Origin of the sequence: Derxia gummosa DSM 723 (genome assembly GCF_000482785.1) — a bacterium.
Classification (GTDB): Bacteria; Pseudomonadota; Gammaproteobacteria; order Burkholderiales; family Burkholderiaceae_E; genus Derxia; species Derxia gummosa.
Window position 1 is genome coordinate 395,634 of the sequence record NZ_AXWS01000013.1, and the last position, 115,343, is coordinate 510,976.

Here is a 115,343-nt window from a genome sequence, read left to right on the forward strand (position 1 = left end):
GGACGACCAACGTCCGGGGCGCCGCACGCCCCGCGAAAATGACCATGACAGCGCTTGCAAGCCTGCTGTCGCTCACGGCCGGCGCGGCCGACTTCGACATCGACGGCCAGCCCGTAAGGTTCACCGGCGCGGTCATGGCCGGCAGCGCCTGGCGCACGACCGGACGCGATCCGTCGCTGCTCCAGAACACCAACGGCAGGCTCGCGGGCGTCGATCACTCGGCCAGCCACGGCCGCAACCAGGACGACGGCAATCTCAACTTCGACCGTGGCGACCGCATCTCGACGGTCGCCAAGGGCTTTGCCGCGCTCGACATGCAAGGCGGCGACTTCGCGCTGCGCCTGAGCGCCAAGGCCTGGACCGACCGCGCCCTGGCCGACGACGAGCACCGCTGGGGCAACTGGCCGAGCGGCTATGCGGGCGCCGGCACGCATTCGGCGCGCCTCGACGACGGCGGCTTCGACCGCCGCGCGCGCTTCAGCGGCATCACGCTTCAGGAAGCCAACCTAAGCTCGAAAACCACAATCGACAGCCAGGCGGCGCTGGCGCGCCTGGGCTGGCAGACGCTGGACTGGGGCCGGGGCTTCTCGCTGCCGGGCGGGTTGTCGGCGATCAACGCGGTCGATCTGCCGGCGTCGCGCCGGCCCGGCGCGACGCCCGAGGAAGTCGCTATCCCGATGCCGCTGCTGCTCGCGCGCATCGATCCGCTGCCGCAACTCACGGTCGAGGGCTTCTGGCAGCTCGGCTTCCAGAAGACGGTCGTCGATGGCTGCGGAACCTTCTTTGCGGGCACCGACTATGTGGCCGACGGCTGCAACGGCGTGATGGTGGGCGACGGCTTCAGCGATCCGGATTCGGTCGCGCAGGGCCGCTATCTCGCGCGGCGCGGCACGCCGACGGTGGCGCGCGACGGCCAGTTCGGCGCCTCGCTGCGCTGGCGCGTCGCGGGTGGCGAACTCGGCGCCTATGCGGCGCAGGCGCATTCGCGCACGCCGCTCGTGAGCCCGGTCAAGACCGGCCGCATGACGGGCGCGCCCTTCGTGCCCGGCAACGCCGACGGCCTCAACGCCGGCTACCTCACCGAGTACCCGGAAGACATCCGCCTGTTCGGCCTGAGCTTCGCGCGGCGTACCGACGATTACACGGTGCAGCTCGAAGCCGGCTGGCGGCCTAACCAGCCGATGCAGCTCAACTCGGTGGACCTGCTCAACGCCGTCGCCTCGGCCACCGCGCCGACGCTGCTGCGCGCCGACATGGATGCGCTCGCGCCCGGCGCCGTGCTGCACGGCTACGACCGCCATCAGGTGAGCCATGCGCAGGTGGCGGGTTCGCTGCCCCTGCGTGGCCTGTTGCCCGGCGAGCCGCTCTCGCTGCGCGGCGAGGTCGGCGGGCGCTTCGTGCATGACCTGCCGGATTCGGCCAAGCGCCGCTACGGCCGCTCCGACCTGTTCGGCATCGGCACCGTCAACGGCGTGTGCAACGACGTGCCCACCTCCTGCGCCAACGCCGGCTACGTCACGCCCGGCGCCTGGGGCTATCGCCTGCGCGCCGACTGGCGCGCCACGGCCGCCGACGGCCTCGTGCTCGCGCCCGCGCTCGGCTGGGCGCATGACGTGCGCGGCTGGTCCTGGGACGGCACGTTCAGCCAGGGCCGCCGCGCCGTCGTCACCAGCCTGCGCGCTGAATTCGGCCGGCGCTGGATCGCCGACCTCAGCCTCAACCACCCGATCGGTGGCACCTACAACCAGCTGCGCGACCGCGGCTGGGCTGCGCTCGCCCTCGGCGCGCGCTTCTGACGGAGAACCCGCATGACCGACCTCAAGCTGCATCGCGTCGCGGTGCTCGGCGCCGGTGTCATGGGCGCGCAGATCGCCGCCCATGCCGCCAACGCCGGCCTCGATGTGCTGCTCTACGACCTCGCCGCGCCCGGCGCCGACCCGCGCGCCGCCGTGCGCCGCGCCATCGACGGACTGCGCAAGCTCAAGCCCGAGCCGCTCGCGCTGCAAACCCTTGCAGACGCGATCCGCCCCTGTAGCTACGACAGCGACCTCCCGCTGCTTGCCGGCTGCGATCTCGTGATCGAGGCCATCGGCGAACGGCTCGACTGGAAGCAGTCGCTGTACGAGCGCATCGCGCCCCACCTCGGCGAGCGGGCGATCCTCGCCAGCAACACCTCGGGCCTGAGCATCGCCACGCTCGCGGCGATGCTGCCCGAGGCGCTGCGGCCGCGCTTCGCGGGGCTGCACTTCTTCAACCCGCCGCGCTGGCTGCCGCTCGTGGAGCTGATCGGCCACGCGGGCACCGAGCCGGCGGTGCTCGACGCGCTCGAATCCGCCGTCACGCGCCAGCTCGGCAAGAGTGTGGTGCGCGCCAAGGACAGCCCGGGCTTCATCGCCAACCGGCTCGGCGTGTTCGCGCTGCTCGCGGCCGTGCATCACGCGGCGCGCTTCGGCCTTGCGCCCGACGAGGTGGACGCGCTCACCGGCGCGGCGATCGGCCGGCCGCGCAGCGCCACCTTCCGCACGCTCGACGTGGTGGGTCTCGACACCTTCGCCCATGTGGTCGCGGGCCAGCGCGAACAGCTCGGCGCCGACCCGTGGCGCGGCTGGCTGCGACTGCCCGACTGGCTCGACGCGCTCGTCGCCGCCGGCCAGCTCGGCGACAAGACCGGCGCCGGCTGCTACCGCCGCGTCGGCCGCGACAGCCAGGTGCGCGATCCCGCGACCGGCGAGTACTGCCCGGCGGCCGGCGCCGTCGCGCCCGAAGTGCAGGCGCTGCTCGACCTGCCCGACACCGGCGAACGCCTGCTCGCGCTGCGCCGCAGCGCCCATCCGCAGGCGCGCTTCCTCTGGGCCGTGCAGCGCGACCTGTTCCATTACGCCGCGTTCCACCTCGCCGACATCGCCGAAGCCGCGCGCGACGCCGACTTCGCGCTGCGCTGGGGCTTCGGCTTTGCCGAGGGCCCGTTCGAGACCTGGCAGCGCGCCGGCTGGCGCCGGCTTGCAAGCGCTCTCGTCGAGGACATCGAGCGCGGCGAAACGCTCGCCGCCGTGCCGCTGCCCGCGTGGGTGACGAGCGCCGAGGCGGCCGAAGGCGTGCATGGCCCGGCCGGTTCGCTGAAGCCGGGCGGCGCGGCGGGGCAGGGCGGCTCGACCATCGATGGCGCGAACCCGGCGGCCACACCGAAAGGCGCCCCGACCTTCGTCCCGCGCCGCGCCGACGCGCTCGCCGCGCGCCAGCTCTTTCCCGAACGCCTTGCGGGCGAACCGCGCGCCACCGCGCTCGACGCCGGCCGCACGCTCGCGCTCACCGACGCGACGCGCCTGTGGGTGCTGCCCGAGCGCGACGCGCGCATCGGCATCCTGTCCTTCACCGGCCGCGCCCATGCGATCGGCTCCGGCGTGCTCGACGGCTGCCTCGACGCCATCGTCCAGGCCGAATGCGAACTCGACGCGCTCGTGCTCTGGAACGAGCCGCCCTTCGCCGTCGGCGCCGACCTCAAGGAAGTGCTGCGCCTCGCCGACGCCGGCGAGTTCGCCGCGCTCGACGCCTACATCGCCCGCTTCCAGCAGGTCGCGCTCGCGATCCGCCGGGCGCGCGTGCCGGTGGTCGCGGCGGTGCAGGGCATGGCGCTCGGCGGCGGCTGCGAATTCGCGCTGCACGCGGCGCACCGCGTCGTCGCCTTCGAGACGCGCATCGGCCTTGTCGAGACCGGCGTGGGCCTGATCCCGGCCGGCGGCGGCTGCCTGCATTTCGCGCGGCGCGCGGCCGCGCTCGCGGCGAGCGGCGCCGACGGCGACGCCGTGCCCTTCCTCGAACCCGCCTTCGACGCGATCGCGCGCGGCCTGCCCGCGCCCAATGCGCTCGCGGCGCGCGCCGCCGGCTATCTGACCGAGGCCGACGACATCGTCTTCCAGGCCAACGAGGTGCTGCATGTGGCGCTCGCGCGCGCCCGGGCGCTGGCCGAGGCCGGCGCGGTCGCGCGCCGTTCGCTGCCGGTGGCCGTCGCGGGCCGCGCGGGCAGCGCGGCGCTCGCGATGAACATCGTCAACCGGCGCGACGGCGGCTTCATGAGCGCGCATGACGCGCGTATCGCGCAAGCGCTTGCAAGCGCGCTGTGCGGCGGCGACATCGACGCCGGTACGCGTGTCGACGACGACTGGCTGCTCGCCGTCGAGCGCGCGCGGTTCATGGAACTGCTCGCCACGCCCGAGACGATCGCCCGCATCCGCCATCTGCTCGCCACCGGCAAGCCGCTGCGCAACTGAACCCCGGCGCGGGCCGCAGCGCCCGCGCCATCGACGGAATCCCGAAGATGACCACGCCCCTCCAGGACGCCTATCTCGTCGCGGCCGTGCGCACGCCGGTCGCGCGGCGCAACGGCGCCTTCCGCCATGCGCGGCCCGACGACCTGCTCGCCCATGCGCTGCGCGAACTCGTCGCCCGCGCGCCCGGCCTCGACCCTGCCGAGATCGCCGATGTGATCGTCGGCTGCGCCATGCCCGAAGCCGAGCAGGGCATGAATGTCGCGCGCATCGGCCTGCTGCTCGCCGGCCTGCCCGCGAGCGTGCCCGGCTTCACCGTCAACCGCTTCTGCGCCTCGGGCCTCCAGGCCGTGGCCGACGCGGCGGCGCGCATCCGCTCGGGCGAGGCCGAGGTGATGATCGCCGCCGGCGTCGAGAGCATGACCGTCATGACGAAGATGATGGGCAATCGCGTGCGGCCCAATCCCGCCTTCTTCGAGCATGACGAGCACCGCGCGATCGCCTGGGGCATGGGCCTCACGGCCGAGGAAGTCGCCAGGCGCTGGAACGTGAGCCGCGCCGAACAGGACGCCTTCGCGGTCGAGTCGCACAAGCGCGCCATCGCGGCGATCGACGCGGGCCGCTTCGCCGACGAGATCGCGCCCTACATCACCACGTCCGCGCGCCCCGGCAGCGACGGCCAGCCGCTGCGCACCACCAGCGTCGTCACGCATGACGAAGGCCCGCGCCGCGATGCCTCGCCCGAGCGCATCGGCGCGCTGCGGCCGGTGTTCGCGGCCGACGGTTCGGTCACGGCGGGCAATGCGTCGCAGATGTCGGACGGCGCGGCGGCGGTGCTGCTGATGAGCGAGGTCGCGTTGAAGCGCAGCGGCCTGCAACCGATTGCACGCTTCGTCGCGCATGCGGTCGCGGGCGTGCCGCCGGAGGTGATGGGCATCGGCCCCGTCGAGGCGATCCCGCGCGCGCTGGCGCGCGCCGGCTGGCGCCAGGACAGCCTCGACTGGATCGAGCTGAACGAAGCCTTCGCCGCCCAGGCCATCGCCGTGCGGCGCACGCTCGGGCTCGACCCGGCGCAGATCAATCCGCTCGGCGGCGCGATCGCGCTCGGCCATCCGCTCGGCGCGACGGGCGCGATCCGCACCGCCACGCTGCTCGCGGCGATGAAGCGCGGCGACGCGCGGCGCGGCATGGTGACGATGTGCATCGGTACGGGCATGGGCGCGGCGGGGGTGATCGAGCGGGTGTGACTGCGGCGGACGCCTGTCCGCGCCTCATCGCGCGTCGCGCCCAGTCCTTCAGCCGCGCGCGAGCCTGAAGCCCTGCATCGTCCCGAGCAGCCCGCGCGCCTGCTCCCGGAGGCTCGCGCTCGCCGCCGCGCCCTGTTCGACGAGGGCGGCGTTCTGCTGGGTCATGCGGTCCATCTGCTGCACCGCCTGCATCACCTGTCCGATGCCGAGGCTCTGGTCGGCGCTCGCGCCCGCGATGCCGGCCGTCACGCTCGCGACGCCGTCGATGGCGCGCACGATCTCGTTCATCGCGCTGCCGGCGTCGCCCACATGGCGCCGGCCTTGCTCCACATGCGAGACCGAGTCGGCGATGAGCGTGCGGATCTCGCGCGCGGCGGCGGCGCTGCGCTGTGCGAGCGTTCTCACCTCGCCGGCGACGACGGCAAAGCCGCGCCCGTCCTCGCCCGCGCGCGCCGCCTCGACGGCCGCGTTGAGCGCGAGGATGTTGGTCTGGAAGGCGATCGAATCGATGGTCGCGAGGATGTCGGCGATGCGTCGGCTGCTGTCGCTGATGCGCGCCATCGTCGCCACCACCTCGCCGAAGACGCGGCCACCGTCGTCGCTCAGGCCGCGTGCGCCGCTGGCCAGTTCGCTGCCTTCGCGCGCATTGCTCGCGTTGCTCGCGACCGTGCCGTTCAGTTCTTCCATCGCGGCGGCGGTCTGCTGCAGCGCGCTCGCCTGCTGCTCGGTGCGGTGGGCGAGATCGGCATTGCCCTGGGCGATCTCGCCCGAGGCGCGCTCCACCTGCTCGGCCGAGGCGCGGATGCTCGTGACCGTGTCGGCCAACCGCGCCTGCATGCGCGCGAGGGCGGCCAGCACGCTCGTGTCGTCGCCCGGGCGCAGGTGGATAGGCTCGCTCAGGTCGCCACCGGCCACGCGCGCGGCGATGGCGCTGGCGGTTTCGGGTTCGCCGCCGAGGCTGCGCGAGATGTGGCGCGCGATCAGCAGCCCGAGCGTGAGCCCGGCGGCGGCGCCCGCCGCGATCAGCGCGGCGAGGATGGTGCGGATGCGGTCGTGCGTCTCGTGCGCGTCCCGCGCGACGCCGGCGGCGGCCTGTTCCTTGAAGTGCGACATCTCCGACAGCTTCTCGTCCACGGCGCGGTTGGTGGCCGTGAGCCGGGCGCTGGCGGCGCGCAGCGCCGGGTCGCCGGCGATGTCGCGCACGTCCCGGGCGGCGCCGAGGAAAAGCTCGGTGTCGTGGCGCCAGCCGTTCACCATCTTGCGCAGCTCGCCCATCATCTGCTGGCCCGCCGGCAGGTGCAGCAGCGGCGCGGCGTCGTCGAGCAGCGACTCGACGCGGGCCTGGTGCGCGACGACATCGGCGCGCGCGCGCTCGCGGTCGGCCGGGTCGGGGTTGGCAATGAACTGCCAGCGCGCGCGGCCGGCCGCGATCAGCTCGACGTTCGCTTCCTTGATGCCCGACAGCGCGAGCAGGTCGAGCGCGTACAGGTCCTGGGTCATGTGCTCGACCCGCCCGAGGCCGACGATGCCGGCGACACCGATCGCCGAGCCGACGGCGACGACAACGGAAAAGGCGGCAATGAGGCGGGTGGCGAGCCGGGTGCGGCGAAGGCTGGGCATGGTGGACCTCGTGATGCCCGGCATCGGTGCTGCTGGGACGGCGAAGGGTTGGACGACAGGGCGCCGCGCCGGCGCCGGCCGATCCCGGCGCGGGCGGGAAATCGGAATGTGCCGATTGTTGCGGGCGGTGTGTCGCACCATCCTGCGAAAACCGGCGGCCGCCGGCCGCTAGCCGTCCCAATGTCCTACATGTGCTTCGCGGCCTTCACTTCGCGACCGGCATGCTGAACTCGGCGCCGCGCGAAGTGCTTTCGGGCCAGCGCTGCATCACCGACTTCTGCTTCGTGCAGAAGCGCACGCCCTCCTCGCCGTAGGCATGCATGTCACCGAACAGGCTGCGCTTCCAGCCGCCGAAGCCATGCCAGGCCATCGGCACCGGGATCGGCACGTTGATGCCGACCATGCCCACCTGGATGCGGCGCGCGAACTCGCGCGCGATGTTGCCGTCGCGCGTGTAGCAGGCCACGCCGTTGCCGAACTCGTGGGCGTTGACCAGTTCGACCGCCGTGCCGAAGTCGGGCACGCGCACGCAGGCGAGCACCGGACCGAAGATCTCTTCCTTGTAGATGCGCATGTCGGGCGTGACATGGTCGAACAGCGTGCCGCCGGTGAAGAAGCCTTGCTCATGCCCCTTCACCTTGAGGCCGCGGCCGTCCACGACGAGCGTCGCGCCTTCGTCCACGCCGAGGCCGATATAGCCCTCGATGCGCTCGAGCGCGGCCTTGGCGACGATCGGGCCCATCTCCGAGGCCGGGTCCATGCCGTTGCCGACGCGCAGCGCGCGCGCCCGCTCGGCCAGACGCGGCACGATCCGGTCGGCCACGTCGCCGACGAGCACCGCGACGCTGATCGCCATGCAGCGCTCGCCGGCCGAGCCGTAGGCCGCGCCGATCAGCGCGTCGACCGCCTGGTCGAGATCGGCGTCGGGCATCACGACCATGTGGTTCTTCGCGCCGCCAAGTGCCTGCACGCGCTTGCCGAAACGCGCGCCGCGCTCGTAGATGGACTGCGCGATCGGCGTCGAGCCGACGAAGCTCAGCGCGGCCACGTCCGGATGCTCGATGAGCGCATCGACCGCCCCCTTGTCGCCCTGCACGACATTGAACACGCCGTCGGGCAGCCCGGCCTCGCGCAGCAGCCCGGCCATGAAGACCGACGCCGACGGATCACGCTCGCTCGGCTTGAGCACGAAGCTGTTGCCGCAGGCGATGGCGACCGGAAACATCCAGCACGGGACCATGCACGGGAAGTTGAACGGCGTGATGCCCGCCACCACGCCGAGTGGCTGGCGCAGCGTCCAGTTGTCGATGCCGGTGGACACCTGCTCGGTGTAATCGCCCTTGAGCAGCTGCGGGATGCCGCAGGCGAACTCGATGATGTCGATGCCGCGCATCACCTCGCCCTGGGCGTCACTGAACACCTTGCCGTGCTCGGCGGTGATGATCGCGGCCAGTTCGTCGCGGCGCTCGTTCATGAGGCGCAGGAACTCGTTGATGACGCGCGCGCGGCGGATCGGCGGCGTGTCGGCCCAGGCCGGGAAGGCGGCCTTCGCGACGGCGACGGCGGCATCGACCTCGGCCTGGCCGCCGAGCAGCACCTGGCGCGTGACCTCGCCGGTGGCCGGGTTGAACACGGGCTGGCGGCGCTCGCCGGCCGCGACCGGCCGGCCGCCGATGAAATGCGTGATGTCGCCGGTCGAGGCGAAGGCTTCGGGGGCGCCCATGGTGGTCTCCGTCGGTGTTGTTGGGGTACGGCGAAGTCTCGACGCGCGGGCGGGGCTTGAGAAGCCCGGACTTGTGATCACATCATTCAGGATTCCGAACAATCGATCGCCATGTCCATCGACCATCTCGCGCCGCTGCTGGCCGACATCCATCTGCTCACCGTGCTGGGCGAGACGCGCAGCTTCACCCAGGCGGCGCGGCGGCTGAAGCTGTCGAAGGCCTCGGTCAGCGCGCGCATCGCCGAGCTGGAGCGCGCCGTGGGCCTGCCGCTCGTGCGGCGCACGACGCGCTCGGTGGCGCTCACCGATGCGGGCCGGCGGCTGGCCGAGGACAGCGCGCCGGCCTTCGCCCGCGTGGGCGCGACGCTGGCCGAGGTGATCGACCTCGCGGGCGAGCCGCGTGGCCTGCTGCGCGTGACGGCGCCGGTCGCGCTCGGGCGCCAGCATCTCGCGCCGACGCTTGCCGACTTCTGCCGCGCGCATCCGGCGATCCAGGTGGAACTCGACCTCAGCGACCGGCTCAGCAACCTCGCGCAGGAAGGCTTCGACCTCGCGCTGCGCCATACCCATGCGCCACCCGACACCCATGTGGCCTGGGAGCTGTGCGAGACGCGCACGCTGCTGGTGGCGTCGCCGGCCTATCTGGCGGCGCGCGGCGAGCCCGAAGCGCCGGGCGATCTCGCCGGCCATGCCTGCATCGGCTATCTGCGCGAGGGCGCGATGACCTGGGCCTTCGAGCGCGTCGGCGCCGACGGCCGGATCGAGCGCCGCGGCGTGACCGTGGCCGGGCCGATCCGCGCCAACAACAGCGAGGTGCTGCGCGCGGTCGTGGCCGACGGGCTGGCGATCGGGCTGCTGCCCGACTTCTCGGCCGCGTCCGAGCTGGCGGCGGGCCGGCTGGTGCGGGTGCTGGCCGACTGGACGCCGGTCGGCGGCTTCGGGCCGAGGCTGTATGCGCTGCGGCCGTGGTCGCCGCAGGTGCCGCGCGCGGTGCGCGTGTTCGTCGAGCACCTGAAGGCGCATTTCGCGGGCGGGTTCGGCGGCTGACGCGGGACGGCGCGGGCGGCGGGCTGGCGGGCTGGCGGGACAGCCGGCCGACGTGCCGCGAAGGGGCCTTCAGCCGCGCGGCGCGGCGGCCGAGATGGCGGCGTGGAAGTCTCCGCGCCCGGTCTGGTCGTAGATGAGCGTGGTGTCGAGCGAGGCGTGGCGCAGGAAGCGCTGGACGAGGCGCGGCTCGACGCCGGCGTCGAGCAGATGGGTGCAGCGCGCGCGCCGCATCGAATGCGGGCGCAGCTGGGCGATGAGTTCGCGCTCCTGCGCGTCGAGGTCGGCCAGCGCCGGATGGGCGGCGAGCCAGCCGGCCGAGGCGCGCAGCGATTCGTACACCGCCGAGACGCTGGTGGCGGCGCGTTCGGTGCCGGCGAGCATGAGCGGCGCGTCGGGCCGGCGCCGCACGAGGTCTGCAAGCGCTTTCAGGTCGGACTGGCGCCAGACCCGCGCCAGCAGCGCGACGGCCTCGGCCGGCAACGGCAGCAGCGCATGCACATCGCCCTTGCCGGTGAGCTGCCACCACCAGCGCGGGCCGGCGCCGGTCGGCTCGGCCTGGAGGTCGCCGAGGCGGGCGTCGGCCAGTTCGGCGCGCCGGCAGGCGGTCCAGTAGAGCCAGCCGAAGGCGAGCGCCTCGCGCGCGGCGACCGCGCGGTCGGGCACGGCGTCCTCGGGGCCGGTCTGCGGGCGGAGGGCGGCCAGGGCATCGGGCGCCGACGCGTTTCCGGCCGCGTCGAGCCGGCCGAGCAGCAGCCCGAGCGCGCGCTCGATCGCGTGCGCGCTCGGCACCGGGCGCAGCCGCTTGCGCGGCGGCGGCCCCTTGTCCTTCATGAGCCGCAGCGGGTTGCGGCGCAGGTAGTCGCCGTCCATCAGGTAGTCGAACAGCGATTGCAGGATCAGCAGCGCCTGACGCTGGCTCGTCGCCGACAGCCCGCCCCGGAAGCCGCCGGTGGCGAGTCCGTCGAGTACCCAGTCGTCGGGCGGCTCGGCGAGGAAGTCGCGGTAGTCGTCGAAGTCGAGCCGGCCGAGGTCGGCGAGGGTCGCGCCGCGCACGTCGCGCAGCCACCTGAGGAAGCGCCCGGCCTCGCGCCGGTAGGCGCGCTGGGTGTTGGGCTTGCGCGCGTACTCGGCCAGCCAGGCGCCGACCACGGCGTCGTCGTTCAGGCCGGGCAGGGCATGGCCGGGGCCGGCGTTGAACGGCACGCCGGCCGGCGACGCGGGCAGGCCGTCGCGGCGCGCGAGGGCCGCATCGGCGGGCGCGGCGGATCGGGCGTCGGGGGCGGGCAGCAGCGGCATCGGAAGCGGGGATGTGGTCGGGCGGGCTGTGGCCGGGCTGTGGCGGGCAGGCGCCGGCGCGCCATCAGTGTCCGGGCACGAGCCGGTCGCGCCGCGCGAGCGTGGGGAACAGCCGCATCCACGCCAGCACGACCACGAGGGTGCCGACGCCGCCGAGCAGCACCGAGCCTACCGGCCCGAGCAGCGCGGCCGTCGCGCCCGACTCGAACTCGCCGAGCTGGTTGCTCGCGCCGATGAACAGCGAGTTCACCGCGCCCACGCGCCCGCGCATCTCGTCCGGCGTCTCGAGCTGTACCAGCGACTGGCGGATCACCACGCTGAACATGTCGGCCGCGCCGCTCACCGCGAGCGCCGCGAACGCGAGCCAGAAGGTGGTCGAGAACGCGAAGCCGATGGTCGCCACGCCATACACCGCCACCGCGCCGAACAGCCAGCGCCCGGCATGGCGATGGATGGGCATGCGCGCCAGCGTCAGCCCGACGACCACCGCGCCCAGCGCCGGCGCCGAGCGCAGCAGGCCCAGGCCCTCGGGGCCGGTGTGCAGGATGTCGCGCGCGAAGATCGGCAGCAGCGCGGTCGCGCCGCCGAGCAGCACCGCGAACAGGTCGAGCGAGATCGCGCCCAGCACCACCGGCCGCTGGCGGATGAAATGGATGCCGGCCGTGAAATCGGCCAGGCTCGGCGCGGCATGGCGGCGCGGCGCCGGGCGGTGGCGGATCGCCAGCGTCGCCCAGATGGCCGCGACCAGCAGCGCGAGCGACACCGCGTACACCACGGCTGCGCCCCATTGCGCGCCGATCGCCGCGTCGCTGGCGCCCGTGGCCGCGCGGCCCGCGAGCGCCGCGACGCGCGGCCCGAGCGCATACAGCGCGCCGCCGAGCGCCGGCCCCGCGATGACCGACGCCTGCATGCACGAGCTCGACGCCGCCACCGCGCGCGCCAGCAGCAGCGGCGGCACCAGCGTCGGCAGCAGCGCCTGTTGCGCCGGCATCTGCAACGCGCGCGCCATGCCCAGCAGCACCGACATGGCGAGGATGAGCCCGCCGCCGATCGCGCCCAGCACGCTCGCGAGCGCGAGGCAGACCGCCACGGTGAGTTGCAGGCCGAGGCTGCCCGCGAGCAGCAGCCGGCGGTCGTGGCGGTCGACGAGATGGCCGGCGGGCAGCGTCAGCAGCAGCGCCGGCACGAATTGCGCGAGCCCGACGAGACCGAGCTGCCAGGCGCTGGAGGTGAGGTCGTACATCTGCCAGCCCAGCGCCACCATGAGCATCTGGTTGGCGCCGCCGCCGGTCACGCGGGCGACCAGGAGCCGGAGATAGTCGTGTTGCCCGCGCAGGCGCGGCGGGGCCGTGGAGGTGTCGTCGGAGAGCTGCATCCGCCCGAGTCTAGTGCGTCTGGCGGGTGCACTGAATGGCGACCCCGTCGCGCGCCGGCTTCAGCCGGCGGCGCGGCGCCCGGGGTCCGGCCACGCGCGGCCACGGGCGGCCGAAGCCGCGCCGCCCGGTCCGGATGGTCCGCCGGCCGCCTCAGCCGCGCGCCAGCCGGAACACCGACACTGCCGCCACCAGCTGCTGGGCCTCGCCGCGCAGCTGCTCCGCGGCGGCGGCGCTTTCGCTCACGAGGCTGGTGTTCTGCTGGGTTGCGCGGTCCATCTCCACCACGTCGTCGCTCACCTGGCGCAGGCCGCCGCTCTGCTCGACCGTGGCCGAGGCGATGTCGGACACGATGTCGTTCACGCGCCGGATCGAGGTGACGATCTCGTCCATCGTGCGGCCGGCCTGGTCCACCAGCGCCGTGCCCTGACCGACCTGCTCGACGTTGCTGCCGATCAGCCCCTTGATTTCGCGCGCCGCCTCCGCGCTGCGCTGTGCAAGCGCTCTCACCTCGCCGGCCACCACCGCGAAGCCCCGGCCCTGCTCGCCCGCGCGCGCCGCCTCGACGGCCGCGTTGAGCGCCAGGATGTTGGTCTGGAAGGCGATGCCGTCGATCACCTCGACGATCGCGCCGACGCGCCGGCTGCTCTCGCTGATGCCGTGCATCGTCGCCACCACGCGGCTCACCACCTCGCCGCCCTGGCTGGCCACGCCGGCCGCGCTTTCGGCCAGCTGGCTGGCCTGACGCGCGTTGTCGGCGGTGCTGCTCACGGTGCCGCCGAACTGCTCCATTGCGCTCGCGGTGCGCTGGATCGAGCCGGTCTGGGCCTCGGTGCGCTCGCTCAGGTGGCCGTTGCCGTCGGCGATGCGCGCCGCGCCGGCCGCGATGCTCTCGCTGCTCGCACGCACCTGGCCGACGATGCCGCCGATCTTGCGGCGCACCCGCGTCAGCTCGGCGGCGAGGCTGTGGTCATGCGGCGCGGCGGCGCCGCTGTCGCCGGCATCGGACAGATCGCCCTCGGCCAGCCGGGCGAGATCGGCGCGCAGCGCCTCGGGTTCGGCGCCGAGCGTGCGCCGCACATGGCGGCGCAGCAGCAGGCCGAGGCCGGCGGCCACCGCCGCCGCGATCACCGCCGCGCCGAGCAGCAGGCCGCGCTGGCGGTCGGTCGTGGCCTCGATGTCGAGCACACGGGCGCGCGTGCGCGTCTCGGTGCTGACCGTGTAGTCGTGGATGGCGTCGCTCAGTTCGGCCAGCGCGGGCGTGCAGACGCGCTCGATGTCGGCGATGGCGGACTCGCGTTCGCCGGCATCGAGCCGCGCGACGATGGACGCGGCAACCGGGCTGTAGCGGGCCTCGACCTCGGCGACGCGCGCGATCTGCCGCCGCACCTCGTCGGGCACATCGGCGGCCGCGATCGCGCTCACCAGCGCGTCGAGTGTCCTGCTCGTCTCGGCCTGACGGCGATTGAACTCGCGTACCTGGGCCGCGCGCCCGGCCGGGTCGGTCAGCAGCGCGAGGTTGCGCACCGCGATCGCGCGGGCATCGGCCGCCTCGCGCAGATGGCCCGCGATCTCGAGCCGCGCATAGACGCCGTTGGCCAGTCCGTCGAGTCGCTTGTTGAGCCCGTCGAGCAGGAAGGAGGCGGTGCCGCCGAGCAGCAGCACGCAAAGCGTGATGAAGACGAGGATCACGAACAGGCGTGATCGGAAGGACGAGACAGTCAAGGCGGACCCCTGCGTGACGGCCGTGTGGGCCTTGTACGTTGTGCGCCGGCGCCTGGCGATGGCGCGACCGCGCCGCGCGAGCAGGTATCGGCCACTCGTTTGACGGCCGCCATGCGCGGATGCTGAGTGCGGGTTTGCACTGAGGGCCGCGCACGGCGGCGCGGCGGCACGCCCACGCGATGCGGGGCGGCGCGGTCGACGCGGCCCGTGGCCGCGCGGTCGTCGGGTTCCGAGCCGCCGACGTCGTCAGTAACCGCGCGCGAGGTCGATGCCCGCGAGCGGCTCGCCACGCCGGTCACGCGCGATGTGGCCGGCGATCTGGGCCACGCTGTCGTCGAGCAGCGTGAGCGCCGCGACATGCGGCGTCGGCTCGATGCGCGGATGGCGCCAGAACGCGTGCGCGGGCGGCAGCGGCTCGTCATGGAAGACATCGAGCGCGGCGCGCGCCAGCCGACCGTCGTCGAGCGCCGCGAGCAGGTCGGCGTCGACCACATGGCGCCCGCGCGCGAGGTTGACGAGAAAGCCGCCCGGCGCCATCGCGTCGAACACGGCGCGCCCGAGCACGCCGGCAGTGGCGGGCGTGTCGGGCAGCAGGTTGACGAGCAGGCGCGCACCGGCCACGCAATCGCGCAGGCGGTCGGCGCCGAAGGTGGCGAAGTCCGGCAGCGGTGCCACGTCTCGGCGCCACAGCCGCACCGGATGGCCGAGCGCGGCCAGCGCCTGCGCCACGGGCAGGCCGAGCCGGCCGGCGCCGAGCACCGCGACCGGAAAGGCCTCGGCCGGCTCGACCGCGAGCGGCTGCCATCGCGCCTCGCGCGCCAGCGCCTCGTAGTCATGGAAGCGGCGCCGGAAGCGCAGCGCGCAGTACAGCGCGTACTCGCGCATCTGCCGCGCCATGCCGGCGTCCTCCAGCCTCAGCACCGGCACGCGATGGCCGGCGAGGCCCCGATCGGCGGCGAGCAGGCGCAGCAGCGCGTCGACGCCGGCGCCGAGGTTGAAGATCGCGCGCAGGCCGGCGCGCGGCGCGAGCGCGGCGGCGTCGGCCTTCCAGTAGAGGAGGTAGTCGGCGGGGCCATCGTCGCCGGGCTGCCAGAGGCGGGCGCGGGCGTCGGGCAGGGCGGCTTGCAGCGCGTGGCACCAGGCCTCGGCGTCGAGGCCGCGGGTGGCGAGCAGGAGTTGCATGGGAGTGGTCCGGTGGCGGCGGGCCGGCGAGTCTGCCGCAAGCGGGGGCGGGGCACGCGACGGTGCCCGTCGGACGCGGGCGGGATGACGGCGCGCGAGTGATCCCGGGCCGGGGGCGCCGCCGGACGGCCGCGCCCGCTGGCCACCGTCAGATGAGGGAGACGCCGGCGCGCGCGGCGCGGCCTTCAGCCGCCCGCCGGCACGAAGCGCTGGTCGATCGCGCCGAACACCGACTGGCCCCCGGCATCGAGCACCTCGAAGCGCAGCCGCTCGCCGAAGCGCAGGAAGGGCGTGCGCGCCTCGCCGTGCGCAAGCACCTCGAGCGCGCGCCGTTCCGCAAGGCAGGCCGATCCGACTTCGGCCCAGTTGGCGTTCGACACCGTGCCCGAGCCGACGATGGTGCCGGCGCGCAGCCGGCGGTTGTAGGCGAGATGGGCCAGCAGCCCGCCGAAGCCGGGCGTCATCTCGCGGCCGTTGGGATGGCCGAAGGGCTCGCCGTCGCGGCTCACGCGCAGGTCGAGATGCACGCGGCCGTCGCGCCAGGCGTCGCCCAGTTCGTCGGGCGTGACCGCCACCGGCGCGAACACCGTCGCCGGCTTGGCCTGGATGAAGCCGAAGCCGAGCTGCATCTCGCGGAACAGGTGGGCGCGCATGCTCACGTCGTTGAAGATCGTCACGAGCCGCACGCGCGCCAGCGCCTCGTCGGCCGAGGCGCCCATCGGCAGCTCGCCCGTGATGACCGCGAACTCGCCCTCGAAATCGGCGTCGTCGGCCTCGGAGGGGAATTCGTAATCGTCGCGCGGGCCGCGGAAGTCGTCGGACTGGCGCTGGATCAGGATCGGCACGCCCTCGACCTTCTTCACGCTCAGGTTGAAGGCGCGCTCCATGATGTCGCCGTGGTTCGGGAAGGCCGAGCCGTCGACGAACTGCGAGCAGCGCGGCAGCGGCGCCATCGCCTCGGTGGCGTCGAAGGCGAAGGCGCCGGGCGCGCGGCCGGCCTCCAGTTCGTCTGCAAGCCCTTGCAGCGCGGGCGCGAGCGCGTCCCAGTCGTCGAGGGCGGCGGCGAGCGTCGGCGCGATGGCGCTCGCGCCGACGGCGCGCGCGAGATCGCGCGAGACGACGACGAGGCGGCCGTCGCGGCGGCCGTTGCGCAGGGTGGCGAGTTTCAAGGGCGGTCTCCTCCGGTTCGGTGCCGGTCCCGACGGCCGGCGCGCAATGGTCTTGCAAGGGTTTGCAGGCTGGTGCGCGCTCCTGGCGCGCGCCTTGCCGCCCGATGCTAGGCAGCGCCGCGCGCGACGGGAAACCGGGCTTGCCGATGGCTGCCATCGGCGCAAACCATTTCCGCGCGCCGTGGGCCGCGACCTAGCATCGGCGCCCCGCCACGCTTTCCGATCGCCGCCATGCATGTCCTCGTCACCGGCGCCGCCGGCTTCGTCGGCCGCGCGCTCGTCGCCCGGCTGCTCGCCGGTGCGCCCGCGCTGCCGCGCATCGACCGACTCACGCTGATCGACCTCGCCTTCGCCGACGGCGACGCCGGCGACCCGCGCGTGACGCGGCTCGCCGGCAGCATCACCGACGCGGCCCTCGTCACCGCCGCCTTCGCGGCGCCGGTCGATGCGATCTTCCATCTCGCGAGCCTGCCGGGCGGCGCGGCCGAGCGCGATCCGCTGCTCGGCCGCGCGGTGAACCTCGACGCGACGCTTGCGCTGCTCGACGCGGCGCGCGCGCAGTCGCTCGCGGGTCGCGCGCCGGTGTTCGTGTTCGCGAGCACGATCGCCGTGCTCGGCGCGCCGCTGCCGGCCGGTGGCGTGGACGACGCGACGCCCTGCGCGCCGGCGCTCAGCTACGGCGCGCACAAGCTTGCGGCCGAGGTGCTCGCGGCCGATGCGGCGCGCCGCGGCTGGGCCGATGTGCGCTCGCTGCGGCTGCCGGGCATCGTCGCGCGCCCGCCCGCGCCGAGCGGGCTGCTGTCGGCCTTCACGAGCGACCTGATCCGCGAACTGGCGGCGGGCCGGCCTTTCGCCTGTCCGGTGCCGGCGCGCGCGACGGCCTGGCTCATGTCGGTGCCCTGCGTGGTCGACAACCTGCTGCACGCGGCCGCGATCGACGGCGCGCGGTTCGGCACGGCGCGCGTCTGCACCCTGCCGGCCTTGCGGCTGTCGTTCGGCGAACTCGCGGCGGCCGTCGGCGCGGCCTGGGGCACGAATGCGCAAGCGCTTGCAAGCTGGGGCGAGGATGCGGCGCTCGAAGCCAACTTCGGCCGCCATCCGCCGCTCGCGACGCCGCTCGCCGACGCGGCCGGCTTCCGGCATGACGGCGACGCGGTGACGCTCGCGCGTCGGGCGCTGGAGATCTGAGCGGGGTCGCGGGCTCAGTCGTCCGGCGCGTCGAGCCAGACGAGGCCCCGCGCATCGACCCATGCCGGCACCGCCGCCAGCCGCTCGCCCGCGCACGGCCCGCGCAGGCAGAGCCCGCTGTCGATGTCGAACTCGGCGCCGTGCGCATGGCAGACGATGCGGCTGCGGTCGGCGTTCAGGTAGGCGTCGCGGCGCCAGGCCATGCGCGCGCCCGCGATATGCGGACAGTCGTCGCGCCAGGCGACGACGCGCGCGCCGCGCCGGATCACGAACAGGCCGGCGCGGCCGCCTCCGGCCGCATCGACGCCGCGCGAATCGCCGTCGGGCAGGTCGGCGAGCGGACCGAGGCAGACGCGCATCTCAGCTGCCGTCGCCGATCGTCGTGCCGCCATCGACGACGAGGTTGTGGCCGTGCATGAAGCCGCCCGCGCGGCTCGCGAGCATGACGACGACGCCCGCGATCTCGTGCGGTTCGCCGACGCGGCGCAGCGGCGTCGCGGCGAGCCGGCGCGCCATGAAGGCTTGGTCGGCGAGCAGCCCGGCCGCGAGCGGCGTGCGCACGAGGCCCGGCGACACCGCGTTCACGCGCACGCCGCTTGGCCCCCATTCGACCGCGAGGTTGCGCGCGAGCTGGGCGAGCCCGGCCTTCGACAACGCGTAGAGCCCGATCGCGCGGTTGCCGCGCAGGCCGGCGATGCTCGACATGAGCACGACGCTGCCGTCGCCGCGCTCGGCCATCGGCGGGATGACGGCCGAGCACAGCGCGAGCGCGCCGCCGAGGTTCACGTCCATCACGCGGCGCCAGTCGGCCTCGGTCGCGGCGCCGAGCGGGCCGACCGGCCCCTCGATGCCGGCGTTGCAGACCAGCGTGTCGATGCGGCCGAAGGCGGCTGTCGCCTGCGCCGCGAGCCGCGCGACCGAGGTGCGGTCGCCGAGGTCGGCGGCGAGCGAGACGGCCCGCGCGCCGCGCTCTGCCAGCGCGTCGGCGGCGGCGCTGGCGCCGGCCGCGTCGATGTCGGCGAGGACGACGCGCGCGCCGTGGTCGGCGAGCGCCTGCGCGATCGCGTGGCCGAGGCCGCGCGCCGCGCCGGTCACGAGCGCGACGCGGCCCGCGAGGTCGAACAGCGAGCCGGGGGTGGCATGCGGCGCGTGGGCCGTCGTGGCGCCGGGCGATCGCTGCGGCGCGGCGGCGACGAGGCCGTCCGCGCCGCCGCCCGGCAGATCGGGCGGTGTCATCGCCTCAGCGTCCATCGAGCGCGGCCCGGATCGCGGGGTCGTACACGCCATCGACCAGCACGAACAGCATCCGGCACACGCGGCCCGAGCGGTTCGCCCACGCGTGGTTGCTGCCGCGCTGGATCACGATGTCGCCCGCGCGCAGCAGCGTCGCGCTGTCGTCGAGCACGAGCGTCATCTCGCCGTCGAGCACGACGCCGTAATCGACCGACTCGGTGCGGTGCATGAGCGGATGCGGCGAACCGGTCTTCACCGTCGAGGCCGCCGCGTCGCCGATCTGCGTGAAGGCGTCCTTCATGCGCGCCGCGCCGTGGGCGAGGAAGTCGGCGCTGTCGGGCGGGATGTCCACCACGCGGATGCGCGTGCCGCGCGCGGGCGGGGGCAGGCGCAGCGCGCCGAGCGTCGGGTCCGGCCCGTTGCCGACGCCGGCGGGCGCGCCCTCGGTGCTCCAGATCTCGTGGAAGACGGTGCCGGGGATCTTCTCGATCGGCACGACGGTCGGCAGCGGTCCATCGCTGGCGACGATGGCGCGGCCGTCCGGCGCATGGCCGGTCACGACGCGCCGCAGGGGCTTGAAGGTCATGGGGGGCTCGCTGTGAGGTGACGTATCAGCCCTCGAAGATGGCGACCGCGCGCGTCCAGCCCGCCGAGCCGCCGCGCACCTTGTGCGGAAAGCAGCTGATGAGGAAGCCGTCGGCGGGCAGCGCTTCGAGGTTGTGCAGCTTTTCGAGATGGCAGTAGCCGATGTCGCGGCCGGCCTTGTGGCCTTCCCAGATGAGGCTCTTGTCGCCGGTCTCGGCGATGCGCCGCGCGGTATACGAGAACGGCGCGTCCCAGCTCCAGGCGTCGGTGCCGGTCAGGCGCACGCCGCGTTCGAGCAGGTACATCGTCGCCTCGTAGCCCATGCCGCAGCCGGAGCCGACATAGTCCTTGTGGCCGTAGCGCGAGCCGGCGCGCGTGTTGACGACGACGATCTCCAGCGGCTGCAGCTCGTGGCCGATGCGCGCGAGTTCGGCCTCGACCTCGGCGGCCGTCACCACATGGCCGTCGGGCAGATGGCGGAAGTCGAGCTTGACGCCGGGTTGGAAGCACCATTCGAGCGGCACCGCGTCGATCGTGATCGACGGCCGCGCGCCGCCGTTCTTCGCGTCCATCGTCGAATGGAAATGCCAGGGCGCGTCGAGATGGGTGCCGCTGTGCGTGGTGAGCGTCACCCATTCGGCGGCGGCGGCCTCGCCGTCGGGATAGTCGGCGGCGGTCGTGCCCGGCAGCATCGCGAGGAACTCGGGCAGCGTGTCGGCGTGCTTCTGGTAGGTGATCTTCGGCGCGAGCGGCGGCGGGTCGGACAGCACGTCGTTCTCCAGGAAGATCGACAGATCGACGAAGCGGCGGGTCTTGTTCATGCGGGGGCCTCCATGGACGGGGAAGGCGCGGCGGCCTGGCGCACGCGCGAGAAGCAGGCGACCGCGACCGCGCCGATGGCGAGCGCGGTCAGGCCGAGGCTCGGATAGCCGAGCGTCTTGACGAGCGTGCCGCCGAGTACCGGGCCGATCGCCGCGCCGGTCATGAGCATCGCGGGCGTCGCGGCGAGCGCGCGGCCGGTCGGGTCGAGCCGCGCGAGCACGCCGAACACGAAGGTGTGCGTGAACAGCATCACCGCCGCGAACACCGACGCCGCCGCCGCCCAGGCACCGAAGCCCGGCGCGGCGCTGATGACCACCGCGAGCGCGGCCTGGACGGCCGGCCCCGCGAGCAGCACGCGCCGCGCCGCGAGCCGGCGTTCGAGCAGCGCCGCAAGCGCGGCCGGGAACAGGTTCACGAAGCCGAGCGCGACCAGCACGCCCGCGACCGCCTCGGCGCCGAAGCCGCGGTCGATGCCCGCGCGTTCGAGGAAGGCGAAGGTCATCGACTGCACGACGGCCATCGCGCCGATGCCCGCGACGCCGAACCAGACGGCCGGCGCGATCGGCGTCGCGCCACGCCCGGTACCGGCGCGCGGCGCGACCGGCGCAAGGCGCGGAAAGCCGATCGCCGCGAGCAGCGCCGCGACCGCCATCACGACCGCGAACAGCCGGAACAGCGCCGCGCCGCCGGCCCATGCGACGAGCGCCGGCGCGCCCGCGTAGAAGGTGATCGCGAACACGCCGAGCGACATGCCGGCGAGCGCGAAGCCGCGATGCGGCCGGTCGCCGCGCGCGATCGTCCCGTGCACCGCGCTGAGCGCCGCGCCGACGCACAGGCCCGCGAGCGCATGCAGCGCCGCCATCGCCGCGAAGCCGGCGCAGACCGACACCGCCGCGAACACGAGCGCGCCGGCCGCGAAGCCGCCGAGCGCGACGCGCCGCGCGTCGAGCGCCGCGATGCGCGGCGCGATCGCGAGGCTGCCGCCGACCGCGCCGAGCAGGAACAGCGTCGCGAGCAGCCCGGCCTGCTGCGCGTCGAAACCGTAGCGCGCGACGAGCGCGCCGACCCAGACCGGCAGCGCGACGAGGTCGAGCATGCCGGCGCAATGTCCGCCCATGAGCGCGAGGCGGCCGCGCAGGCTTTCGGTGGTCATGATCGTCACCGCCGCGCTCAGATCGGCTCGGCCAGCGCGAGCATCGACGCGCGCATGATCGCGGCGTGCTCGGCCTTGTCGCCGTCGGGCGTCATCTCGATCTCGCCGAGGCGCGCCGAGTTCTGCACGACCATGCGGCAGCGTTCCCAGCGCCGCGCCTCGAAGGCGGCGAGCCCGGCCTCGACGCCGTCGGCGCGCGCGAGTTCGTCGGCCAGCACCAGCGCGTCCTCGATGCCGATGCAGGCGCCCGAGGCGAGGTGGGGCGTGGTCGCATGCACCGTGTCGCCGATGAGCACGACGCGGCCCGCATGCCAGGGGCGCGGCATGAGCATGCCTTCGAGCGGGCGGTAGACGATGCTCGACCCTTCGTTGATCGATTCGCGGATGGCTCGCAGCAGCGGATCGGTGAAGCCGTCGAGCAGCGCGCGCAGCCTGTCGACGAAAGTGGCCGGATCGACGCGCTCGTTGACCGGGCGGTGCTCGGTGAGGAACAGGTACATCTCGTCCTTCGACACCGGGTTCACGCCGGGCTTGTTGCCGGCGCCGACCCAGAACATGCAGGTCTTGACCTCGGCCGGGCGCGGGAGCACTGCGCGCCAGACGGCCTGGCCGCTGTAGGCGGGCCGGGGCGCGGCTGGGAACAGCGCCTCGCGCGTCTTCGAGTAGAGGCCGTCGGCGCCGATGACGAGGTCGTAGCGCCCGCCGCTGCCGTCGGTGAACGCGACGGTCGCGCCGTCGGCGTCCTGCTCGATCGAGGTAAAGGTGCAGCCGAGCTTCACCTTCGCGCCGGCCGCGAGCGTCGCGTCGGCGAGGATGCGCGCGAGTGCCGGACGCATGATCGCGCCGCCGCCGGGCACATCGTCGCCGGCGATGCGCGGCGTCGGCAGGCTGCCGACCGTCTGGCCGTGCGGCAGGCGCAGTTCCACGCCGTCGGAGGCGGCGCCGAGTTCGAGAAAGCGGTCGAGGATGCCGAGCTGGCGGAAGGCGCGCAGCGTGGCGCCGCCGAGGCTGATGCCGGCGCCGTAGGAGCGCCAGCCCGCGTCGATCTCGACGACGTCGACGCTCGCGCCGAGGCGGCGCAGCTCGATCGCGGCCGACATGCCGCTGAAGCCGCCGCCGATGACGAGCACGCGCAGGGACGGGATGTTCATGATGGGTCTCCTCCTTCGGATGGGCCGGCTGCGTGGCCGTTGCCCTGGGTATGGCGGGCGGCGCGCCGTTGGGGGCGCGCGCGCCGCCGGGATGTGGCGGTTTGCGGTGGCGCGGCAGAACCGGCTCAGTGCGCGCCGGCCTTGGGCGGCGGGCCGCTCGGGAACCAGAGCTGGCGGTGCTGGAACAGGAAGGCCTGGGAGGTGTCGGCGCCGGCGGGCGCCTCGCGCGCGACCCATTCGCGGTCGTGCAGGTCCATGTCGGCGTCGTACTCGACATGGCAGCCGAAGGGGCTGTTGAAGTACCAGAACCAGTTCGAGCCGAAGAGGTGGCGGCCCGGCCCCCAGAACGACTGGTAGCCCTTCGCGGCAAACCGGTAGCCGGCCTGGAGCACGTCGGTCGGCCCGGCCATGTGGAAGGTGAAATGCTCGATGCCCTGCATGAAGGGCGGCGTCTGGATCAGGAACAGCGTGTGGTGGTCGAGCGTGCCGGCCGGTTGCAGGAAGGGGCCGGTGCCGGTGAAGCGGTCGGTGCAGCGGAAGCCGAGCCGCTCCACGTAGAAGGCTTCGGCCTTCGTCACGTCGGGCACGAAGTACACGACATGCGACAGCGTGCGCGGCAGCGCGTCGCGCGTGGTGCTCACGCCGATCTCGTTCGGCCCGCGCTGCGGCGCCGCGCCCGGGGAGTTGACCGGCTCGGCGCGCAGGTCGAGCGGCTTGCGCACCGTCAGCCGGAAGCCGAGCGCGAAGCCCATGTCGTCGCGCGCCTCGATCGAGCCGTCGGGCAGGGTCGTCACCTCGCGGTCGCGCCCGAGTTCGGCGGCGATCGCGTCGAGCGTGGCCTGGTCGGGCACGCCGTAGGTGGTCTTGCGCAGCATGCTGCCGGTCGGCAGCGGCGCGGGCAGCGCGGGGTCGTCGCGGCGGCGCACGACGATGGCCGTGCCGTCGAGCGCCTCGAAGCGGCCGCCGGCCGAGGTCACGCCAACGGGCGCGAGGCCGTAGTCGGTCAGGTATTGCGCGCAGGCCTCGACGTCATCGACGCCGAAGACGAGTTCGTCGGGTCCGAGAATTTCAAAGGTCATGGTGTCGGCTCCAAGGTGGGAATCAGGTGCCGGCGTGCAGCACGGCTTCGGTGGCGAGCAGGAAGAAGCTGCCGTCGGCCAGCGCCAGGCCCGGACGGACGAGGGCCTCGTCCACCCAGGCCTGCCACTGCGCCGGCAGCGCGCGGGCGGCGGCCTCGTCGGCGAGCCAGAACTCGTCGATGGCGTCCGCCGGTACCGGGCGGTCGGGCGCGGGCAGCACGTCGTTCTGCACATGGCCCAGCGCCGGCGCGAACGCGGGCGCCCGCGCCCAGGCCTGCTGGAACCGGGCCGCGTCCACGCCGGGCGCCTTGCGCAGGAAGCCGAAGCACTTGAAGCCGGCCTGCGCGACCGGGCGCAGTTCGCGCGCGCGGACCGGCATGAAGACGACCGTGGCCTGATCGACGAAGTTGTCCTCGTCGCCCTTGAGGTGGTCGCGGTAGAACGCCGTCTCGCGCGAGCGGCCGAGGGCGGCGAAATCCGGCACCCAGATCTCGGTCACGAAATCGCGGTTCAGCGCGAAGGCATCCGTGCCCGGCGCGGTCGCGCGGAAACTGCCGTCGAACACGGCGTTCTGCACATAGCGGCGCGGCGCGTTGGCCGGCTCGGCCGCGATGTAGCGCAGCACCAGTTCGCCGTGCACATGGCGGATGTGATGGCGGTGCTCGGCCAGCGTGCTGCCGGGCCGGCGGCGGCCGACGATCATCAGCTTCAGGCCGCGGGGGTCGGGCGTGTTCATGTCGTTCAACCCCGGCCGGCGGTGGTGTGGCCGCCGAGCACCTCGGCGACCCAGTCGGCGATGTACGCGCCGGCATTGGCCGAGTTGTCGAAGCTGGAGTGCTGGACGCCGCCGGTGCGTTCGTCGAACACCTTGAGTTCGCGCTTCGGGCTGTTGACGAGCTGCTCGTACGTGCGCTCGGCCCACTTGAGCGGGATCTGCGAATCCTTCTGGCCGTGGGTCACGAGAAAGGGCACGCGGATGCGGTCGAGCACGCCGTCGAGATGGACGTTCCCGGCGATGCGCATGAAGTCGTCGATGTCCTTCGCGCCCCAGACCCAGCAGACGTGGGCCCAGTAGTGCGGCACCGGGAGGTTGCCTTCCTTCTCCAGCCGGCGCTTCTGCACGTCGCGCCAGTCGTGGTTGGCGCCCCAGACCACGCCGCAGGCGAAGCGCGGCTCGAAGGCGACGGCGCGCGGGCAGTAGTAGCCGCCGAGCGAGACGCCTTCCAGGCCGATGCGCTTCGGGTCCACGTCGGCGCGGGTTTCGAGCCAGTCGAAGACGCGGCTGGCCCAGTGCTCGCTGTCGAAGCGCGCGGTGAGGCCGCGCAGGCGCAGCGCGTCGCCGGTGCCGGGCTGGTCGATGACGAGCGACGACACGCCGCGCTTCGCGAGCCAGGCCGGCAGGCCGACGAGGTACTTCATCTCCTTGGTCGAATCGAGGCCGTTGACCTGCACCAGCAGCGGCGCGCGCTCGCCCGGCCTGAGGCCTTCGGCCCGCGTGTAGAGGCCGGTGAGCACCGTGCCTTCATAGGGAATCTCGACCGGCTCGCAGTTGTCGCCCGCCAGCCGCACGCCCTTCGCAAACGCTTGCAGGAAACGCTGGTACAGCTCGACGCGGCCCGGCGCGCCGTGGGCCTGGAGCCGCTCGCAGGTGAGGTAGTAGTTGGCGGCGCGCTTGAGCTTGTCGCCGGCCGAGATGAGCCGGCCGCGCGCCTCGTCCTCGTCGGCGAGGGCGGCGAGCTTGTCGGCCATGCGCGACCAGGTCTCGCGGAAGGCGCGGGTGCCCTCGGCGTCGGGATGCTTCGCGGCGTCCTGCAGCGGGGCGCACATCTCCTCGATCTCGCCGATGCGGGCGCCCATCTCGATCGACAGATCGACCGAGAGGTTCCAGACATAGTTGGTGGGGAAGTACTTGAACATCGTGCTGTCCTTGCTGGCGTGGGCGGAGCGGGGACCGGCCCCGCGAGAGACGGTGGTTGTCGTGGATGGATGGGTCAGGTGCCGGGCACCGGCGAGGGCGCGGGCACGGCGCCGCCGAGGCCGGGCCGCAGCGCCGGCGGTGGCGCGGGCAGGGGCTGGCCGACGGCCTCGGCGGCAGGAGGCGTGGCGGGCGCGGCGCCGGCATCGCCCGCAGCGGACACGGCGGCGCGCGCGGCCGGCCGGAGCAGGAAGTGCGCGAGCGCCGGGATGAGCACGAGGGCGCCGAGCATGTTCCACAGGAACATGAAGGCCAGCAGCAGGCCCATGTCGGCCTGGAACCTGATGGGGCTCGCGACCCAGGTGACGACGCCGAGCGCGAGCGTCACGCCGGTCAGCATCACGACGCGGCCGGTGAACAGCAGCGCGCGGTAGTAGGCCTCGGACAGGCTCGCGCCCTCGCGCAGCCGCGCCAGCGTCACGCTCAGGATGTAGAGCGCGTAGTCCACGCCGATGCCCACGCCGAGCGCGATCACCGGCAGCGTCGCCACCTTCACGCCCATGCCGAGCGCCACCATCAGCGCCTCGCAGAGCACCGAGGTGAGCATCAGCGGCAGCACCGCCACGAGCACCGCGCGCCAGGAGCGGAAGGTGATGAAGCTCAGGAGCACGACCGCGCCATAGACGAGCAGCAGCATCTCGTGCCACGCGTCCTTCACGACGATGTTGGTCGCCGCCTCGATGCCGGCGCTGCCGGCCGCGAGCAGGAAGCGCGCGTCGTCGCCGTCGTTGTCGGCCGCAAACGCTTGCACATGGTTCACGACGCGGCTGAGCGTCTCGGCCTTGTGGTCGCGCAGATAGACGTACATCGTCAGCAGCGAGCAGCTGTCGTTGTAGAGGCCGCGCGGCGCGCCGGCGGTCACGGTGTTGAGCATGTCCTGGTTGGGCAGGAACTCGTACCACTTGGGATTGGCCTCGTTCAGCCCCGACAGCACGCGGCGGTTGAGCAGCGCGAGCGTGTTGGTGCTTTCCACGCCGTCGAGCTGGCGCAGCTGCCATTCGAGCGCATCCACCTTGTTGAGCACGCCGTAGCGCGAGCAGCCGCCGTCGGGCGTCTTCACCATCACCGCGAGCACGTCGCTCGACGCGCCGTAGGCGGCGTTGGTGAAGGCGACATCGCGGTTGTAGCGGCTGTCGGCGCGCAGCTCGGGGGCGCCCGGGTCGAGATCGCCGATGCTCAGGCGGGTGCTCACCGCATAGCCGGCGGCCGCGAGGATCAGCGCGCCGGTCACCGCCGCCGTCGCCGCGCCGCGCCGCGTGAAGCGGTCGAGCGCGGCCCAGGCCGGATGCTTCGCGTGGCCGGCGGCATCGGTCTGCTCGGACTTGAGGCTGCGCGCGGCGGCCTTCGCGCTCACGCCGGTGTAGCTGAGCAGGATGGGCAGCAGGATCAGGTTCGTGAAGATCAGCACCGCGACGCCGATCGACGCCGCCACCGCCAGCTCGCGGATGACCTGGATGTCGATGACGAGCAGCACCGCGAAGCCCACGGCATCGGCCAGCAGCGCCGTCAGCCCCGCGAGAAACAGCCGGCGGAAGGTCAGCCGCGCCGCGACCAGCTTGTGCGCGCCCCGGCCGACGTCCTGCATGATCCCGTTCATCTTCTGCGCGCCGTGGCTCATGCCGATGGCAAACACGAGGAAGGGCACGAGGATCGAGTACGGATCGAGCGACTGGCCGAGCAGCGGCAGCAGGCCGAGCTGCCACACCACCGCGACGAGCGAGGCCGTCACCACCAGCGCGGTCGAGCGCCAGCAGCGCGTGAACCAGAACACCGCCGCCGGCGCGATCGCGACCGCGACCGCGAAGAAGGCGAGCACCGCGCGCACGCCGTCGATGAGGTCGCCCACCACCTTGGCGAAGCCGGTGATGTGCAGTTTCACGCCGCGTGACTCGTACCTGGCGCGCAGGGCTTCGAGCCGGTCGGCGAAGGCGCCGTAGTCGAGCGCGCGGCCCTCGGCATCGACCGGCAGCAGCGGCAGCTGGACGATGCTCGACTTCGCGTCGAGCGCCACGATCTGGCCGATCTCGCCCGAGCGCGCGATGTTGGCCGCAAGCGCTTGCAGGTCGGCCGCGCTGCCGGCGTAGCCGTCGGGGATGACCGGGCCGCCTTCGAGGCCGTCCTCGGTCACGCCGACCCAGCGCACGTTCGGCGTCCACAGGCTCCTGAAGCCGGTGCGCGCGACGCCGGGCAGCAGGAAGGCTTCGTCGCTGAGCCGGCGCAGCGTGTCGAGATAGGCCGCGTCGTAGATGCTGCCGGCCGGGTTCTCGACCGCGATGCGCACCGTGTTGCCGAGGCCCTGCAGCTCGTCGCGGTGGTCGAGGTAGTTGCGGATGAACTCGTGGCGCGCCGGGATGGTCTTCTCGAAGCTCGCGTTGAGCGTGAGCCGCGAGGCCTGCCAGCCGAGCACGAGCGTGACGAGCAGGCAGAGCGCGAGCACGAGCCAGCGGTGGTTGAAGATCGCGCGCTCGACGAGCGAGCCGGAGCGGACGTCGAAGTCGCCGGGCGCGGGCAGCGCGGCGGGCGGATGCAGCGGGCTCATCGCGGCGCTCCCTGGCCTGCGGCGGGCAGGCTGACCGGGCCGGCAAGGCCGAGGGTGAGGACCGAACCGTCGGCGCGCGCCAGCAGCGCGGCGAGCGGCCCGAGCGGACGCGGATCGACGGGCGCGACGGCGTCGCCGCTGGCGCGCAGCACGAGGCCGGCCTGGCTTGCGAGCAGCAGGCCGCCGCGCGCGTCGAGCGCCGAGGCGGTGATGCTCGCGGGTACCGGCAGGTCGAGCTTCGTCCAGCTCGCGCCGCCGTTGGCCGAGCGCCAGACGTTGCCGCGCAGGCCGGCGACGACCAGCTCGCGGTCGGACGGGAGTTCGGCGGTGAAGAAGCTGCCGTCATAGGGCAGGGCCAGGCGCCGCCAGACGTGGCCGCCGTCGTCGGAGCGCAGCACGAGGCCCTGCTCGCCCGCGACGAGCAGCGTGTCGCCGCGCGCGCGGATCGCGTACAGGTGCAGCCCCTTCGGATTGGGCATGCCGGCGGCGATCCAGCGCCAGCTGCGGCCGCCGTCGTCGGAGGCGAGGGCGAGGCCGTAGGCGCCGACGACGACGAGCCGGTCGCGGCCCGCGAGCAGCAGGTCGAGCAGCGGCTTGTCGGGTCCGTCGGCGACGAGGCGCGCGGCATCGGCCTCGGCGCGGGCGTCGCCGGCGGCGAGCGCGGCGTTGTGCGCGATCCGGGCGATGCGCAGGCCGTCGAGGCGGCGGGTCCAGGTCTGGCCGCCGTCGTCGGTGGCAAGCACGACGCCGCCGTGGCCGACGGCGTAGCCGGTGGTCGCGTCGGCGAAGCGCACCGCCGTGAGGCTGACGCTCACCGGCACGCTCGCCTGACGCCAGTGCGCGCCGCCGTCGTCGGACAGCGCGACGATGCCGCGCTCGCCCACGGCAACGAGCCGGTCGCCGGCCTGTGCGACGGCGAGCAGATTGGCGTGCTCCGGCGCCCGCACCGCGATGGCCGGGCGGTCGAGCGCGTCGCCGACGGGCGCGGCCACCGCGCCGCCCGCGAGCAGTGCAAGCGCTGTCATCACGGCGGCCGGCAGACGCCGCGCGGCGGTAGTCACGGCGACGGGCAGGGCGCTCATCGCACGCCCTCGCCCGCCAGCGCCTCGGGCGTGAACACGCTGTCGGCAAAGCGCGGCTTGAGCGGGTATTGCGCGGACCGGCTGTTGAACAGGTTGCCGATGTAGGCGCTGCCATTGGCGAAGTCGTTCATCGTGAACGCGCCGATGACGGTGCCCGGCAGGTCGGGCGCGACGAAGGTCTGGGCCGACAGCGTCTTCCAGAGCTGGCCGTTCGCGTCCCAGCGGTCGCCGAGCACGCAGTTCCAGGTGTCCTCGTCGCAGTAGTAGCGGCTGCGCGCGGCCTGGTGGCGCTGGCCGGCGCGCAGCGTCGCCTCCACCACCCAGACACGGTGCAGCTCCCAGCGCACATGGTCCGGGTTCAGGTGGTGGGCGCCGAGCACGGCCGCGTCGGTGGTCGGCTGGAGCAGGCGGTTGCCGTTGTAGGGGATGAGCAGTTCCTGCTTGCCCACCAGCTTCCAGTCGAAGCGGTCGAGCCGGCCGGCGAACACCTCGATCTCGTCGAAGCTCATGAGACCGGCGGTCGCGGGCGTCGGCGTGTCGCAGCAGGGGTTCGGCAGCTTGCGCACGCGGCGCTGGCCCGTGAGATAGACCCAGGCCTGGTCCTTCGCGCCGTCGAGCTGGTTGCGCCCGAGGATGGCCTCGCCCGCGCGGATCGGCGGGCCCGAGTTCACGAGCTTCACGAACGAGTACTCGTTCGCCTTCGCGAAGTCGGCGAGGTTGCCGTCGGGCAGGTAGTAGGGCACCTGCTGGTCGAGCACGCCCTCGGTCGAGAGCACGGCCTTGCCGTCGGCGGTGAGCTGGTACTGCGTGACCGGCTCCTGCCACGACGTGCCGCGCCAGCGCAGCACGTGGTTGGCAATCACCTCGGCGCCGCTCTTCGGGATCGGGAAAGGCACGCCGCCGTAGGCCTCGGTCACGACATCGTTGACGAGCTTCGCGCGCGTCGCGTTCTTGAGCGTGTTGTCGTAGACCCATTGCGGCGCGGCGGCCGTGCGGTGGGTCTTGTAGACGTCGAGGCGGAAGCTGTCGGGGTATTTCTTCAGCATCGCCTGCACGCCGTCGCTGAGCTTGTCGGCGTATTGCGCCGCGTTCTGGGCCGTGACCGTGTACAGCGGCTTCTCGTCGCGGAACGGATCGCCGCGCCGGCCGCCCGGCTTGTCGCCCGCGATCGGCGTGGTGTAGCCGCCGGTCCAGGCCGGGATGCTGCCGTCCTTGTTGCCGGCCTTCTCGGCGCCGAGCGGCGTGAGTTCGGACTTGAGCTTGGCGGCCTCGTCGGCGCTGACGGCGGCGAGCGCGGGCAGGCAGGCGGCGACGGCCACGGCGAGGGCTGCCGCGCGCAGCGGAAGATGCTTGTTCATTGCGGGTTCTCCGGAGGGGCGCGGGTCAGAAGCTGCGGCGCAGCGAGAGCGCGAGGTAGTCGCGGTCCTTGAGCGACTGGCCGAAGCTGTAGTCGCTGGCGGCGTCGAGGAAGGGGCCGAGGCCGCCGTAGTAGTGGGTCCAGGTCAGCGAGAAGCGCCAGGCATCGAGATAGGAGCCGGCGAGGCCGAGGTTCATGTCGCCGCCGCGATGCGCGCCGAAGCTCGGCACCGCACCCGACCTGCCCTTCGGCGACCAGCTGATGCCCGCCGGTACCGACAGGTCCACGCCCGGCAGCACCTGGCGATAGCTCGGCTCGTACACGACGCGCATGCCGAGGCCGTCGCGGCTCGCGTTGGGCGACAGGTGGTCGGCGTTGGCCGTGACGCTGAGCACGCGGTTCCAGGCGATCTCGGCCGCGAGCGAGGCTTCGCGCGCGATGAATGACGGCCCGAAGGACGCGATGGTCGAGAACTGGAGATGCGCGGTGTTGCCGACCGCGAACAGCGGATGCGAGGCATCGGCGAGCACGCCCGGCAGGATCGCGGCGGCGTTCGACACCAGCGGCGCGTTGCGGCGCATCGAGGCTTCGCCGGCGAGGTTGAAGTCGTCGATGCTGGTCGAGAAGCTCGCGCCGAAGGCGCGCACGCCCTGGGCATAGGCCGCGTCATACACGCCGATCTGGCCGGTCGCGGGGTTGAAGATGGTCGGGTCGAGCACGACGGGCACGCCGTTGACGGTCGTCACGCCGGGGCGCAGATAGAGGTTGGGATTGCGGTCGTGATAGCGGATCGCGTACAGGCCGAAGTCGGTGTCGAGCCCGGTCGGCCGCCAGCGCAGTTGCAGGCCGCCCTGGCCGCTGTCCCTGGGCTTGATGTCGCCGGCGCGAAAGAAGGCCGCCGCGCCGCCGCCCGGCACCAGCGGCGCGCCGGTCACGAGGCGTTCGCCGCCCTTGTCGAAGGTGTCGGAAGTCGAGAAATAGCTGCCGGCGGCAGGAAGGCGGTTGCCTTCCCAGCGGAACTGGTAATAGGCGCCGACCGCGATCTCGGGCGTGAACTGCACCTGGGCCGACAGCTGGGGCACGGGCCGGACCACTTCCTTGAACTGGGCGTTCGGCACCGACAGCAGCTTGACCACATCGGTCGGCGCCATGCCGCCGGCGATGCCGTTCGCGCCGTAGAACAGGCTCTCGCCCCAGAGCAGGCCGTGGCGGCCGAGGCGCCAGCTCACGCGCGTGTCGCCGACGCCGAAGCGGCCGAAGGCGAAGGCGTCGAGCAGCTCGGCCTGACGGCCGTGCAGGTTGCGCGTCGCGGTCGTGAACTCGTTCGACGGCGCGCTGAAAGCGTTTGCAGTCTCGGGCGAGTCGTTGCGGTTGCCCCGGTTGTAGACCGCGTCGTACCAGCCCGCGCCGCTCAGGCGCAGGCCGTGGTCGTTGTTCCAGCTCGCGTCGAATTCCGAGAACAGGTCGAAGCGCTCGGACACGATGCCGCGCCTGCCGAAGTTGCGGTCGCCGTCGTCGAGGTTGGCGCAGGAGGCGCACTCGGTCAGGCCGGGCGCCGGCGATTTCAGGCGCCAGGCGCCGCTGAGCTTGACGGTGTTGTCCCAGCGCGCCTTCAGTTCGGGCACGCCGGTATCGATCTCGAAGGCCTGGGCGGCCGGCGTGGCGGCGACTGCCGCGAAGGCCGCCGCGATCGCGTGGCGACGGCCGAAGCCGTTCGCACCCGCCACGCGTGTGGGGTGTCGTCTCATTGTCTCCATCCTCTTCGGGGGGCACGGGCGCGTCGCGCCGGACGGATCGGTCGTCCGTCATCGCGTGATTGCGCCCCGCGATGCGATGCATCGCGGTCAGGGCGCCGGCCGCCTTGAAGTGGCAATCCGGATGCGTCTTTGGACGTCTTCGCCTTGATGCGGAGCAAGGGTATTCAGCGGCTGACCATCCGGAAAATCGTTTATTACGATCCACGGCATCGCAACCGCCGATGGTTCAGGCCGCTCTCGACGCGCCCCGATCCGTCAAGCCGCAGCAACCCGCATGAACTTCAAGCGACTCGATCTCAACCTGCTCGTCGCGCTCGACGCCCTGCTGCACGAGCGCAACGTGACCCGCGCCGCAGAGAAGCTGCACCTCACGCAATCGACGATGAGCGGCGCCCTCGCGCGCCTGCGCGACTACTTCGGTGACGAGCTGCTGCAAGCCTCGGGGCGCCGCATGGTGCTCACGCCGCTCGCGACGACGCTCGCCGCGCCGGTGCGCGACGTGCTGCTGCGCATCGACGCGACCATCGCGCGCCGGCCCGACTTCGATCCGGCCACGGCCGAACGGCGCTTCCGCATCGCGGCGTCCGATTACATGGTGACGGTGCTGCTCGCGCCGGCGATGCGCGAGGCGGCGCGCATCGCGCCCGGCATCGCCTTCGATTTCCAGACGGTGGACGCGGGCGTGTCCGAGGCGCTCACGCGCGGCGAGGTGGACATGGTGGTGATGCCGGCCCACTACCTGCCGCCCGAGCATCCGAGCGAGACGCTGTTCGTCGATCACTACAGCTGCGTGTTCTGGATGGGCAACACGCGCATCGGCGACCGGCTCGACCTCGACGAGTACCTGGCGCTCGGCCACGTCATCACGCGCATCCGCAACACGCCGGTGTCGATGTTCGACCAGCAGCTCATGGAACGCGGCGGCCATGTGCGGCGCATCGAGCTGGCGGTGGAGAGCTTCGCGCTGCTGCCCCAGCTCGTGGTCGGCACCGACCGCGTGGCGACGGTGCAGGACCGGCTCGCGCGGCACTACGCACGCATGCTGCCGCTGCGCGTGCTGCCCGCGCCGTTTGACGGGCCGCAGCTGGAGGAGGCGATGCAATGGCATCGCTATCAGGACGGCGATCCGGGCATGCAATGGCTGCGCGGCCTGCTGCGGGAGGCGGCGCGGCGCACGGCGGCGTGAGCGGCGGTGGTGAACGCGTCGAAGCCGTGCCGTGACGGGTGGGCAGCGAACAGGAGCGGATCGTGCTCAGGCCCGGCGCAGATGGCGAGCGCCGAGCCGTCGTGGAGGGTGAAGACGCGGCAGTTCGCCGAGGCCGCGGATCGCGGCGGGCGGTGCGCGCCGTTCGTGATCCATCGTACGCACGTCGTGCTCGCATCCGCGCGCCGAGGCCGAGCCACCGGCGCGTGCATGGCATGCTGTGGCCGACGCGCGGCCCGCCGTCGCGGATGCCGCGAGACAGCCCGCCGGCGCGGCGTCAGGGACGCCTTCCGTGGCGGCATCCGACAGCCAGCCGACGCCGGATCCGGCGCGAACAGGACATCAGGCAGCCACATGTCGCGGGGCGCATTCGTCATCACGCTGATCCTGGGGGCGGTCGGCCTGCTTCTGGCGACGGACCTCCATCGCGCCTACCGCGCGACCGTCTCGGCGGAGGAGTCGAGGCTGGTCTCGATCGCGAGCGCGATCGAGCGCAATTCGGCCGAGCAGCTGCGCGCATCGGGCCGCATGCTCGACGCGCTGCGCAACGACATCGCGGCGCTGTCCGGCAGCGCCGACCGGGCCGAGCGGATGAACGGACGGATGCTCGCGCTCGCCGATTCGGTCATCGGCGTGCGCACGCTGCTGCACGTGAGCGCCGACGGCAGGGTGCTCTCGAGCAACCGGCGCGAGCTGATCGGCGAGAACTTCCGGGGCAGCGAGCGCTATCGCCTGCTCCGGGCGGGCAACGACCCGGAGGTGCTCTATGTGAGCCCGCCCTTCACGACGCCGCTCGGCGTGTTCACGACGAGCCTCGGCAAGGTCATCGTCGAGGCGGGCGGCCGGTTCGACGGCTATGTCCTCGCAATCCTCGATCCGGCGTACTTCGGCGTCATGATGCAGTCGCTGCTCTATGCCGACGACATGCGCATCTCGGTCGCGCACGGCGACGGCAAGGTCATCTTCAGCACGCAGACCACCCCGGACCTCCGCGGGTTCGACCTCTCGCGTGTCGCCGATTCGCCGTTCAACCGGCATCTGCTCGGGGGCCAGTCCGCCAGCTTCGTGATCGACCGCGCGACCGCCACCGGCGACATGCGGTTCATCGCGATCCGCACGGTGCTGCCGGCCTCGGGGCGCGCGAGCGATCCACTGGTCGTCGCGGTCAGCCGCCGTCGCGACGCCGTCATGGCCGACTGGCGCCGCGAGGCGGCGCGGCTCGGCCTGCTGTATCTCGGCCTGGTCGCCGCGATCGGCATCGGCCATCAGGCCTACCGGCACCGGCAGCACGCGTTCCGGCTCCTGAGCCGCGAGAAGTCCGAGGCCGAGGCGGCCGCGCAGGCCCGCATCCTCGACGCCGACGTGCAGTTCGAGGGCTTCTTCGAGCAGCTGCCGCTGGGTGCGGTCCAGCTCGGTGCCGACGGCCGGTTCCAGCGCGTGAACGACGCGTACTGCCGCATCACGGGCTTCGCGCGCGAGGCGCTGGTCGGCAAGCTCCGGCCGGTCGATCTCACGCCCGCCGAGGATCGCGCCGACGAACTCGTGATGATGAGCTTCTTCTACTCGACACCGGACTACCGGATCGATGCCGACAAGCGCCTCGTGCGGCGTGACGGGCGCGTGATCCGCGTCCACGTCACCGCCAGCGCCGTGCGCGATGCCGCCGGCCGCGTGCGATTCACGACGGCGGTCGTGCAGGACGTGACGGCGCTCCGGCCCGGGCGCGACGACCAGGCGGGCTGGGCCGCCGAGGTGGCGAGCTGCGCGAAGACGCTTGAGCTCGCCAATCTCTCCCACGCGATGCGCGCCCACCTCCGCCAGCTCACGGGCGCGGCGTCGCAACTCGGCGCCGGCGCGCTCGACGCGCAGCAGCGCGCGCGACTGGCCACCATCGGGACGGCCGCGCGCCGCATCGATGCCGTGACCGGCGAACGGCTCGCGCGCGTCGGATCCGACGCAGGCACGACGGGCGCCGCGATCGCGCCGCTCGACCTCGCACAGCTTGTCCACGGCGTCATGGCGGCGGTCGGCGATGCCGCCGCCGCGAAGGCCGTCACGCTGCACTACGCCCATGACCTGCCGCCCGGCACATTCGGCGGCGACGCGGCGGCACTCGCGGCGCTGCTGGGCTGCTGCTGCCATGCCGCGATCGCGCGCTCGCCGTCCGGCGGCAGCATCACGATCCGCAGCGAGCCCGGCGGCGAGGATGCCGGCAGCACCCTCGTGTGGCTGTCCGTGCAGGACGACGGGACCGACATCGATCCGGCCTTCATCGAGCAGCTGTTCAGGCCCGCCGACCCCGCGAGCCCGTGGCGACATGACAGCGCAGCCGGGGATCTGGTCGTCGTCAGGCAGCTCGCGCGGCTGCTCGGCGGCGACGCGGGGGGCGAGCCCGGGCCGGACGGTGGCTGCGTGCTCCGGGTCAGCGTGCGGCTGGCGAGGGAGGAAGACAGGGGCGGGCGCCACCTCACACGGCGGCGGTCCAATCAGGGCCCCGCAATCAGTACCTGACGCAAGAGCGGCGGCAGAGCTGCTTCAGGGCTATCGACCATGACCATCGGTCGGCCGCGGGGAAGGCGGCGGCGGATCAGCGGATGGGCTTTTGTCCCTGGGCTTGGCGGCAAGGCCGTGCCCGCGAGGTCGCGGGGAGGTGGCGGGATTACCGCCGGGTCCGTGCCCGACGGGGTCTTGCGATTCGAGATGCCGGGACCGCCGGGTCGGTGGCTTCGACATGCGATTGCCGCAGGGCGGACATCACCGCGATGCGAGCGGCCCAGACCGCGAAGGCCCGTGCGCGGAACTCGGCCGTCGGATCGGGCGGTGTGCCGGGCGCCGCGTCGGCCTTGCAAGTCCGGAGCTGGAGCCGGATGCGCGGCGCGCGGCGGGGTCGGTGACCGCGGCATCGGTCGTTGCGGCTTTCGCGCAGCGTGAAGTCGATCGTGCGGCGCGCCGGCGAGCCGGCGTCGGTGGCTTTCAGCATCGCCTGCCCGAGCGCCACCTCGTCGATCGGTGCGTCGGGGGGCGTTTCATCGAGCACGGCCTGGATCGCGACGATCGTGAGCCAGGCCGCGAGCATGTCGGCGAAGAACGGGTCGGCCATGGCTTCGGGCGACGTCGCGGCGAAGGCCTGCTCCCAGAGATCGGGCACCGTTCCGGGCGGCAGGGCGGCATCCCGTGGCCCGAGCCAGTGCGCGGCACTGACCGCGAGCAGGCCGTTGCGATAGACGTGCTCCAGCGTCCTGAGCACCTTGCGTGCGCCATCGCGCACCTGGTCCTGGCCGGCGCCGGCGGCTTCCGTCAGCGCATCGACCGCGCGCGCCAGATCGCGCGATCCCTTGAGCAGCACGTAGAAGGCGCTCGTGCGGCGCGCCAGCGTTTCGTCCACGAGGCCCAGGTCGCGGGCGACCGCGTCATAGAGCAGGAAGTAGTCCTCGGCGGTCTGCGCCGGGCCGATCCGCATCCCGATCGCGGGCATGAGACACATCACGATCAGCTGGTCGACCACGGCCGCCACGTCGAGCACGCGCAGGATGGCCCGGATGTCGGCGACGAGGCTGGCCTGCAGCGTCCGCGCCTGACGCCGCTGTTCGTCTTGCTCGCGCCGGCCGTTTGCTCCGAGGGTGAGTCCGACACCGCTCACCGCGATGAAGGCCGCGATCACGGTGGCCAGTGGCTGGGCCGGCCATTCGGGGCGCGCTTCCGCAGGACGGTCCGCCTCAGCCCGGCCGGCCGGGTCGGAGGCCCGGGCCGTGGGCGGGGATGTCTGTGCCGGGGCGCGGCTGCCTGCGGGCGGGTCGGCCTTGCACGGCGCCGACAGCAGCAGGGCGCCTGACAGAAGCGCGCTTCCGATCATCATTCGCACCATCGCAACCTCTCCTGACGACAGGCATCGCCGTGCCGGACGCCGGCCATGGGCGCCGGCATGCGAAGCGGGATTGTCGTTGCGGCGGAATGCTGGTCGCCCGGCCGCACATGCGCCGCAGGCTACCGCCAGTCGCGCGTGCCGTGGCATTGCGTCTGCGGCGGGCCGGCCCGCCGCTTCACTCGCGGTCCTTCGGCGCCCGCCTGCCGATGCAACCCGACGCCGGACGAAAGGAGGCGCGACCCCATGACCACCCTTCTTGCGCAAGTGCCGTCGATGGCGAGCGCGGCCGACCCGGGCCGGTGGACCTATCGCCAGCCGCGTCTCGATGCCTTGGCAGAGATCGGGACGGTGTCCGGATGCCAGGTTGCGCTGCCCCCGCATTTTCACGACGAGGACCAGTGGGTTCATGTGCTGGCCGGGCGCCGGAGGTTCGTCATCGGCGGCGTGGTGCATGAGGTCGGTCGCGGGCAGTGGTTCTGCATTCCCGCCGGCACGCTGCACGGCTCGCTGGCCGAGGCCGGGGGCGTGGCCTGCATCAACCTCTACCTCGTCGCCGATGCCTATGCCCCGGCGGAGTTGCACCGCTATCTGGAGGAAGCCGGTTCGCCGATGTCACCAGGCCGCGAAGCCGGGGGGAGGCGGGCGGCCGACGCGGGGCGCTGGGCCATGGGGGCGCGCATCGCGCCTCCGATCCCCGGACTGGATCCGCTGGGTACCGTCGAGGCGATGGCGCGGTCGGCCGGCCTAAGCCGCGAGCATTTCTCGCGGATGTTCCGCAAGCGGCATGGCCTCGCTCCCGAGCACTACCGGCTCCTGCTGCGGCTCACCCATGCGCGGCGATACCTGAGGGACGGCCTCCCGATCGCGGTGGTTGCGGCGGAGGCGGGCTTCGCGGACCAGAGTCATCTGGGGCGCACCTTCAAGCGGTTTTTCGGCGTCACGCCGGGGCGCTATCGCCAGGACTGAGCATCACATCCGTTCTATCGGGAGGGGGGCTGGCTGCCTAGTCTTGGCGGCCTGCATCCACTCATTGAAAGCGGGTTCGACACCATGCCGTCTTTCTCCACCCTGGTCTTTTCGTTCTTCAGCGTCATGGCTGGCGTCAGCGTGGCGCTCCAGCAGGTGCTCAACAGCAACCTGCGTGTCCAGCTGGCTTCGCCGTGGTGGGCGGGATTCGTCAGCTATTGCGTCGGCGGGATCGCGATGCTGCTGGTCGCGCTCGTCGTGCCCGGGCCGCAGCCTTCGCTGTCGGGCCTGCCGGCCGCGCCCGGGGGCTGGTTCAGCTGGACCTCGGGCGTCTTCGGGGCGGTCTTCATCGCCACGGCCATCCTGATGGTTCCGCGGCTCGGGGCCGCCACGGTGCTCGCGCTCATCGTGGTGGGGCAGATGACCGGCTCGCTCGCCTTCGACCACTTCGGGCTGTTCGGTCTGGCGCAACGGTCGATCAGCCCGATCCGACTCGCGGGCGTGGCTTGTCTGCTCGTGGGCGTGGTGCTGGTGCGCGCCTGAGACCCGGCTTTCACGCTGGCCCGCGACCGCGGTCGAGCCACTGACCAACGGGCGAGGCCTCGCCGACGCGGCGCCGGCCGCGCGCCTGCTGCTGGGCTCGCGCCCACGCCGGCTCGTGCCACGGCATGGACAAGCGGAGCTTCTTCACGACTTCGTTGCACAGGCGCCCGGTGCCTTCGACGAGACGATCGCCGATCCGCTCAACCGGCAGATGCGAGCGCAGCCGGCGCAGCGCTGCGCTCGTTCAGCCTTGACGCCGCGACAACCTGTTCAGCGCGAGGACCGGCACGCACGCGGAAGGCGGCGCCGAGCACCGCTCGCCGGAAGACAGCAATCGGCCGCGGCTGCAGACCGTGCGCAGGGCGGCATGACCTGCTCCCGGCGGAGCCGGGCATGCCAAGCCCGAGCGCGACTGCGCCCTTCGCGGCGCCGTCCCTGGGAAGCCGCACGGCGCCGCCTGGTGGTGGCGCAAACAATTGTTACGACTGCCGGGTGGGTGCCCGCTACGGTACCGGCGGTCGACTGCCACTGATGCCCGCCCCGCGGACTGGAGACCCTCATGCCTTTGCGACCCTGTCATGCCTGTGCCCTGCTTGCGCTGCTGGGGCCGCCGGCCGGCGCGGCCGTCGTCACGATCGACGAGGACGCGATCATCACGTCGAGCACCGGCCCCACATCGAACCTGTTCGACATCCAGCCGGTGGGCACCGAGCTGCGGCTGCACATCGAGATCGACCTTGCTTCGCTGGGCAGCGCGGCTGTCGACGCAAACGGATTCACGGCGGCCGCCGGGCGTTTCACGCTGTCCGATGGCACCTCGATGCGCTGGGACTGCGCGACCGCGACGGGCTGCAACACGCCGGGTTACTCGCTCTGGCCGAGCTATACGTCGTCGCTCGCGTTGCGGGTGCCGGTGCGCACCGGCGGCTACGACTTCGCGGGCACTGAACTCGTCGCCCAGTGGCGCGTCAGCCAACCCGGCCCCGAGGGCTTTTCGCAGTCGGGTGCGCTGTCGAACGTCGGTCGCACGCTTTCCGAGGCACAGGAGTATTCAGAACTTTACGGCGCCCTCAGGGCCTCGAGCACCGCGCAGATCACCAGCGTCACGGTGCTCAGTCCTGTGCCCGAGGCGGGCACAGGTGCCAGTCTGATTGCGGGCTTGGCGCTGCTGGCCGTGGTCGCGCGTAGCGGGTGCCGGCGGGGCGGGCGGGCGCTCATCGCTGGGGCGTGACCGGTTCGCTCCGCGTGTCTCCGCGTGTACGTGGTGCCGCCGTGTGGACCCGCCGGTTCGCAGGCCGCCGCGATCGCGGGTTGCTGCCCGCGCTGTCGGACGCGGCCACAGGCTGCAAGGCGACGCGATCCTGATCGATCGGCGCAAGGCATCCGTGCAGTCCCGCGCGGGTTCGCTGGCGTGCCGGTCGGCGGTTGGCAGATCGGAAGGCGGCCGTCGACGCCGTCCGGCGCTGGTCATTGCCCTGGCCCGGCGAGCATGTGATCTGCGCAGGGACCGGACCGCGTGGTCGGCCCTGCCTGGAAGCTTGTTCACGATGGCGCGGACCGCTGAGCGGCCCTCGCGCTCCCGGCGCTTGCGACGCTGCGTTCCCTCGAAAAACGTGCGACAGGTGATGCCGCGTGGCTGGTGACGGGCCGCACTCGATCGCCGACGGTGGGGGTGTTGCGTCAACGGCAGTGGGTTGGCCGGCGCCTGCGCATGCGTCGCTTCCTGATAGAGCAGGCGCCTTCGAGACCGGATATTGCTGCCAAGACGTCGGTCCGCTCGTCGGCACCGCCAGCACTCTCAGTCGGCTGATCCGGACGGCGGATCGTGCTGCCGGAGCTTGCAGGAAGCTCGTGCGTGCCGCGTGAGGAGTGCGGGCGAGGGTGTCGACCTGGGTCTGTGACTGGATGCTGGCGTTCAGCGCGTCATGCACGAACCGTGAAGCGGCCATCGAAGAGAGATGTCGTAGCGAGAATGAATGCGCCACTATCAAGTGATAGTGAAAATTATCAGTTATCGCAGGGTTGATCGGGAATTAATATTACGAAACACGTTTTATTATTAATTCCGAAATAGCCCCGGGAACCACACCATGCCCCGCCCCGCCACCATCAGCTACGACGACTTCCGCGCCGCCGCGCTGCGCCTCATGGAGGCCGGCGACACGCCCACCTTCAGCCGCCTGCGTGCCGAACTCGGCGGCGGCAGCTACGACGTGCTGCGCCGCTATCTCGACGCCTTCGAGCAGGAGAAGGCCAGGCGCCTGAAGACGCCCGCCGTGCCCGACGACGTGCTCGGCGGCATCCAGGGCTGGTACGAGCGCATCCGCGACGAGGCGAGCACGCAGGCGCGCGCCGAGCTGAACGCCGAATTCGAAACCCTCGCCCAGCGGCGCGCCGCGCTCGAAGCCGACTTCGCGCGGCTGCGCGACGAGGCGCGCGATGCGAGACGCGATCTGGAACGGTTCGAGGTCGGGGCGGCGGCGCTGCGCGAGGAGCTGGCGCAGTCGCGCGCGGAGGGCGCGCGGCTCGCGGGCGAGCTGGCCGCGACGCGCGAGGAGCTTGCCGTCGAGCGCGAGCGGCATCTGCGGCAGGTAACGCTCGCCGACGAACTGCGCGCGCAGTTGAAGCAGGCCGCGCAGGACGCGGCCGCCGGCATCGCGCTCGCCGACGAACGCGCCCGCTCGCTCGAACGCACACTGCTGCAACGCCACGACGAGGCGGCCGAACTCTGGAAGGCGCGGCTGCGCGAACTGGAGGTGACACTGGGCGACACACGCGAGCAGCGGGCCCGGGATGACGCGCGACAGGCGGAGGTCATAAAACAGGCCGACGCGGCGCGTGCCGCCGAGCGTGCCTTGCACGGACAGGCTCTTGCAACGCTGGAGATGCGTCAGGCAATGGCGGAGCAGGATGCCGAACGCGTGCGACGCGAACTCGCCTCAGAGCGTGAGGCTCGACGCACCCTTGAAGCGGAGCTGACTACCGTCCGTACCGCGATCGTTGAAGCGCGATCGCGCGACGCGTTGATCAGCGAGGTGTGCGATGAGATCGGTCGCTGCGGTGCGACATGGGTTGAATCGATCCGAAGCGCGCTGCGAACCGAGCGCCAGGGCACCTAGCGCGCCACACGCAACCGCGCAGCGATAACTCTGCTTGGCCGCTGTTTTCAGGCTGTGACGGCGCAACATCATTTCGAGCAACAGGGGCATCCCCCAAGGCCACGGCGAATGCACGCGAGGATGTCTTCTGGCACAGCCACCTGCCCAGACCCGGAAGCGAATGCTGATCGCTCCCGCGCAGTCGCTGCCGCGTTCCACCACCTCGCCCGGCCACGCGAGACAGCCGCCACTGGCGCGTCGCTGCTGCCGGGCTGTGATCGGGCCGCCGGCCGTCCGGCCATCCCGGAGAGCGCGACCAGTCCGATGCCGAGCGCCGCCGCGCTCAGGGCAGCAGCCTGAGCGCCACGCCGCAGACCGCGCTTGTGTGCAGGAAGATCGTCGCCGGACTGTCGGTGCGGGTGAGCCGGCTCGTGAGCTCCTGGAACAGCGCGTTCGAGCACAGCGGGCCAAGCGGCAGCGGCAGCACCGGATCGGGCCGGCCGGCGGCGCCCGGCCTCACGATCAGCAGCGCACCGAGCAGGCCACCGAGCACGCTGGCCCAGTTCCACCACGACACGCGTTCACCGCCGCGCCAGGCCGCGACGACGGTCACCAGCAGCGGCGTGAGCATGAGGATCCGTCACCTCGCCGACCGCGAGGTGCTTGAAGCTCAGGAACGAAAACACGTTCGACCGCAGCAGCGCGCCACCGCGCAGCAGGTGCAGGCCGCGCCGCCGTGTCGCGAGCACGGCATGGCCGCCGTGACGCGCGATCACCACTGCGCCGATGCCGCTCTGGAACAGCTAGCGCACCCAGAGCGCCACCACCACCGGCACCGTCGCGCCGAGGTACTTGGTGCTGGTGTCGTAGGCGGCGAAGCAGGCCCTTGCGGCCACGGCGAGCAGCACGCCGCGACCGTCGGGGCCGCCGTCGGCGCGGGCCGTCATTGCTGCGGAACTGACCGCACGCTGCGGCCAGCGCGCAGGTGCACGGGTTGCCGCTGGCGATCACATCGCGCAGGTACTCGTCCGGCCTGACGGATGGCGGCGCCTTGCCGGAACTCCCGGTTCATTGTGGTCAACCGGGATTCGCGGATGTCCGGATCGATGTGTCCTCGAGCTCGGAGCACCGTTGTCGGGCCGTGGAGGCCGGCTCTCAGGCGCGTAGCAGCTCGGCCAGCCGCCGCCCCGCGCGGCCCGGAGGCATGTCGCGCCGGTGCACGAGCACAGGTGTGAAGCGGTAGCGCGAGCCGCCGCGATAGCGCACCTCGAACAGCGCACCTTGCTCGAGGTCATCAGCCACAAGATGCATCGGCATCCAGCCAAAGCCCAGGCCCATGTGCAGCGCCTGCTTCTTCGCGGTGAAGCCCGAGAGGTAGAACACGCGCTCGCCGCCGAACATGTGGCGGTCGTCACCGCGCTCGCTGCTGTCCTGCACCGTCAGTTCCACATGCTCCTGCAGCTCCGGCAGGTCGACCTCGGCAGCGCCGGCAAGTGCATGGTCGGGCGCGGCGCACAGCACGCATTCGATCGCCGGCAGCGGCTCGGCCACAAGCAGTGGGTCGGGCTCGTAGTCCTTGACGATCATGAGGTCGGCGCGCTCCTTCTCGAAGCGGTACTGCACGCCATAGAGGAATTCCACCTTCACCTGCACCCGTGTCGGCACGCGCTCGTCGGCCAGAGTCTTGAGCGCACTGAAGACGCGGTCGAGCGGCAGGATGCCGTCGGCCACGAGCATGAGCTTCGGCTCCCAGCCTTCGGTGAAGCTGCGCGCGAGCGCGCCGAACTGTTCGGCATGCAGCAGCAGGCGCCGGCCTTCGGCCAGCAGCGCCTCGCCGGCTGGCGTCAGTCGCAGCCGGTAGCCATCGCGATCGAGCAGCGCCACGCCGAGCTGTTCCTCGAGCTTGCGCACCTGGTAGCTGACGGCCGACTGCACGCGGTTGAGTTTCTCGGCCGCGCGTGCGACGCCGCCATGGCGCACCACGGCGTCGAGCGCGGCGAGGGAATCGAGATCGACCATCTGCGGTATCCGGCTGTCGTGATGGCGGGAATTCTCGCGCAGCCGCTCGGGCGGCCCGTGCGTTCAGCGCTGGCCGGATTCTCAGGCAGCGGGTGGGGCATAGAGCCCGCGCGCCTGTGCGAACACGCGCGCGAGGCCAAAGATCGCGTCGGTCGCGGGCGTGGCGATGCCCAGGCGCGCGCCGATCTCGCGCACCGCGCCGACGATCGCGTCCAGCTCGATCGGCCGGCCGGCGTCCACGTCCTGGAGCATCGAGGTGCGGAACGCGCCGAGCCTGGCGGTGACCGCGTGGCGGTCGTCGGCCGACTGATCGATCGCGCAGCCGATGCGCGCGCCGATCGCGGCGGCCTCGTCCATCGCGGCCGAGCAGAAAGCGCGCACGAGCGGATCGCCGAGCACCCGGTCGATCGTCGCGCCGGTGATGGCGCTGACCGGGTTCATGGTCATGTTGCCCCAGAGCTTGTACCAGACGTCGCGGCGCACCGACGCCGAATGCGTGACGTCGAAGCCGGCCGCCGCGAGCACATCTGCAAGCGCTTGCGCGCGCGCCGATCGCCCGCCCGCGGCCTCGCCCACGATGAGGCCCTGGCCCATGCGGTGGCGCACCAGGCCCGGCGCATCGACCGAGGCGCTCGCATGCACAACGCAGCCGATCACCTGCCCGACCGGCAGCGCGGCCGAGATCGCACCGCCCGCGTCCACGCTCGCGAGCGGCGCGTCGAAGCCCGGCAGGCCGGCGCAGAACCACCACGGCACGCCGTTCATCGCGGGCAGGATCAGCGTGTGCGGGCCGATGAGGGGCCCGAGCGTCGGCACCACCGCGCCGAGCGCGGTCGCCTTGAGCGCGATGACGACGAGGTCCTGCGCGCCGAGGTCGGCGGCGCGGTCGCTCGCGCCGGCGACGGGCGCCGTCACGCGGCCGGCGGCCGTCTCCAGGCGCCAGCCGTGCGCGCGCAGCGCGGCGAGCGTGGCGCCGCGAGCGAGCGCGCCCACTTCATGGCCGGCGGCGGCGAGCCGGGTGCCGATCAGGCCGCCGATGGCGCCCGCGCCGACGATGGCGATCTTCATGCTGTCTCCTCGGAAATGCGCGGGCCGGCGGCGCCGGCCCGCAATGCGGTCAGAAGGTGTGGCGCAGGCCGATTGCGTAGGCGCCGACCTGCGCACCCGGTGCGATGCCGATGAGCGACGGCGCCGATGGATGCAGCTCGTAGCTCGCGCGATCCTCGTTCCAGATGCGCGCCGAGCGGAAGGTCAGCAGCGTGCGCGGGCTCAACGGGTAGTAGTAGGCCAGCGACAGCATGCGTGCGCCGGTTTCGTCGCAGCGCGCGCCGCACAGGCTGCCCGACAGGTTGCCGGCCTCGCTGAACTCGGTCACGACCTCGCCCCGCCCGAGGTTGACGCCGGTCATCACCGAGAACGCGTTGCGGCTGCCGTCGGTGCCGTCGTCGTTGACGCGGGTCTGATGATCGACCTGGGCGCCGACGCGCCAGCTGGCCGTCTTGTAGCTTGCCCCCGCGCGCTGCCCCGTGTCGTGGCGGCCGACACCGCCCGTGCCGTTGCGGCGCTCCCAGGTCCAGGCAATGAGCCAGGGGCCCTCGTCGTAGCGCAGGCCGGCGCCGGTCGCGCCGCTGTTCGGCACGCCCGCGGCCGACTCGTTCGCGCTCCAGATCGCCGAGGCGACGAAGCCGGCGAGCTTGGGCGTCTCGTAGAAGACGGCATTCGACAAGCGGCGGCCGAAGCCGAAGTCGGTCGCCGTGGCGCCGAAGAAGGACAGCAGCGCCGCGTTGAAGGCGATGCCGGTCGCGCCCGGGTTGAAGTCGAAGCGGCCCTCGGCCACGCGATAGGGACCGCTCAGCAGGCCGACACGCACCTGGCCGAAGTCGACGCTGCGCAGGCCGACATAGGTGTCGCGGTTCCAGAGCGCGGTGCTGCTGGTCTGCGCGCCGGTGTCGAACTGGATGCCTGACTCGAGCTGGAACATCGCACTCAGGCCGTTGCCGAGCTCCTCGCTGCCGCGAAAGCCGATCAGCGAGCTGCTCGATGTCGCGCGCGACAGGCTGCGGCCCGTGGCCGGGGCGGCGGCTGTGCCGGTCACGCGCACGTTGTCGATCTCGACGTCGGCGACGCCGTAGATCGTCACGTTCGACTGGGCCGGCGCAGGGCCGGCTGCAAGCGTGGCGAGCGCCATTGCAAGCGTTTGCAGACTGTGTCGGTGGTAGGCGGGGTGGGACCGGGATCGGGGCATGGTGGGTCTCCTCGTTGGTGTTGAAGTGCCCGCGTGTCTGGCGCGGGCAAGGCTCCGCCCTGCCCGGGCTGGCGGGCGACGGCGGTGAGCGGGAAGGGCCTGCCGCAGACGCGGCGGTCAGGGAAGCTGCCGGAACGGCCACCGCGCGCGGCGGGCCCGGATGCGCCACGGCTGCGTGGCCGGAGGCGCCGCTGGCGCTACCTGATGTTCAGCATCTGCGCCGGCAGCCAGAGCGCGATCTGCGGCCAGACCATGACGATCGCCATGCCGAGGATGAGCAGCCCGACATAGGGGAGGGTGCCGCCGATGATCTGGCCCATCGGCGCGCGGGTGATGCTCTTGATGGTGAACAGGTTCATGCCCACGGGCGGCGTGATCTGCGCGAGTTCGAGGTTGATCGTCAGCAGGATCCCGTACCAGATCGGATTGATGCCGAGATGGGCCATGACCGGCATGAGCACCGGCGTGGTAATCAGGATGATCGCGATCGACTCGAGGAACATGCCGAGCACGAAGATCAGCGCCATCACCGCGACGAGGAAGCCCGCGACGCCCACGTCGAAGGTCACGACCAGCTCGACGATCTGCTGCGGGATGCGCAGCTTGGTCATCACATGGCCGAACACCGCGGCGGCGCCCACGATCAGGAACAGCATGGCCGAGGTGCGTGCCGCGTCGATCGCGGCGTCCCACAGCGAGCGTGGGCTGATGCTCCGGTAGGCGAGCGCCGCGACAGCCACCGCCGCGGCCGCGCCGACGGCGGCCGCCTCGGTCGCGGTGAAGATTCCCGCGTACATGCCGCCGAGCACCATCACCGGCAACGCGAAAGCCCAGGCCGATCCGCGCAGCGCAGTCGCCACTTCGGTCAGCGAGGCGCGCGGCTCGGTGCGTATGCGCGTCGCGCCGAAACGAGCCATCAGCATGCCGAACACCGCGAAGATCGCCGCCATCATCAGTCCCGGCAGCACGCCGGCCATGAACAGGCCGCCGATCGAGGTGTCGCTCACGACGCCATACAGCACCATCGGGCCCGACGGCGGAATCAGGATGCCGAGCGTGCCGCCGGCTGCCACCATGCCGTAGGCCAGCCTGGGCGGATAACCGAAGCGCACCATCTGCGGGATCGCGACGGCGCCCACCGTGAGTGCCGTCGCCACGCTCGACCCCGAGATCGCCGCGAAGATCGTGCAGGCGAGGATGGTCGCGAAGCCGAGTCCGCCCGGCAGGTGGCGCGTGAGCGTGTAGGTCGTCTTGTAGAGGTCGTCGACGATCCGGCCGCGGATCATCACGTGACCCATGAAGGCGAACAGCGGGATGGTCACGAGCAGGTAGCGGTTGATCTCGCCGAAGATGACCTCGGTGATCGGCCCGAGGCCGCCCTGGGTCAGCGCGAGCAGCGCACCGCCGTACAGGCCCAGCGCCGCGAAGATCGGCACGCCGGTGAATAGCAGCGCGATGAGGCCGCCGAGCACGAGGACGATGGTCATGGTTCAGCCCTCCGCATCGTCGGTGAGCGCGGCCTGCGGATGCGACACCGCGAGCGAGGGCGCGCCGAGCACGAGCCGCAGCAGGCCCTCGCCCGCGACCAGCGTCATGAGTGCGCCCCCGAGCGGCAGCATCAGCTGCAGCCAGAACACCGGGATGTCGAGCTGGCCGCTGGTCATGATCCCGAAGTCGCGCGACGACATCGCCGTCTCCCAGCCGTTGACGACCAGCATCCCCGCCATGAGCAGCGCGGCGACGAGACCGGTGCCCTCGGCGATGCGGCGCGGCAGGCCGCGCAGGCGGTCCGTCAGCAGGTCCACGCCGATGTGCTCGCCGTGGCGCAGCGCCGGCGCGCCCGCAAGCATCACGACCGCCACGATCAGGAAGCCGACCGTGTCATCGACCCAGGCCGGCGCGGCATTGAAGGCATAGCGCATGACGACCGCGTAGCAGATCGAGCACAGCGCGATCAGCACGCCGGTGGCCGCGAGGCCGAGCGAGACGCGCATCGTCACGCCGACGAGGCGCTCGACGACCGCGACGAGGCGCCGACGCGCGCCGGTGGCCGGCAGGCCGGCCGCGAATTGGTGGGAATGGCTGGACATGGATGTTTCCCCCGCGTTCGTCACAGCTTGCGCACCAGTTCGACGAGCCGCGCGCCATCGGGCGTGCTCTCGACGAAGGCTTTGATCACCGGCGGCTGCATCACGTCGGCGAGCGCCTTCTCCTGGGCCGGTGTGAGCACCGTCACCTCCATGCCCTTCTCGCGCAGGCGCTTCACGTCCTCGGCGGCCACCGAGTTGTCATTCGGCAGCAGGCCGGCTTCGGCCTTGGCGGCGGCCTGGCGCAGCGCGGCCTGGAGGTCGGCCGGCAGCTTCGCCCACCATGCCGGATTGACGACGAGGTTGTCGTACACGGTCTGGAAGGCGCAGGCGACACCGTACTTCTGCACCTCGTAGTAGCGGCGCGAATGGCCGGCGGCGACGCCGGTCACGCCAGCGTCGATGACGCCCGATTGCAGCGCCTGGTAGACCTCCGAGCCGGGCATCGTCACCGGTGTCGCGCCCATCGCCGCGAAGCCGTGATCCACCAGCTTGCTGAAGCCGCGGATCTTCACGCCGCGGAAATCGGCCGGCGCAATCAGCGGCGCCTTCGACGAGGTGAACAGCGCGTCGTTCGCATCGACCAGCCACGCGAGGTTGCGCACGCCCGTGGCTTCCAGCTTGCCGTCGAGCAGCTTGGCCGCCTCCGAGCCGGGGAAGCGCCGGAGCTGGTCGGCGCGCGCGATCAGGAAGGGGATGCTCGACAGGTTCATCTCGGGCACGGTGCTGCCCCAGGTGAAGTTGCTGATGACGGCCGCCTCGACCTGGCCGCGTGCCACCGCGGCATGGTTCTGGTTGGCCTTGTAGAGCTGCTCGGCGCCGAATACCTGCACCTCGACGCGGCCGCCGGTCGCGGCGCGCGCGTCGCTCGCAAAGCTCTCCATCGCCTTCGCGACCTGGTGCAGCGGCGGGAACTGGTGGCTGATGCGCATCGTGTAGTCGGCGGCCTGCGCGTGGCCGGCGACCACGCAGCAGGCGAACGCGAGCAGGTGGCGGCGAAGTGGCCGGAACGGGTTCATGCGGGTCTCCTCCCTGTCGGAGTTTTTTCGAATGGAATGCGGAGACCCCGCCGGGCGCCGGCGGGGCCGGACGTCAGCGCGCGGCGCGCGCCGACAGCGCCTCGAGCGACTGTCCCCGGGTACGCGGCCCGAACAGGCCGATCGCGAGCATCACGATCGCCATCGCGGCCGAGATGAGCAGGAACACCGCCGGTGTGCCGGCCGCGCCGAGCACCCAGGCGATCACGAACGAGGTCGCGATCGACGACAGCCGGCTGAACGAGTAGACGAAGCCGACGGCGCGGGCGCGGATGGCCGTCGGGAACAGCTCCTGCTGATAGGTGTGGTAGGTGAACGAGAGGATGTTGCCGGCCAGCGTCAGGCCGATCCCGAGGCTCACGACGAGCACCGGCGCGGCCGCCTGCGACAGCAGCAGCCCGCACGCCATGTTGGTGGCGGCCATCGCGACGATGACGTGCTTGCGCTCGAAGCGGTCGGCGATGACCAGGCCGAGCAGCGGCCCGAGCGGCGCGGCGAGCGCCATGAGCGAGCTGTAGAGCAGTCCCGAGGTCACGGTCACGCCGTGATGCACGAGCAGCGTCGGCACCCAGTTGATGAAGCCGTAGTAGCCAACGGTCTGGAATACGTGGAAGGCAATCAGCATCAGCGTGCGGCGGCGCAGCGGCGGTGCCCACAGGTCGGCGAAGCGGCCCTCGACCGAGGCCGGCGCGGCAACGGGTTCGCCCGGCGCCGGCAGCGCCCGGCCACCGAGATCGATGCGGGTACGGCGCTCCATCTCGCGCAGCACGGCGTCAGCTTCGGCCAGCCGGCCGCGCGAGGCGAGCCAGCGCGGGCTTTCCGGCAGGCCGCGACGCACGAACCAGACGAACACCGCGCCATGGCAACCGAGCAGCACGACCCAGCGCCAGCCCTCGAGCCCGAGGATGCGCTCGGGAATCAGCGCCCACGAGATGAATGCGACGACCGGCATCGCGGTGAAGCCGATGGCCTGCGCCGCCGCCATTGCCCGGCCACGCATGTGGCGCGGCGACAGCTCGGCGATGTAGGTGCCGAGCGTGACGATCTCGACGCCGATGCCGATCCCGACGAGAAAGCGGCACACGAGGATGCCGGTCGCGGTCGTCTGCAGCACCATGTGAAGGTTGGCGAGCGCATAGCCGAGCAGCGACCACGTGAAGATCGCGCGCCGCCCGTAGCGGTCGGCGAGCTGGCCGCAGAAGCAGGTGCCGACGAACAGACCCAGCGCGAGCGCGGCCATGAAGCTCGCGATGCCCGGCTGTCCGGACACCGTGCCGGCCCCTGCGAACAGGCCCGCGCGCACGAGACCCGGCGCGACATAGCCGCTGAAGAACAGGTCGTACATCTCGAAGAACATGCCGAAGCCGAGCAGCACGATCAGGCGCCACTGGCTGCGGGTGGCGGGCAGGCGGTCGAGCCGGGCGGCGATCTGGCCGGTGTCGACACTGCCGTCGGTTGGCACGGCCACGTTCGCGCCGAAGGCGTCGGACAGGCCGAGGAGGTTTGCGTTTGCCATGCTGGTCTCCGTTGGCAACAGGCGGTGGGGGAAGGTCCGGGCCCGGAGGCTCGTGGCGGCCTTTGTGAGGGGAGCCCGGAAACCAGGATCGGGATGGAGGCGCGGGGCGGCCGGTCAGGCGGCGCGGGGTCGCCGTGCCGCGAGGCCCGCAAGCACTTCGCCGGTGTGCTCGCCGATCGCGGGGATCGGGCGCTGCACGCCGGGGCGCTGACCGTTCATGAGCAGCGGCAGCAGCACGGCGCGGGTCTCGCCGCCGTCCTCGGTGCCCATCGGCACGAGGCCGCCGCTCTCGATCAGGTGGGGATCGCTCACGAGCTGGTCAGGGCGGCGGATCGGCGCGAAGGGCAACTGGGCCGCGTCGAGCTTCGCGGCGAGTTCGCTGGCGTCGTGGCCGGCGAGGATCGCGCCGAGCCGCGCGAGCAGCTGCGGGCGCACCGCGACGCGCTCGGCGTTGGTGCGCAGGCCCTCCTCGTGGGCGAGTCCGGGATGACCGATCACCTCGCACAGCGTGACCCACTGGCGGTCGCTCACCGCGGCGATGAACAGCTGCTCGCCACCCGCAAGCGTGAACACGTCGTACACGCTCCAGGCCGACACGCGCGACGGCATCGGCGGCGCGGGCTGGCCCGTCATGAGGAACTGCTGCATGTGCTGGGCGGCGAGGAAGACGCAGTTCTCGTACAGCGCCGACTGGATCGGCTGGCCACGCCCGGTGCGCTGGCGCTCGACCAGCGCGGCGAGCACGCCGATCGCGCCGAACATTCCGCCCATGATGTCGTTGACCGAGGTGCCCGCGCGCAGCGGCCGGCCCTCGGGACCGGTCATGTAGGCGAGGCCGCCCATCATCTGCACCACCTCGTCGAGCGCGAGCCGATCCTCGTACGGGCCGGGCAGGAAGCCCTTGTGCGCGACATGGATGAGGTGCGGAAACTCGGCGCACAGCGCGCGCTCGCCGAGGCCCAGGCTCTCCATGAGGCCGGGGCGGAAGTTCTCGATCATCACGTCGGCGCCGGCGACGAGCTCCTTTGCGGTCGCGCGGCCCTCCGGAGTCTGGAGGTCGAGGACGATGCTCTTCTTGTTGCGATTGAAGCTGCGGAAGAAGCCGATGCCGAGGCCGGGCAGCTTGCGGGTCTTGTCGCCGCCGGGCGGCTCGACCTTGATGACCTCGGCGCCGAGATCGGCCAGGATCATTCCGCAGGTCGGGCCCATGACCATGTGGGTGAATTCGATGACGCGGACGCCGTCGAGCGGGAGGCGGCGGGCGGGAGCGGGTGTGGCGGGCATGGTGGCTTCCTGCATCAGCTGTGGAGGGACGCGGCGGCGGATGGCGCGGTCACGGCAGCGGGCGTGGCGAGAGCCGCCGATGGCAGGCCGCCCGCGACGTCGGTGCTGCCCGCGTCGGTCGCGTCGGCGCCGAAGGTGCGCGGCAGGCCGGCGCGCCAGAGCGTGCCGTGCAGCGGCTGGCCGTCGAGCCAGTGCGCGATGCGAGCGCGCAGCGCGAGCAGCGCCGGCAGGTCGAGGCCGGTATCGATGCCCATCGCGGCGAGCATGTAGGCGAGGTCTTCGGTGCTCGCGTTGCCGCTCGCGCCGGGCGCATGCGGGCAGCCGCCGATACCGGCGAGCGAGGCATCGAAGCGCGTGACGCCGACGTCGAGCGCGGCAAGCGCGTTCGCGAGACCGAGGCCGCGCGTGTCGTGGAAGTGGGCGTACGAGAAGCGTTCGCCCGCGAGGTCGAGCGCGGCCGCGAACAGCCGGCGCACCGCGGCCGGGGCGGCATAGCCGACGGTGTCGGCGAGCGAGACGCTGTCGGCGCCCGCATCGAGCGCGGCGCGCAGCAGGCGCAGCACCTCGGCCTCGGGCACGGCGCCCTGGAGCGTGCAGCCGAAGGCGGTGCCGATGCCGGCCTCGATGCGCATCGCCGAGCCGGCCGCGTCGCGCGCGGCGACGATGGCGCGCAGCTGCGCGACCATCTCGTCGGGCGTGCGGCGCACGTTGGCCAGGCTGTGCGCATGGCTGGCCGAGATCGGCAGCACGACCGCGTCGGCGCCGGTCTCGATCGCGCGCTCGGCGCCCTTGAGATTGGGCACGAGCACCGACACCGTCAGGCCCGGCAGCGTCCTGGCATGAGCGACGAGTTCGGCCGTGTCGGCGAGCTGGGGCAGCAGCCTGGCCGGCACGTAGGAGCCGACCTCGATCGCGCGCTGGCCGGCGTCATAGGCGGCGCCGATCCACGCGAGCTTGTGCGCGGTCGGCAGCACGACGGGCAGTGACTGGAGCCCGTCGCGCAGTCCGACTTCGCGGATGTGCGCCCGGCGGGCAGGGGAAGGTGACGACATCGCTCGGCTCCTCGCATCGGGTCGGGCATTCGGCGCGTGAATGGCCGGCATGCCCTGTTGTGATGGCGACGGATGATGTCGGTTCCGATCGGGAGTGGTTACGCTATTTCGGAACCACATTCGTTCCGACTGGGAACGACAATTGGGTAAACCCCAGACTTGAGGTCAGGTATGGCACGTGTCTTCGATCCGGTGTCGCTGCGGCTTTTCGTGGCTGTGTGCGAGGAGGGCAGCATCGCTCGGGCGGCCGAACGCGAGGCGATCGTGCCGTCGGCGATCAGCAAGCGCCTGGCGGCGCTGGAAGGCGACATCGGCGTGAGCCTGCTGGCGCGCGGCAAGGGCCGCCTGGTGCCGACGCCGGCCGGCGACGCGCTGCTGCGCCAGTCGCGCGAGCTGCTGCGGCTCATGGAGCGCATGCATGCCGAACTGAGCGAATTCGGCACGGGCGTGCAGGTGAACCTGCGCGTGCTCGTGAGCCTGTCGGTCATCTCCGAAAGTCTGCCCGACGACATCAGCGCCTTTCTGGCGATGCATCCGCAGGTCCGCGTGAACATCGAGGAGAAGACGAGCGGCGAGATCGCGCGCGGGGTGCGCGAGGGCACGGCCGACTTCGGCGTGTGCTGGAACGCGATCGATCTGACGGGGCTGGAGACGCGGGACTACCGCAGCGACCGCGTCTGGCTGGTCGTGCATCCGGGCCATGCGCTCGCGGGACGCGGCTCGGTGCCGTTCCGCGACACGCTCGACTACGAAAGCATCGGCGTGATGCCCGATTCGATCATGGAAGCGATGCTGCGCCGTCTGTGTGCGGCCGAGGGGCGGGTGCGCGTACCGCGCGTGGTCGTGTCGACCTTCGACGCCGCCTGCCGCGCGGTCGCGGCCAATCTCGGCATCGCGGTGCTGCCGGGCGAGGTGGCGGCGCCCTTCGTGCAGACACTCGGCCTGCGCATGGTGCGGCTCGACGACGCCTGGGCGCGACGCCAGTTCGTCGTGGCGATGCGGTCGAGCGCGGGGCTGTCGGCAACAGCGCGCGAGCTGGTCGAGCACCTCTGCCAACGCGCGCGCAGGCCCGATGAGGTGGCTTGAGCCGCGCGCGAATCGTTCGATTCTTTCGGCATTGAATTTCGATTCTTTGTGCTTTTTTTGAACAAGAACGGTTCCTAGAGTCGCGTCCATTCCCGCCGCCGGCGGCATGTCCATCAAGGAGACGCGAGTGAACGACCTCAATCCCATCGGCCTGCGCGGCATCGAATTCACCGAGTTCACCGGCTCGACCGAGCAGCTCGACGCGCTGTTCTGGGCCTTCGGCTTCTCGAAGCTGCGCCGCCATCCGACGCGCGACATCACGGTCTACCGGCAGAACGACATCGCCTTCCTGCTCAACGCCGAGCGCCAGGGCTTCTCGGCCGGCTTCGCGAAGCTGCACGGTCCGTCGATCGCGTCGATGGGCTGGCGCGTCGAGAATGCCGCCGCCGCGCTCGCCGAGGCCGTCAGGCGCGGCGCGCGCGCCGCCGACCCGGCTGCCTGCGACCTGCCGTATCCGGCGATCTACGGCATCGGCGACAGCCTCATCTACTTCATCGAGCGTCATGGCGCGAAGGGCTCGATCTGGGAGACGGACTTCGTGCCGCTCGACCAGCCGCAGGTGCAGGCCGACAAGGGCTTCATCGCGATCGACCATCTGACCAACAACGTGCCGGCCGGCCAGATGGCGGCCTGGGCCGCCTTCTACAAGGACATCTTCGGCTTCACCGAGGTGCGCTACTTCGACATCCGCGGCGCCAAGACCGGCCTGACCAGCTATGCGCTGCGTTCGCCCGACGGCAGCTTCTGCATCCCGATCAACCAGCCCAAGGACGACCGCGACCAGATCGCCGAGTACCTGCGCGAGTACAACGGCCCGGGCGTCCAGCATCTCGCGTTCTCGACCCGCGACATCCTCGCCTCGCTGGACGCGCTCGAGGGCAGTCCGATCGAGATGCTCGACATCGACGACGACTACTACGACGAAGTCTACAAGCGCGTGCCCCAGGTGCGCGAGGACCGCGAGCGCATCCGTGCCCACAGCGTGCTCGTCGATGGCGACGAGGAAGGCTATCTGCTCCAGATCTTCACCAGGAACCTGATCGGTCCGATCTTCATCGAGATCATCCAGCGCGAGAACAACCTCAGCTTCGGCGAGGGCAACTTCGGCGCGCTGTTCCGATCGATCGAGAAGGACCAGGAACGCCGCGGCGTGATCTGACGCCCCGGGCGGCGGCCATCGTGCCGCCGCGCCCATTGAAGATGCATCGAGGAGACACCGAATGAACCTGCTGCAAGGCATCCACCACGCCGCCTACCGCTGCACCGACGCGAAGCGGACCGTCGACTTCTACCGCGAGACCCTGGGCATGGACCTGATCCTCGCGATCTCCGAGGACCGCGTGCCGTCCACCAAGGCTCCGGATCCCTACATGCACATCTTTCTCGACGCGGGCGCGGGCAATGTGCTCGCGTTCTTCGAGCTGCCGAACTCGCCCGCGATGGGGCGCGATCCGAACACGCCCGACTGGGTCCAGCACATCGCGTTCAAGGTGAAGGATGTCGACACCCTCGTCGCGACCAAGGCGCGTCTCGCCGCCCAGGGCATCGACGCGATCGGTCCGACCGATCACGGCATCTTCAAGTCGATCTACTTCCGCGACCCCGACGGCCACCGGCTCGAACTCGCGGCCGATGTCGCGCGGCCTGGCGTGCTCGACCGGCTGCATGCGGTCGCGCCGGAGATGATCGAGGAATGGAGCCGCACGCGTCGCGCCGTCAAGCACGCGGCCTTCCTGCACGAGGAGGAGTTCGCTGGCACCGAGGATCAGGCATGAGTGCCTGTCTCGACGCGACGCACGACCCGGCACTGCGCAGCTGGGTCGCGTCGGCCAACGATCCGGCGAGCGACTTCCCGATCCAGAACCTGCCGTTCGGGCGCTTGCGCCGCGCTGGCAGCGAGCAGCCCTGGCGCATCGGCGTGGCAATCGGCGATCAGGCGCTCGACCTCGCGCTCGCGCTGGCAGCCGGCGGCTGGAGCGAGGACGAGCAGGCGGTGCTGCGTCCGCTCGCGCGCGGCGACCTCAATGCGCTGATGGCGGCGGGCCCGCTGCCGCGCCGCCTGCTGCGCGGCGCCCTGTCGCGTGCGCTCGCCGAAGGCAGCCCGCAGGCCGGCGCGCTCGCGGGTGCGCTGCTGCCGCAGGCCGAGGCAGAGTTCACGCTGCCCTGCCACATCGGCGACTACACCGACTTCTACACCGGCATCCACCACGCGACGACGGTCGGCAAGCTGTTCCGCCCCGACAACCCGCTGCTGCCGAACTACAAGTGGGTGCCGATCGGTTACCACGGCCGCTGCTCGTCGATCGGCGTCAGTGGCCACGCCTTCCGCCGTCCGCTGGGTCAGGTGAAGACGCCCGAGGCCGAGGCGCCGGTGCTCGCGCCGTCGCGCCGCCTCGATTACGAGCTGGAACTCGGCGTATTCGTCGGCGCGCCGAATGCCCAGGGCGAGCCGGTGCCGCTGGCCGACGCCGAGGATCATCTGTTCGGCGTCGTGCTGCTCAACGACTGGTCGGCGCGCGATGTGCAGGCCTGGGAATACCAGCCGCTCGGACCCTTCCTGTCGAAGAACTTCGCCACGACGATCTCGCCGTGGATCGTGACGATGGACGCGCTCGCGCCGTTCCGCGTGCCCTTCGCGCGGCCCGAAGGCGAGCCGGCGCCGCTGCCCTATCTCGACGGCGAGAGCAACCGTGCCCGCGGCGCGCTCGACCTGCACTTCGAGGTGCTGATCGAGACGCCACGCATGCGTGAAGCAGGCGAGGCGCCCGCGCGGCTGTCGCGCAGCAACTTCCGCGACGCGTGGTGGACGATGGCGCAGATGCTCGCGCATCACACGGTGGGCGGCTGCAACCTCCAGCCCGGCGACCTGCTCGGCAGCGGCACGCAGAGCGGTCCGGCCCCCGGCGAGGGCGGCTCGCTGCTCGAACTGAGCCTCGGTGGCAAGCAGCCGCTCACGCTGCCCAATGGTGAGACGCGCAGCTTCCTGCTCGACGGCGACACCGTGCTCCTGCGCGGCCGCTGCGAGGCGGCGGGCGCGCGGGCGATCGGCTTCGGCGATTGCGCGGGCAGCGTGCTGCCGGCACGCGAGGTGGCGGCGTGAGCGCCACGCCCGTGCGCGACCTGCCGGGCGCTGGCGATCCGGTCGGCGCGTCCGGCCCGGCTCCCGGCCCCGCGTTGGCCGGGCGCGTGCGCCTGTACAGCGCCGCGCGCTCGTCGGCGGCCTTCCGGGTGCGCATCGGACTCAACCTGAAGGGCATTGCCTACGACTACGCGGGCGTCGATCTCGTCGCGGGCGAGCAGCGCGGCGAACGCTACCGCGACGTGAATCCGGCCGAACTGGTGCCGGTGCTCGATATCGACGGCCTGCGGCTCGTGCAATCGCTTGCAATCCTCGAGTATCTCGACGAGACGCGGCCGATGCCGCCGTTGCTGCCCGCTTCGGCCGCCGGCCGGTCGCGCGTGCGGGCGGCGGCGCTCGCCATCGCCTGCGACCTCCATCCGCTCAACAACCTGCGCGTGCTCGGCTACCTGCGCGGCGAGCTGGGCATCGAGACGCCGCAGCGCAACGCCTGGTACCGCCACTGGTGCGAGCAGGGTCTGGCCCAGCTCGAAGCCCAGGTGCGGCTCGGCGGCGCGCAGGGCGCCTTCATCGAGGGCGATCATCCGACGCTCGCCGACATCTGCCTCGTGCCGCAGATCTTCAACGCGCGGCGCTTCGAGGCACGGCTCGGCCATGTGCCGCTGCTGATGGCGATCTTCGAGCGCTGCATGGCGCTGCCGGCCTTTGCCGACGCGCAATGGGATCGCCAGCCCGACTTCCGGGCCTGAACAGACCTTCCGATGAACAAGAGGTGGGCGGGTGCTGGAATTCACGCGCCCGGGCGCGCCCGCCGAAAAGCTGCGCGAGAGCGTCGGTGGTGGCGACGAGGTCGCTGCGCGCGTCATCGGCCTGGCAGGTTCTCCTGCCGGAACGGTCGGTGCGGACGAGGCGCCGGCCGCATCCGCGCCGGCCGAGCCCGATCACGCAGCGGCAGCACAGGCACATTGCTGTGCTCATGGCCGGTCCGACTGTCGGCAGCGGCGCCACCCGCCTAGTGTGGGCACCGAGGCGGCGCAGCCCGCGCCGCGCCACATTTCTCGCCAGCGATGACTTCTTCCGCCGCCTGCGCGCCGGCCGTCCGGCCCGCGCTCGATCCCACCACCGACCAGCTCGCCGCCACGGCCGCGCGCGCCCGCCATCAGCAACGCCTTGCCGGCAAGGTCGCCGTCGTCACCGGCATCGGCAGCGGCATCGGGCGCGGCATCGCGCTGATGTTCGCGCGCCAGGGCGCGAGCGTCGTCGGCTGCGACCTCGACGCCGACGCACTCGCCGCGACCGTCGCCGCCGCGCGCGACGAAGGGCTCGCGCTCGACGGTCTCGCGCCGCTCGACCTCACGGTCGAGGGCGCGGCCGAGCGGCTCATCGCCGCCGCCGTCGCGGGCCATGGCGGCATCGACATCCTCGTCAACGCGGCCGCGTTCTGCGTGTTCGCACCGGTGGACCGCATGTCGCTCGACGACTGGCACCGGTCCCTGCGCGGCGAGCTCGACCTCGTCTTCCTCGCCTGCCGCGCGGCCTGGCCCCACCTCGTCGCGCGTGGCGGCGGCGCGATCCTCAACTTCGCCTCGGTCAATGCCTACATGGCGCTCGACGGCTCGGCCGCGATCGCGCATTGCGCGGGCAAGGGCGGCGTGCTCGCGATGACGCGCCAGCTGGCGATGGAAGGCGGGCCGCATGGCATCCGAGCCAACACGATCTCGCCGGGCTTCGTCGTCACGGGGGCGACGCGGCGTCATCTGGACGAGGTGCCGACGCTCGTGGACGAAGTGCTGCGCAAGAAGATGATCAAGCGCGTCGGCCAGGCCGAGGACATCGCCTGGGCGGCGACCTTCCTGTGCTCGGACGAGGCATCGTGGGTGACGGCGGCGGACTTCGGGGTGGATGGCGGTGCGCGCGCATGGTGAGGCGCGCCAGTGCGATCGGCCGCCGCACGGCGGGCGGGCCCGATCAGACGCGCTGTCCTGGATGGCGTCGGCAGCCGATCGCGGCTCAGCCTTGGCGTTCGTCGAAGGCCGCACGCGCGGCACGGATCGCCGGCGTCGCCTGCTCGGTCCAGCGCAGCAGCGCGAGGTAATGCGCATGCGCCTCGGCGCCGAGCGCGGTGAGCGCGTATTCGACGCGCGGCGGCGTGTCGACGGTGACCTCGCGCGCCACCAGCCCGTCGCGTTCGAGCAGCCTCAGCTTGAGCGTGAGCATGCGTTGCGAGATCTGGCCCTCGCTCGACACCGCGCCGATGAGCCGGCGCAGCTCGCCATGCCTGAGCATGCCGCCCGCCAGCAGGTTCATGACGAGCGAACTCCAGCGGTCACCGAGCAGCGCCGGCACGGTACGGACCGGATCGTCGCGCTCGCGGCCGTGCGCGGCCATCGCGTCAAGCAGGGCGCGCAGATTGCCGCCGTGGCGTCGCCGCGCCGCCGGGCCATGGCCGGGGCCGAGTGCCGCCAGCGCGCGGTCGGCCGCGTCAAGCGGGGCCGACCGCACGCCGCCTGCCGCCGCGCCGGGTGCTCCGGCCATGCCGGCCACGCCGGCCGGCACCGCCACCTCAGAAACCGAAGCCACCGCCGTCCACGTTGAACACCTGCCCGGTGATGAAACCCGACTCCTCGCCCGCGAGGAAGGCCAGGATGCCGACGAGGTCGCCCGGCACCTCGGTGCGCGGCACGAACTGGCGCGCGCGCACCGCCTCGAAGGCCGGCTCGGGCAGGCTCGCGGCGCTGCCGGCGTGCTTCGTCAGTCCCGGCGAGATCGCGTTCACGGTGATGCCTTGCGGCCCCAGCTCGGCGGCGAGCGCGCGCGTCAGGCCGATCACGGCCATCTTGCTCGACACGTAGGCCAGCATGCGCGGCGGCGGCCCCCACACCGTGCTCGACGCGAGGTTGACGATGCGGCCCCAGCCGCGCCCGGCCATGCCCGGCGCGAAGGCCTGGGCCAGCAGCATCGGGGCCTCGACGTTGACGGTCTGGATCTCGCGCCAGAGCTTCGGCGTGAGTTCGGCGAGGCCGGCGAATTCCATGTAGGCCGCGTTGTTCAGCAGCAGGTCGACGCGGCCGGCCTGGGCGAGCACCCGAGCTGCAAAGGCTTGCACGTCGTCAGCGTCGGCGAGGTCGCAGTCGAGCGCGCTCGCGCTGCCGCCGTCGTCGCGGATGCGTGCCGCGAGCGGCTCGCAGGAGGCGCGATCGGTCAGCACGAGGCGGTAGCCGGCGGCGGCAAGCCGCAGCGCGAAGGCCTGGCCGAGTCCGCCGGCCGCGCCGGTGACGACCGCGACGCGGTCGTGGTGGTTTGCCTGGGTCATGTCGGATTCCTTGATGGTCAGAGCGGCGCGCGCAGCGCCTCCTGGGCGTGCAGCATCACGCGCGTGTGTTCGTCCAGCGAGCCGCCTTCCTGCTCGATCTGGCCCATGCGGCCCGAGGCCGTCACCACCAGCCGCGCGCGGTCGTAATGCCGGCCGGCGTAGGCGAGCAGCGCGCCTTCGAGGGAGTGGCGCCGGCCCAGTTCCTCGGCCAGCACGAGCGCGCCCTCGATCGCGATGCCCGCGCCCGAGGCCAGATGCGGCGTGGTGGCATGCACCGTGTCGCCCAGCAGCACGATGCGGCCCTTGTGCCACGGCCCCGCGATCATGTGGCCGGCGAGCGGGCGGTAGAGCACGCGCGGGTGGGGCAGCGTGCCGGCGCGGATCCGCTCGCGCAGCTCGCCCAGCTCGCCGCCGAATTCGTCGAGCAGGCCCGCGAGCTGGGCCGGCCAGTCGGTCGGGTCGATGAAGTCCATGCCCGCGCGCTTGTCGAGCACGAACAGGTAGCACTCGGTCGCGCTGATCGGGTTCATGCCGGCCTTGGTCGTGCGGCCCATGCAGATCACCGAGTTCTCGTGCAGCCTCGGCACCACCGCGCGCCACGAGCCCTGGCCGCTGAACTTCGGGCCGGCAAAGTCGGGCTTCACATGGGCGCGCACCTTCGAGTTCACGCCGTCCGCGCCGATCACGAGGTCGTAGCGGCCGCGGCTGCCGTCGGTGAAGCTCACGTCCACGCCGTCGGCATCCTGCTCCATCGACGTGAAGGTCATGCCGAGCCTCACGGTCGCGCCGGCGCGCAGCGTGGCCTGGCCGAGGATGTCCGCCAGCACCGGGCGCAGGATGCCGCCCGCCGGGGGCAGGTCGTCGGCGCCGACCGCCGGAATCACGGGCACCGTGCGCGCCACGCGGCCATCGGCGTCGCAGATGTCGATCTCGCGCCAGTGGCCGCCGAGGCGCAGCACCTCGTCCACCACGCCCACCTCGCGCAGCGCGCGCAGCGACGGTCCGCTGATCGTGATGCCCGCGCCATCGGGCGCCCAGTGCGGGTTCTGCTCCACCAGATCCACCGCGATGCCCTGCTTGGCGCATTGGATCGCCACGCACATGCCGCCGACGCCACCGCCGACGACGAGAACCTTGCTGACCAGTCCCATGACGGTCTCCTCAAAGGGGAATTCCGGGTGAGAAGCCGCGCGCTTCAGGCGACGCGGCCGCCGAGCTGCTCGGCCAGCCAGTCGGCGATGAGGTTGCCGGCGTTGTTCGGGTTGTCGAGCGAGCTGTGCTCGACGCCGCCGGTCTGCTCGTCGAAGACGATGAGGTCGCGCTTCGGGCAGTTGACGAGCTGCTCGAACGTGCGATGCGCGTAGCGCAGCGGAATCTGGCGGTCGTTCTCGCCGTGGGTGACGAGGAAGGGCACGCGGACGCGGTCGAGCACGCCGTCGAGATGCATGCGTTCGGCCTTGGCGAGGAAGTCGTCCATCGTCTCGGCGCCGAACACCCACATCACGTGCTTCCAGTAGTGCGGTACGGGGTTCTCGCCCTCGCGGCGCAGGCGCGCCTGCTGCACCTCGCGCCAGTCGTGGTTCGCGCCCCAGACGGCGCCGCAGGCGAAGCGCGGCTCGAAGGCGACCGCGCGCGGGCAGTAGTAGCCGCCGAGCGACACGCCGAGCGCGCCGATGCGCGCCGGGTCCACCTCCGCATGCGCTTGCAGCCAGTCGACCACCGGGCCGGCCCAGACCTCGGTCTCGGGCACGGCGGGCATGCCGTGCAGGCGCAGCGCCTCGCCGGTGCCGGGCTGGTCGATGAACAGCGCCGACAGGCCGCGCCGCGCGAACATCGTGCCCATCACGCTCTTCTGGAGCATCTCCTTGGTGGAGTCGAGGCCGTTCATGATCACGACGATCGGGGCGCGCGTGCCGGGCGCGAGACCCTCGGCCTTCACATACAGGCCGGCGAGGTGGGCATCGCCATACGGAATCTCGACGCGCACGCAGTTCTCGCGCGTGAGCTGGCGGCTGCGCTCGAACAGGTCGAGCGAGCGGCGGTACATCGCCAGTCGATGCTCGAAACCGTGGGCCTGCATGCGCTCGGCGATGCCGTGGTAGAGCGCGGCGCGGCCGAGCTTCTCGCCCGCCGACAGCTTGTGGCCGCGCGCGAGGTCGGCCTCGGCGAGGGCGACGAGGCGGTCGCCGCCGCCCTTCCACGCCTCGTAGAACGCGACGGTGCCGGGATCGTCGCCGGCCGTCGCGGCCTCGCGGATCGGGCCGCACATCGCGTCGATCTCGCCGATGTTCCCGCCATGGGTCAGCGCGATCATCGTCGAGAGGCTCCAGACGTAGTTGGTCGGGAAGTACTGGAACATGGGTCAGTCCTGGTCGAAGGGGGAGGGAAGGACGGCCGGCACGCGCACCTCGCCGTCGACGACGCGGGCCGGCACGCGCACGAGGCGCTCGCCCAGGCAGGGGCCGGCGAAGCACAGGCCGGTGCGCAGGTCGAAGTGGGCCGAATGCGCGTAGCAGACGAGGTGGCTGCCGTCGGCCGACAGGAAGCGGTCGCGGCGGTACTCCATCGGCAGGTGCTGGTGCGGGCAGTCGTTGAGCCAGACGAACACCTCGTCGCCCTGGCGCACGGCGCAGACGCGGTCGTGGTCGCCGTCGCGCAGCAGGCCGCGCGCGCCGCCGTCGGGCAGGTCGGCGAGGCGGCACAGGCGCTGCTCGGCGGCGCTGCAAGCGCTTGCGGGCGCGGCCGGCGCCGGGGCGCGGTCGGGCGGGGCGGTCATGGCCGGTGTGGCGGTCACTCGCCCGGCGCCCACTTGGGCACGGCGTGAAACAGGAAGATCTGCGAGTTGTCCGAGCCGGGGTCGGCGCTGCGCGGCAGCCAGGCGTCGTCGTGCAGGTCCATGTCGGCGTCGATCTCCATCACCGCGCCGAAGGGGCTGTTGAAGTACCAGAAGTAGTTCGAGCCGAGGATGTGGCGGCCCGGCCCCCAGAAGCTCCTGTAGCCCTTGCGCACGAACTCCCAGCCATGCTGGAGCACCTCGCCGGCCGAGCCGAGGTGGAACGTGAAGTGGTTGCAGCCGACCATGTGGTCGTTGAAGCTCTGGATCATGAACAGCGTGTGGTGGTCGTTCGTGCCGCCGGGGCGCATGAACGGACCGAGCTTGTTGAAGCGGTCGGTCACCACGAAGCCGAGCCTTGCGTAGAAGGCTTCGGCCTTCGCCACGTCGGGCACGAAGTACACGACATGCGACAGCGTGCGCGGCTTGATGACTTCGTCCGGATTCGCGGCGCAGTCGTTGGGCGCGCGGCCCGGCGGCTGGCCCGGCACGTTGAAGCCGAGCCGGCGCGCGTCGTAGGGCCTGCGGCGCGTGACGCGGAAGGCGATCGCGAAGCCGCCGTCGTCGATGCAGTGCAGCGTGCCGTCGGCGTCGTGCACCACCTCGCGGTCGGCGCGCAGCCTGGCGCCGATCGCGTCGAGCGTGGCCGGGTCGGCGACGCCGTAGAGCGTCTCGCGCAAGGACGGCGAATGCGCGCCGGGCGGCAGCGGCGGCAGCGCCGGATCGTCGCCGGGCCGCACGACGATGCCGGTGCCGTCGAGCGCGACGAACGTGCCGCCGCGCGCCGGATCCCAGTCCTGCTCGTCGAGGCCGTAGTCGAGCAGGTACTGGCGCGATGCTTCGAGGTCGTCCACGCCGAAGACGAGGAATTCGAGGCCGAGGATGTTCATGGTCTGTCTCCTGATGTGACGGGCGCGCGTCAGGGCCGCATCGCGCGCGTGATGAGTTCGTCGATCGAGGCGTCGGCGCCAAAGCCGAGCGCCTCGGCGCGCGGCGTGCGCAGCGGCGGATAGCGCGCGAACAGCCGCTCGATGAAGGGGTCGGGCGCGTAGGTGACGAGGTCGCGCCGGTCGGCGCCGAAGCGCGCGGTGAGCGTCTCGACCAGCTCGGCCACGCTGTGGCGGCGCACCGGCATCTGGTAGCTGCGGCGCGCATCGAGCGCGGCCGGATCGACGCAGGCGGCGTGCAGCAGGTTGTCGACGCAGCGGCCGACCGAGATCCACCAGGCCACGCCCTCGGGCGAGACCGGCACGGTCAGCGGCTCGCCGGCCGCGAGGCGCCAGAACAGCAGGCTCATGAAGGCCGAGAGCATTCCCGTGCCTTCGCCGGGCCGCGCCACCACGCCGGGCAGGCGCAGCGAGCAGCCCTCGATCCAGCCCTTGCGGCTTGCGTCGGCCACCAGGTATTCGCCCGCGAGCTTGTGCGCGCCGTAGCTCAGGCCGGGGTCGGGCAGCGTGGTTTCGTCCACCTTGGGCGGCAGATGCTCGCCGTACACGGCGATGGTGCTGGCGAAGACGAAGCGCGGCGCGCCGCCGCCGCCGGCGCGCACGCCGCGCAGGTCTTCGAGCAGGCCGAGCGTCGCGTCGAGGTTGATCGCGCGGCCCAGCTCGTAGTTCTTCTCGGCCGCGCCGCCGGGGATGCTCGCGAGGTGGAAGACGGCATCGACGCGCTCGCCATAGGCCGCGCGGCGCAGCGCCGGGTCGGCGATGCTGCCCGGAAGCTGCATCACGCGCGCATCTTCGGCCGACGCGGCGAAGCCGATGTCGAGCAGCGTCAGCTTTCCGACGCGCCGGCCGCCGAGCCCGTCGGCCAGCAGGCGGGCGACGAGCGCGCGGCCGACGAAGCCCTCGGCGCCGGTGACGATCACATGGGACATTGCAAGCCCTTTCATCAGGCAAGCCGCCCCCCTGGCCGTTAGGCGGCCATCTTGCGGGGCAGGGGGCGGGAAGGTGGAGGGAGCCGGGCGGGCGTCAGCCCTTGCGCAGCGGCAGCGTGGCGAGGAAGGCGAGCTTGCCGAGGCCGAGCAGCTTCAGGCCGGCGCGCGCCGAGCTGGCGTCGAGCCGTGCCTCCATCGGCATGGTCCCGAAGCTCTTGCCCTTGATGACCAGTTCGTTGCCGACGCGGTCGATCGCCTCGACATGCATCAGCTCCTCGTCGGCGGCGCCGCGCAGCACCATGCCGTCCTTGCGCACGGCGGCCGTCGTGCCCGGATTGCCGAGATCCTGGCGCGCGCCGGCGGCGACGCTGCCGAAGTCCATGCCGAGCTCCTCGAACATCCTGATGGCGGTCGCGCGGCCGGCGCCGTACACGCCGCCACCCGGATGCTGGAAGGGGCCGGCGAGGTAGAGCCGGTCGACGCCCGGCACGGTGAACTGGCCGAGGTCGGGCGTCGGGCGGTGGCCGGCGCTCTGGTAGAAGTAGGGCGCCACGCCGTGCAGGTCGCCGCGCATCATGCTGTTGGGGCTGGAGCGCTCCAGGTCGACCGGGCTGACGATGCTGCGCGCGACGATGTTGTCGCTCGTGAGGTTGGAGACGAACTGGCGGTAGTGGGCCAGCGACAGGTCGCCGATCTCCTCCTTGAACTCGTCCCAGTGGCGGCCGTTCCAGCGCGGGTCGGTCACCTTGTACGGTGCGAAGGTGATGCCGTGGAACATGCCCTTGCCGGCCGGCACGCGGGTCTTGTCGCCGATGCTCTCGTCGCCGCCCGCGCACAGGCGGCGCTCGGTGATGAGGCCGCGCTTGAGGTCGTCGAAGTCGGCCAGCATCTCGTCGAGACTGTCGGTCGCCATGAACTCCAGCATCGTCGCGTAGCCGACCTCCTCGCCCGCGTGGTACCTGCAGTTCTCCTTCAGGTCGTAGTGGCTGACCATGATCGAGAACGGCGCGAGCGTCGCGCGCTCGGCGCGCCTGAGCACCGGCTCGGGCACGCCCTCGACGAAGCGGCGGATCACGTGCGGATGCAGCGCGCCGATCACCGCGTCGCGCGCCTCGATGCGCTCGCCGTCGGCGAGCAGCACGCCGCTCGCGCGGCCGTCGCGCACGAGGATCTGCGTCACCTCGGCATTGCAGCGCACCTCGCCGCCATGGCTCTCGATGCAGCGCACGAGCGACTCGGTGAGCTTGCCGCTGCCGCCGACCGGCTGGCTCACGCCGTAGGTGTGGATGATGCCGGGCATCAGCAGCACCCCCATGCCGGTGCCGAGTTCGTTCGGCGCCTGGAGGTTCTCGCTCACGAGACGCAGCAGGTGGATCTTGATGCGGTCGCTCTCGTAGAGCTGGTTCACGAGGTCGAGGCAGTCGCGGTTCATGTAGTCGAGCATGAGCCGGCCCTCGTCGGAGCGGTCGAGCATCGCCACCAGCTCGCCGAGCGGCGGTGGCGGCGTGTAGAGGCCCGGCATGAACATCCGGAGGATGCCCTGGCTCAGCTTGACGAACTCGCGGTAGGTGTCGGCGTCCTTCTGGCTCACCTTCGCGAAGCACTCGCAGGTCTTGTCGATGTCCTTGTAGGTGAACAGCGCGGTCTGGTCCGGAAAGATCGTCGCGTGCGGCACCGGCGAGTAGTGGTACCTGAGCCCGTGCTGCGAGAGCAGGCCCAGCTCGTCCTGCCGCAGCATCGGATTGCCCTGGATCATGATGTGCACGCTGCTGTGCTCGTCATGCCAGTACCCGGGCGTGTTCAGCTCGCGCGTCGAGACGCCGCCGCCCGGCCAGGCCTTGCGTTCCAGCACCAGCACCTTCTTGCCGGCCTTCGCGAGATAGGCCGCGGCGACCAGCCCGTTGTGGCCGGCGCCCATCGCGACGATGTCGTAGTTGCTCATGATCGTGGGGGATTCAGCGTTGGGTGTTGCAGGGCACGAAGCGGTGGTCGATGGCACCGAACACCGACTGTCCGTCGGCGCCGAAGGCCTCGAAGCTCAGGCGTTCGCCGTGGTGCAGGAAGGGCGTGACCGATTCTCCGGTGTCGATCTTCTCGACTGCCCGGCGTTCCGCGAGGCAGGCCGAGCCGACGCGGCGGTGGGCGCGGTTCGAGACCGTGCCGCTGCCGAGGATGAAGCCGGCGCGCAGGTTCCGGTTGTAGGCGATGTGGGCCAGCATCTGGCCGAAGCTCCAGTCCATCTCGCGCCCGTTGGGATGGCCGAACAGCTCGCCGTTGCGGCGCACCGTCAGGTCGAGATGCACGCGGCCGTCGGCCCAGGCCTCGCCGAGTTCGTCGGGCGTGACGGCGACCGGGCCGAACACCGTCGCCGGCTTCGCGAGGATGAAGCCGAAGCCCATCTGCAGTTCGCGGAACAGGTGGGTCCGCATGCTGACGTCGTTCATGATCATCACGAGCCGGATGCGCGCCTGCGCCTCGGCGGCCGACGCGCCCATCGGGATGTCGTCGGTGATGACGGCGAACTCGCCCTCGAAGTCGGCGTTGTCGGCCTCGTCGGGAAACGGGTAGTCGTCGCGCGGGCCGGCGAAGTCGTCGGCCTGGCGCTGGATCAGCACCGGAATGCCCTCGGTCTTCTTCACGGTGAGGTGGTAGGCCTCTTCCATGATGTTGCCGTGGTTGAGGAAGGCCGAGGCGTCGATGAACTGGTGGGCGCGCGGCAGCGGCGACATCGCCTGCGCCGCGTCGAACGCGAAGCTGTCGGCAGCGCGGCCGGCGTTGAGCGCGTCGTACAGGGCGGCGAGCGGCGCCTCGGCCGTGGCCCAGTGCTCGATCGCGGCTTGCAGCGTCGGCGCGATCGCGGCGGCATCGACCGCGCGCGCGAGGTCGCGCGACACGACGACGAGCCGGCCGTCGCGGCTGCCGTTGCGCAGGGTGGCGAGTTTCATTGGGGTCTCCTCCTTGCGGCTCAGGCCAGCGGCCGGCCGCCGTCGACCGGGATCACCGCCCCGGTCGTGAATGTCAGATGCGTGGCGGCGGCGATCACCGCGCCGGCCACTTCCTCGGGCAGTGCAAGCCTTTGCAGCGGCGTGCGCGCGGCCTGCTCGTCGCGCCAGGCCGGGTCAAGGCTCTTGACGAACTCGGTGTCGGCCAGGCCGGGCGACACCGACAGCACGCGCACCGCCGGCGCGAGCGCGCGGGCGAGCGACTTCGTCATGTTGTCGACCGCCGCCTTCGACGCGCAGTAGGCGACATTGCTGCCCATGGCCGTGACCGCCGCGATCGATGAGATGTTGACGACCAGGCCGGGCGCGCCCGCCGTGGCCGCCGTGCGCGCGAGCAGCGGATGCAGCGCGCGCAGCACCGCGAAGGGCCCGCGGACATTGGTCGCGAGGATCTCGTCGAACAGCGCGTCGTCGAGCCCGGCCAGGTCGGCATGCGGCACGAAGCGCGTCGTGCCGGCGCAGTTCACGACGATGTCGCAGCGGCCCCAGCGCGCGTCCACGGCGCCGGCCAGCGCCGCGAGCGCCGCGCTGTCGGTGACCGGCGCGCGCAGCGCCGCGTGCGACTGGCCCGCGCCGCGCGCGAGACCCGCGACGAGTTCCGCCGCCGGCCCCTGCGAGCGGTTGTAGCCGACGCCGACCGACGCGCCGGCGGCCGCCAGCCCGGCGCAGATCGCCGCGCCGATGCCGCCCGCGCCGCCGGTCACGACCGCGACCTTGCCCGCGAGCGCGCTCACGCCGGCGTCCCTTCGGGCTTGAGGCGGCGCACGCGGATGTCGGCCTGCTCCTTGTGGCCGCTCATGTGTTCGTAGCCGCACAGGCGCGAGCAGTATTCGCCGACCATCACGCTGGCTTCGTCGGTCAGCACGCGCTGGTAGGTGTGGGTCTTGATGAACTTGCCGACCCACAGCCCGCCCGTGTAGCGGCCGGCGCCCTGCGTGGGGAGCGTGTGGTTGGTGCCGATCACCTTGTCGCCGTAGCTCACGTTGGTGCGGTGGCCGAGGAAGAGCGCGCCGTAGCGCGTCATGCGCTGGAGGTACCAGTCGGGGTCCTTCGTCATGACCTGCACATGCTCGGAGCACAGGCGCTCGGCTTCCTGCAGCGCTTCCTCGTCGCTGTCGCACAGGATGATCTCGCCGTAGTCGCACCACGAGACGCTGGCCACCGGCGCGGTGTCGAGGCGCGCGAGCACCTTGTCGATCGCGGCCGGCAGCTCGGCGGCGATGGTCTTGCTGGTCGTGATGCAGTAGGCCGGCGAGGTCGGGCCGTGCTCGGCCTGGCCGAGCAGGTCGACCGCGACAAGCTCGGCATCGACCGAGTCGTCGCAGATCACCATCGTCTCGGTCGGGCCCGCGAACAGGTCGATGCCGACGCGGCCGAACAGCTGGCGCTTGGCCTCGGCCACGAAGGCGTTGCCGGGGCCGACGATCATGTCCACCGGCGCGATGCTCTCGGTGCCGATCGCCATCGCCGCGACCGCCTGCACGCCGCCGAGGCAGTAGATCTCGTCGGCGCCGGCCAGATGCATCGCGGCGACGATCTCGGGGCAGGGCCGGCCCTCGAACGGCGGCGCGCAGGCGATCACGCGCTTGACGCCCGCGACCTTGGCCGTCAGCACGCTCATGTGCGCCGAGGCGATCAGCGGGTACTTGCCGCCGGGGATGTAGCAGCCGACCGAGTTCATCGGGATGTTGCGATGGCCGAGCACGACGCCGGGCAGGGTCTCGACTTCCACATCCTTGAGCGAGTCGCGCTGCACCTGGGCGAAGCGGCGGATCTGGGCCTGGGCGAAGCGGATGTCGTCGAGCGCCTTCTCGGGCACGGCGGCGATGCAGGCGGCGATCTCCTCGGCGCCCAGGCGGAAGCTCGCGGGCTGCCACTTGTCGAACTTCGCGCTGTACTCGCGCACGGCTTCGTCGCCGCGCGTCTCGATGTCCTTGAGGATGGCCTCGACGGTGGCGCGCACCTGGGCGTTCATGTCGGCCTTCACCTCGGCGGGCTTGCCTTGCTTGATGTGCTGGATCACGGGGGTCTCCTTGCGGTGGACGGGGATGGGCCTCAGGCGGCGCGGCGCCGGTCGGAGGCGAAGGGTTGGAGGAATTCGATGAGGTTCCCGGCGCAGTCGCGCACGAAGGCGGTCGGGTTGTTCTCGACGTCGAGCTCGAAGGCGATGTCGGCGCCGGCGGCGCGCAGCGCGGCGACGGCCGCGGGCACGTCGGGCACCTCGAAGCACAGGTGCTTGTTGCCGTGGGTGCGCAGGTCGAGGTTGGGCAGGCGGCGGTCGGCCGGCAGCGGCGCGGCGCCGCGCACCTCGAAGATCTCCAGCCGGAAGTCGCCCCGGCGCGCGAAGGCGATGTGGGCCGGGATCGCGTCGACGTACAGGCGCTTCTCGAGCGTGAAGCCGAGCATGCGCTCGTACCAGGCGAGGGCGGCGTCGAGGTCGGGCACGCTGATGCCGAAGTGGTGCGGTCGCAGCGGGCCGACGGCGCAGGTGATGGATTCGGTCATGGCGTCGGGTCGTGGGGCTGGGGGAGGAAATCGGCGGCGGCGAGGGTGCGCACACGATCTGCGTCGATGCGCGCCCAGGCGTCGGTACGCATCACGTCGAGCGCCGCGGCGCGAGCGTCGATCGCGGCGATGAAGCGCGCGTGGGCGGCGGCACGGCGCAGGCTCGGGCCGCCGGCGTCGAGGTGGTGGCCGGGCGCGAGCGGCAGGCGCTGCACGAGCCAGTCGGCATCGGCGCCGCGCACGAGCACGGGGGCGGCGCTGTCGATGGTCCGCAGCGGCGCGGGCAGCGCGGCGGCCGGCGCGACGCGGCCCTCGGGCGCGCGGCGCATCGCGTCGTCGTCGCCGTGGCGTGCGACGAGGCGGGCGAAGGCGGCGTCGCGCGCGGCCGGATCGGCGACGCGGGCAAGGTCGGCGCGCCAGGCGTCGAGGCGGCGGCGCCGGACCTCGCGCGCGGCGGGCGCGAGCGGACGGCCGTCGGCGTCGCGCGCCGCAAGGCGCAGGTAACGCAGGCGCACGAGCCCTTGCGCCTCGGCCCAGGCCAGCACCTCGGCATCGGACAGCACTTCGCCGTCCTCGCCATAGCGCGCGGCGAACAGCCGCTCGCCGAGCAGGTCGAGCCGGCCGAGGCGATCGAGCACGTCTTCCGACACGTACATGCGGGCGACGATGCGCAGGTACTCGCCTAGGCCGCCGTACTGGCGGATCGCCGCGTCGCGGCGGCGCGCGAAGGCGACTTCGTCATCGGCGGTGATCGTGATGCCGGCGGCGGCCGCCTCGGCCTCGATCGCGCGCACGCGGCGCGCCTGGTGCTCGGCGGCCGCGAGCAGGTCGGCGGCGGCGGGCAGCGCGGGCGGCGGGGCCAGCACGTCGTCGTCGGCAACTGCATGCGCTTGGACGAACTGCCGCATCCAGAACAGGCATTCGGGCCAGAGCACAGGCGACTCGCCGACGCGCAGCACCGCCGTCGTGGCGGACAGCGCGGAGCCGTCCTGGCCCGTGGCCGTGCCGGCGACCGGCGCGGCGGCGATCACGGCGGGCGTGGTCGCGGTCGCGGCGGCGGCATCGGGCGCCGCGACCGCCTCGGCCCGCGCCGCCCCGAAGGGCAGCGCGAACGCCAGGGCGAGCGCGGCGGCGAGCCGGCGCGGCTGCGGTGGGCGGTTCATCGTCGCTCTCCGGCCCGTCGGGTCACGACACGGTCAGCACGATGGCGCCGCTGTACGCGCGGCCCGGCACGATCGACGTGTTCACGCCGTCGACCGTCATCGTCAGCGTCTTGCCCGAGGCCGCGACCACCGAGGCGTTGGCACCGATCGTGAGCTTCGTAAGGTAGGACGTCCTGTTGACGATCCACTCCGAACTGCCGCCGAGCGTCACGTCCACCGGGAAGCTGCTGCCGGTCGAGGCATAGCTGTGCGTGAAGGCGCCCACGAGCTTGTACAGCTCGGGATGGGCCATGCTGAGCGCGGTGCCGTCGTCGGCCGTCTGGTGCGTCGTGGTGGCCTGGGTGATCGCGCCGAGCAGGCGGGTGTTGTAGAGGCGCGTGGTGACGCCGGCCGCGACGGTGTTGCCGTTGACGATGTCGCCCACGAGGCTGGTGTCGCGGAAGGTCGCGTTCACCTCCGACCCCGAGGCCGGGAAGCCCAGCTCGGTCATGTAGGGATCGTCGTTGACGACGGCCTGGATCAGCAGGCCGTTCGCCGGCACGAGCCTGGCCTTGTTGACGATGATCGTCGGGCTGCTGCTCTTGAGCTGGATCGACGCTTCCTTCGAGTTGATGACGCTGCCCTTGTTGACGATCAGCGTGCCGCCCGAGTTGCTGTGCATCATCACGCCGAAGCGGCCGGAGTTGACGACCGTGCCGTTGGTGAAGGTGCCCGACGCCGCGCCGTTGGCCATGATCAGCGCCATGTCGGCCACGTTGATGCGGCAGTTGTCGAAGGTGTCGACGCTGTCGCCGATGGAGTAGGCGCCGTAGCCGCTCTGCGTCACCTCGATGCGGCTGTCCTTGGCCTTGAGGCGGACCTTGGTCGTGTCGTCGGTCGACAGCGCCCCCCAGCCCTGCGCACGGATGCGGCTGGCGGTGTAGGTGGCCGTCGCGCTGCCCACGAGGTTGGTCGCGCGGTTGTTGCCCGCGAGGCCGAGCACCCAGGGCACTTCCATGAGCTTGCCGGTCGCCACGGTGAAGCTGTAGTCCGACGGCAGCGTGCCGTTGCGCACGTCGATGAAGGAGTTGTTCACGTCGAGCGTGCTGTTGCCGCCCGCGAACATGGCGGTGCGGATCGCGCCCTTGGCATAGATGTAGGCGCCGTCCACCTTCACCTTCGCGTAGCCGTCGGCCTTGATGCCGGCGCCGAAGCCCACGAAGTCGTTGCCGCCGTTGCCGTACAGCAGGATGGTCGGATCGGTGATCGTGTAGTTCGACAGCCCGGTCACGATGAAGCCGTTGAACTTCGGCTCGCGCGACTCGATGTACACGCCCTTGGCGGCGCTGTTGCTCACCGTGCCTTCCGACACGATGGCGGCGACCGACTTGCTCGCCACGCGGGCGCCGTTGTCGATGTACACGCCGGTGCGCAGCACATGATTGAGCGTTTCCGACGCGCCACCGGGCGAGCCGCTGCTGTAGCTCACGTCGATGTTGTCGGTCACGGTCAGCACCACGTCGCAGCAGTAGGTGCCGGCCTTGATCGGCAGGCCGATGCCTCCGACCGTGAGGGTGAGGCTCTTGCCGGCCGGCGCCACCAGCGCGGCGCCGCTGCCCAGCTTGAGCTGCTGGAGCTTCGTGGTCGTGTCGATGGTCTTCGTGGTGCCGCCGGCCACCGTCAGCGACGGCAGCAGCGTGGGTGCCGTCGGCAGGGCCTGGGCGGTCGCGGTCTGGGCCGCGGCGGTGTCGGCCAGCGTGATCGCGATGGCGGGTGCCAGGGCGAGCGCGATGAGCCTGGCGAGTTGCGTCTTCGGATGCATGTCTCCCTCTCCTTTTTGTCGGGGTGGTCTTGGGGTGGACGCCGATCAGGCGAGCGCGGGGTCGTGCCCCGGCTTGTTCGCGCCGTTGGCGTTCTCGGTGTTGCCGGCGGTCGCGCGCTCCATCGGGCGCAGCAGCCAGCAAGAGAGGGCGGGCAGGAGGACGAGCGCGCCGAGCATGTTCCAGAGAAACATGAAGGCCAGCAGCAAGCCCATGTCGGCCTGGAACTTGATGGGGCTCGCGACCCAGGTCGCGACGCCCACGGCCAGCGTGAGGCCGGTCAGCATCACGACGCGACCCGTGAAGTGCAGGGCGATGCGGTAGCTCGCGCCGAGGGTCTGGCCTTCGCGCAGCTGGCCGAGCATCACGCTCAGGATGTAGAGCGCGTAGTCCACGCCGATGCCCACGCCGAGCGCGATGACCGGCAGCGTCGCCACCTTCACGCCCATGCCGAGCCACACCATGAGCGCCTCGGCCAGCACCGAGGTCAGCATCAGCGGCAGCACCGCCACGACCACCGCGCGCCACGAACGGAAGGTGATGAAGGCCAGCACGATCACCGCCGCGTACACCAGGCCGAGCATCGTGTGCCAGGCCTCGCGCACCACGATGTTGGTCGCGGCCTCGACGCCGGCCGAGCCGGCCGCGAGCAGGAAGCGCGCGCCGTCGCCGTCGTTGTCGGCCGCGAAGCCCTCGACGCTCCCCACCAGACCGTCGAGCGTGGCCGCCTTGTGGTCGGACAGGAAGGCGCTCACGGTCAGCAGGCTGCACGTCTCGTTGTAGAGACCGCGCGGCGCGTTGCCGGTGACCATGTTGAGCATGGCCTGGTTGGGGATCAGCTCGGCCCACTTGGGGTGGCCTTCGTTCAGGCCCGACAGCGCGAGCCGGTTGAGCCGGGCGAGCGAATTGGTGGCCTCGACGCCGGGCAGCTGGCCGAGACGCCATTCGAGCGCGTCCACCTTCATGAGCGTGGCCCAGTCGGCGCAGGCGCCCTCGGGCGTGGTCACCATCACCGCGAACACGTCGCTGCTCGCGCCGTAGTGGGCGTTGATGAAGCCGACATCGCGGTTGTAGCGGCTGTCGGCGCGCAGCTCGGGGGCGCCGGGATCGAGGTCGCCGATCGCGAGATGGCGGCTCGTCAGGTAGCCCCCCACCGCGAGCAGCAGCGCGACGGCGATCACTGGCAGCGCGCGGCGGCGCGTGGTGAAGCCTTCGAGCGCCTGCCACACCGTCGTGCGCTCGTGACCGTCGTCGCCGACGAAGCCCTGCTCGGCGCGCAGGCTGCGCTCGGCCGCCGTCGCGTTCACGCCGGTGTAGCTGAGCAGGATCGGCAGCAGGATCAGGTTGGTGAAGATCAGCACGCCGACGCCGAGGCTCGCGGCGATCGCCAGCTCCTGGATCACGCGGATGTCGATCGCCAGCAGCACCGCGAAGCCCACGGCATCGGCCAGCAGCGCCGTCAGCCCCGCGAGGAACAGGCGCCGGAAGGTGTAGCGCGCGGCAATCCACTTGGGCACGCCCCGGCCGATGTCCTGCATGATCCCGTTCATCTTCTGCGCGCCGTGGCTCATGCCGATGGCGAACACGAGGAAGGGCACGAGCATCGAGTACGGGTCGAGCGCGAAGCCCAGCGTCGGCAGCAGGCCGAGCTGCCACACCACCGCCACCAGCGACGCGAACACGACCAGCAGCGTCGAGCGCAGGCAGCGGGTGTAGGCATAGACCATCGCCCCGGCGATCACGATCGCCACCGCGAAGAACACCAGTACCTGGCGCAGCCCCTCGATGAGGTCGCCGACGATCTTGGCGAAGCCGGTGATGTGCAGCTTGACGCCCCGGCCGTCGAACTCGGCGCGCAGGCGCTCGAAGTCTTCCGACAGGCGCACGTAGTCGAGCGGGCGGCCGTCGGCGCCATGGTCGAGCAGCGGCACGAAGATGACGCTGGAGCGCGCGTCCTGAGCGACGATCTGGCCGATCTCGCCCGAGCGCTGCACGTTCAGGCGCAGCGCGTCGAGGCTGGCGGGCGAGCCGTCGTAGCCGTCCGGGATGACCGGGCCGCCTTCGAGGCCTTCCTCGGTCACGCCGGTCCAGCGCATGGTCGGCGTCCAGAGCGACTTCATCGCCGCGCGATCGACGCCGGGCAGCAGGAAGACCTGGTCGCTGAGTGCGCGCAGCGTGTCGAGATAGACCGCGTCGTAGATGTCGCCCGACGGGTTCTCGACCGCGATGCGCACCGCGTTGCCGAGGCCGCGCAGGTCGCCCTGATGGGCCATCCAGTTGGCGATGTAGGGATGGCCGTGGGGCAGCGTCTTCTCGTAGCTCGCGTTGAGCTGGAGCTTGGTGGCCTGGAAGCCGAGCATGAGCGTGACCAGCAGGCAGAGCAGCAGCACGATCGGCCGGTGGTTGAACAGCGCGCGCTCGATGAGCGAGCCGGACTGCCGGTCGAATTGCCGGTCGTCGTGCGTGAGCGTGAGGGGGTGGGGAGCTTTCATGGTCAGCGGCCGGTGGAGGTGCCCGTGGGGGCGACGCGGGTGATGCCGTTCCAGCCGGCGACGAGCCAGGCGCCGTCGTCGAGGTGCAGCAGGGCGGCCGGCTGCTGGGCCGGCGTGGCGACGGCCGGGCGCAGCGCGCCGCCGTCCACCGCGAGCAGCTGGCCGGCCTGGTCGAGCAGCCAGGTGTCGCCGGCCGCGTCGCGCAGCGCGTCGGTGATGCCGGCCGCGCCGCCGCCGTCGAGCCGATGCCAGCTCGCGCCGGCGTCGGTGCTGCGCCAGGCGTTGCCGCGCAGGCCCGCGACGATCCAGGCGCCGGCGGCGTCGCGCGTCATCGCGAACCAGCTGCCGGCATAGGGTGTGGCGATGCGCGCGAAGTGCGCGCCGCCGTCGGCTGAATGCAGCAGCAGGCCCTGTTCGCCCGCGATCCAGCACTGCTCGCCCTCGGCGTGCAGCGCGTACAGATGCGCGGCCTTCGGGTTGTCCAGCCGGCCGGCGACGGATTGCCAGCTGCGGCCGCCGTCACGGGTTTCCAGGAAAAGGCCGAAGGCGCCGGCGACGTAGCCGCGCCGTGCGTCGGCGAAGTGCAGCGCGAGCAGCGGCTTGTCGGCGCCCTCCGATACGAGGCGCTCGGCGTCGGCGATGGCGCGTTCGTCGCCGCCGGCCTTTGCCTCGGCCAGCACGAGTCGGGCGGCGGCGCGGCCGTCGAGCTGGAGCTGCCAGTGCTCGCCGGCATCGTCGGTATGGAGCACGACGCCGCCGTGGCCGGTGGCCCAGCCGCTGCGACCATCGATGAACTGCACCGCCGTCAGGCCGGTGCTCACCGGCACCGAGGCGGCCTGGCGCCATTGGCGGCCGCCGTCGTCCGACAGCAGCACGACGCCGCGCTCGCCCACGGCGACGAGACGCGTGCCGGCCCGGGCCAGCCCGGCGAGCGCGGCGCGCGCCGGATCGCGCAGCACGGCGGCCGGGCGCTGGAGCGGCTCGGCCAGCGGCGCGGCGCCGGGCGCGGCCAGCGCGACCGAGGCCGCGAGCAGGCCGCCCGCGATGCCGGTGGCCAGCATCGCGGCGGCCAGCATCGGCGTCGGGTCTGCAAGCGTTTGCAGGCCGCGCGCGGCGCCGGAAAGGAAACGAGTCGTCGCCATGGCCATGCGCTCAGCGGATCGACTCGCCCGTCAGCGCCTCGGGCGTGAAGGTCGTGTCGGGGTAGCGCGGCATCACCTTGTACTGCTCGGGCGCGTCGTTGAGCGCCGAGTCGTAGTACCAGGCGCCCGAGATCAGGTCGTAGAAGCCGAACTGCTGCGGCGAGGTGGTCGCGGGCAGGTCGGGCATCACCACGGGGTTGCTGAAGCCCATCTGCCAGAGCTGGCCGTTCGCGTCCCAGTGGTCGGCGAGCACGGCGATCCAGGTGTCCTCGTCGAGGTAGTAGCGGCGCTTCGACGCGAGATGACGCTTGCCGGGCGCAACGGTCGCTTCCAGCACCCAGACGCGGTGCAGTTCCCAGCGCATCGCCGACGGGTCGATGTGGTGCTTGCCGATGGCCTGGGCCTCGGGCGTGGCGAGCAGCTTGTTCCCGTTGTAGGGGATCAGCATCTCCTTCTTGCCGACGAGCTTCCAGTCGAAGCGGTCGATGCGGCCGTCGAACACGTCGGTCTGGTCGAAGGTCGAGACGCCGGCGCTCGCGGGCGTGGGGGTGTCGCAGCACGCGTTCGGCACCTTGCGCACGCGGCGCTGGCCGGTGATGTAGGTCCAGACCTGGGTCCTGTCGCCGTCGAGGTTCTGGCGGCCGACGATGCCCTCGCCGGCGCGCATCGGCGGGCCGGAGTTGATGAGGCGGATGCTCCAGAACTGGCCGTCGAACTTCTCGGGGCTGCCGTCCCTGAAGTAGTAGGGCATCTGGAAGTCGCCCGACGCGATCGCGGTGACGACCTGCCTGCCGTCGGCCGTCACCTGCACGCCCTTGACGGCCGCATGCCAGGCCTCGCCGCGCCAGCGCAGCAGGTGATTCCAGATCGCTTCCGACCCCGATTTGGGAATCGGGAAGGGAATTCCCCCATAGGCATTGACGGGGATGTTGTTGCGGATTTCAGCGCGCACCGCGTTCTTCGCGGTGTTGTCATAGACCCATTGCGGCGCGGCGGCGGTGCGGCGCGACGGATACACGTCCACCCGGAAACTGTCGGGATACTTCTTCAGCATCGCCTTCACGCCTTCACTCAGGCGGTCGGCGTATTGATCGACGTTTCTTGCCGTGATCTGGTAAAGCATCTTGTCGGCCGAAAACGGGTCCGGACGCTTGCCGCCATTGGTGAAGCCGGCGATCGGCGTGGTATAGCCGCCATTCCACGCGGGAATGCTGCCGTCGGCATTGCCGGCCCGTTCGGCGCCGAAAGGCGTGAGTTCGCTCTTGAGCTTCGCGGCTTCCTCCGGGGAAACGGCTGCGAAAGTGGCGTGGCTCGCACCGATTGCCAGCAGGGCAAGGGCGAGCGGAATCGTCTTCAGTTTCGGCACGGGAAACTCCTCGGAATCAGAAGGTGCGACGGACGTTGAAGGACAGGTAATCGCGGTCGGCGTATTGCTGCGCGAAAGTCCGGTGTCCGTATTGAATGAAGGGTGCGCTCGGGCCGAAGTAATGGGTCCAGTTCAGGCCGAAACGCCAGACATCGAGATAGGAGCCATTCAGGCCGAGGCTCACGTCGCCGACGCCCTGGCCGAGAAACGAGCCGGTAACCGACGAATTGCCATAAAGGCCGTAACCCACGCCGATCGGCACGCTTACATCCACGCCCGGCGACACCTGACGGTATTTGGGTTCGTACACCATCCGCACATTGGCCGAATCGCGCGTGGCATTCGGGTTGAGCGCGGCGGCGTTCCTGCTGATCGAGAGTCGGCGGTTGAAGCCGATTTCGCCGACGAAATCCGCCTCGCGCGAAATGAAGCTGGGGCCGAGGCTTGCGATCCAGCTCGTCTGCGCATGCGCCGACTTGCCGACGGCGTAGAGCGGGTTGTTGCTGTTGTTGGCGCCGACGGTGTCGGTCTGGGCGTCGCTGTCGAGCGGCGTGTTGTCGCGCAGCGAGACCTCGCCCGCGAGGTTCACGTTGTCGAGCGTCGTGCTGAAGCTCGCGCCGTAGGCCCGGATCCCTTCGTGGAACACCCACTGGTAGGTGCCGACCTGGAGGCCGCTCGCGTCCGCCACGGGCGTCGCGTAGGGGTGCAGGTAGAGGCCCGAGGGGCCGTGGTCGTTCCAGCGCACGGCGTAGAGGCCGTAGTCCACCTCGCCCGCGTGGAAGCGCAGCTGGATGCCGCCCTGGCCGCTGCGCTTGGCGGCCATGTCGCCCTGGCGCAGGAAGCCGACATTGCCCGCCGGCGACGAGCCGACGATGAGCCGCTCGCCGCCGGTGCCGAGGGCATCCATGAACGAGTAGTAGCTGCCCGAGGCCGGCAGGCGGTCGCTGCGCCAGTCGAGCAGGTAGTAGGCGCCGACCATCACGTCGGGCGTGATCTGGAGCTGGCCCGATACCTGGTTGACCGGGAGCATGAACTCCTTGAACTGGGCGTTCGGCACCGAGGCGGCCTTGATGACGTCGATCGGCGCCTGCGCGGCGGCGATGCCGTTGCCGCCGAGCATGAAGCTCTCGCCGTAGAGCACCGTGTGCTTGCCGACGCGCAGGGTCGCGGGCATGTCGCCGAGCGTGGTCCTGCCGGACACGAAGGCGTCGAGCACCTCGGCATAGGCACCGTGCAGGCGTGCCGTGTCGGCCGTGAACTGGTTGGACGGCACCGATACCGGATTGGCGGTGGAGGGCGAATCATTGGCATTGCCGTCGCGCCGATAGACCGAGTCGTACCAGCCCGCGCCCGATACCCGCGCGCCGACGCCACGGTAATTGACATCGAACTCGGTAAACGCGTCGAGGCGATTGGAAACCAGTCCGCGCTTGAAATTGCGACTGCCGTCGTCGGTATTGGGGAAGTAGTTGGCCGAGCTCGTGTCGTAATTGGGGCCGCCGATGATTGAATCGGAGCGGCCACTCGTGCGGAAGCCCGTGCTGTACTTGAGCGTCGTATCCCAGAGGATTCTGAGATCGGGATTGCCGGTATCGAATTCGAAGGCACCCGCCGATTGGGCAACGAGCGCACCGAAACCCAGCACGCCGGCCCGCGCCAGCAGGCGGGTCAGGGCAGGCGGAAGATGCCGGCGGGAATGCCGGCCCGTATTCTGATTCATTTCAAGGTCTCCTCTCGCGTCGGATTCATCGCTCTTTGGCGATTGAAAATTCAGGCAAGCCTTTCCCCTCGCGCCGAATCGGCACGAATCGAAAACAGGTCGGTTTCTGGAGGGGCGGCAGCCGCGGTAGCCGGATCATTCGGCCGAAAGCGGCTGGCGCGGGAGGCCGTTCAATCCGCCTGGGTGGAATCGCGGAGGGAATCGGCCTTTCGCGGGGAGGGCTGGTCCTTGATTTGTCGCAATTCTAGATGCGAGTTATCCGACGGCAAATAAGAAGGTATCGAAGCGATGATTTGACAGCATCAAATGATCTAGGGCATGCCATAATGGCCAAATGCGACTTGGCCACTTCGACCTCAATCTATTCGTCACGCTCGACGCGCTTCTCGATACGCGCAGCATTACCCGCGCGGCCGAAAGGCTGCATATCGGCGCATCGGCCACGAGCAGCGCGCTCGGAAGATTGCGCGAACATTTCGGCGATGAATTGCTGGTGCAGGTGGGCCGGCGAATGGAACTCACGCCGCTGGCGCAAAGCCTGCGCGAGCCGGTGCGCGACGTGATCCTGCGTTCGCATGCGACGCTGGCCTCGGGCAAGCGCTTCGACCCGGCCACGGCGCGGCGGCGCTTCGTGTTCAACGCCTCCGACTACGCGACCACCGTGCTGCTCACGCCGCTGGTGCAGGCGCTCGAAGCCGAGGCGCCGGGGATCGTGGTGGACATCGTCGGCCTCGGTGACAGCTCGGTCGAACGGCTGGAGCGCGGCGATGTGGACTTCGCGATCTACCCCGAGCGCAACGCCTCGCCCGACCATCCGCGCCTCCAGCTCATGGAGGAGACCTATTCCTGCGTGGTCTGGACCGGCCATCACCTCAAGGGCGGGCAGATGGATTTCGACCACTACATGCGGGCGCGGCACGTGGCGGCGCAGTTCGGTGACCAGCGCGTCGCCACCTTCGAGAGCTGGTTCATGGCGACGCACGGCGTGCAGCGCAACGTGGTCGTGACGGCGAGCAGCTTCAACGCGCTGCCGCTGCTGGTGGTCGGCACCCAGCGCATCGCGACGATGCATACGCGGCTTGCGCGCATGTACGCGCGGCTGCTGCCGATCCGCGTGCTGCCGGCGCCCTTCGAGATGCCGGTGCTCAAGCTGGTGCTGCAATGGAACCGGCTGCTCGACCATGCGCCCGACCATTGCTGGCTGCGCGAACGCATCCTCGCGGTGGCGGAACAGGTGGTCTGAGCGGGGCGGTGAGCGCGCCCGGCCGTCGCCCGCCCGGCCGTCGCCCGCCCGGGCAAGAGTCGCCGGGCTGTCGATCGCGGGCGATGCAAGCGTTTTCAGCGTGCCGGGCGGCGCTCAAGAAAAAGCGGACCCGGCGTGAATGCGGCGCCGGGTCCTTGAGGTCTGGCGACGAGGGCGCCAGCAACCAGGGGAAGCGGGGCGCGGCCCGTGGCGGCCGCGCCGGGTGAAGCGTCGGCGGCTCAGGCGGCCTTCGGTGCGCGCAGCCCTTGGGTCGAGGCCAGCGCCGCGAGTGCCAGCATCGCCACGCCGATCAGGCCGATCACTTCGGCGCGCGTCACCGCGAGGCCGTGCTCCAGGCCGACCACGAGCAGCGGGTTCACGAACATCCCGAAGCTGAACGCCGACTGGAAGGCGCCGGTGCCGAGGCCGCGCCGCGACAGCGGCAGCATGCGCATGTTCCAGGTCACGAGCGAGGGCAGCAGCATGCCGGCGCCCAGGCCGTTGAGCAGGCCGGCGCAGGCGAGCAGCCCGAAGTCGTGCGCCTGGCGCATCAGCACGAAGCCGGCGCCCGCGATGACGCAGCCAAGCGCGAGTTGCGCGGCCACCGTCAGGCGCGGCGCGAGCACCCAGCCGAACAGCAGCGTGCCGCTCACGACGCCGAGGCTGTTGAGCGCATAGGCCAGCCCGATCCGGGCGGGCGACTTCACGCCGATGGCCTCGTGCAGGAAGCCGAAATGCACCGGCACCGTCAGGAACATGATCCCCAGCGCGCCCGCCAGCAGGCAGTTGAACGCGAGCAGTACCGGGCGGAAGCCGCGCGAATCGGCGCGCACCTGCTCGCTCGACATGCCGGCGCGGCCGGGCGGCTCCCACAGGCAGAGCGCCATCAGCGGCGCGAGCAGCAGGCTCACGCCGAAGACCGCATAGGGCGCGCGCCAGCCGTGCTCGGCGATCACGCCGCCGAGGCCGTTGAACAGGAAGGCCGAGGTGGCCGACACCGTGGTCTGGAGCGACATCAGCCGCTCGCGGCGCGCGCCGTCGAAGTAGTCGCCGATCATCACGGTGCTCACGGTGAACAGCACTGCCTCCAGCAGCCCGAGGCAGAAGCGGCTGACGATGATCGCGTGCAGCGAGCCGAGCCACAGCGGCATCGTGCCGACCCCGGCGTAGAGCAGCGCCGCGCCCACCAGCAGCCGCTTGCGGCCGACGCGATCGGCCAGCTCGCCGGCCAGCACGCACAGGCCGGCCATCATGAGCAGCGGCGCGGTCATCGTGAGCGGCACGAGGAAGTCGGCGCCGGGAACGCTCGCGTACTCGGCCTGCATCGCCGGCAGGCTTGGCCCGAGGATGGCGGTGACGAGCACGCTGAGGCTGCTCGTGACGAGCAGCAGAAGGGCCTGGACGATGCCGGGCTTGCGGGCGAGGGCGGCGGGCGCGTGTGCGCTCGCCGCCGACGCGAGGGTCGGGCTGTGCATGGAGTGTCTCCTCCGGGAACGGGAATGGTGGGTCGGACCGGTCTTCGCCGGTTCCGCCCGCGCCGCCGGCCTGGTGCGCGCGGGCGCGGATGGTGACGCAGTCGTGTTGCTGGAAGCTTCGGCGCCAGCCGTCGGCGACGGACGCGGGCCTCGGCCGGGTCGGCGCGCTGTTGGCGGCGGGCGCCGCGCTTGGCCGGGCGCGGGCGAGGCCCCGGTGCGTCAGGCGGCGGGCTTCCAGTGCGACATCGGCAGGCCCGGCACCGGCGACTCGAACACCGCGAGTCGCGTGCCCATGAGGCTGCCGAGATGGACGGTGCGCAGGTCCGGTCCGCCGAAGGTGATGCTGGCCATCCACGGCGCGACGCTGCCCTTGCAGGCGGCCATGACGTCGGGCGTCATCGTGCCGGCGAAGAAGTGGCGATCGAACTCGGCCACGGCGGCCGGGATGCCGTCGTCGAGCAGCGTGAGCAGCTCGCCGTCGGGCGTGAGCGCGACCAGGCGCTCGGCCATGATCAGCGTGATCCACAGGTTGCCGAAGGCGTCGAACGCGAAGCCGTCGGGCACGCCGGGCAGCTGGGCCGGGCCGAACACCTCGCGGTCGCCGCACGTGCCGTCGGGCGCGACGCGCAGGCGCGAGATGCGGCGCGCGTTCGACTCGACGACGTAGAGCCATTCCTCGTTCGCGTCGAGGCGGATCTCGTTGGTGCCGACGAAGCCGTGGGCGACGATGCGGATGCCGTGCTCGTCGATGAGGCCCACGTAGCCGTCGGGCGCCTTTTCGTTGATCGAGCGCGTCCAGGGTTGGAGCCGCGTCGTGACCGTGAACCAGATGCGCCCGCGCGAGTCGGTGAGCACGAAGTTGGTCTTGCCGAGTGGCACGCCGTCGATGCTGTCGAACAGCGTGCGGCTCGCGCCCTCGCGCGTCATCAGCTCGATCGCGTCGGTGCCGAAGTTGGCGATGACGATGCTGCCGTCGCGGTCGAAGGCGATGCCGTTGGGCAGGCTGCCGCCGAGGATCAGCGATTCGGCGTCCAGCTCGCGGTCGGCGATGCCCTGCTGGCGGATGAGGGTCTGGCCGCCGTCGGCGTCGAGGCGCATGACGCCGCGCGCGTCGGCGGTCCAGAGCGTGCCGTCGGCCTCGGCCAGCACGCATTCCGGCCGTTGCAGGCCCTCGCCGACGTAGCGGATGGCCGACCGGTCGACGGTCCAGCCGCGCAGGGGATTCTCGTGATTCTTCATGCTGCCGCGCACCTTGGTTGCAATGGGGTCGGATGCTAGGAAGCGGCGCGCGCGACGGAAAATCGTTTCGGGCGATGCGGGGCATCACGGCGCGAGATACCTCGGGCAAACCCGGGCGCGGGCAGACCGGCACGCGGCGCGGTGACAAGCCTGCAAGGCGCCAGCCGCCCGCGCGCGGCGGACGATGAGCGCGCGCGGCGCGGCCCAAAGCGGCATTTGCCGCGCATGATCCGGCGGCCCCGCTCACCTACACTCGCGCTCCCCGCACTTCCGCCGCCGCCATGCGCTACCAGCGTCTCGACCTCAACCTGCTCACGGCGCTGCGCGCGCTGCTCGCCGAGCGCAACGTGACGCGCGCGGCCGAGGCATTGCACGTGACCCAGCCGGCCATGAGCGGCATGCTCGCCCGGCTGCGCGAGCATTTCGGCGATCCGCTCATCACGCCGGTGGGCCGGCGCATGGAACTGACGCCGCTCGGCGAATCGCTCGCGGGGCAGGTCGGCGACCTGATGCAGCGGCTCGACGCAATGCTCGCGACCAGCCCGGCCTTCGATCCCGCGAGCGCGCGGCGCAGCTTCAGCATCGTCGCGTCGGACTATGTGATCGAGGTGCTGATGGCCGACGTGATCGACGACGTGCACACGCTTGCACCCGGCGTGACGATCGAGTTCCGTCAGCCGAGCGACGCGACCGCCGCGCTGCTCGACAACGGCGATGTCGATTTCGTGATCAGTCCCGAGCATTTCGCGGCGCAAGGGCAGGCGACGCAGCGGCTGTTCGACGATGGCTACCGGCTCATTGTCGCGCGCGAGCGCAGCGACATCGGCGCGCGCGTGAGCCTGGACGAGTACCGGCGCCTGCATCACGTGCAGATGGCCAACGCGGGCCGGCCGCAGTTCGAGGCCTGGTTCGAGCGCGAGCACGGCGCACTGCCCGGCGTGGCCGTGGTGCTCAACAACTTCAGCCAGCTGCCGCGCTTCGTGGCCGGCTCGATGCGCGTGGCCACGCTGCATGCGCGCATGGCGGCCCAGGTCGAGGCGCGCTGGCCGGTGCGCGGCGTGGCGCTCGATTTCGAGGTGCCCCGGCTGGTCGAGCTGCTGCAATGGCACCGCTACCGTGATGGCGATCCGGGCATGGCCTGGCTGCGCGAGCGCATCGTCTCGCGCGCGCTTGTCCTGCCAGCGGGCGGCTGAGAGCCAGTTTTCCAGGCAGCACGTGCGTAGCGGTGCTCGAATACCGGTGGAGCGAAGCGGGGCCGCGAGATCCGGTTTGCCTCGGCGCGGCGCGCCACAACGCCGCCACCCGCGCGCATCCTCCGCGTGTTCCCCTTGATCGATGGAGATTCCCGCATGAAATCCCTTGTCCCGCGCTTGCTGACCACGATGCTGGCCGTCACCGCGTTGTCGCTGCTGTCCGCCCACGCCGGCACCCGCATCGAGCGCGATGCGGGCGCCGCCGACCGGCCCGGTGGCGACTATCGCAACTTTCCGCTGCCGCGCCGTGATCCGGGCCTGTGCTCGGACGCCTGCTTCACCGACGGCCAGTGCCGCGCCTATACCTACGTGGCGCCCGCCACGCGGCAGGACGCGCCGCGCTGCTATCTCAAGAGCCGCGTGCCGCAGAAGCTGGCCAGCCCATGCTGCACCTCGGGCCGCAAGACCTACGTGGCCGATCCCCGGCCGTCGGCGCCGGCCGAGATCCAGCCGCCGCCCGAATTCACGGCAAACCAGCAGTGGTGCGAGATCGGCATGATCTGCGCGCTGCGCCACAAGGGAAAATGGGGCGACCCGCTGCCGGGCTGCAACTGCCCGCCGCTGACGGGCGAGACCGACACCTCCACCGACGCGCCCCAGCCGCCCGACGGGCAGTGAGTCGCGCGCCGCTGCCGCGCGTGGCAGCCCTGGCCCCGGCGATCGGCGCAAGGCCGTCACCGAGTCTGAGCTGCGCGATCGCCGTCGCCGTGTCCAGGCGGAGGCGCCGGCCTACCTGCGCGAGCATCCGACATCACGATGCCCACGCAGGTGCTGCCGTGGACAGCAACGCACGGGCCGGCTTCTGCTATGCCGGCTGCCAGTTCGCGGCAATCACCGGCTGCAGGCTCGCCAGATGGGCCGCGGTGACAGTGTCGTCTGTCCCGACGGCGGTGGCGTGAAGGCCGGCATGGCCTGGACCAGGTTGTTCACCTGCGAGGCGAGCAGCTGGCGGGTGCCGTCGACCGTCTCGAACGCCTCGACGCGGTACTGGCTGCCCGGATACCGGTTCTGGAAGGTCGACCGGTCGCCGGTGCCGATCACGCTGACCGCGAGGTCATCGCCGACCTGGCGCAGCCAGCGGAAGTATTCCGACATCGTCTCGTGGAAGCCGTCGCTCCGGCCGTTGCGGCTCAGGTCCATGACGACGATGCCGTCACTGGCGCCGACCCAACCCGTCAGTTCCTTGCCGGGCTGCCGCTGAGGCCGGCCGACTTTGACGAGGTACTGGGCGAGACGCCGGTGGCGCGGCCGGCCTTGGCCGGCGAGGACGCGTCGTCCGGCCTGCCTCGCTCCGGCTGCTCTCGTCCGACGCCGTCGAACCGCGACACGCGCCACGGAAGAATCCCGTCAACCGACGACCGCCATACACCCGGCGACAATCGCCCGGCAGCGATCGCCTCGCGTTCGTCCGGGGGGCGGTGCGCACGCGATCTCACGCGCCGCGCCGCGCGGCCCGGGCGACTTCAGACCCGCTCGATCACCAGCGCAATCCCCTGGCCGACGCCGATGCACATCGTGCACAGCCCATAGCGCCCACCCGTGCGCTCCAGCTCGTGCAGCGCCGCGATCACGAGCCGCGCGCCGCTCGCGCCGAGCGGATGGCCGAGCGCGATCGCGCCGCCGTTGGGATTGACGCGCGCATCGTCGTCGGCGAGGCCGTGGGCGCGCGTGACTGCAAGCGCTTGCGCCGCGAAGGCCTCGTTCAGCTCGATCACGTCGATCTGATCCAGCCGCAGCTTCGCCAGCGCCAGCACCTTGGTGATGGCCGGCGCCGGCCCGAAACCCATGATGCGCGGCGCCACGCCCGCGACCGCCGACGCGACGATGCGCGCGCGCGGCTTCAGTCCGTGGCGCGCCGCGCCGGCCTCGCTCGCGAGCAGCAGCGCCGCCGCGCCGTCGTTCACGCCCGAGGCATTGCCCGCCGTGACCGTGCCGTCGGGCCGCACCACGCCCTTGAGCTTCGCGAGCGCGGCGAGCGTCGTCTCGGGCCGCAGGTGCTCGTCGGCCGACACCACGAGCGCATCGCCGCGCTTCTGGGCGATCGTCACCGGCGTGATCTCCTGCGACAGTCGCCCGGCCGCCTGCGCCGCCGCCGCGCGCTGCTGGCTGCGCAGCGCGAAGGCGTCCTGGTCGGCGCGCGCGACGTCGAAGTCGGTGGCGACGTTCTCGGCCGTCTCGGGCATCGAATCGACGCCGTGCATCGCCTTCATGAGCGGGTTCACGAAGCGCCAGCCGATGGTCGTGTCTTCCACCTTCGCGCTGCGCGAGAAGGCTTCGGTCGCCTTGCCCATCACGAAGGGCGCGCGGCTCATGCTCTCGACGCCGCCGGCGATCACGAGCTGGACCTCGCCGGCCCTGATCGCGCGCGCGGCGCTTGCGGTGGCGTCGAGGCTCGATCCGCAAAGGCGGTTGACGGTCGTCCCCGGCACCTCGGGCGGCAGGCCCGCGAGCAGGGCCGACATGCGGCCGACGTTGCGGTTGTCCTCGCCGGCCTGGTTGGCGCAGCCGTAGATCACGTCGTCGAGCGCGGCCCAGTCCACGCTCGGGTTGCGCGCCATGAGGGCGCGGATCGGCACGGCGCCGAGGTCGTCGGCGCGCACGCCGGACAGGCTGCCGCCGTAGCGGCCGAAGGGGGTGCGGATGGCGTCGCAGAGGTAGGCGTGGGTCATGGTGTAGTGCTCCGGAGGACGGTTCGGGACGGGCGCGTGCGGCGGCCGGGAATGCGGTGACGGAGGCGGCGCGCGGGCATTGCGCGGGCGGGCCTTCGCGGCCCGCCGGCCTCACACGCCCAGCCAGCGATGCAGCCGCGCGGGGTCGGCGGCGAGCGCGGCCGAGGCTTCGGCGACGACGACCTGGCCCTTTTCGAGCACGACGCAGTCGTCGGTGTGGGCGAGGACCGCGCGGTAGTCGCGGTCGACGACGAGCGAGGCGATGCCCGTCTCGCGGATCGCGGCGATGACCTTCCAGATCTCCTTCACCACGAGCGGCGCGAGTCCCTCGGTGGCTTCGTCGAGGATGAGCAGGTCGGGGTTGGTCATGAGCGCGCGGCCGATGGCCATCATCTGCTGCTCGCCGCCGGAGAGCTGGCCGCCGCCGTGGTTGAGGCGCTCGGCCAGACGCGGGAAGGTGGCGAGCACGCGGTCGAGTGTCCAGTCCCGCCGGCCGTCGACGCCGGGGCGCGCGGCCATCACGAGGTTCTCGCGCACGCTCAGGTTGGGGAACACGCCGCGCCCCTCGGGCACATAGCCGATGCCGAGGCGGGCGATGCGCTCCGGTTTCGCATGGGTCATGTCGCGGCCGGCGATCGTCACCGTGCCGCGCTGGGCGCGCACGAAGCCGAGCAGGCTGCGGATGAGCGTGGTCTTGCCCATGCCGTTGCGCCCGAGCAGGCCGACGCTGCGGCCGCGTCCGATGGCGAGGCTCACGCCGTGCAGCACGCGGCTCTGGCCGTAGCCGGCGACGAGGTCGGTGGCGGCGAGGAGGGGGTCGGCGCGCGGGGCGGGCTGCGTGGCACCGGCCGGATCGAGGCTGGGCGCGGTATCGTCGCGCGAGGCGGCGAAGGAAGGCTCGAAGCTCATGCCGCCTCCGCCGCTTCATGGCCCAGATAGGCCTCCCGCACCGCCGGATCGCGCCGGATCGCGTCGGGCGTGCCGCTCGCGATCACGCGGCCGTTCACCATCACCGTGATGCGGTCGGCGATGCGGAACACCGCGTCCATGTCGTGCTCGACGAGCAGGATCGCGTGGTCGCGGCGCAGGTCGTCGAGCACGGCGAGCATGCGTTCGGTCTCCTCGGCGCCCATGCCGGCGAGCGGCTCGTCGAGCAGCAGCACGCGCGGCGCGGTGGCGAGGCACATCGCGATTTCGAGCTGGCGCTTCTGGCCGTGCGACAGCTCGGCCGCGCGCCGCTGCGCCACCGCGCCGAGGCCGACGCGCTCGATCACCGTGGCCGCGCGCTCGCGCGCCAGCCGGCAGCGCGCGGCCGGCGTGATCCAGTTCCACGCGCGCTGCCAGCGCGATTGCGCGGCGAGCCGGCAGTTCTCCAGCACGTCGAACTCCGGAAAGATCGTGTTGCGCTGGTAGCTGCGGCCCATGCCGGCGCGCGAGCGGCGGTGCTGGCTCCAGGCCGTCACGTCGCGGCCCTCGAACACTATGCTTCCCGACGTGGGCGGGAACTCGCCGGTCAGCAGGTTGATGAGCGTGGACTTGCCGGCGCCGTTGGTGCCGATGACCGCATGCACGCTCGCGGCGCTGACGGTGATGTCCACATGATCGACCGCGACCAGCCCGCCGAAGGCGCGCGTGAGTCCGGCCGCGACGAGGGCCGGCTGGCCCGCGTGCGTGTGATGGATGACGGGCTTCATGCGCGGTCTCCGGTGCTGACGAGGGAAGGGCCTGCGGCTCGGTCGAAGGACGGGCGGGCGGCGCGGACGCGGAAAGGGCGTGCGGCGCGCCTCACGGCTGCCCTCCGTCCGAAGCGCGGCCGAGCCGCTTCACCGCATCGCCCACGAGATGCACCAGCCCGCGTGGCATGAGCGCGACGCAGACGATGATCGCGAGGCCGAATCCGAGCTGCCAGTGGCGCGCGAAGTCGCCGAACAGCGCCTCGCTCTGGAACAGCTCCTGCAAGCCCACGAAGGCCACGGCGCCGAGCACCGCGCCGCGCAGGCTGCCGAGCCCGCCGAGGATGCACATCACCAGCACCGCGCCCGACTGGTGCCAGCTCAGGCTCTCGGGGCTGACGAAGCCGTCCTTCACGGTCTGGAAGAAGCCCGCCAGCGCCGCCAGCACCGCCGCCAGCACGAAGATCGCCACCTTGTACGGATAGGTCGCATAACCGGTAGCGCGCATGCGGGTTTCGTTCACGCGCACGCCCGCCAGCGCCCGGCCGAAGCGGCTGTGCAGCACGAGGTTGAGGCAGCCGATGGCCGCGACCAGCGTGCCGAGCACCAGCCAGTAGAGCTGCACGCGGTCCTCGGTATCCACCAGCGTGGCGGAGCCCACCGCGAGCAGCGGGCGCAGATAGAGGTAGATGCCGTCGGTGCCGCCCGCGAGCTTGGTGTCGTGCGCGACGTGATAGGCCATCTGCCCGAAGGCCAGCGTGACCATGATGAAGTAGATGCCCTGCGACCTGAGCGTGAGCAGCCCGACCGCGAGCGCGTAGCCGGCCGCCGCCAGCATCGCCGCGCCGCCCAGCAGCAGCAGCGAGCCAGGCTCGCTGTCCGACGCGAGCAGCGCCGGCACGTAGGCGCCGATGCCGAAGAAGGCCGCATGCCCGAGCGACACCAGACCGGTATGGCCCACGAGCAGTTCGAGGCTCACCGCGAACAGCGCGAGCACCAGCACCTTGAGCACCAGATCGACCTGCCAGCCCGGCGCGAGCAGCGGCAGCGCCACCAGCGCCAGCAGCAGGCCGGCATCGAAGGCGCCCCGGCTCAGCCGGAACCACGGCAGGCCCGAAGGCGGGAGGGAGGCGGGAACCGCATTCATCGTCGTCTCCTTCAGAACTGCCGGACGAGGCCCTGGGGCTTCCAGAGCAGGATGACCGCCATCGCCACGTACACGAGCGCGCCGGCCATCGAGGGGAAGAACACCTTGCCGAAGGTGTCCACGAAGCCGACCAGCAGCGCCGCGACCAGCGCGCCCTTGATCGAACCGATGCCGCCGATCACGACGATGACGAAGCAGACGATGAGCACCTGCGCGCCCATGTTCGGGTACACCGACGACACCGGCGCCGCCACCATCCCGGCAAAGGCCGCGAGCGCCACGCCGATCGCGAACACCGCGCGGTACAGCCAGGCGATGTCGATGCCCATGGCCTGGGCCATCGCGCGGTTGCTCGCGCCGGCCCGCACCCGCATGCCGAGCCGGGTGCGCGACAGCAGCAGATGCAGCGCCACGATCAGCACGAGGCAGACGACCGAGATGAACAGCCGGTACACCGGATAGCTCATCGTCTCGCCGAGGCTGACGCTGCCCGCGAGCCAGGCCGGCGGCGCGACGCCGTGCACATCGTTGCCGACCAGCAGGCTGCGCACTTCCTCGAACACGAGGATGAGGCCGTAGGTCATGAGCACCTGCTGGAGATGGTCGCGCTCGTACAGGAAGCTGAAGAAGCACCACTCCAGCAGCGCGCCGATCGCCAGCGCCAGCACGAGGCCGAGCAGCAGCGTCATGCCGAAGCCGCCGCCCAGACGCTCCACCACCGGCCCGAGGCCGAAGGCGAGGTAGGCGCCCAGCATGTAGAAGCTGCCGTGCGCTAGGTTGATGATCCCCATGATCCCGAAGATCAGCGTGAGCCCGCTGGCGACGAGAAACAGCAGCAGCCCGTACTGGACCGCGTTGAGGCTCTGGATCAGGAAGGTGGCCGCGTCCATCGCCCTGCCTTCACGAAGCCGAGGCCATGCGGCAGCCGCGCGCCGGATCGGCGAGCGCCTTGGCCGCGACGCCCTGGCTCTTGTTGACGTTGCCTTCCACGCGGCGCAGATAGATGTCCTGCACCGGGTTGTGCGCCTTGCTGAAGACGAAGGGGCCGCGCGGGCTGTCGATCTTCGCGCTCTCCATCGCGGCGATCAGCTCCTTGCGCTTGGCCGTGTCGCCGCCGACGGCCTTGAAGCCGATGGCGAGCGCCTGGGCCGCGTCATAGCCCTGCACCGCGTACACGTCGGGCTGGAGCTTCCAGGTCTTGGCGTAGGCGAGGCGGAAGGCGTCGTCGCGTGGCGTGCCGAGCAGGTCGGCGTAGTGCAGCGTGGTGAACATGCCCTGGGCCGCGTCGCCCTGGGCTTCGAGCGTGCCGTCGGTGAGGAAGCCGGGGCCGTAGAGCGGGATGCTCTTGTTGAGCCCGGCCGCCGCGTAGTCCTTGACGAACTTGACCGCGCCCGCGCCCGCGAAGAAGGCGTAGACCGCATCCGGCTTTGCCGCCGCGATCTCGGTGAGCAGCGCCTGGAATTCGGCGTTGGGGAAGGGCACGGTGAGGTCCTTCACCACTTCGCCGCCGCCGGTCTGGAGGCCCTCTGCAAAGGCTTTCACCGACTCGTCGCCGGCCGCGTACTTCCAGGTGACGGTGATGATCTTGCGGTGGCCCTTCTGCGCCACGACCTTGCCCATCGCATAGGCCGGCTGCCAGCTGCTGAACGAGGTGCGGAAGATGTTGGGCGCGCACATCGGGCCGGTGATCGCGTCGCCGCCGGCGTTGGGGATGACGAGCAGGGTGCCGCTTTCCTTCACCGCGCGGGCCATCGCCATCGCGACGCCCGAATGCACGGTGCCGACGATCACGTCCACCTGATCGCGCTTGATGAGCTTGTTGACGTTGTCCACCGCCTTGGACGGGTCGGATTCGTCATCGACGCGCACGTACTCGATCTCGCGCCCGCCGAATTTGCCGCCCTGTTCCTGGGCGTGCAGGCGGAAGCCGTTCTCGATCGCGCTGCCGAGCGCGGCATAGGTGCCGCTGTAGGGGAGCATGAAACCGACCTTGAGCTTGGGCGGCGCGGCGGTCTGGGCCAGGGCCGAGGGCGCGGCGGCGAGGCCGGCGACCAGCGCGCAGCCGGCGGCGAGGGCGCGCAGGGCTGGGCGCACGGCGGCCGCGCCGACGCGGGTGGGCGCCATTACGGCGGACGGGAGCGCCACGGCGCGGCGGGCGGATTCACGGATCGAAGGCGCGCAGGGGGCTTGCCCGCGCCCGAAGGTGCTGGTCATGGTGGTGTCTCCTCGGTTTGGCTGGGGCGGCGGCCGGTCTGTGCCGGCTCGCCGGGTGCGGCTTGCGTCGCGGCTGGGGATCAGTGGGGAGGAGAGGCCGCGCGGGCCGGGGCGGCGGTCGCGGCGTGGCCGGTGCCGCACGGGGCGGCCGGCGTGGTTGCGGCGTTTCGCCGCAGGAAGTCGGTCACGGCGCGTTCGAGCGCGTCGGGCTGGTCGCGGTGCGGCGAGTGGCGGCAGTCGGGCAGTTCGAGCAGCTCGGTCTGCGGCACGCGGCGCGCGATGCCGCGCACCTGTTCGAGCGTGCCGTACTCGTCATCGACGCCCTGCGCCGCGAGCACCGGGCAGGCGATGCGCGGCAGCAGCGCGGTGATGTCGAAGCCGGCGAAGGCCGGATCGAGCCAGATGTCGTTCCAGCCGAGAAAGGCCGAGGCCGGGTCGGCGTGATGCCTGGCGAGCTTGTGGCGCAGGTCGGTGGCGTGCCAGGCGTCGCGCGCCTGCTCGATGCTCGCGATCGTCACCGGCTCGACGACGATGTGCGGCGCCGCGACGACGATGCCGCCCGCGCGCTGCGGAAACATCGCCGCGAAGATCAGCGCGATCGAGCCGCCGTCGCTGTGGCCGAACAGCCAGGGCCGCGCGTCGCCGCCGAGGCCGACGGCGTCGAGCACCTGGGGCAGCACCTCGGTCGCCTGGATGTGCAGGAAGTCCGGCCCCCAGCGTTCGTCGGCCGGGCGCGGCGTCGATTGCCCGTAGCCGGCGCGCGAGAACACGAGGCCGCGCCAGCCGGCCGCGCGGCACAGCCGCTCGGGCCAGTCGCGCCAGAGCGAGACCGAGCCGAGGCCTTCATGCAGGAAGACGATGACGGGCGCGGCCGGATCGTCGCCGCCGACCCAGACGGCTTCCAGCTCGACCGCGCGGCCGGACTGGATCGCGCCGATGCGAAAGGGCCGGCCGGCGGGCAGGCTTGCAAGCGCTTGCGGAGCGCGGGCGGCCGGCGCGGCGCCGTGCGCGGGCACCGAAACGGCGGGTTGGTCGGTGCTGCGGTCCATCGTCATGTCCTCGTCCCGGGCCGGCTCACGCCGCCTCGTTCGCCGCGCCGTTCGCCTCGCGCTCGCGCAGCTTGAAGCGCTGGATCTTGCCGGTCGCGGTCTTGGGCAGTTCCTTCACGAATTCGAGGTAGCGCGGGTACTTGAAGGGCGCGAGCCGCTCCTTCACGAAGGCCTTGATCTCGGCCTCCAGCTCGGGCGTCGGCAGCAGCCCGCCCTTGAGCACGACGAAGGCCTTGGTCTTGACGAGCTGGTCGTGATCGACCTTGCCGATCACGGCCGCTTCCAGCACCGACGGATGCTCGATTAGCGCCGCCTCGACCTCGAACGGCGACACGTACAGGCCGCTCACCTTGAGCATGTCGTCGCTGCGGCCGGCATAGACGTAGTAGCCGTCGGCGTCCTGGAAGTACTTGTCGCCGCTCTTGAGCCATTCGCCGACGAAGGTGCAGCAGCTCTTCTCGCGGTTGGTCCAGTACATGAGCGCGGCGCTCGGGCCCTTGATGTAGAGGTCGCCCACCTCGCCGCGCGGCACCGGGCGGCCGTCGTCGCCGCGCAGTTCGAGTTCGTAGCCGGGCACCGGCTTGCCGGTGGAGCCGTAGCGCAGGTCGTCGGCGCGGTTGCTGAGGAAGATGTGCAGCATCTCGGTCGAACCGATGCCGTCGAGGATCTTGGCGCCGTAGCGCTGGGTGAAGCGCTCGCCGATCTCCTTCGGCAGCGCCTCGCCGGCCGAGGCGCACAGGCGCAGCGCGACCTGGTCGGCGGCGGGCGCGTCGGGCGAGGCGAGCATCGACGCGAACAGCGTCGGCACGCCGTAGAACACCGTGGGCTTGTGATCGACGAGGCGCCTGAACACCGCGTCGGGCGTGGGCCGGCCGGGCAGCAGCACGACGGTCGCGCCCACGCTGAGCGGGAAGGTCAGCCCGTTGCCGAGGCCATAGGCGAAGAACAGCTTGGCGGCCGAGAACACGATGTCGCTCTCGGCCAGCCTGAGCACTTCGCGGCCGTACAGCTCGGCGGTCCACCACGGGTTTGCATGCGTGTGCACCGTGCCCTTGGGCTTGCCGGTCGAGCCCGACGAATAGAGCCAGAAGGCGATGTCGTCGCGCGCGGTGTGGGCGGCGTCGGCGCGCGGCGTGGCGGCGGCAAGCAGGTCGCGCAGGTCGTGGAAGCCGGGGCCGAGGCGCGCGGGCTCGTCGGTCTCGCTCGCGACGATGACGTGGCGCACCTCATTGCCGGCGGTGGCGGCCATCGCCTCGCGGAAGGCGGGTACGAGCGATTCGCTGGTGATGATGGCCTGGGCGCGGCAGTGGCCGAGCATGTAGGCGTAGTCGGCGGCGGTGAGCAGGGTGTTGACCGCGACCGGCACGACGCCCGCGTACAGCGCGCCGAGGAAGGCGACCGGCCAGTCGCGTGTGTCGGGCAGGGCGAGCAGCACGCGCTCCTCGCGCCGGATGTCGAGCGCGGCGAGCGCGCCGGCAAAGCGGCGGATGCCGTCGGCGAGGCGGCCGTAGCTGAGCGTGCCCCGGTCGTCGATGTAGGCCGGCTTGGCGGCGCGGCCGGCGTTCAGCGCCATCAGGTGGGCGGCGAAGTTGAAACGCTCGGGCGGCGCGGCGTGGGGGGTGGACATGTCGGCTCCTCTTTGCTGGTTCGCGCGGGACGGCTGGGGCCGGCCTCGGTGTTCTGGTGGTGCTGCGGTGCCAGCATTGCCGGCTGGGCGCGGTGGGTTGCGCCGGGGTCTGGCGTGTTGCGGTGGTCTTGCGCCGCTGGCGGGCAAACGGCCTTCATGCGGCTTTCGGCCGGCGTGCGGAATCGGGCTTCACCCTTGCGGCGCCGGTTTGGGCGGCGCTGGCCGATGGAAGGTCGGTCGTTGCGCCGCGTCTCGGGGGGGGCGCCGCCGCTCAGGGCTGGATCACGGCCGGCGCGAGCGCCTCCAGCACGGCGGGCGCTGCCTGCACCGCGCAGCGCCGGTGATAGAAGCCGAGCCCGCGCAGTCCGCCCAGCTCCTCGCCGCCGCCCGCGCGGCCGGGGCCGCCGTGCAGCGATTGCGGCATCACGTTGCCGTGGCCGGTGTGGGCCGCGCCGCAGTCGGGCGACACCACATGGAGCCGGCCGTGCAGGTCGCCGAGCGCGAGGCAGCTCGCGGCGAGCGCGGCGTGGTCGGCGCCGTAGAGCGAGGCGACGAGCGAGCCCTGGCCGCGCCGCACCAGCGCATGCGCCTCGTCGAGGCTGGCGTAGGGCAGCAGCGTCGCCACCGGGCCAAACACCTCCAGGTCATGCACGAGCGTGGCGGCGGCCGCGTCGCGCGCGCCGAGCAGCGTCGGGCCGACGCAGGCGGCGACGGCCGGATCGGCGCCCACCAGCGCATGCGAATCGCCGTCATGCAGCACCTCGGCCACGCCGCGCAGCGCCGCGATGCCGTCGCGAACCGTGCGGTACTGGTCGCGGCTCACGAGCGAACCCATGCGTACCGACTCGTCGCGCGGATTGCCGACCCTGATGCCCGCGAGCTTCGCGCCGATGGCCTCGGCCACTGCGTCGTAACGCTCGGCCGGCACGAACACGCGGCGGATCGCGGTGCATTTCTGGCCCGACTTGACGGTCATCTCGCGCACCACCTCGCGCACGAACAGGTTGAAGGCGTCGGAGCCGGGCGCGGCATCGGGCAGCAGCAGCGCCGAGTTGAGGCTGTCGGCCTCGACGTTCAGCCGCACCGAATGCTCGCGGAAGGCCGCATGGCCGCGGATCGTCGCCGCCGTCGCCGCCGAGCCGGTGAAGGACACGACGTCCTCGCCCGCCAGCGCGTCGAGCAAGCCGCCCGAGCCGCCGCAGACGATGCTGAGCGCCCCCGCCGGCAGCACGCCGGCCGCGACCACGTCGGCCACCATCTTCTGCGTGAGCCAGGCGGTCGCCGTCGCGGGCTTGACCACCACCGGCACGCCCGACAGCAGCGCGGGCGCGGCCTTTTCCCACAGGCCCCAGGCCGGAAAGTTGAACGCGTTGATGAACAGCGCGAGGCCGCGCGCCGGCAGCAGCAGATGCTGGGAGCGGAACACGTCGTCCTTCGCGAGTCGGGCGGCCGGGCCGTCGAGCAGGGCGCGCGCCTCGCCGAGCGCCGCGCCGGCCTTGGCGAACCAGCCGAGCGTGAACATCGCGCCGTCCACGTCCACGGCGGTGTCGGCCTTGGTCGTGCCCGAGTTGGCGGTGGAGATGGCCTCGTAGCTGTCGCGGTTGGCTTGCAGCACCTTGAGCACCGCGCCGAGCATCGCGGCGCGCTGGCCGTAGCTCATGGCGCGCAGCGCCGCGCCGCCGCGTTCGCGGGCGAAGGCGAAGCCGGCCTTGAGGTCGAGGCCGGCGCTCGACACGCGCACCAGCGCCTCGCCCGTCACCGGATCGGTCAGCGTCTGGCTCTCCCCCTGGCCGGCGACCCATTCGCCGCCGAGGAAGTTGGGAAGCAGTTCGGTCGTCATGGCGCTCAGCCCTTGTGGAATTGGATCGCGCCTTGCGGCAGCAGGTAGAGGACAAGGGCGCGGCCGCCCGAGACGGTCGGCCGATGCTGGCTGCCGGGGCCGTACACGACCCAGCCGGCGCCGTGGCCGTCGAACTTCGCGTCGGCGTCGAGCGGCATGACAAGGTCGATCTCGCCTTCGGGATGGGTGTGGAGCGGGCCTGCAATATCGTTCATGTCAACCACGTCCACGGAAAAGCCGTGGGTCGCGTCGCCGGCCTTGATGACGCGGCCGTAGCGGATGCCGCCGTGCTCCTGGGCGCACATCCAGCCTTCGGCGATGCCGGCGCGGCAGGCGTCGAACACCGCCGAGTAGCCGGGCGTGCCGGGCGCCATCTGCGCGTTGAGCCGGTCGGCCAGCGCCGCGTCGAGCGGCTGGCCGGCGATGCCGGCGGTGATGCCCGCGATGAGCGAGCTGAAGTCCTCGACTGCCATGTGCCTGCCTCGTCACGGCCCGGTGGGCCAGTGGAATTGCGGGGTGGCGGTGTCTTGCGAACATGCAAGATACTGCCTGTCGTTGAGTGCAATTTAGTGCTCGCACTTGAGATGCGTCAAGCAATATAGTGCATCATCGAATCAGGATTGACCCTTGCTCCTGAAGGCCAGCCCGTGCTGAACACGCCCCGATACGACCCGGAAACCACCGTCGCGCCGCCGCGCGCGAACGGGCATACCGACGCGGCCGGCGCCGATCTGCCCGTCGCGCACGGCGTCGTGCCCGACGCGGCCGGCATCGCGCTCGGCCCGCCCGCCGATGCGCCGGCGGCGGCCCGCGCCGAGCGCGATCCCTTCCTCCTCGCCCTCGGCGAGCGCGTGAAGCTGCTGCGCTCGCGCCGTGGCATGCCGCGCCGCGTGTTGGCCGAGGCGGCCGACGTGTCCGAGCGCCATCTCGCCAATCTGGAGACGGGCCTCGGAAACGTGTCGGTACTGGTGCTGCGGCAGGTGGCGGGCGCGCTCGAATGCCCGATCGCCGCGCTGCTCGGCGACGAGACCACCGCGAGCGCCGAGTGGCTGCTGATCCGCGACCTCATGGCCGACCGCGCCGAGCCCGATCTGCGGCGCGCGCGCGAGGCGCTGACCACGCTCTTCGCCGAGCCGTCGCCGCAGGCGCGGCGCGCGAGCCGCATCGCGCTCGTGGGGCTGCGCGGCGCGGGCAAGAGCACGCTCGGCCGGCTGCTGGCCGAGCATCTGGGCTGGCCCTTCATCGAACTCAGCCGAGAGATCGAGCGCACCGCCGGCTGCACGCCGAGCGAGATCCACGCGCTCTACGGCGCCAACGCCTACCGCCGCTACGAGCGCCGTGCGCTCGACGAGGTGATCGAGATCTATCCCGAGGCGGTGATTGCCACGCCGGGCGGGCTGGTATCGGAGCCGGCCACCTTCAACGCGCTGCTCGCGCATTGCTACACGCTCTGGCTGCGCGCCTCGCCCGAGGAGCACATGAGCCGTGTGCTGGCCCAGGGCGACACCCGGCCGATGTCGAACAACGCGCAGGCGATGGAGGATTTGCGGCTGATCCTCGCGGGGCGCGAGGCCTTCTACGCCAAGGCCGACCTCGTGATCGACACCGGCGGGCGGGCGCTGGGCGAGGCTTTCGACGGCATGGTGAAAGCGCTTGCAGCCGCGCTGCCGGGCGTGCCGCCGGCGCGGTGACGCTTGCCGGTCAGAAGGTCCAGGCCAGCGTGGCGATGAAGGCCGTCGAGCGGTCGCGCTCGCTCACTCAGCCCGCTCCGGCCCTCGACGCCGGCATGACCGGCGTGGCCGCTGCCTACGGGGGCGGCTCTGCGCCGGGTTGGTCGGGGGCCTGCGGAAGTTGCAGCATCGAAAGCAGGTCGCGCGCGCCTTGCGCCCAGCGCCAGCGCGACAGGTTGCGTTGCCCGGCGGCAATCAGCGTGTCCCGCAGGCCGGGCGAATCGCGCAGACGTCGCATCGCATCCAGCAGGTCGGCCGGATCGGTCGGATCGATGTAGAGCGCGGCATCGCCACAGACTTCGGGGATCGATGCCGCCCGCGCGGCGATTACCGGGCAGTCGCAGGCCATGGCCTCGATCGGCGGGATGCCGAAGCCTTCGTAGATGGACGGGAAGACGAAGCCGAGCGCATTGCGGTACAGCGCCAGCAGTTCCGCATCGCTGACATAGCCGAGCCACCGGACCCGCCGGTCGGCATCATCGCCGCCGCCCTCGCCGAAGATGCGCCGATCGACGCCACCGGCGATCACCACCGGCAGGTCGGCATTGCCCGCCAGCCGCGCCGAGTCGAGCAGGAGCCGGAAGTTCTTGTGCGGCGCCGCGCTGCTCACGCCGAGGAAGTAGCCGCGGTTGGCCAGACCGTGCCGCGCCAGCACCGACTCGTCGGGCTGCTGCTGCCGCAGATGCTCGGCTCCCTCCGTGATGACGCCGATGCGGCTGGCGGGGATGTCCAGCAGCTCCGCGATCTCCTTGCGCGAGAACTCCGAGACGGTGGCGACATGGCGCGACCTGCGGGCGAGCAGCGGAAGCGCGACCCGGTATAGCAGTCGGAAGCTGCGCCGGAACGATTGCGGAACCCGGTAGACCGCCACGTCGTGGATCACGATCAGCTGCTCCCGCCTCAGCCACGGACCCGTGTTGCACAGGTTGAGCAGCAGACCGTCGCGCGTGGCCCGGTGCAGCGCGACCTGTTCCCAGGCCTGTCCGCCGGGGCCGGCCACGGTCCGCACCACGATGTGCCGGAACCCCGGTGCCTGCGTGCCCTCCGGTACGAGCAGCTCGAACCGGGCTGCGTGCCGCAGTCCCTCGTCGTGCTCCAGCGCGCGATCGAGAGCACGGGTCAGCTCCAGCGCGAACCGGTCCACGCCCGTGAGCCGCCTGCCGAGGAAGCGACCGTTGATGTAGATGCGCCTGCTCATCGACCGTCAGCCGCAGTAGACGATGCCGAGCACCTCGGCCTGCATGCGCTGAAGCTCGCCGAGGAGGGTCTGGAAGCCGGGCAGCGAGGTTCGGTCGGCACGCGCGAGGACGATGACGTCCGCATGCATGCCGGTGATGACGGACTGGTAGTCGGAGCAGCCGTCGCAGGCCGGCACGTCGACGAGCGTCATGTCGGCGCCGGCGGTCAGCGCGCCGAAGCGCGAGCGCACCCGCAGGTCGGACAGGAACTGGCCGGCGTTCGGCGGCACGGCGCCCGCCGTCAGCACCCGCAGCGTCGGCACGCCGCCCGGCGAGCGCCAGGACGGGCCGGCGTCGCGCGCCGACAGGAAAGCCGACAGTCCCGGATGCTGGGTCAGGCCGAACATGTCGTGCATGCGTGGGGAGCGGAAGTCGGCATCGATGAGGCAGGTGGTCATTCCCGACTGCGCATAGACAACGGCCAGATTCGCGGCGAGCCAGCTCCGGCCTTCGCCACGACCTTCGCTCAAGACGGCGATCACGCGTGACTTGCTGCCGAGTGCCATGCGCTGGGCATCGAGCTGGTTGCGCAGCTTGCGCACGGCTTCCGTGCGCCGACCCAGCGGCTCGTGGATGGCGATCAGGTCCGGCGACAGGCGACCGCGTTCGTCATTGGCCAGCGGCACGAGGCCGAACTGGAGCGAAAGCGCCGAATCGAGGTCGCGCTGGTTCAGGAGCCCCATTGCAAGCGCGGTGACGCCGAAGGAATGACCCGAAGTCTTCTGCGCCTCGACGATGCGCGCCACGTCCTCCTCGACCAGCATGCCCTGCTCGACGAGGATTTCACCCAGCATCCGTCCGCGCGACGGCGTGGCCCGGATGACCGGCGTCAGGGGCGAGGCGTCCTCATGGGGATGCGAGGTGTCAGCGTGCATGGTCGGGCTTCCGGCGGTTGGGTTCGATTCGCCAGTCGAGTCGCATGACCGGCAGTTCGGTGAAGGACACCAGGTCATCGATGCTGCGCACGCGCGGGTCGCGCCACTCATGGAACAGGGTCGCGGCGATGCCGGACAGCGCCGTGAGCATGACGGCCAGGATGGCGAGCACGGACAATTTCGGGCTCGACGGCTTGTAGGGCGCGTCGGCATGGGTGAACAGCTTCGCGGTGTTCTCGGACTGCTTGCTCTCCAGCGAGGCCTGGCTCTTGCGGGCAAGCGCATTGTCGTAGGCAGCCTGGGCGCTCTTGGCGTCGCGCAGCAGCGTGGCCAGGCGGGCGCGCTGTTCCTGGAGTTCGAGGATGCGTTCACGCTGCTGGTCCACCGTCTGACGCAACACCCGGTCCTGCTCGTGGGCCACCTCCGCGCTGCGCACCATTGACCGGGCCAGCCGGCCGGTTTCCTTGGCCAGCTGGGCATTGAGCACTTCGAGCCGGGTCCGGATCGCCTGCACGTCGGGATGGGCGCTACCGAGCGCACCCTCGCGCGCGCTCAGTTCGGCCGAGGTGCGCGCGACGTCGGCCCGCAAGGCCTGGATGGTGCTGCTGGCAAAGGATTCGGTGGCGCTGTCGGCGCTGACGCTCGTCTGGAGCCGGGCCTGGCCGGCCGCGCGCTCCTTCTGCACGTCGGCAAGTTCGCTGGAAAGATTGTTGAGATAGTCGAGGTCATTCGAGCTCTTCTCGTCGGCGCTGATGAGCCCGGTTTCGCGCTGGAAGTCGATGACCTTCTTCTGGGTCAGGTCGACGTTGCGCCTCAGATCGTCGAGCTGCTCGTCGTACCAGTCCGCATAGCGTTCCGCCGAGGAGCGCTTGAGCGCGAGATCCAGACGGAAGTAGGTGTCGACGAAAGCGTTTGCGATGCGTGCCGCGCGCTCGGGATCACGGTCCTTGAACGAGACGGTGATCACGTTGCTCTGCTTGCCCACCTTGGCGTCGAGATAGCGCAGCAGCTCGCCCGCGTAGTAGGACTCGAAGGGCACGCCGTCGTCGACCGAGCTTTCCCATTCGTCGTGGGCGCGCGGCTCGGCTTCGAGCCGGAGGTCGCGTATCACCTCGCGCGCCATGCGTTCGCTGGAGATCAGGTCGATCTGCGTCGCCAGATAGCTCGGCAGCAGCTGAGCCGACAGCATCGCCCCCACGATCGGATCGCTGGCCTTCACGTCGTAGAGGATCTCGGCAGAGGCGACGTACTTGCGCGGCAGCACGGCCAGCGCGACCGCGCACAGCAGCGCCACGAGCGCGCTGGTGACGAACAGCGTCCGGCGCCGCGCTCGGAAGACGGCCGGGAGATTAGTGGTCAGCATGGGGCGACTCGCGCAGTGAGGTGTCTTCCAGGGAGACTTCCGAATCGCGGCTGTGACGCGCCCGCGTCGTGCGGCTGGCGATCACCTGGCGATAGAAGTCCAGCGTTCGGGCCGTGACATCGGCGATCGCGAAGGTCGAGGTGACGGATTCCCAGGCGTTGGCCCGGGCCGCGATGGTCGCGGGCGCGTTGATGCAGCCTTCGAGCAGGGCAGCGAGCGCGCCAGCTTCGTCGGGCTCGTACACCCAGCCGCGGCTTCCCTGGGCGACCAGTTCCGGCAGTCCGCCGCGCCGGCTCACGATCGGCGCGACCCCGGCGAGCCCGGCCTCGTACACGACCCGGGCCGCCGGCTCGTTCCACAGCGAGGGCACGACGAGCACGTCGATGGACTGGAAGAACCGCCGTGCCTCGACCACGCCGACGAATTCCACCGGCAGGCCGGCCGAACGTGCCCGCAGTGTCTCGGTATAGGGTGCGCTGCCGTTGCCGGCGACCTTGAGCGTCCAGGTCTGGCAGTCGGGCAGGCGCCGGAACTCGTTCAGCAGGCGGTCGATGCCCTTGTCCGGCGCGATGCGGCCGAGGTAGCCGAAGCGCACGGGCGTGCCGTGGCGCAGCGGCGGCCGGGCCGGGAACACCGGACTGGTCGCCTGCGGGCCGTGCAGGATGGTTTCGTGCCGCGCCCCGGCGAAGCGCCGAGCCGCCCGGTGGGTGTCCCGCATGTGCTGCGAGACATAGATGACGCCGTCAACCAGCGCCGAGTCGCCTGCCGTCACCGATGACAGGACATCGCAGCTCTTGCACGGTCGGGCGCAGTTGCCGCCACGCCGCATGCCCGAGGTCAGGCACATCACGTAGTAGTCGTGGACCGAGTGGACGATCGGGATGCCGCGTCTGCGTGCGGCGCGCCACGGGCCGCTGCCCACGCCGCCGAGGACGTTCGTGTGCACAACGTCGGGCATGAAGTCATCCATGATCCGACCGAGCGAGCGCGAATGGTGTCCCGGACTGCGGTCGATCAGGTGCCAGGCGAGCCGGCGCAACGCGCCGGGCCGGCGGGCCGGGCGCCAGTAGAGATTCTCGACATCGAAGCGGAAGCGGCGCAGACCCGGCATCTGCCAGTCGGGCAGGTCGGGCTTGCCGTCATCGATGGAGGCGACCGCGACATCGTGGCCGAGCTTCACCATCTCCTCGGCCACCAGCCGGATGGAGACCTGGGCGCCGCCGACGACATTGCCACCGTAGTTCGCACTGACAAACAGGATTCGCACGTGAGGGTCTCCGTGGTTTCAGGATTGCGTGAGCGGCGTGATCCCGGCCGGGCGGTAGCCGGTGCATTCGACGAGGGCGCCGAGCAGTTGCAGGCGCTGGCCGCGCGCCGCCCTGATGTCGGCGAGATGGCCGCGCCGTGCTTCGGGGTCGTCCATCGCGGCGAGAAAGCCGCGTACGAGGGCCGGGATCCGGTCAGGGTCGGTGTCGTCCAGCGGCAGGCTTTGCAGCTTGAGGTCGCGTGCAAACGCTTTCATCTTCGCGCCGCGGTTGAGCGCGAACACCGGAACCAGATGCGAGACGAGAATCATCGGGTGCAGCCGCATGGTGACGACCGCGCGTGCCGAGGCGAGGATGGCGAAGGCCTCGTCGACATGGGCGGGTCGCTCGATCGTGACCCGGGTCCGCAAGGCCGGGTCGAGCGCCGCGACGATGAGGCCGGCGCGTCCGGCGTCCTCGTGCTCGCGTTCCTCCATGGCGAGGATGCGGCAGCGCAGGGTCGGATCGTCATCGAGTTGGTCGGAGATCAGGGCGGCGAACATCGTGATCAGCCGCGCCGGGGTGTCGGATTCGAGGGCCGGGCAGATCACCAGCGTGGCGGCGTCAACGTTCGCGGCGGGACGGCCTTCGGCATAGGCGAGCGCCGGGTCGGTCGCTACCAGAGGCCGGGTGTAGGGACGCAGCAGACCGAGGCGCATCGCGATGCCGGCCGAGGCTTCGTCGCGGACGAAGACCGAGTTGCAGCTCGACAGGATGAAGCGCGCGACGCGGCGGCCCGTTGCCGTGCCCAGTGGATCGATGCCGATTGGCGCGGTGATCATCGGCCGGCGGAACAGCCGTGCCAGCAGCGCCACCTCGACATACAGGCCCATGATGCCGCGCACCCACCCGGCGCCGTACCGGTCCTGGATGATCGAGCCGCCGCCGATGATGACCAGATCGCTGCGCGCGATTTCGAAGAGCAGACGCAAGTGCGCGAGCGGAGCCCCGCGCCTGGCCAGCAGTTCGCGCGCGCCGCTGCCGTGCATGACCCCCCGGCGCTGCACGCAGGAAACGATCGTCGCATCGGGGGCCGCCTCCCGGAGCAGCCTCGTCATGGCGTGCGCGATCGCGTCGTCGCCGCGATTCCAGCCCGGAACCCCGACCAAGAGCAGTCTCATGTCTTCTCCATGTTGAATGCGCAATCCACTGCCACTCGCCTCGTGTGCCGGCACAGGCGTGAGTGGACGAAGGCGTAGAAGCCGAGATAGGCAAGGCCCGCCACCGACTGCACCAGCAGCACGGCCTGGATCGCGCTGAAGGTGGGCAAGCGCAGCACCGCGGCCATGGCGGCCAGCTTGAGCAGCAGGACCAGCAGTTCGGTCAGCAGGTGGCCGTGCTGCAGGCGCAACGGGGGCAGGGCGACGATGAAGGCCGCACCCGAGGCGTTGATGGCGGCTAGGAGCATCAGCGCCGGCGCCATGCGTGCGGCGTCGGCCCAGCGCGCGCCGAACAGCAGGGTGAAGGCGGGCTCGCCGGCCAGGCCCAGCAGCAGGGCGCCGACGGCGAAGGGCAGGCCCAGCAGCACGCCCTTCCGCAGGGTCCAGCGCGGCAATCCCTGGTCGCCGGCGCGGAACAGCGGCGCGAACTCGATGGCGAGCGCGGCGCGGACGCTGTCCACCAGCACCGTCATGGGCACCGAGCTGAGTCTCGCGGCAAACCAGAACAGGCCGGCCTCGGTCTTGCCGAAATGCCATGAAAGGAAGATCGGCAGGATGCCTTCCGACAGCACGTAGAGCAGGTTCTGCGGCAGCGAGAACAGGGTGAAGCTCCGGTAGCGGCCCAGCACCCTGAAGGCCGTGCGCGGATGCCAGCGGCGCGCCACGGTCCGCAGACTTCTGTCGTCGCCGAGCAGCGGCCAGATCGAGAGCAGCATGCCGATCAGGTAGGAGACGGCCATCGTCGCCACATCGGGACGCAGCAAACCGCCTGCGAGCTGAGCCAGCGCGATGAGGACCGGTCGTCCTCCCGAGAGCAGCGCCACCGTGCGTGCCTTGCCGCGCCTCAGGGCCAGATAGCCGGCAAGACGCAGCTGGGTCGAGATCGCGGCGGACGCGAGCGCGAGCGCGGCCAGCCACGCGCCCGCCTCGACGACGAGGCCCAGGCACACCGACGCGGCGAGCAGCACCAGCGCCAGCGCCAGCATCAGTCCGCACAGGCACAGCGACGCCTGCGCGACCCGCTGGAGTTCGCTGCGCCGGGTCACATAGGGCGTCGCCACATCCAGGCGCAGCCCGAGCGCGATGTTCGCGAAGTTGAACGTCGTAAAGAACACCACGAAGGACCCGAAGATCTCCGGCGCGTAGACGCGTGCCAGCGCCAGCGACAGGAGAAAGGCCGATCCCTGACCCAGTCCGTTGGTGACGACGAGCAGCAGTTTTGTCCTGGCCACCTTGCCCTCGCCGCTAGTTGTCGCAGGTGGTGATCGCATCGAGCGCCCGACGGCGTGCGCCGTCCTCCGCCGCCGTCGGATCGAGGACGATCGTGGTGGTGCGGTCGCCTGTGCGGATCAGATAACCGCTGCCGGCCGGCGCGCCGAGCGCACGGACCTCGGCCCGCTGCGATGCCAGCGTGCCGAGCCAGCGCGCGACGCAATGCGTCGGCTTGCCGCTCCCGTCGCGCCGGAACAGCCCGAAGTTCGATTCGACGCCGGCAGCGCGGTCGCCGCGGTCGAGCAGTTCATAGATCCAGGCTCCCGCGACGCGCGGCATGGACATCAGCATGAGGCTCGTGTCGAGCAGCTCCCGCGCGGCCGCCGCCGGCGCGAGTTCGATGTCGCTGCCTCCGGTGGGCCAGCCGTACTCGGTCACGTAGATCGGCAACTGACTGGCGTCCCGGCTGGCGGAGAGAAGCTGGTCGAGCGCCGTGACGCGCGTCCTGAACTCGCCGATGCCGCCCTTCGAGCGCAAGGCGAAGTTGTAGAGATGGATCGAGTAGCCGTCGGCGTACGCGCCGATGCCCAGTTCCAGCAGGCGCCGGGTAAATCTCCAGTCCGGGCGGTCGCCACCCACGGCGCCAGCGAGGATGCGGCCGCGATAGCCGTCCTCGCGCAGCGCGCGCGCGACCGCCACGTGCAGGCGGAAATAGGCTTCCGGCGTTCCGGGACCGGCCCGTTTCATGCCGGCGCCGGTCGTCAGGTTCCATTCGTTCCAGACCTCGACGAAGCCCACGTTCGGGCAGCGCGAGACGACGAAGCGGGCATATCGCGTGTAGGCAGCGATGGCGGCATCGGACGTGGGGCGCCCGCCATCGTCGTAGGCCGGGTTGCCGTAGCCGAGCACCAGGACCGAGGCGCCGGCGCGCGGGCTGTCGCACATCACCTGGCGCAGCTTCTCGAAGTTGCGGCTCTCCCTCAGCTCGCCCGGCACGCGCTCGATGTCGGACCAATAGGCCTCGTCGCGCAGGCCCGGCTCGGCCGGGCCGAGGCGCAACAGCAGCCGCTGCGTCTCGCTCGCCGATTCGCCTTGGGCGAGGTGGGTGCCGACCCCGAATGACCAGACGCGGCTGCCTGCCTGCGCGCCAGTGAGGCAGAGCCCGGTCAGCAGCGCGATGGCCGAGCGGACCAGAAGATGGTCGTGCCTCATGCCGGTTCCCGCGATCGGGTGGCAGGGCGGGCGCAGGCCTCGAACTGCGCATGGCCGGCGATCAGGCCGAGCAGCAGGCCGGCGTAGGCATTCTCCAGCAGGTTTCCCGTGATGCCATAGCTCGCCAGCGCGAGCAGGACCGCGATGAATGCCGGTGCCATCGGATGCTCGGCCGGCATGCCGAAGGCCTTCCTGTGCAGCCAGTACAGGTAGTAGATCGCGGCCGGACCGTAGGTCACGTACAGATAGAGAAACTGGTTGTCCGGGGTGACGGCGCGCCGGGCGTCGTGCCAGAACAGCTGCGGTGTGCCGATGGCGCCGATTCCGTTGCCCGTGAAGTAGGCGAGCGGAGACTCGAGCAGCTCGAAGGAGATCGGCCAGGTGGTGTGGAAGCGGTCCCAGAGCGAGAAGAAGATCGACGGGTAGCTCCTCGCGTCGCCATACCCGATGTCGAGTCCGTAGACGATCAGCGGCAGCAGGGCGCCGACCACGAGCAGCACCGTCACGGCCAGTCGCCCGAGCCAGAGCTGCTCGCTGCGGCGAATCGGCAGCAGCAGCCAGAAGCCGGCCAGCAGGCAGCCTTGCAGCATGCCCTTGGTGGTCGTGTAGTAGACGGCGGCCAGCGTGACCGCATAGACCGCGGCCCTCAGACTCCAGCGCTGGACGCGGGCCATCACCCAGAGGCCGCTGAGGCCCAGGATCATCGCTGCTGCGAAGGATTCGCGCGCGAACCCCGAGTAGCGCAGATTTCCGTCGTTGGTCCACCAGAGGCGGGTCAGGCCGATGGCGCCGAATCCCGTGTCCCAGCTGGCGCCGGCCCAGGGCAGCATCTCGACATTGTCCTGATAGACGATGCCCACCACCGAAAGCGCCCAGCAGACGAGCACCAGTCGGAAGAAATCGCGTTCGCGTCGGCGCACGACCGGACCCAGCGCCATGCCGTACAGGAACTGGGCCGCGATCTTGTAGCCCAGGAAGAGCGAGACCAGCGATTCCCCGGAGCTGGCTCCGATCAGTACATGCACCAGCACGAGAACGGCGCCGACCAGCAGCGGACCCTGATGGGGCTTGCGCTGCATCCATCCCCGGTAAAGCGCGATCAGCAGCGTGAGTTCGATGATCAGGTCGCGCAGGTAGAGCAGCTTGCCGATGCCTGCCATGCCAAGCACGAAGCGCAGCGGACCCTCCAGCGTGTAAGACGCCATGACGAGCACGCATCCGGCGAGCATCCAGTCGTCGATGCGGGAGATCGCATCAGTGGCGGGCCTCGGGCGGATGAAGGCGGGTCTGGCCGGCCGAGAGGACGGCGGAGCGGAAAGCGATCGGGACATTGCAGGATCCGCCGTCACTCAGTCGCCGGACGCTTCGAGACGCAGATACTCCTCGTCGGAGGTCGCCTCGGCTTCGCCCAGCAGGCCGCGATAGACCGCCGAGAGCTGGCGGTTCATCCGCTCGGAGCTGAAATGCTCGACGAAGCGCAGGCGGGCCGCGCGGCCCATGCGCTCGACGATGTCGGGGGAGAGGGCATCCAGGGCGCGGACGATGTCGTCGACGCTGTCGGGAGCGAACAGCAGTCCGCTTTCTCCGTCCGTCACGATTTCGCGCAGCCCGCCGACGCTGGCCGCGAGCACCGGCAGCCCGACCCGCATGGCCTCTACCGCCGTCAGCCCGAAGCCTTCCCAGCGCGACGGCATGACCAGCGCATCGGCCGCTTCCATGTAGGCCGCCACCTCGACCCGGGGCTTCCATCCGACCAGCGTGACATTCGTCGAGACCGGCGGCAGCTCGGTCCCGCCGAGCACCACGTCGCCGACGATGCACAGATGTACTGAGGGCCCCATCCGGCGCATGGCGAGCAGCAGCAGGTCGATACCCTTCTGGCGGTCCATGCGCCCGACGAACAGCAGGCGCAGCGAACCCTCGGGCCAGGGATAGCTGGTATCGACCTCGGGCCGGTAGCGCAGCGCGGTGTGCGGGATCGGCGCGATGCCGCTGCGCACCACCTTCAGACGCCGGGCCGGGATGCGGTGGCGTCGCGCCAGCCGCGCCTCGTGTTCCGAAATGCAGATGATCTGGTCGGACCAGCGCGACAGGATGCGTTCGGCGGTGCCGAGCGCGCGGGACGCCATTGACGCCCTGAAACGGTCGAAGGCCCAGCCGTGCGGGCAGTAGACGACTTTCGGACCTTTTCCCCGAAGCAATAGCCGGACCGCCGCGCCCGCATAGCTGCTGTGCGCGTGAATGAGGTCGACCCGGGAATTGGCTAGCAGGCGATTGAGGACGGACTGGATTCTGAGGATTCGCCTGGGACGTGAGCAGTCGTCCCTGAAACTGATGATGCGTACCTGCTCTTCGAGATGGAGATAGGAGAGCTGACTGTCCGGCACGAGCAGCGTAACGCTGAATTGCCCATGTTCGCGGACTTGAGCCGGAATGGTCTCCTCGAGATAGGAGGCGATTCCGCCTTTAAGGGTTTCGGCTACATGAAGCAGGTGAACCATCCCAAGACTCTCAATCCGGAAAGGAGGCGTGCATCTCGATAAGGGATGCCTGTCTGGCCTGAATCGACTGCAAGCCAATCGGGCTTCGTTTCCAAATGAGCTTAATTGCCTGCCCAGCAGGTTTTGCGGGGTGATATTGCTGCTCCGGCAAGCGGCACTATTTATTGCGTGAATGGGCTGAAATGTTGCAATGCGACAAGTAAGTGCTCATGCATTGCATATCATGGATATAGGCAATTTTCTTGATACAGCAATGATGTCGTAAGTCATTGATTTAAAAAACATTAAATTTTCAGTTGACGATTGTGGACAAGAATATCCATGTCGTCTCGGACGTTTATGTCTCATGCCGAACCACCCTGATGAGTGATAGCAAATCACCCTCGTCACGATTGCTCGAGTGTCGTCTAAAGCATGTGTCGCCGAATGCGGCGACCAATCGCCACGCCATTCCGTCGGCGTCGGTGGTGATCGGGTATGCGGGCTTGGCCGAAGTGTCGGCGGGCAGCCTTGGCAATCGCCCAAGCGGATTCCATGGCACGACTCGGCTTCGATCCGTGTGCAGTCCTGCGACGCGCGTCAACGCCGGGATCGCTGATGGGAAACATCGGAGGCGAGCGTTTGCAATGCCTGGTAAATCGGCAGGAATGAATGACATGCCGATACGCTGATTCAATGGTGCCGATTGTCACCGTCAATATTCAATCCGGATTTGCGCCATCCGACCGCCGCCGGCATTGCGCGTGTGCGGCATCAGCCCCGAATTGGCATTCGATCCGGACGAGCTGCCGGACTCGGTTGCTGGAGAATCGGCGGCGCCGTGGCGCGACGACTGCGGCAAGTTGCTGACTCGGTAACAGGGTGCTTCTCGCGCACCGGGGATGCAATCCTTTGCATTAGAAAGATGCATCAGGAATAGGTTTTTGTTCGATTGCTCGATAGCTGAGTGGGCGCCAGCGACCCGACCCCGAGGTACCGGCAGGGCTGGCCTTCGCACGATGGCCGCGCGTCCCACCGGGCAGCCCGGACGGTGACGGCGCGCTAGCGCAAGTACACATTCCCGTCATCTGGCTGCGAGGGGATGCCGATGAAAGCCTGGCTGCACTTCGCTGACTGGCCGCTGCAATGGAAGATGGCCGCATTGCTGCTGGCCGCTTCCCTGCTGCCGCTTGGCCTGTCGATGTGGGTGGATGCACGCCATGCGCGCGAACTGCTGCTCGATGGCCTTGTGCATCTGATCGAGGCCCGCAGCGATCAGGTGGCCGACGAGCTGGACGCCTACAACCGCAGCGTCCAGATTTCCGCTCGCGGGCTGGCGCTCGCACCCCCGGTTCTCCGTTATTGCGCTGCAGCGGATCGTGGCGCGGGAACCGGGCGGCCAGCCCGCGTCGCGGACGAATCCGCCGTCCGGGAACTGCTGGCTACTGTCTCGGCGAGCGACGCCGATCTGCGCGGTGCCGCCATCGTCGATGCCGGTGGACGGGTGCTGCTCGCGCATCCGTCCGGGGCGGAGGGCCGCGTTCTGGCGAACCGGTCGGTGCCGGGTGCCGCGCTGGAGCGGTCGTCCGGAATTGCCGGTGTCTTCCTCGGCCTGCCTGGCATCGACGACCAGCCCATGCTCGCCTTCTTCGCACCGGTGCGGGGTGGGTGCTTGGCCGTGCTCTGGGTCGACCCTGGTGCGCTGTGGCAGCGCATTCGTGCTTCCGACGCGCTCGCCGGGCCGGGCAGCTTTGCCGTCGTGTACGACCGGGAGGGCATCCGCATCGCCCACACCTCGGTCGCCGATCTGGTCTTCCATCCGGCGGGGCCGCTCGCGCCCGCGATCGTCGACGCGCTTGCGGCGGAGCGGCGCTTCGGTTCGCGCACGCGCGAGCTGCTTACAGACGTGAGGCCCTTTCCCGAACAGTTCGAGCGCGCCCGCGCCGACAGGCTTGACCGCGACGTGTTCCGCGGCCGCTCGCCCGTGAACAGCCAGCTCAACTACGGCGTCGGCCGCCGGCTCGAGAGTGTCGGCTGGACTGTGTTCTACATGCTGCCCGCAGCCGCATTCGAGGCGCCACTGCTGCGCTTCACGCGCGAGCGCGCGCTGTTCGGTGCCGCGATCATGGTGCTGGCGATCGTGGCCGGTTTCGTGGTCGCACGCGACATCCTCTCCCCCGCATCGGCCCTGCTGGCGGCGGCCCGCGCCATCGCGGCCGGCGATCTCGCCGCGCGGGTGCGGCCCCGGCGCGGCGACGAACTGGGCCAGCTCGGCCACGCCTTCGACGCGATGGCCGAGCGCGTCCAGGCCCAGGATGCCGACCTGCGCGATTCGCGCGACCGGCTCGACCATCTCGTGCGCGAGCGCACCGCCGAGCTGAGCGCCGAGGTGGCCGAGCGCAGCCGGGCCGAGGCCAGCGCACGCGAGAGCCGCGAGCTGCTTCAGGCCGTCATCGACAACTCCGGCGCGCTCATCTACGCCAAGGACGCCGATGGCCGCTTCGTGCTCGTCAACCGCCAGCTTGCCGCCACCTTCCGCCGCCCGCCCGATGCCTTTCTCGGACATACCGACCATGATTTCTTCCCGGCCGAGGCCGCCGACGCGTATCGCGCGATGGATCTGCGCGTGATCGCCTCGGGCCAGGCGCTGATCGAGGAGGAGCGGGTGCCGACCGACGAAGGCATGCGCACCTACGTGTCGGTGAAATGCCCGCTGCGCGATGCGGCCGACCGCATCCGCGGCATCGTCGGCATCTCGACCGACATCACCGATCGCAAGCGTGCCGAGGCCCGGCTGCGCGATCAGCTCGAACGCATGCAGCTGCTGGACCAGCTCACCGCCGCCATCGCCGAGCGCCAGGACCTGCCCAGCATCTACCAGGTGCTGGCGCTGCGGCTGGAGACACAGCTGCCGGCGGAGTTCGCCTGCGTCTGCCGGCCCGGACCGCAGTCGGGACGGCTGACCGTGATGGGCGCGGGCCGCGCGCGCGCGCCGCTGGACCTGGCGGGCGCGGATGACGCGCGGGCCGGCGCGGCGGCGGACCACGGCAGCGACGTGCGAGGCACGGCGCCGGGCACCGGCGTCGGCCCGCCCTCGCTGCCGGCCGATTGCGACCTCGTGCGGCGCGCTCTCGCCGGTGAACTGGCCTGCGAGCACGACATCGCCGCGCTGCCGGGACCACTCGCGCAGCAGCTCGGCGCGCATGGACTGCGCTCGCTCGTCGTCGCGCCGCTGCAGAACCAGGGCGAGGTGTTCGGCTTGCTGCTCGTCGCCTGCCATGCGCCGGGTGCGTTCAGCAGCGGCGCCTGCGAGTTCCTGCGCCAGCTCAGCACGCACGTGGCGCTCGCCGCGCGCCAGGCCCAGCTGCACGGCGCGCTCCAGCGCGCCTATGACGACCTGCGCCAGACCCAGCAGGCGGTGATGCAGCAGGAGCGGCTGCGCGCGCTCGGCCAGATGGCCAGCGGCATCGCCCACGACATCAACAACGCGATCTCGCCGGTGGCGCTCTACACCGAGGCGCTGCTGGAGCGCGAGCCCGCGTTGAGCGAGCGCGGGCGCGGCTATCTGCAAACCATTGCACGCGCGATCGAGGACGTGGCCGAGACCGTCGCCCGCATGCGCGAGTTCTACCGCGAGCGCGAGCCGCAGCTGGAGCTGCGGCCGGTGCGGCTCGACGAGATCGCGCGCCAGGTCATCGAGCTGACGCGCGTGCGCTGGTCCGACATGCCGCAGCAGCGCGGCGCCGTCATCGATCTCGTCACCGACTTCGCACCCGGGCTGCCGGGCGTGCTCGGCATCGAGAGCGAGCTGCGCGAGGCGCTCACCAATCTCGTGTTCAACGCGGTCGATGCCATGCCCGCAGGCGGCCGGCTGCTGCTGCGCACGCGGCGCCTGGACGGCGAGCCGGCGCGCGCCGCGCTGGAAGTGGTCGATACCGGCGTCGGCATGGACGAGGACACGCGCCGACGCTGCCTCGAACCCTTCTTCACCACCAAGGGCGAGCGCGGCACCGGCCTCGGTCTGGCGATGGTGTACGGCGTGGCTCAGCGCCATGACGCCGGCATCGAGATCGACAGCGCGCCGGGCGCGGGCACGACCCTGAGGCTCGTGTTCCCGGTGCCGGCTGCGCGTCCCGCCGAGGCCGCCGCGCCGCCGGCCGAGGCAAGGCCGGCGCGCCGGCTGCGGCTGCTGGTCGTGGACGACGATCCGCTCATGCTCGCCTCGGTGCGGGACGCGCTCGAACTCGACGGTCACGAGGTGGTGACGGCGGCCGGCGGCCAGGCCGGCATCGAGCTGCTGGGCGCGGCGGCCGGCCAGCCCGCCACGGCGGGGCCCGGCGAGGCATTGGCGCACGCGGCAAGGCCCGGTGCGGGCGGCGCCGCGCCCTTCGACGCGCTCATCACCGATCTCGGCATGCCGCATGTGGACGGCCGCCGCGTGGCCGCCGCCGCGCGCGAGCGCTGGCCCGCGCTGCCGGTC

At 71.4% G+C, this 115,343-nt stretch carries 94 protein-coding genes (1 of these 94 only partly in view); 22 read left to right on the forward strand and 72 right to left on the reverse strand.

What is annotated here, in order from left to right; translation table 11 throughout:
* The first annotated feature begins 44 nt into the window (after positions 1-44).
* Genes H566_RS0112410 through H566_RS0112420 form a run of 3 tightly spaced genes read left to right on the forward strand, consistent with a single transcriptional unit; the run spans position 45 to position 5,512 of the window.
* Complete coding sequence (locus H566_RS0112410; protein WP_169732528.1) at positions 45-1,796, forward strand: DUF1302 domain-containing protein; 1,752 nt, start codon at positions 45-47, stop codon at positions 1,794-1,796.
* Between the two features lie 12 nt (positions 1,797-1,808).
* Positions 1,809-4,268, forward strand: coding sequence for a 3-hydroxyacyl-CoA dehydrogenase/enoyl-CoA hydratase family protein (locus H566_RS0112415; RefSeq protein WP_028311693.1), 2,460 nt, complete (start codon positions 1,809-1,811; stop codon positions 4,266-4,268).
* 47 nt (positions 4,269-4,315) lie between these two features.
* Positions 4,316-5,512 carry an acetyl-CoA C-acyltransferase gene (locus H566_RS0112420; RefSeq protein ID WP_028311694.1) on the forward strand — a complete coding sequence of 399 codons (1,197 nt, stop codon included), beginning with the start codon at positions 4,316-4,318 and terminating at the stop codon, positions 5,510-5,512.
* A gap of 48 nt (positions 5,513-5,560) precedes the next feature.
* Here H566_RS0112420 and H566_RS24785 read toward each other — a convergent pair whose 3' ends face one another.
* Both H566_RS24785 and H566_RS0112430 read right to left on the reverse strand, forming a co-directional pair.
* Positions 5,561-7,132 (reverse strand): methyl-accepting chemotaxis protein, encoded by a 1,572-nt coding sequence (locus H566_RS24785; RefSeq protein WP_034411523.1) that lies wholly within the window; start codon positions 7,130-7,132, stop codon positions 5,561-5,563.
* Between the two features lie 205 nt (positions 7,133-7,337).
* Entirely contained in the window at positions 7,338-8,855 is a 1,518-nt protein-coding gene (locus H566_RS0112430) for a CoA-acylating methylmalonate-semialdehyde dehydrogenase (RefSeq protein WP_028311695.1), read from the reverse strand.
* A gap of 111 nt (positions 8,856-8,966) precedes the next feature.
* On the opposite strand from H566_RS0112430, the gene H566_RS0112435 reads away from it, so the two are divergent.
* Positions 8,967-9,902 (forward strand): LysR family transcriptional regulator, encoded by a 936-nt coding sequence (locus H566_RS0112435; protein ID WP_028311696.1) that lies wholly within the window; start codon positions 8,967-8,969, stop codon positions 9,900-9,902.
* A 69-nt stretch (positions 9,903-9,971) separates the two neighbouring features.
* On the opposite strand, the gene H566_RS27485 is transcribed toward H566_RS0112435, so the two are convergent.
* The 5 genes from H566_RS27485 to H566_RS0112460 form a co-directional block, all read right to left on the reverse strand.
* A complete protein-coding gene (locus H566_RS27485) occupies positions 9,972-11,198 on the reverse strand; it encodes a tyrosine-type recombinase/integrase (protein ID WP_051378697.1) in 1,227 nt (408 codons plus the stop codon).
* A 64-nt stretch (positions 11,199-11,262) separates the two neighbouring features.
* Positions 11,263-12,573 (reverse strand): MFS transporter, encoded by a 1,311-nt coding sequence (locus H566_RS0112445; RefSeq protein ID WP_028311697.1) that lies wholly within the window; start codon positions 12,571-12,573, stop codon positions 11,263-11,265.
* Positions 12,574-12,724: 151 nt separating this feature from the next.
* Positions 12,725-14,296, reverse strand: coding sequence for a methyl-accepting chemotaxis protein (locus H566_RS24795; protein ID WP_034411524.1), 1,572 nt, complete (start codon positions 14,294-14,296; stop codon positions 12,725-12,727).
* Between the two features lie 246 nt (positions 14,297-14,542).
* Positions 14,543-15,478 carry an NAD(P)-dependent oxidoreductase gene (locus H566_RS0112455; protein WP_028311698.1) on the reverse strand — a complete coding sequence of 312 codons (936 nt, stop codon included), beginning with the start codon at positions 15,476-15,478 and terminating at the stop codon, positions 14,543-14,545.
* Between the two features lie 185 nt (positions 15,479-15,663).
* Entirely contained in the window at positions 15,664-16,647 is a 984-nt protein-coding gene (locus tag H566_RS0112460) for a fumarylacetoacetate hydrolase family protein (RefSeq protein WP_028311699.1), read from the reverse strand.
* A gap of 231 nt (positions 16,648-16,878) precedes the next feature.
* Here H566_RS0112460 and H566_RS0112465 point away from each other — a divergent pair, with 231 nt between their 5' ends.
* Entirely contained in the window at positions 16,879-17,835 is a 957-nt protein-coding gene (locus H566_RS0112465; protein WP_028311700.1) for an NAD-dependent epimerase/dehydratase family protein, read from the forward strand.
* 14 nt (positions 17,836-17,849) lie between these two features.
* On the opposite strand, the gene H566_RS0112470 is transcribed toward H566_RS0112465, so the two are convergent.
* The 13 genes from H566_RS0112470 to H566_RS24805 form a co-directional block, all read right to left on the reverse strand.
* The gene (locus H566_RS0112470; protein ID WP_156924412.1) at positions 17,850-18,194 is read right to left on the reverse strand and encodes a Rieske (2Fe-2S) protein; all 345 of its coding nucleotides are present in this window, start codon (positions 18,192-18,194) and stop codon (positions 17,850-17,852) included.
* A gap of 1 nt (position 18,195) precedes the next feature.
* Complete coding sequence (locus tag H566_RS0112475) at positions 18,196-19,071, reverse strand: SDR family NAD(P)-dependent oxidoreductase (RefSeq protein ID WP_084545086.1); 876 nt, start codon at positions 19,069-19,071, stop codon at positions 18,196-18,198.
* Positions 19,072-19,075: 4 nt separating this feature from the next.
* On the reverse strand, positions 19,076-19,654 hold the full coding sequence (locus H566_RS0112485; RefSeq protein WP_028311703.1) for a cupin domain-containing protein: 579 nt from the start codon (positions 19,652-19,654) through the stop codon (positions 19,076-19,078).
* A 25-nt stretch (positions 19,655-19,679) separates the two neighbouring features.
* Positions 19,680-20,474, reverse strand: coding sequence for a cyclase family protein (locus H566_RS0112490; protein ID WP_028311704.1), 795 nt, complete (start codon positions 20,472-20,474; stop codon positions 19,680-19,682).
* On the reverse strand, positions 20,471-21,628 hold the full coding sequence (locus H566_RS0112495) for an MFS transporter (protein ID WP_028311705.1): 1,158 nt from the start codon (positions 21,626-21,628) through the stop codon (positions 20,471-20,473). The genes H566_RS0112490 and H566_RS0112495 overlap by 4 nt, the downstream gene beginning before the upstream one ends.
* Positions 21,629-21,645: 17 nt before the next feature.
* The gene (locus tag H566_RS0112500; RefSeq protein WP_028311706.1) at positions 21,646-22,779 is read right to left on the reverse strand and encodes an FAD-dependent oxidoreductase; all 1,134 of its coding nucleotides are present in this window, start codon (positions 22,777-22,779) and stop codon (positions 21,646-21,648) included.
* Between the two features lie 125 nt (positions 22,780-22,904).
* Positions 22,905-23,858 carry a VOC family protein gene (locus tag H566_RS0112505; RefSeq protein ID WP_028311707.1) on the reverse strand — a complete coding sequence of 318 codons (954 nt, stop codon included), beginning with the start codon at positions 23,856-23,858 and terminating at the stop codon, positions 22,905-22,907.
* 22 nt (positions 23,859-23,880) lie between these two features.
* Positions 23,881-24,594: an EthD domain-containing protein gene (locus H566_RS0112510; protein WP_028311708.1), complete on the reverse strand. Its 714-nt coding sequence runs from the start codon at positions 24,592-24,594 to the stop codon at positions 23,881-23,883.
* A 5-nt stretch (positions 24,595-24,599) separates the two neighbouring features.
* Entirely contained in the window at positions 24,600-25,775 is a 1,176-nt protein-coding gene (locus H566_RS0112515; RefSeq protein ID WP_028311709.1) for an alpha/beta hydrolase family protein, read from the reverse strand.
* Between the two features lie 74 nt (positions 25,776-25,849).
* Entirely contained in the window at positions 25,850-28,372 is a 2,523-nt protein-coding gene (locus H566_RS24800) for an efflux RND transporter permease subunit (RefSeq protein ID WP_084545043.1), read from the reverse strand.
* Positions 28,369-29,454, reverse strand: coding sequence for a WD40/YVTN/BNR-like repeat-containing protein (locus H566_RS0112525; RefSeq protein ID WP_028311710.1), 1,086 nt, complete (start codon positions 29,452-29,454; stop codon positions 28,369-28,371). The genes H566_RS24800 and H566_RS0112525 overlap by 4 nt, the downstream gene beginning before the upstream one ends.
* Complete coding sequence (locus H566_RS0112530) at positions 29,451-30,812, reverse strand: DUF1329 domain-containing protein (protein WP_028311711.1); 1,362 nt, start codon at positions 30,810-30,812, stop codon at positions 29,451-29,453. Before H566_RS0112530 ends, H566_RS0112525 begins: the two co-directional genes overlap by 4 nt.
* 25 nt (positions 30,813-30,837) lie before the next feature.
* A complete protein-coding gene (locus tag H566_RS24805; protein ID WP_051378740.1) occupies positions 30,838-32,559 on the reverse strand; it encodes a DUF1302 domain-containing protein in 1,722 nt (573 codons plus the stop codon).
* Between the two features lie 283 nt (positions 32,560-32,842).
* Between H566_RS24805 and H566_RS0112540 the strand changes: the two genes are divergently transcribed.
* Entirely contained in the window at positions 32,843-33,754 is a 912-nt protein-coding gene (locus H566_RS0112540; RefSeq protein WP_028311712.1) for a LysR family transcriptional regulator, read from the forward strand.
* An 81-nt stretch (positions 33,755-33,835) separates the two neighbouring features.
* A complete protein-coding gene (locus H566_RS0112545; RefSeq protein ID WP_084545044.1) occupies positions 33,836-36,283 on the forward strand; it encodes a PAS domain S-box protein in 2,448 nt (815 codons plus the stop codon).
* 148 nt (positions 36,284-36,431) lie between these two features.
* Here the strand turns inward: H566_RS0112545 and H566_RS0112550 are convergent, their stop codons facing one another.
* A complete protein-coding gene (locus tag H566_RS0112550) occupies positions 36,432-37,637 on the reverse strand; it encodes a hypothetical protein (RefSeq protein WP_156924413.1) in 1,206 nt (401 codons plus the stop codon).
* A gap of 243 nt (positions 37,638-37,880) precedes the next feature.
* Between H566_RS0112550 and H566_RS28355 the strand changes: the two genes are divergently transcribed.
* From H566_RS28355 to H566_RS0112570, 4 genes are all read left to right on the forward strand, one after another.
* On the forward strand, positions 37,881-38,603 hold the full coding sequence (locus H566_RS28355) for a helix-turn-helix domain-containing protein (RefSeq protein WP_169732529.1): 723 nt from the start codon (positions 37,881-37,883) through the stop codon (positions 38,601-38,603).
* A gap of 84 nt (positions 38,604-38,687) precedes the next feature.
* Complete coding sequence (locus H566_RS0112560; RefSeq protein WP_034411525.1) at positions 38,688-39,146, forward strand: DMT family transporter; 459 nt, start codon at positions 38,688-38,690, stop codon at positions 39,144-39,146.
* Positions 39,147-39,705: 559 nt separating this feature from the next.
* The gene (locus H566_RS0112565) at positions 39,706-40,377 is read left to right on the forward strand and encodes a hypothetical protein (RefSeq protein WP_028311717.1); all 672 of its coding nucleotides are present in this window, start codon (positions 39,706-39,708) and stop codon (positions 40,375-40,377) included.
* 859 nt (positions 40,378-41,236) lie between these two features.
* Positions 41,237-42,265: a DNA-binding protein gene (locus H566_RS0112570; RefSeq protein ID WP_028311718.1), complete on the forward strand. Its 1,029-nt coding sequence runs from the start codon at positions 41,237-41,239 to the stop codon at positions 42,263-42,265.
* A gap of 322 nt (positions 42,266-42,587) precedes the next feature.
* Here H566_RS0112570 and H566_RS27495 read toward each other — a convergent pair whose 3' ends face one another.
* From H566_RS27495 to H566_RS24825, 11 genes are all read right to left on the reverse strand, one after another.
* Positions 42,588-42,875, reverse strand: coding sequence for a hypothetical protein (locus tag H566_RS27495; protein ID WP_028311719.1), 288 nt, complete (start codon positions 42,873-42,875; stop codon positions 42,588-42,590).
* A gap of 172 nt (positions 42,876-43,047) precedes the next feature.
* The gene (locus tag H566_RS29030) at positions 43,048-43,191 is read right to left on the reverse strand and encodes a hypothetical protein (protein ID WP_156924414.1); all 144 of its coding nucleotides are present in this window, start codon (positions 43,189-43,191) and stop codon (positions 43,048-43,050) included.
* Between the two features lie 208 nt (positions 43,192-43,399).
* Positions 43,400-44,263 carry a LysR family transcriptional regulator gene (locus tag H566_RS24815; protein WP_034411527.1) on the reverse strand — a complete coding sequence of 288 codons (864 nt, stop codon included), beginning with the start codon at positions 44,261-44,263 and terminating at the stop codon, positions 43,400-43,402.
* 81 nt (positions 44,264-44,344) lie between these two features.
* Complete coding sequence (locus H566_RS0112595; protein WP_028311721.1) at positions 44,345-45,331, reverse strand: 2-dehydropantoate 2-reductase; 987 nt, start codon at positions 45,329-45,331, stop codon at positions 44,345-44,347.
* Positions 45,332-45,380: 49 nt separating this feature from the next.
* Positions 45,381-46,508: a porin gene (locus tag H566_RS0112600; protein WP_084545046.1), complete on the reverse strand. Its 1,128-nt coding sequence runs from the start codon at positions 46,506-46,508 to the stop codon at positions 45,381-45,383.
* A 197-nt stretch (positions 46,509-46,705) separates the two neighbouring features.
* On the reverse strand, positions 46,706-47,995 hold the full coding sequence (locus H566_RS0112605) for a TRAP transporter large permease (protein WP_028311723.1): 1,290 nt from the start codon (positions 47,993-47,995) through the stop codon (positions 46,706-46,708).
* Between the two features lie 3 nt (positions 47,996-47,998).
* Positions 47,999-48,598 carry a TRAP transporter small permease gene (locus tag H566_RS27500; protein WP_051378699.1) on the reverse strand — a complete coding sequence of 200 codons (600 nt, stop codon included), beginning with the start codon at positions 48,596-48,598 and terminating at the stop codon, positions 47,999-48,001.
* A 20-nt stretch (positions 48,599-48,618) separates the two neighbouring features.
* The gene (dctP, locus tag H566_RS0112615; RefSeq protein WP_028311724.1) at positions 48,619-49,614 is read right to left on the reverse strand and encodes a TRAP transporter substrate-binding protein DctP; all 996 of its coding nucleotides are present in this window, start codon (positions 49,612-49,614) and stop codon (positions 48,619-48,621) included.
* A 73-nt stretch (positions 49,615-49,687) separates the two neighbouring features.
* Complete coding sequence (locus H566_RS0112620; protein WP_028311725.1) at positions 49,688-51,148, reverse strand: MFS transporter; 1,461 nt, start codon at positions 51,146-51,148, stop codon at positions 49,688-49,690.
* 114 nt (positions 51,149-51,262) lie between these two features.
* Positions 51,263-52,432, reverse strand: coding sequence for a CaiB/BaiF CoA transferase family protein (locus H566_RS0112625; RefSeq protein WP_028311726.1), 1,170 nt, complete (start codon positions 52,430-52,432; stop codon positions 51,263-51,265).
* Between the two features lie 14 nt (positions 52,433-52,446).
* Positions 52,447-53,484, reverse strand: coding sequence for a hydroxymethylglutaryl-CoA lyase (locus H566_RS24825; RefSeq protein WP_084545047.1), 1,038 nt, complete (start codon positions 53,482-53,484; stop codon positions 52,447-52,449).
* Positions 53,485-53,655: 171 nt separating this feature from the next.
* Here H566_RS24825 and H566_RS0112635 point away from each other — a divergent pair, with 171 nt between their 5' ends.
* From H566_RS0112635 to H566_RS24830, 6 genes are all read left to right on the forward strand, one after another.
* Positions 53,656-54,570 (forward strand): LysR substrate-binding domain-containing protein, encoded by a 915-nt coding sequence (locus H566_RS0112635; protein WP_028311727.1) that lies wholly within the window; start codon positions 53,656-53,658, stop codon positions 54,568-54,570.
* Positions 54,571-54,697: 127 nt separating this feature from the next.
* Entirely contained in the window at positions 54,698-55,729 is a 1,032-nt protein-coding gene (hppD, locus tag H566_RS0112640) for a 4-hydroxyphenylpyruvate dioxygenase (RefSeq protein ID WP_028311728.1), read from the forward strand.
* A 61-nt stretch (positions 55,730-55,790) separates the two neighbouring features.
* A complete protein-coding gene (locus H566_RS0112645; RefSeq protein WP_028311729.1) occupies positions 55,791-56,345 on the forward strand; it encodes a VOC family protein in 555 nt (184 codons plus the stop codon).
* A complete protein-coding gene (gene fahA, locus H566_RS0112650; protein WP_028311730.1) occupies positions 56,342-57,670 on the forward strand; it encodes a fumarylacetoacetase in 1,329 nt (442 codons plus the stop codon). Before H566_RS0112645 ends, fahA begins: the two co-directional genes overlap by 4 nt.
* A gap of 86 nt (positions 57,671-57,756) precedes the next feature.
* Entirely contained in the window at positions 57,757-58,398 is a 642-nt protein-coding gene (gene maiA / locus H566_RS0112655; RefSeq protein WP_028311731.1) for a maleylacetoacetate isomerase, read from the forward strand.
* Between the two features lie 318 nt (positions 58,399-58,716).
* The gene (locus tag H566_RS24830) at positions 58,717-59,574 is read left to right on the forward strand and encodes an SDR family NAD(P)-dependent oxidoreductase (RefSeq protein ID WP_084545048.1); all 858 of its coding nucleotides are present in this window, start codon (positions 58,717-58,719) and stop codon (positions 59,572-59,574) included.
* Positions 59,575-59,659: 85 nt separating this feature from the next.
* Here H566_RS24830 and H566_RS30380 read toward each other — a convergent pair whose 3' ends face one another.
* The 18 genes from H566_RS30380 to H566_RS0112750 all read right to left on the reverse strand — a co-directional run bounded on the left by H566_RS30380 (position 59,660) and on the right by H566_RS0112750 (position 80,860).
* On the reverse strand, positions 59,660-60,229 hold the full coding sequence (locus H566_RS30380; protein ID WP_281173127.1) for a winged helix-turn-helix transcriptional regulator: 570 nt from the start codon (positions 60,227-60,229) through the stop codon (positions 59,660-59,662).
* Complete coding sequence (locus tag H566_RS0112670; protein WP_028311733.1) at positions 60,213-60,962, reverse strand: SDR family NAD(P)-dependent oxidoreductase; 750 nt, start codon at positions 60,960-60,962, stop codon at positions 60,213-60,215. The genes H566_RS30380 and H566_RS0112670 overlap by 17 nt, the downstream gene beginning before the upstream one ends.
* Positions 60,963-60,979: 17 nt before the next feature.
* The gene (locus tag H566_RS0112675; RefSeq protein ID WP_028311734.1) at positions 60,980-62,113 is read right to left on the reverse strand and encodes an FAD-dependent oxidoreductase; all 1,134 of its coding nucleotides are present in this window, start codon (positions 62,111-62,113) and stop codon (positions 60,980-60,982) included.
* Between the two features lie 44 nt (positions 62,114-62,157).
* A complete protein-coding gene (locus tag H566_RS0112680) occupies positions 62,158-63,321 on the reverse strand; it encodes an alpha/beta hydrolase family protein (RefSeq protein ID WP_028311735.1) in 1,164 nt (387 codons plus the stop codon).
* A gap of 3 nt (positions 63,322-63,324) precedes the next feature.
* Positions 63,325-63,738: a Rieske (2Fe-2S) protein gene (locus H566_RS0112685; protein WP_084545087.1), complete on the reverse strand. Its 414-nt coding sequence runs from the start codon at positions 63,736-63,738 to the stop codon at positions 63,325-63,327.
* Between the two features lie 14 nt (positions 63,739-63,752).
* The gene (locus H566_RS0112690; protein ID WP_028311737.1) at positions 63,753-64,685 is read right to left on the reverse strand and encodes a VOC family protein; all 933 of its coding nucleotides are present in this window, start codon (positions 64,683-64,685) and stop codon (positions 63,753-63,755) included.
* Between the two features lie 29 nt (positions 64,686-64,714).
* Complete coding sequence (locus H566_RS0112695; protein WP_028311738.1) at positions 64,715-65,671, reverse strand: NAD-dependent epimerase/dehydratase family protein; 957 nt, start codon at positions 65,669-65,671, stop codon at positions 64,715-64,717.
* Between the two features lie 94 nt (positions 65,672-65,765).
* Positions 65,766-67,613 (reverse strand): phytoene desaturase family protein, encoded by a 1,848-nt coding sequence (locus H566_RS0112700; protein ID WP_028311739.1) that lies wholly within the window; start codon positions 67,611-67,613, stop codon positions 65,766-65,768.
* A gap of 13 nt (positions 67,614-67,626) precedes the next feature.
* On the reverse strand, positions 67,627-68,616 hold the full coding sequence (locus tag H566_RS0112705) for a fumarylacetoacetate hydrolase family protein (protein WP_028311740.1): 990 nt from the start codon (positions 68,614-68,616) through the stop codon (positions 67,627-67,629).
* A gap of 20 nt (positions 68,617-68,636) precedes the next feature.
* Positions 68,637-69,407: an SDR family NAD(P)-dependent oxidoreductase gene (locus H566_RS0112710; protein WP_028311741.1), complete on the reverse strand. Its 771-nt coding sequence runs from the start codon at positions 69,405-69,407 to the stop codon at positions 68,637-68,639.
* Positions 69,404-70,696, reverse strand: coding sequence for a histidinol dehydrogenase (gene hisD / locus H566_RS0112715; protein WP_028311742.1), 1,293 nt, complete (start codon positions 70,694-70,696; stop codon positions 69,404-69,406). Before hisD ends, H566_RS0112710 begins: the two co-directional genes overlap by 4 nt.
* A 32-nt stretch (positions 70,697-70,728) precedes the next feature.
* Entirely contained in the window at positions 70,729-71,178 is a 450-nt protein-coding gene (locus H566_RS0112720; protein WP_034411529.1) for a VOC family protein, read from the reverse strand.
* Complete coding sequence (locus H566_RS0112725; RefSeq protein WP_028311744.1) at positions 71,175-72,341, reverse strand: hypothetical protein; 1,167 nt, start codon at positions 72,339-72,341, stop codon at positions 71,175-71,177. The genes H566_RS0112720 and H566_RS0112725 overlap by 4 nt, the downstream gene beginning before the upstream one ends.
* Positions 72,342-72,363: 22 nt before the next feature.
* Positions 72,364-74,142: a right-handed parallel beta-helix repeat-containing protein gene (locus H566_RS0112730; protein ID WP_028311745.1), complete on the reverse strand. Its 1,779-nt coding sequence runs from the start codon at positions 74,140-74,142 to the stop codon at positions 72,364-72,366.
* Between the two features lie 45 nt (positions 74,143-74,187).
* The gene (locus tag H566_RS24835; protein ID WP_051378701.1) at positions 74,188-76,632 is read right to left on the reverse strand and encodes an efflux RND transporter permease subunit; all 2,445 of its coding nucleotides are present in this window, start codon (positions 76,630-76,632) and stop codon (positions 74,188-74,190) included.
* A 2-nt stretch (positions 76,633-76,634) separates the two neighbouring features.
* Positions 76,635-77,774: a WD40/YVTN/BNR-like repeat-containing protein gene (locus tag H566_RS0112740; protein WP_211238084.1), complete on the reverse strand. Its 1,140-nt coding sequence runs from the start codon at positions 77,772-77,774 to the stop codon at positions 76,635-76,637.
* 10 nt (positions 77,775-77,784) lie between these two features.
* Entirely contained in the window at positions 77,785-79,140 is a 1,356-nt protein-coding gene (locus H566_RS0112745; protein WP_028311747.1) for a DUF1329 domain-containing protein, read from the reverse strand.
* A 16-nt stretch (positions 79,141-79,156) separates the two neighbouring features.
* Complete coding sequence (locus H566_RS0112750; RefSeq protein ID WP_028311748.1) at positions 79,157-80,860, reverse strand: DUF1302 domain-containing protein; 1,704 nt, start codon at positions 80,858-80,860, stop codon at positions 79,157-79,159.
* 334 nt (positions 80,861-81,194) lie between these two features.
* Here H566_RS0112750 and H566_RS0112755 point away from each other — a divergent pair, with 334 nt between their 5' ends.
* Entirely contained in the window at positions 81,195-82,103 is a 909-nt protein-coding gene (locus tag H566_RS0112755; protein ID WP_028311749.1) for a LysR family transcriptional regulator, read from the forward strand.
* Between the two features lie 239 nt (positions 82,104-82,342).
* On the opposite strand, the gene H566_RS0112760 is transcribed toward H566_RS0112755, so the two are convergent.
* Both H566_RS0112760 and H566_RS0112765 read right to left on the reverse strand, forming a co-directional pair.
* The gene (locus tag H566_RS0112760) at positions 82,343-83,578 is read right to left on the reverse strand and encodes an MFS transporter (RefSeq protein WP_084545049.1); all 1,236 of its coding nucleotides are present in this window, start codon (positions 83,576-83,578) and stop codon (positions 82,343-82,345) included.
* 219 nt (positions 83,579-83,797) lie between these two features.
* On the reverse strand, positions 83,798-84,817 hold the full coding sequence (locus H566_RS0112765) for an SMP-30/gluconolactonase/LRE family protein (RefSeq protein ID WP_028311751.1): 1,020 nt from the start codon (positions 84,815-84,817) through the stop codon (positions 83,798-83,800).
* Positions 84,818-85,098: 281 nt separating this feature from the next.
* Between H566_RS0112765 and H566_RS0112770 the strand changes: the two genes are divergently transcribed.
* Together H566_RS0112770 and H566_RS27505 are read left to right on the forward strand one after the other, a co-directional pair.
* Positions 85,099-86,010 carry a LysR family transcriptional regulator gene (locus H566_RS0112770; protein WP_028311752.1) on the forward strand — a complete coding sequence of 304 codons (912 nt, stop codon included), beginning with the start codon at positions 85,099-85,101 and terminating at the stop codon, positions 86,008-86,010.
* Between the two features lie 156 nt (positions 86,011-86,166).
* Positions 86,167-86,688 (forward strand): PAN domain-containing protein, encoded by a 522-nt coding sequence (locus tag H566_RS27505; RefSeq protein WP_084545050.1) that lies wholly within the window; start codon positions 86,167-86,169, stop codon positions 86,686-86,688.
* A gap of 213 nt (positions 86,689-86,901) precedes the next feature.
* Here the strand turns inward: H566_RS27505 and H566_RS0112780 are convergent, their stop codons facing one another.
* From H566_RS0112780 to H566_RS0112830, 11 genes are all read right to left on the reverse strand, one after another.
* Positions 86,902-87,210: a calcium-binding protein gene (locus H566_RS0112780; protein ID WP_028311753.1), complete on the reverse strand. Its 309-nt coding sequence runs from the start codon at positions 87,208-87,210 to the stop codon at positions 86,902-86,904.
* Between the two features lie 323 nt (positions 87,211-87,533).
* Entirely contained in the window at positions 87,534-88,739 is a 1,206-nt protein-coding gene (gene pcaF, locus H566_RS0112785; RefSeq protein ID WP_028311754.1) for a 3-oxoadipyl-CoA thiolase, read from the reverse strand.
* Between the two features lie 111 nt (positions 88,740-88,850).
* Positions 88,851-89,648 carry an ABC transporter ATP-binding protein gene (locus H566_RS24845; protein ID WP_084545051.1) on the reverse strand — a complete coding sequence of 266 codons (798 nt, stop codon included), beginning with the start codon at positions 89,646-89,648 and terminating at the stop codon, positions 88,851-88,853.
* A complete protein-coding gene (locus tag H566_RS0112795; protein WP_051378703.1) occupies positions 89,645-90,433 on the reverse strand; it encodes an ABC transporter ATP-binding protein in 789 nt (262 codons plus the stop codon). Before H566_RS0112795 ends, H566_RS24845 begins: the two co-directional genes overlap by 4 nt.
* 91 nt (positions 90,434-90,524) lie before the next feature.
* The gene (locus H566_RS24850) at positions 90,525-91,559 is read right to left on the reverse strand and encodes a branched-chain amino acid ABC transporter permease (RefSeq protein WP_084545052.1); all 1,035 of its coding nucleotides are present in this window, start codon (positions 91,557-91,559) and stop codon (positions 90,525-90,527) included.
* An 11-nt stretch (positions 91,560-91,570) separates the two neighbouring features.
* A complete protein-coding gene (locus tag H566_RS0112805; protein ID WP_028311756.1) occupies positions 91,571-92,449 on the reverse strand; it encodes a branched-chain amino acid ABC transporter permease in 879 nt (292 codons plus the stop codon).
* A 10-nt stretch (positions 92,450-92,459) separates the two neighbouring features.
* Positions 92,460-93,683, reverse strand: coding sequence for an ABC transporter substrate-binding protein (locus H566_RS0112810; RefSeq protein ID WP_034411530.1), 1,224 nt, complete (start codon positions 93,681-93,683; stop codon positions 92,460-92,462).
* A gap of 170 nt (positions 93,684-93,853) precedes the next feature.
* On the reverse strand, positions 93,854-94,822 hold the full coding sequence (locus tag H566_RS24855) for an alpha/beta fold hydrolase (protein ID WP_084545053.1): 969 nt from the start codon (positions 94,820-94,822) through the stop codon (positions 93,854-93,856).
* A gap of 25 nt (positions 94,823-94,847) precedes the next feature.
* A complete protein-coding gene (locus H566_RS0112820; protein WP_028311758.1) occupies positions 94,848-96,449 on the reverse strand; it encodes a benzoate-CoA ligase family protein in 1,602 nt (533 codons plus the stop codon).
* A gap of 271 nt (positions 96,450-96,720) precedes the next feature.
* Entirely contained in the window at positions 96,721-98,289 is a 1,569-nt protein-coding gene (locus H566_RS0112825) for a 3,4-dehydroadipyl-CoA semialdehyde dehydrogenase (protein WP_034411531.1), read from the reverse strand.
* A gap of 5 nt (positions 98,290-98,294) precedes the next feature.
* On the reverse strand, positions 98,295-98,762 hold the full coding sequence (locus tag H566_RS0112830) for a DUF4863 family protein (RefSeq protein ID WP_028311760.1): 468 nt from the start codon (positions 98,760-98,762) through the stop codon (positions 98,295-98,297).
* Between the two features lie 279 nt (positions 98,763-99,041).
* On the opposite strand from H566_RS0112830, the gene H566_RS0112835 reads away from it, so the two are divergent.
* Positions 99,042-99,980: a helix-turn-helix transcriptional regulator gene (locus H566_RS0112835; RefSeq protein WP_425387942.1), complete on the forward strand. Its 939-nt coding sequence runs from the start codon at positions 99,042-99,044 to the stop codon at positions 99,978-99,980.
* A 115-nt stretch (positions 99,981-100,095) separates the two neighbouring features.
* On the opposite strand, the gene H566_RS0112840 is transcribed toward H566_RS0112835, so the two are convergent.
* From H566_RS0112840 to H566_RS24865, 9 genes are read right to left on the reverse strand one after another with little or no spacing between them, the layout of a single operon-like run.
* The gene (locus H566_RS0112840) at positions 100,096-101,217 is read right to left on the reverse strand and encodes a glycosyltransferase family 4 protein (protein WP_028311762.1); all 1,122 of its coding nucleotides are present in this window, start codon (positions 101,215-101,217) and stop codon (positions 100,096-100,098) included.
* A gap of 6 nt (positions 101,218-101,223) precedes the next feature.
* Positions 101,224-102,132, reverse strand: a complete 909-nt coding sequence (locus tag H566_RS24860) for a CpsD/CapB family tyrosine-protein kinase (protein WP_156924415.1) — start codon at positions 102,130-102,132, stop codon at positions 101,224-101,226.
* The gene (locus H566_RS0112850) at positions 102,122-103,495 is read right to left on the reverse strand and encodes a hypothetical protein (protein WP_028311763.1); all 1,374 of its coding nucleotides are present in this window, start codon (positions 103,493-103,495) and stop codon (positions 102,122-102,124) included. Before H566_RS0112850 ends, H566_RS24860 begins: the two co-directional genes overlap by 11 nt.
* On the reverse strand, positions 103,482-104,762 hold the full coding sequence (locus H566_RS0112855; RefSeq protein WP_028311764.1) for a glycosyltransferase: 1,281 nt from the start codon (positions 104,760-104,762) through the stop codon (positions 103,482-103,484). Before H566_RS0112855 ends, H566_RS0112850 begins: the two co-directional genes overlap by 14 nt.
* A gap of 18 nt (positions 104,763-104,780) precedes the next feature.
* The gene (locus tag H566_RS0112860; RefSeq protein ID WP_028311765.1) at positions 104,781-105,920 is read right to left on the reverse strand and encodes a polysaccharide pyruvyl transferase family protein; all 1,140 of its coding nucleotides are present in this window, start codon (positions 105,918-105,920) and stop codon (positions 104,781-104,783) included.
* Positions 105,917-107,191, reverse strand: a complete 1,275-nt coding sequence (locus H566_RS29435; protein WP_028311766.1) for a lipopolysaccharide biosynthesis protein — start codon at positions 107,189-107,191, stop codon at positions 105,917-105,919. Before H566_RS29435 ends, H566_RS0112860 begins: the two co-directional genes overlap by 4 nt.
* Before the next feature lie 13 nt (positions 107,192-107,204).
* Positions 107,205-108,383, reverse strand: a complete 1,179-nt coding sequence (locus H566_RS0112870; RefSeq protein ID WP_028311767.1) for a glycoside hydrolase 5 family protein — start codon at positions 108,381-108,383, stop codon at positions 107,205-107,207.
* Positions 108,380-109,714 (reverse strand): hypothetical protein, encoded by a 1,335-nt coding sequence (locus tag H566_RS0112875; RefSeq protein ID WP_156924416.1) that lies wholly within the window; start codon positions 109,712-109,714, stop codon positions 108,380-108,382. The genes H566_RS0112870 and H566_RS0112875 overlap by 4 nt, the downstream gene beginning before the upstream one ends.
* Before the next feature lie 18 nt (positions 109,715-109,732).
* Positions 109,733-110,884, reverse strand: a complete 1,152-nt coding sequence (locus tag H566_RS24865; RefSeq protein ID WP_084545054.1) for a glycosyltransferase — start codon at positions 110,882-110,884, stop codon at positions 109,733-109,735.
* A 1,087-nt stretch (positions 110,885-111,971) separates the two neighbouring features.
* Between H566_RS24865 and H566_RS30385 the strand changes: the two genes are divergently transcribed.
* On the forward strand, positions 111,972-115,343 hold the 5' portion of the coding sequence (locus H566_RS30385; RefSeq protein ID WP_156924417.1) for a PAS domain-containing protein. 189 nt of this gene lie beyond the right edge of the window; 3,372 of the gene's 3,561 nt are visible here — the first part of the coding sequence; it begins with the start codon at positions 111,972-111,974; its stop codon lies off the right edge, out of view.

Coding starts and splice junctions, on each gene's coding strand:
- H566_RS0112430 (WP_028311695.1), bottom strand. CDS start 8,855: ATGGGCGCCCCCGAAGCCTTCGCCTCGACCGGCGACATCACGCATTTC.
- H566_RS0112810 (WP_034411530.1), bottom strand. CDS start 93,683: ATGGCGCCCACCCGCGTCGGCGCGGCCGCCGTGCGCCCAGCCCTGCGC.
- H566_RS0112470 (WP_156924412.1), bottom strand. CDS start 18,194: ATGCGCGTCTGCCTCGGTCCGCTCGCCGACCTGCCCGACGGCGATTCG.
- H566_RS0112510 (WP_028311708.1), bottom strand. CDS start 24,594: ATGAACACGCCCGACCCCCGCGGCCTGAAGCTGATGATCGTCGGCCGC.
- H566_RS0112730 (WP_028311745.1), bottom strand. CDS start 74,142: ATGCATCCGAAGACGCAACTCGCCAGGCTCATCGCGCTCGCCCTGGCA.
- H566_RS0112475 (WP_084545086.1), bottom strand. CDS start 19,071: ATGACACCGCCCGATCTGCCGGGCGGCGGCGCGGACGGCCTCGTCGCC.
- H566_RS0112560 (WP_034411525.1), top strand. CDS start 38,688: ATGCCGTCTTTCTCCACCCTGGTCTTTTCGTTCTTCAGCGTCATGGCT.
- H566_RS24850 (WP_084545052.1), bottom strand. CDS start 91,559: ATGAATGCGGTTCCCGCCTCCCTCCCGCCTTCGGGCCTGCCGTGGTTC.
- H566_RS24815 (WP_034411527.1), bottom strand. CDS start 44,263: ATGGTCGATCTCGATTCCCTCGCCGCGCTCGACGCCGTGGTGCGCCAT.
- H566_RS0112600 (WP_084545046.1), bottom strand. CDS start 46,508: ATGCCCCGATCCCGGTCCCACCCCGCCTACCACCGACACAGTCTGCAA.
- H566_RS24855 (WP_084545053.1), bottom strand. CDS start 94,822: ATGGACCGCAGCACCGACCAACCCGCCGTTTCGGTGCCCGCGCACGGC.
- H566_RS0112875 (WP_156924416.1), bottom strand. CDS start 109,714: ATGTCCCGATCGCTTTCCGCTCCGCCGTCCTCTCGGCCGGCCAGACCC.
- H566_RS0112820 (WP_028311758.1), bottom strand. CDS start 96,449: ATGTCCACCCCCCACGCCGCGCCGCCCGAGCGTTTCAACTTCGCCGCC.
- H566_RS29030 (WP_156924414.1), bottom strand. CDS start 43,191: ATGACGGCCCGCGCCGACGGCGGCCCCGACGGTCGCGGCGTGCTGCTC.
- H566_RS0112755 (WP_028311749.1), top strand. CDS start 81,195: ATGCGACTTGGCCACTTCGACCTCAATCTATTCGTCACGCTCGACGCG.
- H566_RS0112545 (WP_084545044.1), top strand. CDS start 33,836: ATGGCGAGCGCCGAGCCGTCGTGGAGGGTGAAGACGCGGCAGTTCGCC.
- H566_RS0112685 (WP_084545087.1), bottom strand. CDS start 63,738: ATGACCGCCCCGCCCGACCGCGCCCCGGCGCCGGCCGCGCCCGCAAGC.
- H566_RS0112765 (WP_028311751.1), bottom strand. CDS start 84,817: ATGAAGAATCACGAGAATCCCCTGCGCGGCTGGACCGTCGACCGGTCG.
- fahA (WP_028311730.1), top strand. CDS start 56,342: ATGAGTGCCTGTCTCGACGCGACGCACGACCCGGCACTGCGCAGCTGG.
- H566_RS0112805 (WP_028311756.1), bottom strand. CDS start 92,449: ATGGACGCGGCCACCTTCCTGATCCAGAGCCTCAACGCGGTCCAGTAC.
- H566_RS0112850 (WP_028311763.1), bottom strand. CDS start 103,495: ATGCTGACCACTAATCTCCCGGCCGTCTTCCGAGCGCGGCGCCGGACG.
- pcaF (WP_028311754.1), bottom strand. CDS start 88,739: ATGACCCACGCCTACCTCTGCGACGCCATCCGCACCCCCTTCGGCCGC.
- H566_RS0112645 (WP_028311729.1), top strand. CDS start 55,791: ATGAACCTGCTGCAAGGCATCCACCACGCCGCCTACCGCTGCACCGAC.
- H566_RS24785 (WP_034411523.1), bottom strand. CDS start 7,132: ATGCCCAGCCTTCGCCGCACCCGGCTCGCCACCCGCCTCATTGCCGCC.
- H566_RS27495 (WP_028311719.1), bottom strand. CDS start 42,875: ATGCTCACGCCGCTGCTGGTGACCGTCGTCGCGGCCTGGCGCGGCGGT.
- H566_RS0112830 (WP_028311760.1), bottom strand. CDS start 98,762: ATGGCAGTCGAGGACTTCAGCTCGCTCATCGCGGGCATCACCGCCGGC.
- H566_RS24825 (WP_084545047.1), bottom strand. CDS start 53,484: ATGTCGTCACCTTCCCCTGCCCGCCGGGCGCACATCCGCGAAGTCGGA.
- H566_RS0112445 (WP_028311697.1), bottom strand. CDS start 12,573: ATGCAGCTCTCCGACGACACCTCCACGGCCCCGCCGCGCCTGCGCGGG.
- H566_RS0112595 (WP_028311721.1), bottom strand. CDS start 45,331: ATGAAGATCGCCATCGTCGGCGCGGGCGCCATCGGCGGCCTGATCGGC.
- H566_RS24860 (WP_156924415.1), bottom strand. CDS start 102,132: ATGCACGCTGACACCTCGCATCCCCATGAGGACGCCTCGCCCCTGACG.
- H566_RS0112695 (WP_028311738.1), bottom strand. CDS start 65,671: ATGTCCCATGTGATCGTCACCGGCGCCGAGGGCTTCGTCGGCCGCGCG.
- H566_RS24800 (WP_084545043.1), bottom strand. CDS start 28,372: ATGAGCCCGCTGCATCCGCCCGCCGCGCTGCCCGCGCCCGGCGACTTC.
- H566_RS0112840 (WP_028311762.1), bottom strand. CDS start 101,217: ATGAGCAGGCGCATCTACATCAACGGTCGCTTCCTCGGCAGGCGGCTC.
- H566_RS0112700 (WP_028311739.1), bottom strand. CDS start 67,613: ATGAGCAACTACGACATCGTCGCGATGGGCGCCGGCCACAACGGGCTG.
- H566_RS0112860 (WP_028311765.1), bottom strand. CDS start 105,920: ATGAGACTGCTCTTGGTCGGGGTTCCGGGCTGGAATCGCGGCGACGAC.
- H566_RS24845 (WP_084545051.1), bottom strand. CDS start 89,648: ATGAGCTTCGAGCCTTCCTTCGCCGCCTCGCGCGACGATACCGCGCCC.
- H566_RS0112720 (WP_034411529.1), bottom strand. CDS start 71,178: ATGACCGAATCCATCACCTGCGCCGTCGGCCCGCTGCGACCGCACCAC.
- H566_RS0112465 (WP_028311700.1), top strand. CDS start 16,879: ATGCATGTCCTCGTCACCGGCGCCGCCGGCTTCGTCGGCCGCGCGCTC.
- H566_RS0112675 (WP_028311734.1), bottom strand. CDS start 62,113: ATGGGACTGGTCAGCAAGGTTCTCGTCGTCGGCGGTGGCGTCGGCGGC.
- H566_RS0112705 (WP_028311740.1), bottom strand. CDS start 68,616: ATGAAACTCGCCACCCTGCGCAACGGCAGCCGCGACGGCCGGCTCGTC.
- H566_RS24830 (WP_084545048.1), top strand. CDS start 58,717: ATGACTTCTTCCGCCGCCTGCGCGCCGGCCGTCCGGCCCGCGCTCGAT.
- H566_RS0112500 (WP_028311706.1), bottom strand. CDS start 22,779: ATGAACATCCCGTCCCTGCGCGTGCTCGTCATCGGCGGCGGCTTCAGC.
- H566_RS0112825 (WP_034411531.1), bottom strand. CDS start 98,289: ATGACGACCGAACTGCTTCCCAACTTCCTCGGCGGCGAATGGGTCGCC.
- H566_RS0112605 (WP_028311723.1), bottom strand. CDS start 47,995: ATGACCATCGTCCTCGTGCTCGGCGGCCTCATCGCGCTGCTATTCACC.
- H566_RS0112540 (WP_028311712.1), top strand. CDS start 32,843: ATGAACTTCAAGCGACTCGATCTCAACCTGCTCGTCGCGCTCGACGCC.
- dctP (WP_028311724.1), bottom strand. CDS start 49,614: ATGAACCCGTTCCGGCCACTTCGCCGCCACCTGCTCGCGTTCGCCTGC.
- H566_RS0112550 (WP_156924413.1), bottom strand. CDS start 37,637: ATGGTGCGAATGATGATCGGAAGCGCGCTTCTGTCAGGCGCCCTGCTG.
- H566_RS28355 (WP_169732529.1), top strand. CDS start 37,881: ATGACCACCCTTCTTGCGCAAGTGCCGTCGATGGCGAGCGCGGCCGAC.
- H566_RS0112770 (WP_028311752.1), top strand. CDS start 85,099: ATGCGCTACCAGCGTCTCGACCTCAACCTGCTCACGGCGCTGCGCGCG.
- H566_RS0112435 (WP_028311696.1), top strand. CDS start 8,967: ATGTCCATCGACCATCTCGCGCCGCTGCTGGCCGACATCCATCTGCTC.
- H566_RS0112505 (WP_028311707.1), bottom strand. CDS start 23,858: ATGACCTTTGAAATTCTCGGACCCGACGAACTCGTCTTCGGCGTCGAT.
- H566_RS0112870 (WP_028311767.1), bottom strand. CDS start 108,383: ATGAGGCACGACCATCTTCTGGTCCGCTCGGCCATCGCGCTGCTGACC.
- H566_RS27500 (WP_051378699.1), bottom strand. CDS start 48,598: ATGTCCAGCCATTCCCACCAATTCGCGGCCGGCCTGCCGGCCACCGGC.
- H566_RS0112670 (WP_028311733.1), bottom strand. CDS start 60,962: ATGACCCAGGCAAACCACCACGACCGCGTCGCGGTCGTCACCGGCGCG.
- H566_RS0112680 (WP_028311735.1), bottom strand. CDS start 63,321: ATGTTCCAGTACTTCCCGACCAACTACGTCTGGAGCCTCTCGACGATG.
- H566_RS0112485 (WP_028311703.1), bottom strand. CDS start 19,654: ATGACCTTCAAGCCCCTGCGGCGCGTCGTGACCGGCCATGCGCCGGAC.
- H566_RS0112455 (WP_028311698.1), bottom strand. CDS start 15,478: ATGCAACTCCTGCTCGCCACCCGCGGCCTCGACGCCGAGGCCTGGTGC.
- H566_RS0112490 (WP_028311704.1), bottom strand. CDS start 20,474: ATGAACAAGACCCGCCGCTTCGTCGATCTGTCGATCTTCCTGGAGAAC.
- H566_RS0112690 (WP_028311737.1), bottom strand. CDS start 64,685: ATGAACATCCTCGGCCTCGAATTCCTCGTCTTCGGCGTGGACGACCTC.
- H566_RS0112410 (WP_169732528.1), top strand. CDS start 45: ATGACAGCGCTTGCAAGCCTGCTGTCGCTCACGGCCGGCGCGGCCGAC.
- H566_RS0112420 (WP_028311694.1), top strand. CDS start 4,316: ATGACCACGCCCCTCCAGGACGCCTATCTCGTCGCGGCCGTGCGCACG.
- H566_RS0112795 (WP_051378703.1), bottom strand. CDS start 90,433: ATGAAGCCCGTCATCCATCACACGCACGCGGGCCAGCCGGCCCTCGTC.
- H566_RS0112415 (WP_028311693.1), top strand. CDS start 1,809: ATGACCGACCTCAAGCTGCATCGCGTCGCGGTGCTCGGCGCCGGTGTC.
- H566_RS0112760 (WP_084545049.1), bottom strand. CDS start 83,578: ATGCACAGCCCGACCCTCGCGTCGGCGGCGAGCGCACACGCGCCCGCC.
- H566_RS0112565 (WP_028311717.1), top strand. CDS start 39,706: ATGCCTTTGCGACCCTGTCATGCCTGTGCCCTGCTTGCGCTGCTGGGG.
- H566_RS0112635 (WP_028311727.1), top strand. CDS start 53,656: ATGGCACGTGTCTTCGATCCGGTGTCGCTGCGGCTTTTCGTGGCTGTG.
- H566_RS0112530 (WP_028311711.1), bottom strand. CDS start 30,812: ATGAACAAGCATCTTCCGCTGCGCGCGGCAGCCCTCGCCGTGGCCGTC.
- H566_RS0112525 (WP_028311710.1), bottom strand. CDS start 29,454: ATGAGCGCCCTGCCCGTCGCCGTGACTACCGCCGCGCGGCGTCTGCCG.
- H566_RS27505 (WP_084545050.1), top strand. CDS start 86,167: ATGAAATCCCTTGTCCCGCGCTTGCTGACCACGATGCTGGCCGTCACC.
- H566_RS24865 (WP_084545054.1), bottom strand. CDS start 110,884: ATGGTTCACCTGCTTCATGTAGCCGAAACCCTTAAAGGCGGAATCGCC.
- H566_RS0112570 (WP_028311718.1), top strand. CDS start 41,237: ATGCCCCGCCCCGCCACCATCAGCTACGACGACTTCCGCGCCGCCGCG.
- H566_RS0112750 (WP_028311748.1), bottom strand. CDS start 80,860: ATGAATCAGAATACGGGCCGGCATTCCCGCCGGCATCTTCCGCCTGCC.
- H566_RS27485 (WP_051378697.1), bottom strand. CDS start 11,198: ATGCCGCTGCTGCCCGCCCCCGACGCCCGATCCGCCGCGCCCGCCGAT.
- H566_RS0112625 (WP_028311726.1), bottom strand. CDS start 52,432: ATGCCCGCCACACCCGCTCCCGCCCGCCGCCTCCCGCTCGACGGCGTC.
- H566_RS24805 (WP_051378740.1), bottom strand. CDS start 32,559: ATGAGACGACACCCCACACGCGTGGCGGGTGCGAACGGCTTCGGCCGT.
- H566_RS0112495 (WP_028311705.1), bottom strand. CDS start 21,628: ATGACCACCGAAAGCCTGCGCGGCCGCCTCGCGCTCATGGGCGGACAT.
- H566_RS24835 (WP_051378701.1), bottom strand. CDS start 76,632: ATGAAAGCTCCCCACCCCCTCACGCTCACGCACGACGACCGGCAATTC.
- H566_RS0112515 (WP_028311709.1), bottom strand. CDS start 25,775: ATGTTCAAGTACTTCCCCACCAACTATGTCTGGAACCTCTCGGTCGAT.
- H566_RS0112725 (WP_028311744.1), bottom strand. CDS start 72,341: ATGAACCGCCCACCGCAGCCGCGCCGGCTCGCCGCCGCGCTCGCCCTG.
- H566_RS0112620 (WP_028311725.1), bottom strand. CDS start 51,148: ATGGCAAACGCAAACCTCCTCGGCCTGTCCGACGCCTTCGGCGCGAAC.
- H566_RS0112740 (WP_211238084.1), bottom strand. CDS start 77,774: ATGGCGACGACTCGTTTCCTTTCCGGCGCCGCGCGCGGCCTGCAAACG.
- H566_RS0112780 (WP_028311753.1), bottom strand. CDS start 87,210: ATGGACCTGAGCCGCAACGGCCGGAGCGACGGCTTCCACGAGACGATG.